This window comes from Bordetella parapertussis (assembly GCF_020735925.1).
GTDB lineage: Bacteria > Pseudomonadota > Gammaproteobacteria > Burkholderiales > Burkholderiaceae_B > Bordetella > Bordetella pertussis.
Genome location: NZ_CP085971.1, coordinates 1591343 through 1704037, shown reverse-complemented (window position 1 = coordinate 1704037; position 112695 = coordinate 1591343). Strand labels below are relative to the sequence as shown.

The 112695-nt window shown below is 66.9% G+C and carries 107 protein-coding genes, 2 tRNA genes and 2 pseudogenes (2 of these 111 only partly in view); 34 read left to right on the top strand and 77 right to left on the bottom strand.

Translation table 11 applies throughout. From position 1 onward, the window contains the following. On the bottom strand, positions 1–998 hold the 5' end (the start) of the coding sequence (gene uvrB / locus LK409_RS08145; RefSeq protein ID WP_010928326.1) for an excinuclease ABC subunit UvrB. The gene continues 1030 nt to the left of window position 1, outside the view; only the first 998 of its 2028 coding nucleotides appear in the window; its start codon is at positions 996–998; its stop codon lies off the left edge, out of view. Positions 999–1076: 78 nt separating this feature from the next. On the opposite strand from uvrB, the gene LK409_RS08140 reads away from it, so the two are divergent. Next, a complete protein-coding gene (locus LK409_RS08140; RefSeq protein ID WP_010928325.1) occupies positions 1077–2279 on the top strand; it encodes an amino acid aminotransferase in 1203 nt (400 codons plus the stop codon). A gap of 128 nt (positions 2280–2407) precedes the next feature. Then, positions 2408–3058, top strand: a complete 651-nt coding sequence (lexA, locus tag LK409_RS08135; protein ID WP_041937182.1) for a transcriptional repressor LexA — start codon at positions 2408–2410, stop codon at positions 3056–3058. Between the two features lie 384 nt (positions 3059–3442). On the opposite strand, the gene LK409_RS08130 is transcribed toward lexA, so the two are convergent. The 13 genes and pseudogenes from LK409_RS08130 to LK409_RS08070 all read right to left on the bottom strand — a co-directional run bounded on the left by LK409_RS08130 (position 3443) and on the right by LK409_RS08070 (position 15848). Then, positions 3443–5059 (bottom strand): autotransporter outer membrane beta-barrel domain-containing protein, encoded by a 1617-nt coding sequence (locus LK409_RS08130; RefSeq protein WP_010928323.1) that lies wholly within the window; start codon positions 5057–5059, stop codon positions 3443–3445. Between the two features lie 340 nt (positions 5060–5399). Then, a complete protein-coding gene (locus LK409_RS08125) occupies positions 5400–6362 on the bottom strand; it encodes a tripartite tricarboxylate transporter substrate binding protein (RefSeq protein ID WP_003816815.1) in 963 nt (320 codons plus the stop codon). Positions 6363–6396: 34 nt separating this feature from the next. After that, positions 6397–7038, bottom strand: coding sequence for a 3-oxoacid CoA-transferase subunit B (locus LK409_RS08120; protein ID WP_010928322.1), 642 nt, complete (start codon positions 7036–7038; stop codon positions 6397–6399). After that, the gene (locus LK409_RS08115; protein WP_033448623.1) at positions 7031–7699 is read right to left on the bottom strand and encodes a 3-oxoacid CoA-transferase subunit A; all 669 of its coding nucleotides are present in this window, start codon (positions 7697–7699) and stop codon (positions 7031–7033) included. Before LK409_RS08115 ends, LK409_RS08120 begins: the two co-directional genes overlap by 8 nt. A 44-nt stretch (positions 7700–7743) precedes the next feature. Beyond that, positions 7744–8740, bottom strand: a pseudogene (locus tag LK409_RS08110) (acyl-CoA dehydrogenase family protein). 21 nt (positions 8741–8761) lie between these two features. Continuing rightward, positions 8762–9919 (bottom strand): acyl-CoA dehydrogenase family protein, encoded by a 1158-nt coding sequence (locus LK409_RS08105; protein ID WP_033450234.1) that lies wholly within the window; start codon positions 9917–9919, stop codon positions 8762–8764. 2 nt (positions 9920–9921) lie between these two features. Next, positions 9922–10698: an SDR family NAD(P)-dependent oxidoreductase gene (locus tag LK409_RS08100; protein ID WP_033448626.1), complete on the bottom strand. Its 777-nt coding sequence runs from the start codon at positions 10696–10698 to the stop codon at positions 9922–9924. Positions 10699–10719: 21 nt separating this feature from the next. Beyond that, entirely contained in the window at positions 10720–11877 is a 1158-nt protein-coding gene (locus tag LK409_RS08095) for a thiolase (protein ID WP_010928321.1), read from the bottom strand. Next, positions 11874–12305 carry a Zn-ribbon domain-containing OB-fold protein gene (locus tag LK409_RS08090; RefSeq protein WP_003812491.1) on the bottom strand — a complete coding sequence of 144 codons (432 nt, stop codon included), beginning with the start codon at positions 12303–12305 and terminating at the stop codon, positions 11874–11876. Before LK409_RS08090 ends, LK409_RS08095 begins: the two co-directional genes overlap by 4 nt. Continuing rightward, positions 12302–13105, bottom strand: a complete 804-nt coding sequence (locus LK409_RS08085) for an enoyl-CoA hydratase/isomerase family protein (protein ID WP_010928320.1) — start codon at positions 13103–13105, stop codon at positions 12302–12304. Before LK409_RS08085 ends, LK409_RS08090 begins: the two co-directional genes overlap by 4 nt. Positions 13106–13118: 13 nt before the next feature. After that, complete coding sequence (locus LK409_RS08080) at positions 13119–13583, bottom strand: MaoC family dehydratase (protein ID WP_010928319.1); 465 nt, start codon at positions 13581–13583, stop codon at positions 13119–13121. Positions 13584–13587: 4 nt separating this feature from the next. Further along, a complete protein-coding gene (locus LK409_RS08075; protein WP_059565428.1) occupies positions 13588–14559 on the bottom strand; it encodes a Bug family tripartite tricarboxylate transporter substrate binding protein in 972 nt (323 codons plus the stop codon). 65 nt (positions 14560–14624) lie between these two features. Next, a complete protein-coding gene (locus LK409_RS08070) occupies positions 14625–15848 on the bottom strand; it encodes a CaiB/BaiF CoA transferase family protein (RefSeq protein WP_010928317.1) in 1224 nt (407 codons plus the stop codon). Positions 15849–16126: 278 nt separating this feature from the next. Here LK409_RS08070 and LK409_RS08065 point away from each other — a divergent pair, with 278 nt between their 5' ends. Next, positions 16127–17026 (top strand): LysR family transcriptional regulator, encoded by a 900-nt coding sequence (locus LK409_RS08065; protein ID WP_349303756.1) that lies wholly within the window; start codon positions 16127–16129, stop codon positions 17024–17026. A 131-nt stretch (positions 17027–17157) separates the two neighbouring features. On the opposite strand, the gene lon is transcribed toward LK409_RS08065, so the two are convergent. The 4 genes from lon to tig form a co-directional block, all read right to left on the bottom strand. Then, entirely contained in the window at positions 17158–19611 is a 2454-nt protein-coding gene (gene lon, locus LK409_RS08060) for an endopeptidase La (RefSeq protein ID WP_003812504.1), read from the bottom strand. A gap of 188 nt (positions 19612–19799) precedes the next feature. Continuing rightward, on the bottom strand, positions 19800–21104 hold the full coding sequence (gene clpX / locus LK409_RS08055) for an ATP-dependent Clp protease ATP-binding subunit ClpX (protein WP_010926436.1): 1305 nt from the start codon (positions 21102–21104) through the stop codon (positions 19800–19802). A 104-nt stretch (positions 21105–21208) separates the two neighbouring features. After that, positions 21209–21862, bottom strand: a complete 654-nt coding sequence (gene clpP, locus LK409_RS08050; protein ID WP_003812508.1) for an ATP-dependent Clp endopeptidase proteolytic subunit ClpP — start codon at positions 21860–21862, stop codon at positions 21209–21211. 2 nt (positions 21863–21864) lie between these two features. Further along, positions 21865–23175, bottom strand: coding sequence for a trigger factor (gene tig / locus LK409_RS08045; protein ID WP_010928315.1), 1311 nt, complete (start codon positions 23173–23175; stop codon positions 21865–21867). 196 nt (positions 23176–23371) lie between these two features. On the opposite strand from tig, the gene LK409_RS08040 reads away from it, so the two are divergent. Further along, positions 23372–23932 (top strand): TIGR00645 family protein, encoded by a 561-nt coding sequence (locus LK409_RS08040; RefSeq protein WP_033448628.1) that lies wholly within the window; start codon positions 23372–23374, stop codon positions 23930–23932. A 97-nt stretch (positions 23933–24029) separates the two neighbouring features. Here the strand turns inward: LK409_RS08040 and LK409_RS08035 are convergent, their stop codons facing one another. The 6 genes from LK409_RS08035 to phg all read right to left on the bottom strand — a co-directional run bounded on the left by LK409_RS08035 (position 24030) and on the right by phg (position 27707). Then, positions 24030–24236: a cold-shock protein gene (locus LK409_RS08035; RefSeq protein WP_003812516.1), complete on the bottom strand. Its 207-nt coding sequence runs from the start codon at positions 24234–24236 to the stop codon at positions 24030–24032. Between the two features lie 345 nt (positions 24237–24581). Next, complete coding sequence (locus LK409_RS08030; protein WP_010928314.1) at positions 24582–25148, bottom strand: DUF924 family protein; 567 nt, start codon at positions 25146–25148, stop codon at positions 24582–24584. A gap of 83 nt (positions 25149–25231) precedes the next feature. Continuing rightward, a complete protein-coding gene (locus LK409_RS08025; protein ID WP_010930551.1) occupies positions 25232–25435 on the bottom strand; it encodes a cold-shock protein in 204 nt (67 codons plus the stop codon). A 306-nt stretch (positions 25436–25741) separates the two neighbouring features. Beyond that, positions 25742–26062 (bottom strand): hypothetical protein, encoded by a 321-nt coding sequence (locus tag LK409_RS08020; RefSeq protein ID WP_003812524.1) that lies wholly within the window; start codon positions 26060–26062, stop codon positions 25742–25744. A 41-nt stretch (positions 26063–26103) separates the two neighbouring features. Next, positions 26104–26385 carry a membrane protein gene (locus tag LK409_RS08015; protein WP_003812526.1) on the bottom strand — a complete coding sequence of 94 codons (282 nt, stop codon included), beginning with the start codon at positions 26383–26385 and terminating at the stop codon, positions 26104–26106. Positions 26386–26459: 74 nt separating this feature from the next. Continuing rightward, positions 26460–27707: an autotransporter Phg gene (gene phg, locus LK409_RS08010; protein WP_010928313.1), complete on the bottom strand. Its 1248-nt coding sequence runs from the start codon at positions 27705–27707 to the stop codon at positions 26460–26462. Between the two features lie 382 nt (positions 27708–28089). Between phg and LK409_RS08005 the strand changes: the two genes are divergently transcribed. After that, positions 28090–28419 carry a DUF4148 domain-containing protein gene (locus LK409_RS08005; RefSeq protein ID WP_003812529.1) on the top strand — a complete coding sequence of 110 codons (330 nt, stop codon included), beginning with the start codon at positions 28090–28092 and terminating at the stop codon, positions 28417–28419. 216 nt (positions 28420–28635) lie between these two features. On the opposite strand, the gene LK409_RS08000 is transcribed toward LK409_RS08005, so the two are convergent. Beyond that, positions 28636–28722, bottom strand: a tRNA-Leu gene (locus LK409_RS08000). A 45-nt stretch (positions 28723–28767) separates the two neighbouring features. Between LK409_RS08000 and dapC the strand changes: the two genes are divergently transcribed. The 6 genes from dapC to LK409_RS07970 all read left to right on the top strand — a co-directional run bounded on the left by dapC (position 28768) and on the right by LK409_RS07970 (position 37748). Beyond that, a complete protein-coding gene (gene dapC, locus LK409_RS07995; RefSeq protein WP_033448163.1) occupies positions 28768–29964 on the top strand; it encodes a succinyldiaminopimelate transaminase in 1197 nt (398 codons plus the stop codon). A 25-nt stretch (positions 29965–29989) separates the two neighbouring features. Then, the gene (dapD, locus tag LK409_RS07990; protein WP_010928312.1) at positions 29990–30811 is read left to right on the top strand and encodes a 2,3,4,5-tetrahydropyridine-2,6-dicarboxylate N-succinyltransferase; all 822 of its coding nucleotides are present in this window, start codon (positions 29990–29992) and stop codon (positions 30809–30811) included. Further along, positions 30811–31950: a succinyl-diaminopimelate desuccinylase gene (gene dapE / locus LK409_RS07985; protein ID WP_010928311.1), complete on the top strand. Its 1140-nt coding sequence runs from the start codon at positions 30811–30813 to the stop codon at positions 31948–31950. Before dapD ends, dapE begins: the two co-directional genes overlap by 1 nt. A 6-nt stretch (positions 31951–31956) precedes the next feature. Further along, on the top strand, positions 31957–32853 hold the full coding sequence (gene prmB, locus LK409_RS07980) for a 50S ribosomal protein L3 N(5)-glutamine methyltransferase (RefSeq protein ID WP_010926401.1): 897 nt from the start codon (positions 31957–31959) through the stop codon (positions 32851–32853). Then, positions 32850–34775 (top strand): ABC-F family ATP-binding cassette domain-containing protein, encoded by a 1926-nt coding sequence (locus tag LK409_RS07975; protein ID WP_010928310.1) that lies wholly within the window; start codon positions 32850–32852, stop codon positions 34773–34775. Before prmB ends, LK409_RS07975 begins: the two co-directional genes overlap by 4 nt. Positions 34776–35135: 360 nt before the next feature. Next, positions 35136–37748, top strand: coding sequence for a TonB-dependent receptor (locus LK409_RS07970; RefSeq protein ID WP_010928309.1), 2613 nt, complete (start codon positions 35136–35138; stop codon positions 37746–37748). 52 nt (positions 37749–37800) lie between these two features. Here the strand turns inward: LK409_RS07970 and LK409_RS07965 are convergent, their stop codons facing one another. Together LK409_RS07965 and LK409_RS07960 are read right to left on the bottom strand one after the other, a co-directional pair. Beyond that, positions 37801–40101 carry a UvrD-helicase domain-containing protein gene (locus tag LK409_RS07965; RefSeq protein WP_010928308.1) on the bottom strand — a complete coding sequence of 767 codons (2301 nt, stop codon included), beginning with the start codon at positions 40099–40101 and terminating at the stop codon, positions 37801–37803. Next, positions 40098–41306, bottom strand: a complete 1209-nt coding sequence (locus tag LK409_RS07960; protein WP_003812548.1) for a DesA family fatty acid desaturase — start codon at positions 41304–41306, stop codon at positions 40098–40100. Before LK409_RS07960 ends, LK409_RS07965 begins: the two co-directional genes overlap by 4 nt. Positions 41307–41651: 345 nt before the next feature. Here LK409_RS07960 and LK409_RS07955 point away from each other — a divergent pair, with 345 nt between their 5' ends. Beyond that, positions 41652–41942, top strand: a complete 291-nt coding sequence (locus tag LK409_RS07955; RefSeq protein ID WP_225665834.1) for a hypothetical protein — start codon at positions 41652–41654, stop codon at positions 41940–41942. Here the strand turns inward: LK409_RS07955 and LK409_RS07950 are convergent. Next, on the bottom strand, positions 41939–43240 hold the full coding sequence (locus LK409_RS07950) for an RsmB/NOP family class I SAM-dependent RNA methyltransferase (protein WP_003812553.1): 1302 nt from the start codon (positions 43238–43240) through the stop codon (positions 41939–41941). The two genes, LK409_RS07955 and LK409_RS07950, sit on opposite strands and share 4 nt — an antisense overlap. A gap of 187 nt (positions 43241–43427) precedes the next feature. Beyond that, on the bottom strand, positions 43428–44081 hold the full coding sequence (gene purN / locus LK409_RS07945) for a phosphoribosylglycinamide formyltransferase (RefSeq protein ID WP_003812554.1): 654 nt from the start codon (positions 44079–44081) through the stop codon (positions 43428–43430). Between the two features lie 59 nt (positions 44082–44140). On the opposite strand from purN, the gene LK409_RS07940 reads away from it, so the two are divergent. The 4 genes from LK409_RS07940 to coaBC all read left to right on the top strand — a co-directional run bounded on the left by LK409_RS07940 (position 44141) and on the right by coaBC (position 49779). Continuing rightward, complete coding sequence (locus tag LK409_RS07940; protein WP_003812556.1) at positions 44141–45106, top strand: bifunctional riboflavin kinase/FAD synthetase; 966 nt, start codon at positions 44141–44143, stop codon at positions 45104–45106. After that, on the top strand, positions 45096–47957 hold the full coding sequence (ileS, locus tag LK409_RS07935) for an isoleucine--tRNA ligase (RefSeq protein WP_010928306.1): 2862 nt from the start codon (positions 45096–45098) through the stop codon (positions 47955–47957). The genes LK409_RS07940 and ileS overlap by 11 nt, the downstream gene beginning before the upstream one ends. Before the next feature lie 2 nt (positions 47958–47959). Then, entirely contained in the window at positions 47960–48466 is a 507-nt protein-coding gene (gene lspA, locus LK409_RS07930) for a signal peptidase II (protein ID WP_003812559.1), read from the top strand. Between the two features lie 104 nt (positions 48467–48570). Next, positions 48571–49779 carry a bifunctional phosphopantothenoylcysteine decarboxylase/phosphopantothenate--cysteine ligase CoaBC gene (gene coaBC / locus LK409_RS07925; RefSeq protein WP_010928305.1) on the top strand — a complete coding sequence of 403 codons (1209 nt, stop codon included), beginning with the start codon at positions 48571–48573 and terminating at the stop codon, positions 49777–49779. 1 nt (position 49780) lies between these two features. On the opposite strand, the gene LK409_RS07920 is transcribed toward coaBC, so the two are convergent. Further along, on the bottom strand, positions 49781–50452 hold the full coding sequence (locus LK409_RS07920) for a hypothetical protein (RefSeq protein ID WP_226376528.1): 672 nt from the start codon (positions 50450–50452) through the stop codon (positions 49781–49783). 18 nt (positions 50453–50470) lie between these two features. Next, positions 50471–50677 carry a hypothetical protein gene (locus LK409_RS07915; protein WP_226376527.1) on the bottom strand — a complete coding sequence of 69 codons (207 nt, stop codon included), beginning with the start codon at positions 50675–50677 and terminating at the stop codon, positions 50471–50473. 203 nt (positions 50678–50880) lie between these two features. On the opposite strand from LK409_RS07915, the gene LK409_RS07910 reads away from it, so the two are divergent. Continuing rightward, the gene (locus LK409_RS07910) at positions 50881–51354 is read left to right on the top strand and encodes an Lrp/AsnC family transcriptional regulator (RefSeq protein WP_010926397.1); all 474 of its coding nucleotides are present in this window, start codon (positions 50881–50883) and stop codon (positions 51352–51354) included. Here the strand turns inward: LK409_RS07910 and LK409_RS07905 are convergent. Next, positions 51351–52385 (bottom strand): metal-dependent hydrolase, encoded by a 1035-nt coding sequence (locus tag LK409_RS07905; RefSeq protein WP_033448174.1) that lies wholly within the window; start codon positions 52383–52385, stop codon positions 51351–51353. The two genes, LK409_RS07910 and LK409_RS07905, sit on opposite strands and share 4 nt — an antisense overlap. A gap of 108 nt (positions 52386–52493) precedes the next feature. Here LK409_RS07905 and LK409_RS07900 point away from each other — a divergent pair. The 3 genes and pseudogenes from LK409_RS07900 to dut all read left to right on the top strand — a co-directional run bounded on the left by LK409_RS07900 (position 52494) and on the right by dut (position 54210). Beyond that, positions 52494–53125 (top strand): annotated as a pseudogene (locus tag LK409_RS07900) (DedA family protein). A 44-nt stretch (positions 53126–53169) separates the two neighbouring features. Continuing rightward, positions 53170–53667, top strand: coding sequence for a hypothetical protein (locus LK409_RS07895; RefSeq protein ID WP_010928304.1), 498 nt, complete (start codon positions 53170–53172; stop codon positions 53665–53667). Between the two features lie 93 nt (positions 53668–53760). After that, on the top strand, positions 53761–54210 hold the full coding sequence (gene dut / locus LK409_RS07890; RefSeq protein ID WP_003812576.1) for a dUTP diphosphatase: 450 nt from the start codon (positions 53761–53763) through the stop codon (positions 54208–54210). Here dut and LK409_RS07885 read toward each other — a convergent pair. The 6 genes from LK409_RS07885 to lhpI form a co-directional block, all read right to left on the bottom strand. Then, on the bottom strand, positions 54207–54977 hold the full coding sequence (locus LK409_RS07885) for an amino acid ABC transporter ATP-binding protein (RefSeq protein ID WP_003812577.1): 771 nt from the start codon (positions 54975–54977) through the stop codon (positions 54207–54209). The genes dut and LK409_RS07885 overlap by 4 nt on opposite strands. Continuing rightward, a complete protein-coding gene (gene ehuD / locus LK409_RS07880; protein WP_003812579.1) occupies positions 54974–55645 on the bottom strand; it encodes an ectoine/hydroxyectoine ABC transporter permease subunit EhuD in 672 nt (223 codons plus the stop codon). Before ehuD ends, LK409_RS07885 begins: the two co-directional genes overlap by 4 nt. Beyond that, positions 55642–56283 (bottom strand): ectoine/hydroxyectoine ABC transporter permease subunit EhuC, encoded by a 642-nt coding sequence (ehuC, locus tag LK409_RS07875; protein WP_010928303.1) that lies wholly within the window; start codon positions 56281–56283, stop codon positions 55642–55644. The genes ehuD and ehuC overlap by 4 nt, the downstream gene beginning before the upstream one ends. Before the next feature lie 12 nt (positions 56284–56295). Further along, a complete protein-coding gene (gene ehuB / locus LK409_RS07870) occupies positions 56296–57216 on the bottom strand; it encodes an ectoine/hydroxyectoine ABC transporter substrate-binding protein EhuB (RefSeq protein WP_010928302.1) in 921 nt (306 codons plus the stop codon). A 160-nt stretch (positions 57217–57376) separates the two neighbouring features. Beyond that, a complete protein-coding gene (locus LK409_RS07865; RefSeq protein WP_003812588.1) occupies positions 57377–58537 on the bottom strand; it encodes an ABC transporter substrate-binding protein in 1161 nt (386 codons plus the stop codon). 41 nt (positions 58538–58578) lie between these two features. Beyond that, positions 58579–59529 carry a bifunctional Delta(1)-pyrroline-2-carboxylate/Delta(1)-piperideine-2-carboxylate reductase gene (lhpI, locus tag LK409_RS07860; protein WP_003812590.1) on the bottom strand — a complete coding sequence of 317 codons (951 nt, stop codon included), beginning with the start codon at positions 59527–59529 and terminating at the stop codon, positions 58579–58581. 174 nt (positions 59530–59703) lie between these two features. Here lhpI and LK409_RS07855 point away from each other — a divergent pair, with 174 nt between their 5' ends. Together LK409_RS07855 and LK409_RS22780 are read left to right on the top strand one after the other, a co-directional pair. Beyond that, positions 59704–60129 (top strand): OsmC family protein, encoded by a 426-nt coding sequence (locus LK409_RS07855; RefSeq protein ID WP_003812593.1) that lies wholly within the window; start codon positions 59704–59706, stop codon positions 60127–60129. Then, positions 60126–60350, top strand: coding sequence for a hypothetical protein (locus LK409_RS22780; RefSeq protein WP_010928301.1), 225 nt, complete (start codon positions 60126–60128; stop codon positions 60348–60350). Before LK409_RS07855 ends, LK409_RS22780 begins: the two co-directional genes overlap by 4 nt. Positions 60351–60514: 164 nt before the next feature. On the opposite strand, the gene ptsP is transcribed toward LK409_RS22780, so the two are convergent. From ptsP to thrS, 6 genes are all read right to left on the bottom strand, one after another. Continuing rightward, entirely contained in the window at positions 60515–62224 is a 1710-nt protein-coding gene (ptsP, locus tag LK409_RS07845) for a phosphoenolpyruvate--protein phosphotransferase (protein WP_256375519.1), read from the bottom strand. Between the two features lie 106 nt (positions 62225–62330). Then, a complete protein-coding gene (locus LK409_RS07840; protein ID WP_003812598.1) occupies positions 62331–62600 on the bottom strand; it encodes an HPr family phosphocarrier protein in 270 nt (89 codons plus the stop codon). A 115-nt stretch (positions 62601–62715) separates the two neighbouring features. Next, positions 62716–63114, bottom strand: a complete 399-nt coding sequence (locus tag LK409_RS07835; RefSeq protein ID WP_003812601.1) for a PTS sugar transporter subunit IIA — start codon at positions 63112–63114, stop codon at positions 62716–62718. A gap of 10 nt (positions 63115–63124) precedes the next feature. Continuing rightward, positions 63125–64081 (bottom strand): glutathione synthase, encoded by a 957-nt coding sequence (gene gshB, locus LK409_RS07830; protein ID WP_003812603.1) that lies wholly within the window; start codon positions 64079–64081, stop codon positions 63125–63127. A 136-nt stretch (positions 64082–64217) separates the two neighbouring features. Then, positions 64218–64763 (bottom strand): translation initiation factor IF-3, encoded by a 546-nt coding sequence (gene infC, locus LK409_RS07825; RefSeq protein WP_033446215.1) that lies wholly within the window; start codon positions 64761–64763, stop codon positions 64218–64220. Between the two features lie 20 nt (positions 64764–64783). Then, positions 64784–66733 (bottom strand): threonine--tRNA ligase, encoded by a 1950-nt coding sequence (gene thrS / locus LK409_RS07820; RefSeq protein WP_003812608.1) that lies wholly within the window; start codon positions 66731–66733, stop codon positions 64784–64786. Between the two features lie 387 nt (positions 66734–67120). Between thrS and LK409_RS07815 the strand changes: the two genes are divergently transcribed. Both LK409_RS07815 and LK409_RS07810 read left to right on the top strand, forming a co-directional pair. After that, on the top strand, positions 67121–67897 hold the full coding sequence (locus LK409_RS07815) for a response regulator transcription factor (RefSeq protein ID WP_041937180.1): 777 nt from the start codon (positions 67121–67123) through the stop codon (positions 67895–67897). Positions 67898–67902: 5 nt separating this feature from the next. Next, entirely contained in the window at positions 67903–68295 is a 393-nt protein-coding gene (locus tag LK409_RS07810) for a hypothetical protein (protein WP_010926394.1), read from the top strand. On the opposite strand, the gene hemN is transcribed toward LK409_RS07810, so the two are convergent. Next, positions 68292–69716, bottom strand: a complete 1425-nt coding sequence (hemN, locus tag LK409_RS07805; protein ID WP_010928298.1) for an oxygen-independent coproporphyrinogen III oxidase — start codon at positions 69714–69716, stop codon at positions 68292–68294. The two genes, LK409_RS07810 and hemN, sit on opposite strands and share 4 nt — an antisense overlap. A 159-nt stretch (positions 69717–69875) precedes the next feature. Here hemN and LK409_RS07800 point away from each other — a divergent pair, with 159 nt between their 5' ends. Further along, positions 69876–70148, top strand: coding sequence for a hypothetical protein (locus tag LK409_RS07800; RefSeq protein WP_003812615.1), 273 nt, complete (start codon positions 69876–69878; stop codon positions 70146–70148). Between the two features lie 38 nt (positions 70149–70186). Here the strand turns inward: LK409_RS07800 and aqpZ are convergent, their stop codons facing one another. Both aqpZ and LK409_RS07790 read right to left on the bottom strand, forming a co-directional pair. Beyond that, positions 70187–70897, bottom strand: a complete 711-nt coding sequence (gene aqpZ, locus LK409_RS07795) for an aquaporin Z (RefSeq protein ID WP_003812617.1) — start codon at positions 70895–70897, stop codon at positions 70187–70189. Positions 70898–71007: 110 nt separating this feature from the next. Continuing rightward, complete coding sequence (locus tag LK409_RS07790; protein WP_003812619.1) at positions 71008–71640, bottom strand: helix-turn-helix transcriptional regulator; 633 nt, start codon at positions 71638–71640, stop codon at positions 71008–71010. A gap of 294 nt (positions 71641–71934) precedes the next feature. Between LK409_RS07790 and LK409_RS07785 the strand changes: the two genes are divergently transcribed. From LK409_RS07785 to LK409_RS07770, 4 genes are all read left to right on the top strand, one after another. After that, positions 71935–72915, top strand: a complete 981-nt coding sequence (locus LK409_RS07785; protein WP_010928297.1) for a Bug family tripartite tricarboxylate transporter substrate binding protein — start codon at positions 71935–71937, stop codon at positions 72913–72915. Positions 72916–73018: 103 nt separating this feature from the next. After that, on the top strand, positions 73019–74518 hold the full coding sequence (locus LK409_RS07780) for a M81 family metallopeptidase (protein WP_225665838.1): 1500 nt from the start codon (positions 73019–73021) through the stop codon (positions 74516–74518). A 230-nt stretch (positions 74519–74748) separates the two neighbouring features. Continuing rightward, entirely contained in the window at positions 74749–75015 is a 267-nt protein-coding gene (locus tag LK409_RS07775) for a BrnT family toxin (protein WP_003812626.1), read from the top strand. Next, on the top strand, positions 75002–75280 hold the full coding sequence (locus LK409_RS07770) for a BrnA antitoxin family protein (protein ID WP_003816743.1): 279 nt from the start codon (positions 75002–75004) through the stop codon (positions 75278–75280). The genes LK409_RS07775 and LK409_RS07770 overlap by 14 nt, the downstream gene beginning before the upstream one ends. 185 nt (positions 75281–75465) lie before the next feature. Here the strand turns inward: LK409_RS07770 and LK409_RS07765 are convergent. The 14 genes from LK409_RS07765 to LK409_RS07700 all read right to left on the bottom strand — a co-directional run bounded on the left by LK409_RS07765 (position 75466) and on the right by LK409_RS07700 (position 89726). Next, positions 75466–75542, bottom strand: a tRNA-Val gene (locus LK409_RS07765). Positions 75543–75573: 31 nt separating this feature from the next. After that, entirely contained in the window at positions 75574–76230 is a 657-nt protein-coding gene (locus tag LK409_RS07760; RefSeq protein ID WP_010928295.1) for a phosphoribosylanthranilate isomerase, read from the bottom strand. Positions 76231–76244: 14 nt separating this feature from the next. Next, positions 76245–77912, bottom strand: a complete 1668-nt coding sequence (locus tag LK409_RS07755; RefSeq protein WP_010928294.1) for a TRAP transporter large permease — start codon at positions 77910–77912, stop codon at positions 76245–76247. A gap of 2 nt (positions 77913–77914) precedes the next feature. After that, a complete protein-coding gene (locus LK409_RS07750; protein ID WP_010928293.1) occupies positions 77915–78544 on the bottom strand; it encodes a TRAP transporter small permease subunit in 630 nt (209 codons plus the stop codon). Between the two features lie 211 nt (positions 78545–78755). Next, positions 78756–79850 (bottom strand): TRAP transporter substrate-binding protein, encoded by a 1095-nt coding sequence (locus LK409_RS07745; RefSeq protein ID WP_003812637.1) that lies wholly within the window; start codon positions 79848–79850, stop codon positions 78756–78758. Between the two features lie 144 nt (positions 79851–79994). Next, entirely contained in the window at positions 79995–80807 is an 813-nt protein-coding gene (gene truA / locus LK409_RS07740) for a tRNA pseudouridine(38-40) synthase TruA (protein ID WP_003812640.1), read from the bottom strand. Positions 80808–80810: 3 nt separating this feature from the next. Next, positions 80811–82475: a FimV/HubP family polar landmark protein gene (locus LK409_RS07735; protein WP_041937179.1), complete on the bottom strand. Its 1665-nt coding sequence runs from the start codon at positions 82473–82475 to the stop codon at positions 80811–80813. Positions 82476–82645: 170 nt separating this feature from the next. Beyond that, positions 82646–83776 carry an aspartate-semialdehyde dehydrogenase gene (gene asd / locus LK409_RS07730; protein WP_010928291.1) on the bottom strand — a complete coding sequence of 377 codons (1131 nt, stop codon included), beginning with the start codon at positions 83774–83776 and terminating at the stop codon, positions 82646–82648. A 186-nt stretch (positions 83777–83962) separates the two neighbouring features. After that, on the bottom strand, positions 83963–85039 hold the full coding sequence (gene leuB / locus LK409_RS07725; RefSeq protein ID WP_003812648.1) for a 3-isopropylmalate dehydrogenase: 1077 nt from the start codon (positions 85037–85039) through the stop codon (positions 83963–83965). A gap of 81 nt (positions 85040–85120) precedes the next feature. Continuing rightward, positions 85121–85771 (bottom strand): 3-isopropylmalate dehydratase small subunit, encoded by a 651-nt coding sequence (gene leuD / locus LK409_RS07720; RefSeq protein WP_010926388.1) that lies wholly within the window; start codon positions 85769–85771, stop codon positions 85121–85123. A 14-nt stretch (positions 85772–85785) separates the two neighbouring features. Beyond that, positions 85786–87189, bottom strand: coding sequence for a 3-isopropylmalate dehydratase large subunit (gene leuC / locus LK409_RS07715; protein WP_033446523.1), 1404 nt, complete (start codon positions 87187–87189; stop codon positions 85786–85788). 283 nt (positions 87190–87472) lie between these two features. Further along, positions 87473–88291 carry a substrate-binding domain-containing protein gene (locus LK409_RS07710; RefSeq protein WP_010928289.1) on the bottom strand — a complete coding sequence of 273 codons (819 nt, stop codon included), beginning with the start codon at positions 88289–88291 and terminating at the stop codon, positions 87473–87475. Then, a complete protein-coding gene (locus tag LK409_RS07705; RefSeq protein WP_003812656.1) occupies positions 88288–88992 on the bottom strand; it encodes an ABC transporter ATP-binding protein in 705 nt (234 codons plus the stop codon). Before LK409_RS07705 ends, LK409_RS07710 begins: the two co-directional genes overlap by 4 nt. After that, entirely contained in the window at positions 88989–89726 is a 738-nt protein-coding gene (locus LK409_RS07700) for an ABC transporter permease (RefSeq protein WP_003812658.1), read from the bottom strand. The genes LK409_RS07705 and LK409_RS07700 overlap by 4 nt, the downstream gene beginning before the upstream one ends. A 161-nt stretch (positions 89727–89887) precedes the next feature. Here LK409_RS07700 and LK409_RS07695 point away from each other — a divergent pair, with 161 nt between their 5' ends. Further along, a complete protein-coding gene (locus LK409_RS07695) occupies positions 89888–91003 on the top strand; it encodes a substrate-binding domain-containing protein (protein WP_003812659.1) in 1116 nt (371 codons plus the stop codon). A 33-nt stretch (positions 91004–91036) separates the two neighbouring features. On the opposite strand, the gene LK409_RS07690 is transcribed toward LK409_RS07695, so the two are convergent. The 11 genes from LK409_RS07690 to apbC form a co-directional block, all read right to left on the bottom strand. Next, entirely contained in the window at positions 91037–91411 is a 375-nt protein-coding gene (locus LK409_RS07690) for a hypothetical protein (RefSeq protein ID WP_003812662.1), read from the bottom strand. A 22-nt stretch (positions 91412–91433) separates the two neighbouring features. Beyond that, on the bottom strand, positions 91434–92591 hold the full coding sequence (locus LK409_RS07685) for a formate dehydrogenase subunit gamma (protein WP_003812663.1): 1158 nt from the start codon (positions 92589–92591) through the stop codon (positions 91434–91436). A gap of 12 nt (positions 92592–92603) precedes the next feature. After that, positions 92604–92837, bottom strand: a complete 234-nt coding sequence (locus LK409_RS07680) for a lipoprotein (protein WP_003812666.1) — start codon at positions 92835–92837, stop codon at positions 92604–92606. Further along, entirely contained in the window at positions 92834–93463 is a 630-nt protein-coding gene (gene fdh3B, locus LK409_RS07675) for a formate dehydrogenase FDH3 subunit beta (protein WP_010928288.1), read from the bottom strand. Before fdh3B ends, LK409_RS07680 begins: the two co-directional genes overlap by 4 nt. Before the next feature lie 10 nt (positions 93464–93473). Further along, the gene (locus LK409_RS07670) at positions 93474–96443 is read right to left on the bottom strand and encodes a formate dehydrogenase subunit alpha (protein ID WP_010928287.1); all 2970 of its coding nucleotides are present in this window, start codon (positions 96441–96443) and stop codon (positions 93474–93476) included. Between the two features lie 14 nt (positions 96444–96457). Continuing rightward, the gene (locus tag LK409_RS07665) at positions 96458–96667 is read right to left on the bottom strand and encodes a hypothetical protein (RefSeq protein ID WP_023853518.1); all 210 of its coding nucleotides are present in this window, start codon (positions 96665–96667) and stop codon (positions 96458–96460) included. A 151-nt stretch (positions 96668–96818) separates the two neighbouring features. After that, on the bottom strand, positions 96819–97448 hold the full coding sequence (locus LK409_RS07660) for a TorD/DmsD family molecular chaperone (protein WP_010928286.1): 630 nt from the start codon (positions 97446–97448) through the stop codon (positions 96819–96821). Beyond that, complete coding sequence (locus tag LK409_RS07655; RefSeq protein ID WP_076879810.1) at positions 97445–99535, bottom strand: 4Fe-4S binding protein; 2091 nt, start codon at positions 99533–99535, stop codon at positions 97445–97447. The genes LK409_RS07660 and LK409_RS07655 overlap by 4 nt, the downstream gene beginning before the upstream one ends. Positions 99536–99558: 23 nt before the next feature. After that, entirely contained in the window at positions 99559–100239 is a 681-nt protein-coding gene (locus LK409_RS07650) for a DUF3306 domain-containing protein (protein WP_010928284.1), read from the bottom strand. Next, on the bottom strand, positions 100236–100796 hold the full coding sequence (locus tag LK409_RS07645; protein ID WP_010928283.1) for a DUF3305 domain-containing protein: 561 nt from the start codon (positions 100794–100796) through the stop codon (positions 100236–100238). Before LK409_RS07645 ends, LK409_RS07650 begins: the two co-directional genes overlap by 4 nt. Positions 100797–100802: 6 nt before the next feature. Beyond that, entirely contained in the window at positions 100803–101900 is a 1098-nt protein-coding gene (gene apbC / locus LK409_RS07640) for an iron-sulfur cluster carrier protein ApbC (RefSeq protein ID WP_004567450.1), read from the bottom strand. A gap of 151 nt (positions 101901–102051) precedes the next feature. Here apbC and mobA point away from each other — a divergent pair, with 151 nt between their 5' ends. The 3 genes from mobA to mobB are packed head-to-tail and all read left to right on the top strand — an operon-like array spanning position 102052 to position 104490. Further along, entirely contained in the window at positions 102052–102645 is a 594-nt protein-coding gene (gene mobA / locus LK409_RS07635) for a molybdenum cofactor guanylyltransferase MobA (RefSeq protein WP_033446521.1), read from the top strand. Further along, complete coding sequence (gene moeA, locus LK409_RS07630; RefSeq protein WP_010928282.1) at positions 102642–103934, top strand: molybdopterin molybdotransferase MoeA; 1293 nt, start codon at positions 102642–102644, stop codon at positions 103932–103934. The genes mobA and moeA overlap by 4 nt, the downstream gene beginning before the upstream one ends. A 13-nt stretch (positions 103935–103947) precedes the next feature. Then, complete coding sequence (gene mobB / locus LK409_RS07625) at positions 103948–104490, top strand: molybdopterin-guanine dinucleotide biosynthesis protein B (RefSeq protein ID WP_003812685.1); 543 nt, start codon at positions 103948–103950, stop codon at positions 104488–104490. Between the two features lie 9 nt (positions 104491–104499). On the opposite strand, the gene LK409_RS07620 is transcribed toward mobB, so the two are convergent. Genes LK409_RS07620 through LK409_RS07610 form a run of 3 tightly spaced genes read right to left on the bottom strand, consistent with a single transcriptional unit; the run spans position 104500 to position 107849 of the window. Further along, positions 104500–105336 (bottom strand): M48 family metallopeptidase, encoded by an 837-nt coding sequence (locus LK409_RS07620; RefSeq protein ID WP_010928281.1) that lies wholly within the window; start codon positions 105334–105336, stop codon positions 104500–104502. Between the two features lie 33 nt (positions 105337–105369). Continuing rightward, positions 105370–106431 (bottom strand): chorismate synthase, encoded by a 1062-nt coding sequence (gene aroC, locus LK409_RS07615; protein WP_010928280.1) that lies wholly within the window; start codon positions 106429–106431, stop codon positions 105370–105372. Between the two features lie 41 nt (positions 106432–106472). Then, entirely contained in the window at positions 106473–107849 is a 1377-nt protein-coding gene (locus LK409_RS07610) for a putative bifunctional diguanylate cyclase/phosphodiesterase (protein WP_010928279.1), read from the bottom strand. Positions 107850–108098: 249 nt separating this feature from the next. Between LK409_RS07610 and LK409_RS07605 the strand changes: the two genes are divergently transcribed. Next, the gene (locus LK409_RS07605) at positions 108099–110951 is read left to right on the top strand and encodes an EAL domain-containing protein (RefSeq protein ID WP_041937178.1); all 2853 of its coding nucleotides are present in this window, start codon (positions 108099–108101) and stop codon (positions 110949–110951) included. Here the strand turns inward: LK409_RS07605 and LK409_RS07600 are convergent. Together LK409_RS07600 and LK409_RS07595 are read right to left on the bottom strand one after the other, a co-directional pair. Next, positions 110933–111661: a response regulator transcription factor gene (locus LK409_RS07600; protein ID WP_041937177.1), complete on the bottom strand. Its 729-nt coding sequence runs from the start codon at positions 111659–111661 to the stop codon at positions 110933–110935. The two genes, LK409_RS07605 and LK409_RS07600, sit on opposite strands and share 19 nt — an antisense overlap. Before the next feature lie 140 nt (positions 111662–111801). Further along, positions 111802–112695: the 3' portion of a protein adenylyltransferase SelO gene (locus tag LK409_RS07595; RefSeq protein ID WP_003812698.1), read on the bottom strand. Its footprint extends 594 nt past the window's final position; 894 of the gene's 1488 nt are visible here — the last part of the coding sequence; the start codon falls outside the window, past its right edge; the stop codon is at positions 111802–111804.

Below are 112695 nucleotides of genomic sequence, written 5' to 3'. Positions count from 1 at the left end.
GTGGGCGGCGGCTCGCCCGGCGCCGCGCCGGACAAGTGCCGCGAATAGTTCTCGATGCCCTTGCAAAAGCCCAGCTCCTGCAGCATTTCCAGATCGAAGCGGGTGCGCTGCTCGAGCCGCTGCGCCTCCACCAGCTTGCCGTCGGCGATCAGCTGGGCCAGCCGCTCGCGCAGCTCTTCCTTGATGGTTTCGATCGCGCGCAGCACGGTTTCGCGCGGCGTCACGTAGTGCGAGCCCGGGTATACCGTAAAGCGCGGCAGCTTCTGCCTCACGCGCCCGGTCAGGGGGTCGAACAGCTCCAGCGACTCGATTTCGTCGTCGAACAGCGTCAGGCGCAGCGCGAGCTCCGGGCTTTCCGCCGGGAAGATGTCGATGGTCTCACCGCGTACCCGGAATACGCCGCGCGTGAAGTCCGCGTCGTTGCGGGTGTACTGCATCGCCACCAACCGCGCCAGCACCTCGCGCCGGGAAATCCGGTCGCCGGTGCGCAGGATCAGGACCATGGCATGGTAGTCGCCCGGATTGCCGATACCGTAGATGCACGAGACGGTGCCCACGATGACCGTATCGCGGCGCTCCAGCAGGCTCTTGGTGGCCGACAGGCGCATCTGCTCGATGTGCTCGTTGATCGACGAATCCTTCTCGATGAAGAGGTCGCGGGTCGGCACGTAGGCTTCGGGCTGGTAATAGTCGTAGTACGACACGAAATACTCCACCGCGTTGCGGGGGAAGAATTCGCGCATTTCGGCGTACAGCTGGGCGGCCAGGGTCTTGTTGGGCGCAAGCACCAGGGCCGGACGGCCCAGGCGGGCGATCATGTTGGCCATGGTGTAGGTCTTGCCCGAGCCCGTCACGCCCAGCAGCGTCTGAAACATCAGGCCGTCCGAGACGCCCTCGGTCAACGCGTCGATCGCTCCCGGCTGGTCGCCCGCGGGAGGGTACGGCTGATAGAGGTGAAACGGGCTATCGGGGAATTCGACGAATCCAGGAGCGGTCATGATAGACTGTCTCTCAGGGTAAACCCCCCCATTATCCACAGCCCTTCCTACCGCGTCCACCCATCCTTCCCTACACCCATGAGCACTCTTTTCGCTTCCGTCGAACTCGCGCCGCGCGACCCCATTCTTGGCCTGAACGAACAGTACAACGCCGATACCCGTCCCGGCAAAGTGAACCTGGGCGTGGGCGTGTACTACGACGACGAAGGCCGCATCCCGCTGCTTCAGGCCGTGCGCAAGGCCGAGGTGGCCCGCATCGAAGCCGCCGCCGCCCGCGGCTATCTGCCGATCGAAGGCATCGCGGGGTACAACGAGGGTGCGCAGGCGCTGCTGCTGGGCGCCGACTCGCCGCTGGCCGCCGAAGGCCGCGTGCTGACCGCGCAGGCCCTGGGCGGGACCGGCGCGCTGAAGATCGGCGCCGACTTCCTGCGCCAGTTGCTGCCGCAGTCCAAGGTCCTCATCAGCGACCCCAGCTGGGAAAACCACCGCGCCCTGTTCGAGCGCGCCGGCTTCCCGGTCGAGACCTACGCTTATTACGACGCCGCCACCCATGGCCTGAACTTCGAAGCCATGCTGGCCGCCCTGCAGGCCGCGCCCGAACAGACCATCGTGGTGCTGCACGCCTGCTGCCACAACCCGACCGGCGTCGACCCCACGCCGCAGCAGTGGGAACAGATCGCCGCCGTGGTCAAGGCGCGCAACCTGGTGCCGTTCCTCGACATCGCCTACCAGGGCTTCGGCGAAGGCCTGGAGCAGGACGCCGCCGTGGTGCGCATGTTCGCCGCGCTCGACCTGACCATGTTCATCAGCTCGTCGTTCTCCAAGTCCTTCTCGCTGTATGGCGAGCGGGTCGGGGCCCTGACCGTGGTGGCCGGCAGCAAGGACGAGGCCGCCCGCGTGCTCAGCCAGCTCAAGCGCGTGATCCGCACCAACTACTCCAACCCGCCCACCCACGGCGGCACGGTGGTGTCCACGGTCCTGAACACGCCCGAGCTGTTCGCGCTCTGGGAAAATGAACTGGCCGGCATGCGCGACCGCATCCGCCTGATGCGCAAGGAACTGGTCGAGAAGATCAAGGCCCAGGGCGTGGCGCAGGACTTCAGCTTCGTGCTGGCGCAGCGCGGCATGTTCTCGTACTCGGGCCTGACCGCCGCCCAGGTCGATCGCCTGCGCGAAGAGCACGGCATCTACGCGGTCTCCAGCGGCCGCATCTGCGTGGCCGCGCTCAACAGCCGCAACATCGACGCGGTCGCGGCCGGCATCGCCGCGGTGCTGAAGTAGGCACGGCACGGCCGGCATCGAAAAGCGGAGCCCATGGCTCCGCTTTTCTTTTGCGGCTTGCTTTTTTCCCGTGGGTCCTCCAGAATGGCGCTGTATATCCATACAGTCCGCAAAAGCGGGTCATCACCATGGCCACCAAACTCACGGAACGCCAGCAGGAAATCCTCGATCTCATCCGCCAGACCGTGGCGCGCACCGGCTTTCCGCCCACCCGGGCCGAAATCGCCCAGGCGCTCGGCTTCCGGTCACCCAACGCCGCCGAAGACCATCTCAAGGCGCTGGCGCGCAAGGGCGCGATCGAACTGACCGCTGGCGCCTCCCGCGGCATCCGCCTCAAGGTGCCGGACAACGCGGCGCCCTCCGCCCAGCTTACGCATCCCCTGCTGGCGCAGCTCGTGCTGCCGCTGGTGGGTCGCGTGGCGGCAGGCAGCCCCATCCTGGCGAGCGAACACGTCGAGCGCGAGGTCGGCGTCGATCCCGGGCTGTTCACCCAGACGCCCGACTACCTGCTGAAGGTGCGCGGCATGAGCATGCGCGACGCCGGCATCCTCGAAGGCGACCTGCTCGCCGTCAAGCGCGCCGCCGAAGCTCGCAATGGCCAGATCGTCGTGGCCCGCCTGGGCGACGAGGTCACGGTCAAGCGCCTGCAGCGCCAGAACGGCCGCATCGAGCTCCTGCCCGAGAACCCCGACTTTTCTCCCATCGTCGTGGCCAACACCGACGATTTCGCGCTGGAAGGCATCGCGGTCGGCCTGATCCGCACCCAGCCCCTGCACTGAGCCGACGGGCCCCCATGCTGCGCCCGCTATGCGGGCTTGCTGCCCCCCGAGGGGGCTTTTTTGCCTTGGGGCGGCCCGGCGGCAAAGTAGTGCCCCACGCTGCGCCCGCTATGCGGGCTTGCTGCCCCCCGAGGGGGCTTTTTTGCCTTGGGGCGGCCCGGCGGCAAAGTAGTGCCCCCACGCTGCGCCCGCTACGCGGGCTTGCTGCCCCCCGAGGGGGCCTTTTTGCCTTGGGGCGGCCCGGCGGCAAAGTAGTGCCCCCACGCTGCGCCCGCTACGCGGGCTTGCTGCCCCCCAAGGGGGCCTTTCTGCCTTGGGACGGCCCGGCGGCAAAAAAAACCGCGCGCCGGATGTTCCGGCGCGCGGCGGCACGACGCATCTGGCTTACCAGGCGTACCGATAGCCGACGTGAAAGCTCCACGGTATGGTCAAGCGGCTGCCCTTGCTGTACTCGTACGAAGCAAACAGGCTGCTGTGCTTGCCAAGCGCCGCCGCCACGCCCAAGTCGAGTTCGGCGCGTCCGCCGCGCAGCTTGACGTCATGGCCGATATCGTTGGTGCGCACCTTGCCCACCCCATCGAACTCCTGCAACCAGCTCAGCTTGGCGTACGGTTGCACCAGTTTGCCGTTACCCAGATCCAGCTTGCGCCCCACCTGCAGGCCTAGCCGGCCCAGCAGCGACTTGGTGCTTGCCACGTCGACGCGCACGCCATTGCTGGCCGTGTAGTCCGCCTTGCCGGAACGGAACAGCGCCACTTCGACCTGCGGCTCCACGAACCAGTCGCCGGCCCATGTGAAACGCCTGCCGGTCTCCAGCGACAGCCCGATGCCATTGGCGCGATACTTTCCTGTCACGCGCGCGCCACGCTGGCCGTCGGCCTTGAAATCGTGCTCGTAGCGGTTCACCCGCACAATCCCGTCGAGGTAGAAGCCGCCGTCGCCGATATACGTCGCATAGGCGCCCACATGCAGGCTGTCGCTGTTGCCGCGCGCGCTGTACGCCAGCTTGCGGCGCGCGCGGCTGTAGCCGGCCACCGCGCCTACATGCCAGCGCCCCTCGGCCGCCGGCAAAGCCGTGTCAGCGCCGATCTCGATCCCGCCCACGGTCTGGGTGAACCTGTCCACCACCTGATTGTCCAGGCGTTGGCGTTGCGCGAACGAGCGTGCCCACACGCCGCCGGCTGCCGGCGTAAGCCGCAATTCACCCATGCGCTTGCTCAGGGCGTTCATCTCTGCCTGCCAGATACCTTGCGGCGCACTGGCCGTGCCCAGCACGGCCAGAACCGGTGCGGTCAGGATGCCGCTGCGGGGCATGTAGATCCCGTCGCCGGGGCTGCCGGCAGGCGGCAGCGGCTGCGCGTGCGGCTCGTCCTGCGGCCGGGCGTCCGGCTGGGGACGAGGTTGCTCCTGCGGCCCGGGTTCGACCTCAGGTCCGGGTTCCACTTCAGGTCCGGGTTCTACATCGGGTTGGGGATTGCCATCGGGCTCGGGCGGCCCCTCCGGCTGCGGCTTGGACGCGTCCGGTCCCGCCTGAGGCGCCTCTGCAGGCGGCGACGGCAACCCGCCGTCCTCGCCATCAGCGGGAGCGCCGTCCAGCTCGGGCTGCGGAGTATCAACGTGGGTGTGGTCATCGTCGAGAGACTCGCCATCCAGATCGGGAGGCGGGATTTCGATCCATTCTTCCCCAATGGGGGTGCCATCCAGTCCGGGCGGCGGCAGGCCGATGGAGTTTTCCCCATCCGTGCCGCCGTGCAGCGCGTCGTCCGACAGGTCGATCTCGGTCCAGGTATCGTCGATGGCCGTGCCATCCAGAGCTATCGTCGTCCAACCGTTTTCATCGTCGACGGGCCTGCCATCGAGCATGGGTGCGCTGACGGCGGGCACGCCCTTCGGCCCGGGCGCAGCCATGGCATCCTGGGCCTGCGCCAGCGCCAGCCAGGCCGCCAGCGACAATGCGCCGCATACGCCTGGCCAGGCCAGGCGCCGCCGTGCCAGAGCCATTGATCGGGATCGGGATTTGCATGAGATAGATGAGTCTGAGGGCATGGGTAGACGGGGGGGTGACATCCATGCAGCACCGCCGGCAAGAAGCGCAGCCGCCGCAGGATTGCTATGCGCCGGGTGCATCACGATCTCGCCGCCACCCGGCCGAACAGTGCGGCGTGGGCGTAGTCTCGCCAACGCCACCTCCCCTGAAAGCCAGTGGTCAGATCTCCCTGATGTTGATTTTTCCTACCCTCCACCCCCCCCCCCAACAACTACATGATGTAGTACCAATCCCGAAGATCGGTGGGGCAATACAACGTGGCCGCCGGCCACGCCGCGCTGGAGGCTCGCGCGCTTACTGTACCGGGGGGATGTGCGCGTCCTGCACCACCTTCTCCCACTTCCTGATTTCACTCTCGACGAAAGCGGAGAACTGCTGCGGCGTGCTGGATACCGATTCGACGCCCAGGGTAGCCAGTTTGTCGCTGACATCCGGCAAGGCGGCCACGCGGGCGATCTCCTTGGCCCAGGCCGCCGTGATATCCGCGGAAATGCCGGCCGGTCCCATGAACCCGACCCACGACGTCACGAAATAGCCAGGATACTTTTCGCCGATGGCAGGCACCTCGGGTAGCGACTTCAGCCGTTTCTCGCTTGCCACCGCGATGTACTTCAGCTTGCCCGCCTTGACCTGCGGGTCCATCAGGAAGACGGAGTCGAACGTCAGGTCGACCTCGCCCGCCACGCCGGCCATGACCGAGGGGCCGCTGCCCTTGTAGGGCACATGCACCATGTCGACGCCCGCGAGCGATTTGAACAGCTCGCCGCCCAGGTGGATGATCGTTCCGTTGCCCGACGACGAATAGGTCAGCGAGCCCGGCTTCTTCTTGAGCTGGCCGACGAGCTCGTCCATGCTGTCGACGGCCGTGCGCGGGTTGGCCGTGATCGCCAGCGGAATCATTCCCGCCATGCTGAGGTAGGTGAAATCCTTGAGCGTGTCGTAGGGCAGCGAACGGTACAGCGGCGCGTTGCTGGTAATGCTGGCCGTGCCGAGGACGACGGTATAGCCATCCGGCTCGGCCCTGGCGGCCTGGTTCAGGCCGATCGTCGTGCCGGCGCCCGGGCGATTCAGGACGATCACCGGGACGCCCCAGCTCTGGGAAATCTTCTCGGCGTAAAGACGCGCGATGGGATCGACGGCGCCGCCCGGCGGGTAGGGAACGATCAGGTTGATCGGCTTGCTGGGAAACGACGACGCGAACACCGCCGAGGAAAATGCACACAGGGCCAGCGTGACGATTTTGATCTTGGTCTTCACGGCTTATCCTCCTTGTTATCCTGTTTGTCCGCCACTACGGAAACGTCAGCGCGGCTTCCGTTTTCCGCAGCAGTTCGTCCTTGCCGATCCCTGGCGCCGATTCGCGTACGATGAAGGCATCGCCCGCGCATTCGAATATCCCCAGTTCCGTATAGACGCGCGTGACGGCGCTGACGGCCGTCAGCGGAAACGTGCACGACTTGACCAGCTTCGAGGCGCCTGTCTTGTCCTGGTGGCGCATCATGACCAGGACATTCCTGGCCCCCACCGCCAGGTCCATTGCCCCGCCCACGCCACCGCCGCCCTTTTGCCCCGGCACCTTCCAGTTGGCGATGTCCCCGCCCGAGAACACCTGCAGCCCGCCAAGGACGGAGTAGTCCAGCCGCCCGCCGCGGATCAGCGAAAACGAGTCCGCATGGTGCACGATGGAAGCGCCCGCGATGAGCGTGGCGTGCTTCTTGGCGGCATTGACGATGTCCGGATCTTCCTGCCCGGGCGCGGGCACCGGACCGAGGCCGATGATGCCGTTCTCCGAGTGGAAGAAAATGGTCTTGTCTTCCGGTATATGGTTGGCAACCAGGATGGGCAAGCCGATTCCCAGGTTGACGATGGCATGTTCGGGCAAATCCACCGCTATCCGGGCGGCGATCTCGTCATTCGACCAACCCTTACTCATCTCGCACCTCCACTATCCGGTCGACGAATACGCCGGGCGTATGGACGTCGTCGGGATCGATACTGCCGACGGGAACCATCTGCTTGGCCTCGGCGATGGTCGTGCGCGCCGCCATGGCCATGATGGGATTGAAAGTCCGGCTGGCGCGGCGATACCGGAGGTTGCCGTAGGCATCGGCGACGTGCGCCTTGATGAAGGCGAAATCGCCTGGCAGGGCTTCCTCGAAGACATATCCCTTGCCCTTGAACATCCGGCACTCCTTGCCCTGCGCCAGCTCGGTGCCGTAGCCGGTGGGCGTGAAGAACCCGGCCAGGCCGGCGCCCGCCGCGCGGATGCGTTCGGCCAGCGTGCCCTGCGGCACCAGCTCCAGGTCCACCAGTCCTTCCTGGTACGCGGCGAAATAATGGTGCGAATCCGGCTGCGACGGAAAAGAAGCGATCAGGCGCGAAACCTGGCGGTTCCTGAACAGCCGCGACAACCCCAGTTCGCCCGTCCCGGCATTGTTGGAGACGATGGTGAGATCCTTGACCGAGGTGCGCGCCAGCGCATGCAACAGTTCGAACGGCAAGCCGATGTCCCCGAAGCCGCTGATCAGGATTGTTGCGCCACTTTCCACGACACTGACCGCCTCGTCGGCGGACTCGCAGGTCTTGTTGAGCATGCCTACCCCGTTTACCTGGTTGAAATGCGTTGATGTGCCGGCGGTCATAGCCCGCGCACGAACTGCACCGCCCCGTCCCCGCTACCCATCAATGCCGCGCCGACCACTTGGTGCCAATAGGCTTCCGAGCCGTGCGCCAGCCGCCAGCCATGCAGCCGGCGCGTGTAGAGCTGCAGGTCGTATTCCTCGGTTACGCCGATGGCGCCGTGCACGGCATGCGCGGTGTTCGCCGCCAGGGCCGCGGCTTCGCTGGCGCGCGCCTTGGCGATGGCCGCCGGCAGCAGGGCCGGTTGCGCCAGGCCGGCGCGAAACGCGGCCGCCGTGGCGATACGCGCGGCGGCGACATGCTCGGCCATGACCGCCAACTGATGCTGAACGGCCTGGAACTTGCCGATGGAGCGGCACGAACTGCGTGCGGTCGTTGCCATACTGCAGGCTCATCTCGAAGCAGCGAGTCATCGCGCCCGTCAGCAGCGCGGCATGCAGCGCCGCCCCCCAGGCCGCCAGACGGCCCGGCGCGCCGCCCGCGTCGTCGAGCCGGCGCACGGCATCCTGGCGCACGCCGGCGTCCCAGCTCAGGTCGGCGGTCGGCTCGCCATGCAGGCCGCAGTCGCGCCGCTGCGCCGCCCGCGCATCCAGCAGGCACAGCGCGCCATCCAGCTCGCCCAGCACCGGCCCCGCCAGCATGCCGTAGGGCACGCGCGGCGCGCGCAGCGCTCCGTCCGGCCCGGTACGCAAAACGGGCGCGAAGCTGGGCAGTCCGCCGGGCACCTCCATGCCGGCCGGCAGCAGCGTGCGCAGCGCAATCGCCTGGCCCACCGGAAGCGGCACCGCATAAGCGCCCAGCGCCGTGAACAAGGGCAAGGCGTCGGCCAGATCGGCCGCGGCGCCGCCGGCCTGCTCGGGCGCCATGAGATCCAGGAAACCTGATTGCACGATGGCATTCCACAGGGCCTGGACATCGCCGCCGGCCTCGATGGCGCGCACCACCGCCGGCTCGCACCGGCCCTTCAGCAAATCTTCAAAAGCGTCGCTATACATTGCGGTTCTGCTCCATCGCCTTCAACGCAGGCCCAGGCCGCGCGCGATCATGCCGCGCAGGATCTCGCGCGTGCCGCCCCGCAGCGAGTAAGTGGGACACACCTGGTTCACATAGGCGCAGGTGCGCAGCAATTCGGCGTCGATATCGGCGCCCGGATCCGAGCCCAGCGCCGCCTCGATGGCAGCCGGTATTTCCTGTTCGAAGGTGGTGCCCAGTTCCTTGACCAGGGCGGCCTCCACGACCGGGCTCTCGCCGGCGGCAAGTCGGGCGGTCACCGACAGCGACAAATTGCGCAACGCCGCCAGGTGGGTGGCGTAACGGCCGACCGCCGCCGTCTGCGAGACGTCGCCACGGCCGCGCAGCCATTGGATCCACCCGTCCAGCAGCACCATGCTGGAATAAATGCGCTCGGGGCCGCTGCGCTCGAATGCCAGCTCGGCGGTGACCTGTTCCCAGCCACTGCCCTCCTGGCCAATGAGCGCCTCGTCGGACAGCTGCACATCGTCGAAAAACACTTCCGAAAAGTGCGCGTCGCCCGCCAGGTCGGAGATCGGCCGTACCGTGACACCGGGCAACGACAGATCGACAATGAATTGCGACAGGCCCTGATTGCGGTCCTGCGGCGTGCCGGAGGTGCGCACCAGCGCGATCATGTAATGGCAATGCTGGGCGTTGGTGGTCCAGATCTTGCGCCCCGAAAGCGTCCAGCCGCCGTCTGCGCGGCGCGTGGCCCGCGTCCCCACGCTGGCCAGGTCCGAGCCGGAATTCGGTTCGCTCATGCCGATGCAGAAGAAGGCTTCGCCGCGGCAAATGCGCGGCAGATAGAAGCTGCGCTGCGCCTCGCTGCCGAACTTGCGGATCTGGGGACCGCTTTGCCGATCGGCGATCCAGTGGGCCGACACCGGCGCCCCGGCGCACAGCAGCTCCTCGATCAGGACGAAGCGCGAGAACGCGTCCATCTCGGCGCCGCCATACGCGCGCGGCAACGTCACGCCGACCCAGCCGCGCGCCGCCAGCTTGCGGCTGAAGCCGGCGTCAAAGCCCATCCACGAACGCGCGCGCCGGTCGGCCGGCAGCGGCGGCAATTCGGCCTTGAGAAAGGCCTGGACGTCCTGGCGAAACGCCTGCGCCCGCGCCGGCAGTTCGGCGAGTTCGAATCGGTCTATCAGTGCGCTCACGATCACAGCCCGATGGTGTAGCCGCCGTTGACCGACAAGTGCTGTCCGGTCACGTAGGAAGCCGCGTCCGAAAGCAGGAAGCACACGGGGCGCACCACCTCATCGGCCTCGCCCCAACGGCCCAACGGAATCTGGCTGAGATACGTGTCGCGAAATTTCTCGCCGCGTATGGTCTCGGTCATGGGCGTCTCGACGACGCCGAAACCGACGGTATTGGTCCGGATGCCGTACCGGGCCCATTCGCGCGCCGCGCACATGGTCAGGCCCAGCACCCCGGCCTTGGCGGCGCCGTAGTTGATCTGTCCGATGGTGCCGCGCCGGCCGGCGTCGGAAGAAATGTTCACGATCGCCCCCGCGCCATCGCCGCCCGCCTTGGCGCGGCCCAACAAATGCCTGCCCAGCGCCTGCAGGAAATAGAACGACCCGGACAGATGCACGTCGATGACCTGCTGCCAGTCGCTGATCGACATCTTGTCGATCATGGCGGTACGGGTCACGCCGGCGTTGTTGACCAGCCCGTTGACGCCGCCAAAGGCCGTCACGCCCGCATCCACCGCCTGCTGCGCCAGCGATGGATCGGCCACGTTGCCGGCCACCGTGACGCAGCGTTCGTGGCCCAGCGCCTCGCGCAGGGCAGCCAGCGCGTCGGCGTTCAGGTCGACCGCCACGACGCGACCACCCAGTTCCGCGATGGCGCTGGCAAGCGCCCGTCCGATGCCCTGCCCCGCCCCGGTCACGATGACCTGGCGGTTCTCCAGCGTCAAAAGTTTGTCCTGCATGGCTGTCTCCTTCATGAGTGCTCAGATCGTTTCCTCGGTGCCCAGTATCAGCGTGGCCTGGCTGGAGAGCTCGCCGCCGTTGCCGTGCGCCAGCGCCAGCCGGGCCTGCGCAACCTGGCGTTCGCCGGCCGCGCCGGCCAGCTGCTGGGCCGCCTCCACCATCGTGAACAGGCCATACATGCCGGGATGCACGCACGACAGCCCGCCGCCGTTGGTATTGACGGGCAGCGCCCCGCCGGGCGCGATGCGGCCGTCCTCGACGAAGGCGCCGCCCTCGCCCTTGGCGCAGAAGCCCAGGTCTTCGAGAAACAGGATGGTGTTCAGGGTGAAGGCGTCGTAGAGCTCCAGCACGTCGATGTCGGCCGGCGTCACGCCCGCCTGCGCCATGGCGCGCGGGCCGCTGAGCGAGGCGGCGGTCACCGTCAGGTCCGGCATGTTGGTGATGTCCTTGTGCCAGGCCGCGGCGGCCCCGCCCAGCAGATAGGCCGGCCGCGCCGCCAGGTCCCGGGCGCGATCGGCGCGCACCATCACCACGGCGGCGGCACCATCGGTGACCAGGCAGCAGTCGCGCACCGAGAACGGGTCGCATACCAGGCGCGACGCCAGGTATTCGTCCATGGTCAGCGGGGCGCGCATGTAGGCCTCGGGATTCTTCTGCGCCCACTGCCGCGCCGCCAGCGCCACGGCGCCCAGCTGCTCTTTCTTCAGTCCATACTGGGCCGCGTAGCGCGACGCCGCCAGCGCGTATGCCCCCACCGGGCGCGCCAGCTTGTATGCCCCCTCGTAGAGAGATGGACGCATCGAGCTGACCAGCTTGCCCGCCCCGCTGCGCTGGTTGCTGCCGTACGCGATGAGCGCCACGTCGCACAGGCCCGCCTCCAGCGCCAGGGCGGCGTGAATCGCGTGGGTCAGGAAGGACGAACCGCCGGTGCGGTTGTTGTCGGTCAGGCGCGGCGAGATGCCGAGGTACTCCGTGAAACTCAGGCCCGACACGAAATCGTCGGGCAGGCCGATGAACAGGCCATCGACATCGGCGGGCGTCAAGCCCACGCTGTCGAGCGCCTGCACGCTGGCGCGCACCGCCAGGTCCAGCGACGACAGACCCGGCGACTCGCCGATGCCATAGGTGGCGCAAGCCACGATCGCGGTCTTGCCGCGCGGAAAGCGCTCCTGGATCATTGTGCCGCCCTCCCCTGGCCGATGCCGGCATCGGACGGGCCGGCCGGTTCGAATACCACCAGCGGCTCGCCGGCGTCGTCGCGGATGATGCGCGCGCGCACCGCCATCCCGACCTGCACGTCCTCGGGCCCGATGCCCTCGACGCGGCTCATCATGCGCGGGCCTTCCTCGAGTTCGACCAGGCAGACGTTGTAAGGCGCGGCCGGCGGGCGCACCCGCATGACCGTGGTGGCATAGACCGTGCCCCGGCCCGAGGCCGCCACCCACTCCAGGTCCTGCGCGCCGGTGCGCGGCGCGGCCACGCGCGGGTAGAACACGTATTCGCCGCTGCTGCGCGAACGCTGGATCATGAAGCGGCCGTCGGCCAGATGCGCGAAATACTCCTGCTGCGGCAGCAGCGCGGATGCGGCTTGGGGATGCTCGGTCATTGTTGCTCCTGGGGCCATTGGTACAGCGGCGCCTGCTTGTCGAGGAAACGACGCGCCGCCTCTTGATGAAAAGCGCTTTCGCGGCACAGCGCCTGCGCCAGCGCTTCCTGCATGTAAACGGTACGGCGGTCGGACTCGAACGCGTGGTTCATCACCGACTTGACGATGCCCAGCGCGCCCGCCGGCGCCTGCTCGAAGCGCCCGGCCAGCTCGAGGGCGGCATCGAGCACCGGCCGGTCGTCGACCAACTGGTGCGCGATACCCATCTCCAGCGCCTCGGGCGCGCCCACCACCCGGGCCGAAAATGCCAGCGCCTTGGCGCGCGCCAGGCCCACCGCCCGTGGCAGCAAATACATGCCGCCCAGGTCCGGCACATACCCCAGACGCGCGAACACGGCGCAGAAGGTCGCGCGTGGCGAGGCCAGGACGAAATCGGCGGCCAGCGCCAACGACAGGCCCGCGCCGAAGGCCACGCCATCGACGGCGGCGATGACCGGTTTCTCCAGGTCCACCAGGTCGTCGAACCAGCGCTGCATGCTCAGGATGCGGTTGCGGCCTTCGAAGACGTCGGCATTGCCCTGCCCGGCCGCAATCGCGCGGATATCGCCGCCGGCGCAAAAATGCCCGCCGGCGCCGGTCAGCACCACCGCGCGCACCGTCGCATCGTCGCGGATCTCGGGCAGCGCCTTGGCCAGGGCGTTGCGCAAATCCATGTCGAGCGCGTTGCGCGCGGCCGGCCGGTTCAAGGTCAGCACGGCGCAGGCGCCGACGCGGGAAGTTTCCAGTACAGACATGATCACTCCCGCCGCGCGCTCAATAACGCAGTTGCATCAGCCACTCGGCCACCATCGCCGGCCGCTCGGCGCCCGCCACGCGCACGTCGACCTCCCACAGGCACCGCGCTTCGTCCGGCCCCAGGTCGTCGACCCGCGCCAAGCGGAAGCTGCCGACCAGGGCCGAACCGCTGGGCACCGGCGCGGGAAACCGCACCTTGTCGAAGCCGTAGTTCAGCGCCAGCTTGCGGCCGGGAAACTCGAACAGCTGGTGGTACCACCCCGTGATCAACGAAAGCGTGAGCAAGCCGTGGGCAATGGTGGTGCCGAACGGCGACTCGGCGGCGGCCCGGACCGGATCCACATGGATCCACTGCCTGTCGTGCACGACGTCGCCGAACGTATCGATGGCGGACTGATCGACGACGATGGGCTGGCCCACGGCCGCCGGCTGTCCGGCAAAGGCCTTGAGGGCCGCGATGGAATCGAAGCTGTTTTTTTTCATGGCATCAATCCGCCCGTACGCCGAGCGACTTGGCCAACGGCACCCACTGTTTGCGCTCGGCATCGATGAAGCGGGCGAAATCCTGCTGCGAGCCCGGCATGGGCTGCGCACCGATGCGGCGCAGCTTGTCGATCAGTTCCTGCTTTTGCAGTGCCTGGTTGATCGCCTTGTTCATCGCGCCGATGGACGAATCGGGCGTGCCGGCGCGCGCCATCACGCCGAACCACACCGCGGCCTCCAGGCCGGGATACCCCAGTTCTTTCGCGGTGGGCACGTCGCGCAGCTGCGGAAAGCGCTGATCGTCCAGGATCGCCAGCGGCACGATGCGGCCCGACTCGGCCTGGGCCATGCACGACGGCAAGGCGTCGAACATGATGTCGATGTTCCCGCCCATCAGGCTGGTGATGGCGGGCGCGCTGGCCTTGAACGGCACGTGCGTCACCTTGAAGCCCATCTGGCTGGCGGCGTACTCGCCCGCCAGGTGGGTGATGTTGCCGCTGCTGGCCGAGCCCATGGTCAGCTTGCCGGCCTCGCGCTTGCCCAGCTCGGCCAGGGCCTTCACGTCGGCGGTGCCCAGGTCCTTGCGCGTCACCAGCAGGAGCGGCGCCTTGCCCATGCCGGCGACGGGAACGAAATCCTTGGCGGGGTCATAGGACATCTTTTCATAGATGGCCTGATTGATGACGATGGGTGCGTTGGAGCCCACGAAGAAGGTCGCGCCGTCCGGCGCCGCCTGCAGGACGGATTCGGCGGCGATCATTCCGCCCGCGCCGCCCTTGTTCTCGATGACGATGGGCGTGCCCAGGATGGCGCCGGCATCGTTGGCCACCAGCCGGGCAATCTGATCGGCGGCGCCGCCCGCCGGGTAAGGCACCACCAGCCGGATCGACGAGGGTTTGGCCTGGGCGTGCGCGCCCGCGGCGCAGACCGCCAACGCGGCCGCCAGGGCCGCGCGGATGAAGGTGTGTCGCAGCATACTGTCTCCTTTTTTCTTTGGTGAAACACGGGAAAACCGCCGGATCGCGGCGATGGCGCGCGGGCTCAGATCGCGCCCCGCGCCCGCAATTCGGCAATGCGCGCCGGCGCCAGGCCAAGCCACTGGGCCAGCACACTGTCGGTGTGCTCGCCCAGCAACGGGGCGGAGCGGCCGTACTGGATCGGGGTGTCGGACAGGCGTATGGGGCTGGCCACCGCAGGCGCCTGCACGCCGGCGCTGTGCGGCAACGACAAACGCATGCCGCGATGCTGCACGTGCGGGTCTTCGAACATCTGCTGCATGTTGTAGATGGGGCCGCAAGGCACATTGGCGGCTTCCATGAGCGCGCCCCACTCCTGCATGGTGCGCGCCAGCATGGCCTGGGCAATTTCGGGAATGAGCGTGTCGCAGTTGCGGTTGCGCTGTCCGGGCGTGGCGTAGCGCTCGTCCGTGGCCAGGTCGTCGCGCTCGATCAGCTTGCACAGGGCGCGGTACTGGCCATCGTTGCCCACCGCCACGATGACATCGCCCTCTTTGCAGCGGAATACCTGGTACGGCACCATGTTCGAGTGGGCATTGCCCATGCGCCGCGGAATCTTGCCCGACAGGAAGTGGTTGATGGCCTGATACGAGCTGATGCTGACCACGCAATCGAGCAAGGACATATCGACATGCTGCCCCGTCCCGCTGACGTGCCGGCGCTCCAGCGCGGCCAGGATGGCGGTCGTGGCATACATGCCCGTCAGCAAGTCGCTGATGGCAATGCCGACCTTCATGGGCTCGTCGCCCGGCGTGCCTTCCGGCTGGCCGGTAATGCTCATCAACCCGCCCATGCCCTGGAAGACGAAGTCATAGCCCGGCAGCGAGGCGTAGGGACCGTCCTGGCCGAAGCCCGTGATCGAGCAATACACCAGCCGGGGGTTGATCGCTTTCAGGCTTTCGTAGTCCAGGCCGTAGCGCGCCAGGGTCCCGACCTTGTAGTTTTCCACCACCACGTCGGCCGTGGCGGCCAGGTCGCGGATCAGGGCCTGGCCGTCCGGGTGCGCCAGGTCCACCGTGATGGATTTCTTGCCGCGGTTGGCGGCCAGGAAATACGACGAATCGGCGGTCTCGTTCCCCTCGCTGTCCTTCAGGAACGGCGGCCCCCAGGCGCGGGTGTCATCGCCCACCCGCGGGCGTTCGACCTTGACCACCTCCGCGCCCATGTCCGCCAGCGTCTGGGTCGCCCAGGGGCCGGCCAGGATGCGGGTCAAGTCCAGGACCTTGATGTGTCCGAGCGCCGTGTCCATGTCTGTGTCGCCTCCATGATTCGTTGGCGCTCATCTTAGGAACGGCATCCCATCCTAGTCTAATATTATTTCAATCAAATTTGATATACGTTGCATATCAAATATCTGGTGATCTACACTGCTATCCGCTGATTTCTGCTGATCACGGGAACTACTCGCATGCCATCTAGGTATCAACTCAGCCAAAGTGATATTGAGTACGCGTCGCCCACCCCGAAGGGGCTCCCATGACCGATCCGACCATACCGGCCGGCGCGGGCGACGCGCCCGCCGACCCCATGCTGGACTTACGGCGGGTACGCCAATTCGTGACCCTGGGCGAGACGCTGAATTTCCGGCGCGCCGCCGACCGGCTGCACATGACCCAGCCGCCGCTGACCGTGGCCATCCAGAAACTCGAGGCCGAGCTCGGCACCCGCCTGTTCGAGCGCGGGGGCTCGGGCGGCGTCTCGCTCACCCCAGGCGGGCATGCGGCCCTGGCCGAGGCGCGCCGGCTGCTGTTTCATAACGCCCAGTTGCTGGCGGCGGCGCGCGCCGCCTCCTCGGGCACCGGCGGCGCCCTGAAAGTGGGCTTCGTGGGCTCCACGACCAACGGCGTGCTGCAGCGCATCGTGCGACTGTTCCGCGCCGAGTATCCTGGCGTCGAGCTGGTGCTGAAGGAAGGCACCTCGGTGCGCATCGCCGAGCGCGTCGACAGCGGCGATCTCGACGTCGGGCTGGTGCGCACGCCGCTGTTGACGCCGTCGCGCGCGCGCCTGGCGCCGCTGCTGGCCGAAGATTTCGTCGCGGCCCTGCCGCTGGGCAATCCGCTGGCGCAGAAGGCCGACATCAGGATGGAAGAACTGGCGACCGAATCGTTCGTGTTCTATTCCCGCGAAGACGCCGCCGGCCTGCACGCCACGGCCATGCTGGCCTGCCAACGGGCCGGCTTCCTGCCCCGGGTCACGCAAGAAGCCACGCAGGTGCAGACCGTGCTGTCGCTGGTCGAAAGCGGCCTGGGCGTGGCGCTGGTGCCGGCGGTCATGCAATACAACCCCAGCCCGCGCGTGGCCTACCGGGCCATCGCCGACGTCTCGCCGGCGGCCGAAATCGGCCTGGCCCTGCTGCTGCCCGAGCCATCCAGCGCCGCGGCGCAGCGCTTTCGCGAAGTCGCGCTGCATTGCTTCGGCGACGACTGAACCCGCCCCCGCCGGCCACGCATTGCCGGGCTGGAACCGCCGAACCCGCGGATAGCCGAAAAAAAACCGGGCCCGGATGATCCGGGCCCGGTTTTGCGGGTCGCTGGCCACCGGCCTGAGCCGGCGTCGGCTCAGTGCTTCATGACCGGATCGGCGGCGCCGGCCTCCGCGGGCTTGGCCACGATGGCTTCCTTGACGGCTTCTTCCTCGGACAGCGGCTCGGGCATGCGCTCCAGCGCAAGCTCCAGCACCTTGTCGATCCAGCGCACCGGAACGATCTCCAGGAAGTTCTTCACGTTATCCGGAATCTCGGCCAGATCCTTGACGTTCTCCTCGGGAATCAGCACCGTCTTGATACCGCCACGATGCGCGGCCAACAGCTTTTCCTTCAGGCCGCCGATGGGCAACACCTCGCCGCGCAGCGTGATCTCGCCCGTCATGGCGACGTCGGCGCGCACCGGAATGCGCGACAGCGCCGACACCATGGCGGTGGTGATGGCGATACCCGCCGACGGGCCGTCCTTGGGCGTGGCGCCCTCGGGCACGTGGACGTGCATGTCGTGCTTCTCGAACACGCTGTCGGCGAACCCCAGCCGGCGCGCCCGCGAACGCACCACGGTGCGTGCGGCCTCGACCGACTCCTTCATGACGTCGCCCAGCGAACCGGTGCGCTGGATATTGCCCTTGCCGGGCATGTCCGCGACTTCGATGGTGAGCAGATCGCCGCCCACTTCGGTCCATGCAAGGCCGGTCACCTGGCCGATCTGGTTTTCCTTTTCGGCCATGCCGAAGGTATAGCGGCGCACGCCCAGGAAATCGTTGAGGTTGTCGCCGTTGACCAGCACCGTTTGCGCCTCGGCGGTCTTGTTGCCGGCCGCCTTGGCTTCATCGCTCTTGATCAGCAGTTGCTTGACGACCTTGCGACAGATCTTGCCGACCTCGCGCTCCAGCGCCCGCACGCCCGCCTCGCGGGTGTAGTAGCGCACGATATCGCGCAGCGCGGAATCGTCCACCGTCAGCTCGTTGTCCTTGACGCCGTTGTTCTTCATCAGCTTCGGCAGCAAGTGGTCGCGAGCAATGTGGATCTTCTCTTCCTCGGTGTAGCCGGACAGGCGGATCACTTCCATCCGGTCCAGCAGGGCCGGCGGGATGTTCAAGGTATTGCTGGTGGCCACGAACATCACATCGGACAGGTCGAAGTCGACCTCGATGTAGTGGTCCTGGAACGTGTGGTTCTGCTCCGGATCCAGCACCTCGAGCAGCGCCGACGACGGATCGCCACGGAAGTCCATGCCCAGCTTGTCGATCTCGTCCAGCAGGAACAACGGATTGCGCACGCCGACCTTGGACATGTTCTGCAGGATCTTGCCCGGCATCGAACCGATATAGGTACGGCGGTGGCCACGGATCTCGGCCTCGTCGCGCACGCCGCCCAGCGCCATGCGCACGAACTTGCGGTTGGTCGCCTTGGCGATCGACTGGCCGAGCGAGGTCTTGCCCACGCCCGGGGGGCCCACCAGGCACAGGATCGGCGCCTTGACCTTGTCCACGCGCTGTTGCACGGCAAGGTACTCGAGAATGCGTTCCTTGACCTTTTCCAGCCCGTAGTGGTCGTCGTCGAGCACCCGCTCGGCATTGCCGATCGAGTTGTTGATCTTGCTCTTTCTCTTCCAGGGCAGGTTGATCAGCGTATCGATGTAGTTGCGCACCACCGTCGCTTCCGCCGACATGGGCGACATCAGCTTCAGTTTCTTGAGCTCGCCATCGGCCTTCTTGCGCGCCTCCTTGGGCATATGCGCGGCGATGATCTTCTTCTCGAGCTCTTCGATGTCGGCGCCTTCCTCGCCTTCGCCCAACTCCTTCTGAATGGCCTTGACCTGCTCATTCAAGTAGTAGTCGCGCTGGCTTTTCTCCATCTGCTTTTTGACGCGCCCGCGGATCCGCTTCTCGACCTGCAGGATGTCGATCTCGGTTTCCAGCTGGGTCAGCAGCCCTTCCAGGCGCTCGGCGGTCACGACGACCTCGAGCATCTTCTGTTTCTGCTCCAGCTTGAGCGGCAGATGCGCGGCGATGGTGTCGGCCAGGCGGCCGGCGTCGTCGATACCGGCCAGCGAGGTCAGGATCTCGGGCGGAATCTTCTTGTTCAGCTTCACATACTGCTCGAACTGCGCGACGATGGCGCGGCGCAGCGCCTCGGTCTCCGAACCCTGCAGGGTATCGGGCTCGATCGGCGTCACCTGGCAGGTGAAATGCGAATCGACGTCTTCGATGCTGTCGATGCGGGCGCGCTGGGTGCCCTCGACCAGCACCTTGACGGTGCCGTCGGGCAGCTTGAGCATCTGCAGGATGCTCGCCACGCAGCCGATCTCATAGACGTCCTCGGGAGTCGGGTCATCCTTGCCGGCGGACTTCTGCGCCACCAGCATGATGCTCTTGCCCGCTTCCATCGCCACCTCCAGCGCGCGGATCGAGCGCGGGCGGCCGACAAACAGCGGAATAACCATGTGCGGAAACACGACAACATCGCGCAGCGGCAACAACGGCAGGTCAATCGGGTCGGAAGACAGGGTCTGACTGGCAGACATAGGGGGGTTCCTCGGTATGACTCGGCGTAATGGGGGACGGGGCAAGGGCAGACCCAGGTCTCCACGTCGGTTACGTCTGATATGGGAACAATAGCCGAAAATTCAAGCGCTCGGCATCCAGATAGCGGGAAGATGCAAAAAAACCCGTTACAAACGGGTTTTCTTGCAATGGCGGCCGGGATCGAAGATCAAGCCGCCGCGTCACGGACCTCGCCACGCCCGGCCTTCTCGCCAGAGGCGGCTTCGGATTCGTCGGCGTAGATCAACAGGGGCTTGCCGTCGCCCTCGACGGCATTGGCCTCGAGCACCACGCGGCTGACGTTGCCTTGCGACGGCAGGTCATACATGGTGTCCAGCAGCGCGCCCTCCAGGATGGAGCGCAGGCCGCGCGCCCCCGTCTTGCGCTTGAGCGCCTTGCGGGAGATCGCCTTCAGCGCATCCGGCCGCACGTCGAGTTCCGCGCCTTCCATGGCGAACAGCTTCTGGAACTGCTTGACCAGCGCGTTCTTGGGTTCGGTCAGGATCTGCACCAGCGCGGCCTCGTCCAGCTCGTCCAGCGTGGCGACCACGGGCAGGCGGCCGACCAGTTCGGGGATCAGGCCGAACTTGATCAAGTCCTCGGGCTCGGCCTCGCTGAAGAGCTCGCCCACGCCGCGCTCGGACTTGGCGCGCACCGCCGCCGAAAACCCGATGCCCGATTTCTCGGTGCGGTCGCGGATGACCTTTTCCAGGCCGTCGAAGGCGCCGCCGACGATGAACAGGATGTTGGTGGTGTCGACCTGGACGAAGTCCTGGTTGGGATGCTTGCGGCCGCCCTGCGGGGGCACCGAAGCGACCGTGCCTTCGATCAGCTTGAGCAGCGCCTGCTGCACGCCCTCGCCCGATACGTCGCGGGTGATCGACGGGTTGTCAGACTTGCGCGAAATCTTGTCGATCTCATCGATGTAGATGATGGCGCGCTGCGCCTTCTCGACATCGTAGTTGCAGTTCTGCAACAGCTTCTGGATGATGTTCTCGACGTCCTCGCCGACGTAGCCGGCCTCGGTCAGGGTCGTGGCATCGGCCATGACGAACGGCACGTTGAGCATGCGCGCCAGCGTCTGCGCCAGCAGCGTCTTGCCCGACCCGGTCGGGCCGATCAGCATGATGTTGCTCTTGGAGAGCTCGACTTCGTCGCCCTTGATCTCGCCGTGGCGGATACGCTTGTAGTGGTTGTAGACCGCCACCGCCAGCATGCGCTTGGGGCTGGTCTGGCCAATCACGTACTGGTCGAGAAAGGTCTTGATTTCGGCCGGGGTGGGCAGCTCGGAGCGAATGGCAGCGCGCGCGGTAGCCTGCGCTTCCTCGCGGATGATGTCGTTGCAAAGGTCTATGCATTCATCACAGATGAATACCGAAGGACCTGCAATCAGCTTGCGGACTTCGTGCTGGCTCTTGTTGCAAAACGAGCAATGCAGCACTTTTGCGTCTGCCGATCCCTTTTTTTCAGGCATAAGTGTTTCGTATCTCTGGTGAAGACGCGCCAGCCGGATGAGGGCCGGCGCGATCAACGCTTATCGAACATGACGGCAGTGCCAGGGTCCTGCAAGCGCGCCGATCAGGTCTGCGCGCGAGAGGTCAGAACCTTGTCCACCAGACCATACGATACCGCATCTTCGGCGGACATGAAGTTGTCACGCTCGGTGTCTACCGCGATGCGCTCGACCGGCTGGCCGGTATTCTCGGCCAGGATGCGGTTCAGGCGCTCGCGCAGATCCAGGATTTCGCGCGCCTGGATCTGGATATCGCTGGCCTGCCCCTGGGCGCCGCCCGAGGGCTGGTGAATCATGATGCGGGAATTGGGCAGCGTGAACCGCTTGCCCTTCTTCCCCGCCGCCAGCAGGAATGCGCCCATGCTGGCGGCCAGCCCGGTGCACAGCGTCGACACATCGGGCTTGATGAACTGCATGGTGTCGTAGATGGCCATGCCCGCGTACACCGACCCGCCGGGCGAGTTGATGTAGAACGAGATGTCCTTGTCGGGGTTCTCCGATTCCAGGAACAGCAACTGGGCCACGACCAGGTTGGCCGTGTTGTCGTTGACCGGCCCGACCAGGAAGATCAGGCGCTCACGCAACAGCCGCGAGTAAATGTCATAGGCACGCTCGCCCCGGCCCGATTGCTCGATGACCATCGGGATGTAGCCCAGGCCGGTGGGCGTCACCGACGACCCGCCGTGCATTGCCGCATAGAAATCGGTGAAACGCTGCATGGTTATGCCATCCCCATCAACTGATCAAAAGGCACCTTCTCGTCGGCGACCTTGGCGTTCTCGAGCACGTGGGCGACCACGTTATCCTCGAGCACGATCGCCTCGATTTCAGCGCGGCGCTGGCGGTCGGCCAGGTAGTAGCTGACGACCTGGGCCGGCTGTTCGTAATTCTGCGCGAACTCCTCGATGCGCGCGCGCACCTGCTCGGGCTTGGCCTGCAGCTGGGCCTGCTTGACCAGTTCGGAGACCAGCAGCCCCAGGCGCACACGGCGCTCGGACTCGGTCGAGAACACCTCGGCCGGCATCGGCACGGAATCGGCATTGGGCACGCCGCGCTGCTTGAGCTCTTCGCGGGCAGCGGCGATACGGCCTTCCACGTCGCTGTCGACCAGCGCCTTGGGCACGTCGAACTTGCCGGCCTCGACCAGCGCATCCATCACGCTGCCCTTGGTGCGGCCTTGCAGGCGCGCCTTGACTTCGCGTTCGATGTTGGTCCGGATGTCGGCCTTCAGCTTTTCGACATCGCCTTCGGCCTGGCCGAGCGACTTGGCGAATTCGGCATCGACCTCGGGCAGCACGCCTTCGGCGACTTCCTTGACGGTGACGGTGAACTCGGCCGTCTTGCCGGCGACTTCCTTGCCCTGGTAGTCGTCAGGGAACTTGAGCGGGAACACCTTGCTCTCGCCGGCCTTCAGGCCGAGCGCGGCTTCCTCGAATTCGGGCAGCATGCGGCCCTGGCCCAGCACGAACGGGAAGTCCTCGGCCTTGCCGCCTTCGAAGGGCACGCCGTCGATCGTGCCGGCAAAGTCCAGCACGACGCGGTCGCCGTCCTGCGAGGCGCGGCCTTCGCGGGTTTCGAACTTGGCGCGTTGCTTGCGCAGCACGTCGAGCGTCTGGTTGACTTCGGCGTCGGTGACCGGGGTGTCGTAGCGGGTGACGGCCAGCGCCGACAGGTCCGGCACGGTGACTTCCGGGTACACCTCGAACGTGGCGGTGAACGCCAGCGTGTCGTCGGCGACGCCTTCGGTCTTGGGAGTGAGGGTGGGCGAACCGGCGACGCGCAGCTTGGCGCCGTCGACGGCTTGTTCGAAAGCGCGGCCGACCAGACTGTTGATCACGTCGTAGCGGATGCCGGGGCCATGGCTGCGCTCGAGCATCGCCAGCGGCGCCTTGCCGGGACGAAAGCCGGCGACCTTGGCCGTGCGGCCCACGCGCTTCAATTGCGCCTGGACTTCCTTTTCGACTTCGGCGACCGAGACGGCCAGATCAACACGGCGCTCCAGGCCGGAGAGGGTTTCAACCACAGGCTGCATTAAGAGACCTATTTTCCGAGAAAGAGGGAGATGATATAGCGGATAAACAGGTCATTTTACCGGAAACTCGCCGGGGACCGGAGCGCCCCGGGAAGCGCCCGGCGAGCAGCCGCGACGGGCCGCGCACGGCGCATCCGGGGACGGTAGAATTTCGCCCGCCCGAATTCTCCACACAACCATGGCTCGCAAACCTCCCATGCATCCCATCCAAGAACCCCGCCTCGGCCCGCTGCCCGCGCTGATCTTCAGTTCGCGCTGGCTGCAACTGCCGCTCTACCTGGGCCTGATCGTCGCCCAGGGCGTATACGTCCTGCTCTTCCTGAAGGAGTTGTGGCACCTGGTCACCCACACCCTGTCCTTCGGCGAGCAGGAAATCATGCTCATCGTGCTGGGCCTGATCGACGTGGTCATGATCTCCAACCTGCTCGTGATGGTCATCGTCGGCGGCTACGAAACCTTCGTCTCGCGCCTGCGCCTGGAAGGCCACCCCGACCAGCCGGAATGGCTCAGCCACGTCAACGCCAGCGTGCTCAAGGTCAAGCTGGCCATGGCCATCATCGGCATCTCGTCGATCCACCTGCTGCGCACCTTCATCGAGGCGAGCAACCTGGGCTCGCCCAATTCCCGCTTCACCGAAACCGGCGTGATGTGGCAGACCATCATCCACGTGGTCTTCATCCTGTCGGCGATCGGCATCGCGTATGTCGACCGCCTGACCAGCCAGTCCGTCGGGCACGGCGCCCATCCGTCGCACTGAATACGGCGCGCAACAAAAAGCCCCACTGCCGCGAGGCAATGGGGCTTTTTTCATGCGGCCCGCCGGAACTGCGCCGGCCGCGGCGACAACGGGGCCGTCAGGCGATGACTTTTATGTTCTTGGCGCTTGGCCCCTTGGGCCCTTGTCCCACCTCGAAGGATACGCGCTGATTCTCCTGCAGCGATTTGTAGCCCTCGCTGCGGATCTCGGAATAATGTGCAAAAAGATCTTTACTGCCGTCATCGGGCATAATGAATCCATAGCCCTTTTCGGCATTGAACCACTTGACGATACCGGTTGCCATGAAATGTCCTTGAACCTGTTTAGAGCGGTTGCTCGGGGCGCCAGATAATCAAGGATGGCATTGACCCCGCTAAACGGAGCTACGGCGACCAGAACACAAGACACCGCGTCGCTTGAAGATCTCGCCAGTTCAGTGTAGGAGTGATGCCCCGACAGGTCAATCGGCCTTACGCACCGGATCGCGGCCTTCCCCGCGCGCATGAACGTGCGCTTGCGGCCAGCCCGGCAAGCCCGCCGAAAGCGGAAAATTCCACACCAGAAAGCGACGTTACAACAGCATACAAAATTGAGGGAACTCGGCCAGAAAACGCGGTTTTTCAGCATCACGACTGAATATGCGAAGCCCTCAGCCGGAAAATCCGCCCTGGTCCAGAAACTGCTGTTCCTCGACGGTCGTGGCGCGGCCCAAGACAGTATTTCGATGCGGGAAACGCCCAAAGCGAGCAATAATATCGCGGTGAATTTCCGCCCAACGCAAGGTTTCGGCGTGCAGCGGCGCCATCAGGCTTACACACTGTTCCTGGGCCGCCAAATCTTCGGCATGTTCGAGCGGCATGTAATAGAACTGCCGCAAATCTTCCGGCCCCTGCCGGTCCAGCCCGGCCGCGATCGCCTGCTCGCAGATCTGCCGCGCCAGCCCGTCGGTGGCAAACATATGGCCGGTACCGCGATAGGCGTTACGCGGGAATTGATCCAGCAGAATCAGCAAGGCCAGCACCCCCTCGGCGCTGGCGGACCAGGCCATCAATTCCCCGCGCGCCGCCGCCATGTGCGCGGCTTCGAAACGCATGGTGAACGTACGGTCGAATTGCTCGTCCTTGGCATACCAGCGGGCGGGTCCCGCCTCGCGCCAGAACGCGAGAACGGTCGCCGCATCGGGCAAGGCTGCCGGGCCGGCCATCGAATCGGACATGTCGTGCTCCTGCGGAATTGGCCGCTTGGGCCAAGCAATGAAAAAGCCCCCTGGCGGGGGCTTTTATGGACACGCTCAGATTCTTACAGAATCTGGATCTTCGTCGCCTGAGGACCCTTCGGGCCCATCGCCGTCACGAAGCTGACGCGCTGATTCTCTTCCAACGACTTGAAGCCATTGGCCTGGATTTCCGAGAAGTGCGCGAACAAATCCTTGCCGCCCGCTTCCGGGGTGATGAAGCCATAACCTTTTTCCGCGTTGAACCACTTAACGACGCCGGTTTCCATACTGTATTTCCTAGAAATTAATGGGCCGAGACCCGGGACCACGAATCAATCAAGGAGGGGCAGTAGAACAATAACGCGGACGCCGGAGAAGGCACGGCACTGAACAAACATTGCAACGCTTGATTTCGTGTGTGCCGACACTATCGTCAGGTTCCCCTCACAAGTCAACATAATCCTAAAAAACGCGTGCCAATATTGCAACAAAGAGCAACTGCCGTGCCACGATGCTTATTTTTTGCGCAAATATTTGCGTCTCGGTAATGTGCTTATAAGGTGTGCGCATGACCCTCGGCCCGCCTGCGGCGGCTACTCGTCGACCGGCAAGCCCAGCAGGTCCAGCGCGGCGCCATAGCAGTCGCCGTCGGCGCAGAAGAACACCGCGACGTCGCCGGGATTCATATTCTCGATGACCTGATCGATCTCCATTTGCGCCCCGTCGACGCTGTCGACCGCCGCCGCGTGAATGTCGGCCCCCTCCTCCACGCGCTGGCGCGGCACGATGTCCGCGATGGCGTCCAGATCGGCAGGCCCCAGCACCACATAGGTGCCGATGGTCTGGCCATCCACGCGGGTTTCCAGGCAAACGCCATTGGCGAGTTCGGCAAGCAGGTGGCTGGAAATATCCATGATGATTGTCCAAGAAAAAGCCGGCGCGCCCGATGGCGCGCTCAGTGCGTCAGATGGCGCCGCCTTACGCGGCGCGTAACCAGTGTTGCCGCGCCGCCGATCATCAGGCAGAACATGAACGCGGCGATCGCCAGCAGGGGCGCGTAGGGGCCCACGTCCTCGCCTCGCGCGCCCAACAGCACCGCCACGCCGACCGCGATAGCCAGGCCCAGCATCGCGATGACGCTGTGGGCAAGCCGGCCCAGGCGTCCGAACAGCGCGCCACCGACCAGGGCCAACGCCACCAGCGCGGCCATGAACCAGAAAAAATCCTCGTAGACCATGAGATCGAAAGGCGGGCGCCTGGGAAGACCAACGGGCCGCCATTATAGGCGGCCCCGCGGCGCGGCCCGGCGCGCTAGAAGCGGTACGCGTAGCCGATGTTCAGCGACAGGTCCTGGCTGATATTGGCGCCGTGCCCATAGCGCAGATCCGCGTAGGCGCGATGCGCCCCCACGTCCAGCGCCGCGCCGGCGCCCAGCTGCCAGCGGCTGCCGGGCAGTTCGGCATCGTACGACTTGCCGCCGAAATCGACCGAGTCGTCGTGCGAGAACTCGTGCAGGTACGAGGCGCTGACATAAGGACGCAAGGTCGCGCCGCCGGCCAGGGTGAAATCCCGGCCGGCGCGCACGCCGGCCCGCCCCTGCACCGACGTCTGGCTGCTGCGCGAGTAGATCACCTGCGCCTGCGGCTCGACGAACCAGCGTTGCGGCAACCTGAAGTGATAGCCGGCCTCGACACTGCCCGTATACGTTGTATGCGATATATCGTCGTCGTAGTCGCCCAGCTCCAGCGGCAGGTCGAACGACACGGACTCGTCGATACGCCCCAGCTTGCTGACCGCATCGACGTAGAACCCGCCGTTGTCCACATAAGTCAGGTACGTGCCCAGGAACCGGCTTTCGATCCGGCCGTGCATGATGTCGTTGTCATCCATGCGGGCGCGCGAGACGCCGGCGTAGGCGCCCAGATAGAGCCGCCCCGTGTCCAGGCGCCAGCCATGGTCGGCGCCCAGCGTCAGGTACTCCACGCGCAGGTCGAACGCCGGTGTGTCCGGCGTATCGACCTTGAAGCGGTTCGCGCTGCCGCGCGCCCAGAAGGCGCCCTCGTCGTGGCCGCGGCGCAGATCGCCCTGGCGTTGCGCCAGGGTTCCCATCTCGGCGTCGAGCAGCAGCATCGATGCGCTCTGCCCCATCGCCACCGCCCGCGCGCTGCGCGCGGCGACCTCGGCCCGTACCGCCTGCTGCACCTGCCGGCGCGCCTGCCGTTCGAATTCGCGCTGCAGCCGCGCACGCTGCGCAGGCGTCAACGCCGCCAGCCCCTGCGTGATCTGCCCGGGTGTCAGCGCCTGCACATATTGCCGCAATTGCGCATCCGTCAGGCCTGACAGATAGGGGCGCAACAGCGCCGGCGCCAGCCACGACGCCTGCTGGCGCAGGGCATCGGACGGCAGGCCGGACAAATACTGCCGCACCTCGGCGGCGCCGAGTCCCGCGGGCAGCGGAGTCTGTGCCTGCGCCGGCGCGAGCGGCGCGACAGCCAGCGCGGCCAGCGCGCAGGCGCCGAGATAGCGGGGCAAACGTGCCAGGATGGAAGTCGGTTTCATTGCAGGTGCCGCCTTGTCAAAACTCGAAATATTTTCGATACAAAATACAAAATCGAATTTTAAAAAGTAAGCCAGCCGCCAAAGGGACGGAAACCAGGGCAATTCCGGCCCAGATCGCGAAATCGCCTGCCCGTGGCCGTGGCTCGCCCGCTCCCCGCAAGTCGTCGTCCTGCCCTAGTCGATCATTACATTCATGCAATGATCTGGTTTATTCCAAGAAATTAGGCCTAAAAATGGAATAATCTTTACCAAAAACCAGGGTTTATCCGGATGTCACGAGCGCGCACAATTCGGCCATTGGGAAACGAAACAACGAACTACGACGGAACAGAAAGCCCGCCGTGTCCGGAGTCCCACATCCAAGTGAACCGGAGGAATTGCCATGAAAACCCTTGCTACCGCCCTGATGCTGTCGCTCGGCCTGCTGAGCGCAGGCGCCCAGGCCGCGCCCAACGCCGAACCCAACAACCTGCCCTACCAGGGCGTCTACGGCCAGACCGACGCCAATGCGCCGACCCGCGCCCAGGTGCAGGCCGAACTGGCGCAAGCCAAGGCCAACGGCCAATACACGTTTGGCGAGCTGGAATATCCCGCCGCGCAGACCGGCAGCACCGCCGCCCCGAGCCGCGACCAGGTCAAGGCAGAACTGGCCCAGGCCAAGGCCAGCGGCCAATACACCTTCGGCGAACTCGACTACCCGCCCCGCAACTGAGCATCGGCCGGCCCCCCCCGGCCGGCGTTCGCGTGCGCAGTCGAACTGCCGCCATCCCCACAAGGGATGGCGGCAGTTCTTTTTACGGACGGGGGAAGCGGCGATGGATGCGACACCGGGCAAGCGCGCCGCGTGGCCAGAAAGGCAGGGGAAGGTGCCGGCCAACCCGTTGATTCAAAAAGAATTGATAATAGCGATCAACGGGTGTCAATGAGTTGGTGCGAAGGGCGGGACTCGAACCCGCACACCTGTTACGGCGTCAGGACCTAAACCTGGTGCGTCTACCAATTTCGCCACCTTCGCAAAGCCAAGCCCGCTATTGTAGCTTGCTTGTTAAAATCATGCCCCATGAATCCGCGCCTCGATGCCTTGCATCCTTATCCTTTTGAAAAATTGCGGGCCTTGCTTGCGGACGCTGGTAAGCCGACGCACGACCTGCCTCCCATCAACCTGTCGATCGGCGAGCCCAAGCACGCGGCTCCGGCCTGTGTAGGCCAGGCCATTGCCGCCAACCTGGCGGGCCTGTCGGTCTATCCGTCGACCAAGGGCGAGCCGGCCCTGCGCCAGGCGATCTCGCAATGGCTGTCGCGCCGCTACAGCATTCCCGCGCCCGATCCCGAGAGCGAAGTGCTGCCGGTGCTGGGCTCGCGCGAGGCGTTGTTCGCCTTCGCCCAGACCGTCATCGATCCCTCGGCCGGCGCGCTGGTGGTGTGTCCCAATCCGTTCTACCAGATCTACGAGGGCGCGGCCCTGCTGGCCGGCGCTACCCCCTATTACGTCAACGCCGACCCGGCACGCGATTTCGGCTGCGACTGGGCGCGCGTGCCCGACGAGGTCTGGCGCAGGACCCAACTGGTGTTCGTGTGTTCGCCGGGCAATCCCGCCGGCAACGTGATGAGCCTGGAAGAATGGCGCACCCTGTTCGAGCTGTCCGATCGCCATGGTTTCGTGATCGCCGCGGACGAGTGCTACTCGGAAATCTATCTGGACGAGGATAACCCCCCGCTGGGCAGCCTGCAGGCGGCGCGCCGCCTGGGGCGCGATCGCTACACGAACCTGGTGGCGTTCTCCAGCCTGTCCAAGCGTTCGAACGTGCCCGGCATGCGTTCGGGGTTCGTGGCCGGCGACGCCGCGCTGCTGGCGCGCTTCCTGCTGTACCGCACCTACCATGGCAGCGCCATGAGCCCGGTTGTTTCGGCCGCCAGCATCGCTGCGTGGTCCGATGAGACGCATGTGCAGGAAAACCGGCGCCAGTATCGCGCCAAGTTCGAAGCCGTGCTGCCCATCCTGCAGAACGTACTGGATGTGCGCGCGCCACAGGCTTCGTTCTACCTGTGGGCGGGCACGCCCGGCTCGGATACGGCGTTTGCGCGCGAGCTCTATGGCCGTACCGGCGTCACGGTGCTGCCGGGCAGCCTGCTGGCGCGCGAAGCGCACAATGCCAACCCCGGCCAAGGCCGCATACGGATCGCGCTGGTGGCGCCACTGGACCAATGCGTACAGGCCGCCGAGCGCATCGCCCATTTTGCAAGAACCTCCATTTGATCAACCCTGGAATAGCTGAGCCGTCATGACTCTCGACCTGCAGACCACCATCGAACAAGCCTGGGAAAACCGGGCCAACCTGTCGCCCGTCGACGCGAGCGCCGAAGTGCGCGATGCCGTCGAACACACGATCGACGGATTGGATCTGGGCCGCCTGCGCGTGGCCGAAAAAATCGACGATCAATGGATCGTGCACCAATGGATCAAGAAGGCCGTGCTGCTGTCGTTCCGGCTGCACGACAATGCCGTCATGGGCCAGGGCCCGCTGCAGTTCTACGACAAGGTGCCGACCAAGTTCGCCGGCTACGGCGAAGCCGCGTTCAAGGCCGGCGGCTACCGCGTGGTGCCGCCGGCCGTGGCGCGCCGCGGCGCTTTCATCGCCCGCAACGTGGTGCTGATGCCCTCCTACGTCAACATCGGCGCCTATGTCGATGAAGGCACCATGGTCGATACCTGGGCCACCGTGGGCTCGTGCGCGCAGATCGGCAAGAACGTGCACCTGTCCGGCGGCGTGGGCATCGGCGGCGTGCTCGAACCCCTGCAGGCCAACCCCACCATCATCGAGGACAACTGCTTCATCGGCGCGCGCTCGGAAGTCGTCGAGGGCGTGGTGGTCGAGGAGAACTCGGTGCTGGCGATGGGCGTGTTCCTGTCGCAAAGCACCAAGATCTACGATCGCGCCACCGGCAAGGTTTCGTACGGCCGCGTGCCGTCGGGCTCGGTCGTGGTTCCCGGCTCGCTGCCGTCCGAGGATGGCTCGCACAGCCTGACCTGCGCGGTGATCGTCAAGCGCGTCGACGCGCAGACCCGCGCCAAGACCAGCATCAATGACCTGCTGAGGGCCTGATGACCGCATCTGCCGTACTGGATCTGGTCAAGGATCTGATCGCCCGTCCCTCGGTCACGCCCGACGATGTGGATTGCCAGATGCTGCTGGCGCAGCGCCTGGAGCGCATCGGTTTCCAATGCGAAACGATTGCGCGCGGCGGCGTGACCAACCTGTGGGCGCGACGCGGCGCCGGCGCGCCCCTGACGGTGTTCGCCGGCCATACCGACGTGGTGCCGCCCGGTCCGCGCGACAAGTGGGACAGCGACCCCTTCGTGCCGACCGAGCGCGACGGGTTCCTGTACGGCAGGGGTGCCGCCGACATGAAAAGCTCGATCGCCGCCTTCGTGGTGGCGGCCGAGGAGTTCGTGGCGGCGCACCCCGAACACCCGGGTTCGATCGCCCTGCTGATCACCTCCGACGAAGAGGGGCCGGCAGTCGACGGAACGGTGATCGTCTGCGACGAGCTGCGCCAGCGCGGCGAACAGCTCGACTACTGCATCGTCGGCGAACCGACCTCCACCGAGGCGTTGGGCGACGTATGCAAGAACGGACGCCGCGGTTCGCTGTCCGGGCGCCTGCTGGTCAAGGGCGTGCAAGGCCATGTCGCGTACCCCCACCTGGCGCGCAACCCGGTCCATCAACTGGCGCCGGCGCTGACCGAACTGGTCGCCATCGAATGGGACCAGGGCAACGAGTACTTCCCGCCCACCACGTTCCAGGTCTCCAACCTGCACGCCGGCACGGGCGCGACCAACGTCGTGCCGGGCGAGGCGGTGGCGCTGTTCAATTTCCGCTTTTCCACCGCCAGCACGCCCGACCAGCTCAAGGCGCGCGTGCATGAGGTGCTGGACCGCCACGGCCTGGAGTACCAGCTCGACTGGGAGCTGGGCGGCGAACCTTTCCTGACGCCGCGCGGCTCGCTGACCGATGCGCTGGTGTCGGCAATCCAGGCCGAAACCGGATTGCAGGCCGAACTCTCGACCACCGGCGGCACATCCGATGGCCGCTTCATCGCCAGGATCTGCCCGCAGGTCATCGAGTTCGGCCCCTGCAACGCCACGATCCACAAGGTCAACGAGCGCATCGAACTGTCCAGCCTCGCGCCCTTGAAGAACATTTACCGCCGCACGCTGGAAAACCTGCTGCTGGCCGACTGATCCTCCATGCAAAACAATAATCGCCAAGAGCTGCAGACCCTGCGCGACCTGATCCGCTACGCGGTGTCGCGCCTGAACGCGGCCCGTGTCGCGCTGGGCCACGGCTCCGACAACGCCTGGGACGAAGCGGTCTACCTGGTGCTGCACGGCCTGCATCTGCCGCCCGATACGCTCGATCCGTTCCTGGATGCGCGCGTCCTGCCGAGCGAACGCAGCCGCGTGCTCGACCTGATAGACCGGCGCGTCACCGAGCGCCTGCCGGCCGCCTACCTGACCGGCGAGGCCTGGCTGCGCGGCCATCGGTTCCATGTCGACCGCCGTGTGATCGTGCCCCGCTCGCCGATCGCCGAACTGCTCGACGAGGGGCTGGCGCCTTGGGTGCGGGATCCGCTGCAGGTCGAGCGCGCCCTGGACATGTGCACCGGGTCGGGCTGCCTGGCCATCCTGGCCGCGCTGGCTTTTCCCGTTGCGCAAGTCGACGCCGTCGACGTTTCGTCCGATGCGCTGGAAGTCGCCGCGCGCAACGTTGCCGAGTACGGTCTGCAGGACCGCCTGACCTTGCGCCAGGGCAATCTGTTCGAGGCCCTGCCGGCGGCCGCCTATGACGTCATCGTCTGCAACCCGCCCTACGTCAACCAGGCCTCGATGGACGCCCTGCCCCAGGAATACCGCCACGAGCCGGCGCTGGCGCTGGCCGGCGGCGCCGATGGCATGGATCTGGTGCGCCGCATCCTGGCCGCGGCCCCCGGCTACCTGTCCGCCGACGGCGTGCTGGTGCTGGAAATCGGCCACGAGCGCGATCATTTCGAGGCGGCCTTCCCTGATCTGCAGCCGGTATGGCTGGACACCGCGGAATCCTCGGACCAGATTCTGCTGCTTACCCGCGAACAATTGAACACGTGATACGCGCTTCTGGCTTGACCCTGCGCCGCGGCACCAAAGTGCTGCTCGACGGCGCCGATTTCGTTGTGCATCCCGGCGAACGCGTCGGCATCGTCGGCAAGAACGGCGCGGGCAAATCGTCGCTGTTCGCGCTGCTGACCGGCGCGCTGGACCCCGACGCCGGCAACCTGGACCTGCCCGCGGGCTGGCGCATCGCCAGCGTGCAGCAGGAGATCGCCGCCGACGCGCAAGCGGCGCGCGAATTCGTCATCGACGGCGACACCCACCTGCGCGCACTGCAGGCCCAGCGCGCCGCGCTGACCGACGACCAGGGCACGCAGATCGCCGAAACCGAAGCGGCGCTGATCGAGGCGGGCGCCTGGAGCGCGGCCTCGCGCGCCGAGCAGTTGCTCGCGGGCCTGGGATTCAAGCCATCCGAATGGATGCAGCCGGTGCGCAGCTTTTCCGGCGGCTGGCGCATGCGGCTGGCGCTGGCGCGCGCGCTGATGGCGCCGTCGGAGCTGTTGCTGCTGGACGAGCCAACCAACCACCTGGACCTTGACGCCATGCTGTGGCTGGAGAAATGGCTGACCGCCTATCCCGGTACGGTTCTGCTGATTTCGCACGACACGGAATTCCTGGACGCGGTGGCGCGCGCCATCCTGCACTTCGACCAGGCCAAGCTGCAGCGCTATCGCGGCGGCTACCAGGACTTCCTGCTGCAGCGCGCCGAACGCCTGCGCCAGGCCAATATCGCCTACGAACGCCAGACGCGCGAAGCCGCGCGCCTGCAAGGCTTCATCGATCGTTTCAAGGCCAAGGCTTCCAAGGCCAAGCAGGCGCAAAGCCGCGTCAAGGCGCTCGCGCGCATGGAAGCGCTGGCGCCTATCCATGCCGAATCGGGCATCGATATCCGCATCCCCTCGCCCGACCACATGCCCGACCCGCTGCTGGCCATGGAACACATGGATGCCGGCTACGGCGGCGCCGAGCCCATTCTGCGCGACGTCACGCTGATGGTGCGAGCCGGCAGCCGTATCGGCGTGCTGGGCGCCAATGGCGCGGGCAAGAGCACCCTGATCAAGACGCTGGCCGACGAGCTGGCCCCGCATGCCGGCACGCGGCGCGCGTCGCGCGGGCTGGCGATCGGCTATTTCCACCAGCACCAGCTCGACATGCTGGACCTCGACAGCACGCCGCTCGCGCACCTCGCGCGGCTGGCTCCGGAAGTGCGCGAGCAGGAGCTGCGCAACTACCTGGGCGGCTTCGGCTTTTCCGGCGACACCGTGCTGAGCAAGGTCGGCCCCATGTCCGGCGGCGAGAAAGCCCGTCTCGCCCTGTCGCTGATCGTCTGGCAAAAACCCAACCTGCTGCTGCTCGACGAACCCAGCAACCACCTGGACGTGGAGACGCGCGAGGCGCTGGCCACGGCGCTCGCGGAATTCTCCGGCAGCATGCTGCTGGTATCGCACGACCGGCACCTGCTGCGCACCACGGTCGACAGCTTCTGGATCGTGGCCGACGGCGGCGTGCGCGAGTTCGACGGCGATCTCGAAGACTATCGGGACTGGCTGGCCGCCCGCAACGCCGGCGAACGCGCCGCCGCGCGCGAGGCCGCCGCCGGCGAGCCGGGCGTGGCCATCGATCGCAAGGCCCAGCGCCGGCTCGAAGCCGAGCAGCGGCAACGCCTGGCCACGCTGCGCAAGCCGCTGGCCGCCAAACTGGCGAAGGTCGAGGCCGACATGGAGCGCGCCCGCGCCCGCCTGCAGGAACTGGATGCCGTGATCGCCGACGCCGATCTCTATTCCGACGCGCGACGCACCGAACGCCAGCAAGTGATGACCGAACACGGCGAATCCGGCAAGCGCCTCAATGACCTCGAGGAGCAATGGCTGGAGATCCAGCAGGCACTCGAAGAGATCGAGCAGGACAACGCCGCCTGAGCGCGGCGCCCGCGCACCTTGGCGTAGGAATCCGCGCAGCGTAAAACCAGCGAGACGCATTATCTCCTATACTCCGCCGCGAATTCGACTCTGACCGCGCAGTACCGCGCCGGCGCCATGTCTTCGCACACGGACGTATCCCCCCCAGCATCACGGCACCGCCGCTACCGCGGCGCGCCGATGGGCGGCTGGCTGCGCCCGCCGGACCCGAGCCCCGGCGAGATCGAGGCACTGCTGGATTTCCTGAACGCCCCATGAGCCCGGATACACGGCCACCTTGCCCCCCGCGCCCGGTATCGTCCTCGCGTCCGATATGCATGCTCTTGCACGACTGTATTTCACTCAGTCCGGAAGGCACGCATGTCGAAACCCATCCTCAAGAAGCGCCAACGCACAACTCTGGCCGCGCTGCTGCTCTGCACCGCCGCGGCGACCCACGCGGCGACGCAATCCCCCGCCCTCGCCTTCGATCTTCCCGCCCAACCCCTGGACGCGGCCCTGCGGGCATACGCCCGGCAAGCCGGCGTGGCGCTCTCGTTCGATGCTCGCGAGGCCGCGCGTAAACAGGCGCCGGCGCTGCGCGCCACGATGACTGCGCAGGCCGCGCTGCAACACCTGCTGCGCGGCTCCGGCCTGACATGGCGCGCCGCGGGCGCGAACCGCTATGCCGTCGTGCGCGCCGCCGACGCGGCCGCGGCGTGGCCGCTCGAACCGGTGCGCGTGTACGGCGACGCAACGCGCGAGCGCGTCTATACCGAGCAGGAGATCGCCGCCACGCCGGCCTCCAACCGAGACCTCAGCGCGCTGATCGCCACGCATCCCGCCATACGCGAAAGCGGCACCGCCGAGGACGGCGCCAACCGGGGAACGCTGAACGTGGAGGACATCTCCATCCACGGCGCCAGCCCCTACCAGAACCTGTTTCTCATCGACGGCGTCGGCGCCACCAGCCGGGTCGACCCGGCCAACAAGAGCCGCAACTTCACCGACGTTCCCAGCAACCCGCAAGCCTATTTTCTGGACACTGCGCTGCTGGGCGAAGTGCGCGTCTTCGACAACAGCATTCCGGTCGAGTATGGCGCATTCAACGGCGGCGTGGTGGATGCGCGCCTGCGCCGGCCGTCGGGCGAAAACCACGTGAAGCTGGACTATCGCTGGAACGGCTCGAACCTGACACGGCAGAAGATCGCGCCCGGCAACGCCGAAGACTGGCTGCAGGGCACCCCGGATTTCACGCCGTCCTGGCGCAAGCGCTTCCATACCGCGTCCGCCGACATCGCGCTCGGCGAACGCGCCGGCCTGGTGCTGGGCCTGTCACGGCGCATTTCCCGGATCGAACGCTGGCGCCTGGGCGCGGTGGGCCACCTGGACCGTCCCGAGCGCGACGACTCCCTGGACCGCGTCGACAACCTGCTGGGCAAGTTCAGCCTGCGCCTGGATGCCGACACGATCACGGACCTGAGCCTGAAGTACGCCGATCGGCGCGAACATCTGGTGAGCAATTTCTTCCGCGATACGGACTGGCGCAATCGGCACGGCGCGCAGGGCGCGGTCTGGAATATCGAACATACCTTGCGCGGCGGCAAGCTGTCGGCGCAATTGGGATGGGACCGGTTCGACAGCCACCGCAACTCTGCCCATACCGAATTCGTGCAGCACGACTTCGTCGACGGTCGGCCCGGATTCGCCAGCGGCGGATATGGCAAGGACGAAAAGGGCCAGCGCAACCTGACGCTGGCCACGCGGCTCGACCTGGCGCCCATCCAGACCGGCCCGGTCAGCCATGCCTCCTATGTGGGCTTGCAGGTCGAGCACACCGGCGCGCGCTTCAAGCGCTACAACCAGTCGTACTCGTACCGGGCCGTGCACCGGGAGGACGGCACCGAAAAACACTTCAGCAAGGTCCGCCACCTGCCGGGCTCGGTTACGCTCGACTACACCAGGCTGGGGCTGTATGCGTCGGATGAACTCACGTGGCGGCGCTGGACCTTGAACGCCGGCCTGCGCTATGACAGGGACAACTTCCTGCACCACCGCACGCTCGCGCCCCGGGCGCGCCTGGACTGGGATGTGCTGGGCAGCGACGACACCGTCCTGAGCGCGGGTTGGTCACGCTACTACGGCGGGCATGTCCTCAAGATCGCCATGCAGGAAGAGTTCAGCCGCCTGAGCGAGCAAGTGCTGGACCACCACGGCGATCCCGTGCCCAATGGACGCAAAATCACGCGCGTGAACTACGACGGCCTGCGCAGCCCCTACGACGACGAATGGGCCTTCTCGCTGGCGCAGCGCGCCTACGGCATACGCGGCGTGCTGACGTTCGTGCACCGCAACGGCCGCGACCAGGTCACGCGCCGCGGCGATTCGCGCGTGGGCTATCGCTATACCAACGAAGGCAACTCGCGCACCGACGGCTGGAATCTCACCCTGGCCAACGAAGAGGCGTGGCGGCTGGGCGAAACGCTGTGGCATGCCCAGGCCAGCTGGGGCTACCAGCGCAACAAGCGCAACCTGAACCTGGCCGAGGGCTATGAATCATCGCCTGTGGAACGGGCCGATTATGTGTACTACAACGGCAAGCGGATCCCGGCAGCGAACTTGCCGCCGAGCAGCTTCAACCTGCCGCACAAGGTCTCGCTGGATCTCACCGGCCATTGGCCGCGCCACGGACTGACGTGGAGCAACACCGTGAACTGGCACGGGCGGCGCAAGGAAATCGCGTTCGTGGACACAGGGCCCGCCCCCGAGTACCTCGACATGTACGAATCGCTTTCCGCCCCTTCGTACTGGAGCTGGGACACCCGCCTTATCTGGCAACCCCCGTTCGCGCGCCAGGTCACCCTGGCATTGGACGTGCTCAATGTGCTCAACCGCATCGCGGCGCTGACAACCAACCCGCGCGACAGCCTGATCGATGCGCGGCGCTATCGCACCGGACGCGAGATCTGGCTGCAGGTGGGATACCGCTATTGAGAATGGCCCTGCCGCGTCTTGCGCCAGCCGATGCGGGCGCAAGACGCGAAGCTCAGGCCGTGATGATGTCCAGCTTGGCGATGCCCAGCGCCAGCGTCTTGGCACCCACGTCGCGAAACTGGATCTGGGCCTGGGCGTCCTGCCCCGAACCGCTGAGGCCTATGATGGTGCCGTCGCCAAAGCGCGCGTGGCGCACGCCCTGCCCCACCCGGAACTGCTGCTCGCCCACGGTGACGCCGCTGGCCATGCCACGCGGCTGCCGAGGTGCGGCAGTGCCGGTAGGCTTGCGGCCAAAGGCGTCGCCGCGACTGCTCCAGGCCGACGCCGCGCCGCCGAAGCCGCCGCCCTGATGCAGGCCGGCGCGCGGGCTCAGCCACTTCAGATGCTGCTCGGGAATTTCTTCGAGAAAACGCGAACGCATGGCGTAACGCGTCTGGCCGTGCAGCATGCGGCTTTGCGCCAGGCTGAGATACAGCCTTTCCCGGGCCCGGGTGATCGCCACGTACATCAGGCGCCGCTCTTCCTCGAGGCCGGCGGGCTCCATGATGCTGTTCTCATGCGGGAACAGCCCTTCCTCCAGGCCGGTGATGAACACGGCGTCGAACTCAAGGCCCTTGGCGGCGTGCACGGTCATCAGCTGCACCGCGTCCTGGCCCACCTGCGCCTGATTGTCGCCGGCTTCCAGCGCCGCATGCGACAGGAAAGCCGCCAACGGTGTCAGGCCGCCCAGCGTATCGGGTTGCGGGGCATCGACGACGCCCGGCATCAGGGCGCCGCTCACATCGTGATCGGGCACGACGCCGGCCGGCAAGCCTTCGAAGTTTTCCTCGGCCGCGAACACCGTGGCAGCGGTGATCAGTTCGTTGAGGTTCTCCAGGCGCTCGGCGCCTTCGCGTTCGGTCTGGTAGTGGGCCTTCAGGCCGCTGGCCTCGATGACATGGTCCACCAGTTCGGGCAGCGGCAGCTCGCGCGTGTCGTGCGCCATCTGTCCGATCAGCTGCGCGAATTGCGCCAGATTCGAGCCGCCCTTGCCGCCGACGCGGGCCACCGCGCCGAACAGGCTGGTGTCGTGCGCGCGCGCCGCGTCGCTGAGCTGCTCGAGCGTGCGCGCCCCGATGCCGCGGGTCGGAAAGTTGACCACCCGCATCCAGGAGGTGTCGTCGTTCGGATTGGCGATCAGGCGCAGATAGGCCAGCGCGTGCTTGATTTCCTGGCGCTCGAAGAAGCGCAGGCCACCGTACACCTTGTAGGGGATGCCCACCGAGAACAGCGCATGCTCGAGCACGCGCGATTGCGCGTTGCTGCGGTAGAGCACGGCGATTTCGCTGCGCATGCGGCCGTCGTTGATCAACGCGCGGATCTCGTCGACCAGCCATTGCGCCTCCATGCCGTCGGAGGGCTGCTCGATGACGCGCACCGGCTCGCCCTCGCCCTGTTCGGTCCAGAGGTTCTTGCCCAGGCGTCCGGTGTTGTGCCCGATGAGGGCATTGGCCGAATCCAGGATGTGGCCGTACGAGCGGTAGTTCTGTTCCAGGCGGATGACACGGCCATGTGCGTAATCGCGTTCGAAGTCGGCCATGTTGCCGACGTTGGCGCCGCGAAACGCATAGATGGACTGATCGTCGTCGCCGACCGCGAAAATCGCCGCCCCGGTGCCTGCCAGCAGACGCAGCCACTTGTACTGCAGCGTGTTTGTGTCCTGGAACTCATCGACCAGGATATGGCGGAAGCGCCGCTGGTAATGTTCGCGCACCGGCGCGTTGCGCGACAGCAGCTCGTACGCGCGCAGCAGCAGCTCGGCGAAATCGACCACGCCCTCGCGCTGGCACTGCGCCTCGTACAGCTGGTAGATCTCGATCAGCTTGCGCCGGTGCGGATCGTAGGCCTCGACGTCGCCGGGACGCAGCCCCTCTTCCTTGGCACCGTTGATGAAACGCTGCACATCGCGTGGCGGGTACTTCTCGTCGTCGATATTGCCCGCCTTGAGCAGGCGCTTGATGGCGGCCAGCTGGTCGGTGGTATCGAGAATCTGGAATGCCTGCGGCAAGCCCGCGTCGCGATGATGCGCGCGCAGCATGCGGTTGCACAGGCCGTGGAAGGTACCGATCCACAGGCCACGCGTGTCGATCGGCAACAGGGTCGACATGCGCGTGAGCATTTCACGCGCCGCCTTGTTGGTAAAGGTGACTGCCAACAGCGCAAATGGACTGGCCTGGCCGGTTTGAATCAGCCAGGCCATCCGGGTCGTCAGTACGCGGGTCTTGCCGCTGCCCGCCCCGGCGAGAACCAGGGCGTGTTGCGGTTCGAGCGTTACTGCAGCGCGTTGTTCAGGATTGAGCTTTTCCAGCATCATGCCGCGTAGCGGCGCAGATGCAGAGCAAATTGCTCGAGCCCGGCGATGCCGCTTTGCTGGGCGCGCTGGCACCAGGCCTGCAGGTCATGCAACAGCTGCTCGCTGCTGGCGCTGGAGCTTTCCCAGAGACGGCCGAGTTCGCGGCGCATCTGCACCAGCGTCGACAGCGACTGGTTCTGGGCGATGGCCTGGTCGACTTCGGCGCGCTGCTCGGGCTGCAGGACTTCCTCGTTGCGGTGCAGCCAGCGGCGCACGCGGCGCAGCGTGGTCCAGCGGCAATTGGCGGCGTCCTGCTGGCGCGAGGACTTCAGCTTGCTCAGCTCTTCACGCGCGGCGCGCTTGACCAGGTCGCCGTAGCGGGCCATGACTTCGTAGCGGTGCGTGATCACGCCTTGCAGCGTGCTCAGGTCGATGCCCTTGCTGCCCGATTCCAGCTTCAGCTTGGGCGCAACCTTCTTGACCTTGGCCAGGCCGAAGAACTTCAGGATGCTGATATAGCCCCAGCCGATGTCCAGCTCGTACCACTTGGCCGAGAACTTGGCCGAGGTGCCGTGCGCGTGGTGGTTGTTGTGCAGCTCTTCGCCGCCGATGATGATGCCCCACGGGAACACGTTGGTGCTGGTGTCCGGGCTGTTGTAGTTGCGGTAGCCCCAGTAATGGCCGATGCCATTGACCACGCCGGCCGCCCAGAACGGGATCCAGGCCATCTGCACCGCCCAGACCGTCAGGCCGACCGCCCCGAACAGGGCCAGGTCGATGGCCAGCATGGTGAGCACGCCGGCCAGGCTGTGCTTGGAATAGATGTTGCGTTCGAGCCAGTCATCGGGCGTGCCGTGGCCGAACTTGGCCATGGTTTCCTTGTTGGCGGACTCCTCGCGATACAGCTCGGCGCCGCGGAACAGCACCTTCCAGATGCCGAACAGCATCGGCGAATGGGGATCGCCTTCCTTCTCGCACTTGGCGTGGTGCTTGCGGTGGATGGCGACCCACTCCTTGGTGACCATACCGGTGGTCATCCAGAGCCAGAAGCGGAAGAAATGCATCACTGCCGGATGCAGGTCCAGGCCGCGGTGCGCCTGGCTGCGGTGCAGGAACACCGTGACCGACACAATGGTGATGTGCGTCACGACCAGGGTGAACAGCACGATCTGCCACCAAGTGGCTTGGGTCAGACCGCCGGAAATGAAAGAAAGGATGGAATCCATAAAGCTTTTTGGAGCCTCACTTGTAAAGTGGCTGAAAGTTTAGCCTACCTGATGCCCTTATGACAGCGTGGTTTCAAAATAGTTTTTAAGGGAAATCAAGCACTAAGCTGCATCTGGTCGGGTTGCGCGCAGCCCCTGCCGCCCACTGGCCCACCCTGTAGATGAGGGTGCAGGGCCGCCAGCACCATAGCAATAATACATTTTGCTACAAAGAACCGGCTACCTGTATGCTGACACCCTGATCCGCACCGGCCATTCTCGATGTTACGCCTATTACCCGCCCTTCTCGCCCTCGCCGTGCCCGCCGCCTGGGCCGCCGGCCCTACCGTGCAGGTAGGCGACAACGTGACGCTGGCATCGTATTACCAGATCCGCGGCGCCGATTGCGCGCCGCTGCGCCCGCCGCTGGTGCGCATCGTGCAACCGCCGCGCCTGGGCACTGCCACCGTCGTGCAGTCCCAGGGCAACAGCGGCCCGGGCGGGCGCTGCGCGCACACGGCGGTGCCCGTGACGCAGATCGTGTACCGGGGCACGCAACCGGGCCAGGACACGGTGATCTGGGAGGTCACCCATCAACCCCGCCAGCCCGCGTCCCGGCGCGACAGCGCCGCCATCATGGTGGTGCCGCGCAACTAGCCGGCCGCGTCTTCCGGCTCGCCGGGCCCGGTTTCGGCCGCCACGACCGCAGGCTCCTGCGTGGCCGCCGCGGATGGCTTGCGGCGCTCGAATACCGCGGCGAAAAAGCCGTCGGTGCCATGCACATCCGGCCGCAGCTGCACGTAGGGGCCGCTCAATGTCAGATTGGCGCAACGATTGGCCAATAATTGCGCAGCGTCCAGGCGTTCGAAATCCGGGTGTTCGGCAAGGAAGCGTTCGGCCTGCTCGGCGTTTTCCTCGGCCAGCAGGCTGCAGGTCGCATAGACCAGCCGCCCGCCGGGCGCCACGCAGCGCGCCGCGCTCTTGAGGATACGGTGCTGCAGCTCGCACATTTCGGCGATGGACTGGGGGTGCTGGCGCCACTTCAGGTCGGGATTGCGCCGCAGGGTGCCGATGCCGCTGCACGGCGCGTCCACCAGCACGCGCTGCGCCTTGCCGGCCAGCCGCTTGACCCGCGTGTCGTTCTCGCTGTCGATCGCCACCGGCACCACGTTGGACAGGCCGCTGCGGGCGAAGCGCGGTTTGGCGCGCGCCAGCCGCGCCGCCGAGACGTCGAATGCGTAAAGACGGCCGGTCGAGCGCATCAGGGCGCCCAGCAGCAGGGTCTTGCCGCCCGCCCCGGCGCAGAAATCGATGATCATCTCGCCGCGCCGCGGCCCCATCAGCAGGGCCAGCAACTGGCTGCCCTCGTCCTGCACCTCGATGCTGCCGTCCTCGAACTGGGGCCAGCGATTGACCGATGGGTGCCCCGCCAGGCGAATGCCCCACGGCGAATAAGGCATGGGCTGGGGGTCGAAGCGTCCGGCCGGGCCGGCGCGCAACACGGCCAGCATGGGGTCGCGCTCGGCCTTGAGCGGGTTGACCCGGATATCCAGGTTGGCGGGCCGGTTCAAGGCGTCCAGCAGGGCCTCGGAATCGTCCAGCTGCGCCAGCCGCTCGTCGAGCCAGTCCGGCACGCTGGCGCGCACCGCGCGCGGCAAGGTCGCCACATCGATGTGCCGGATGCGCTGCAGCCACGCCGCCTCGTCGGCGCCCAGCCCCTCGGCCAGGACCTCGGGGTTCATCGTGGCCGCCAGGCCCAGGATGGCCAGCCGGCGCGTCGCGGGCCCGACCCCGCTCTCGGCGAACTGCCGATAGCGACGCAGGTGGCGCAGCACGTCGTAGACCGCCTGGGCCAGTTCGGCGCGGTCGCGCCCGCCCATGCCAGGGTGCGCGCGCAGCCAGTGCGACAGCACGGCGTCGGCGGGATAGGTCCACTGCAGCACCTCGCCAAGCACGCGCTGGACCTGGTCGATACGAATGACCGCAATCGGGGTGCGAGGCCGGTCGGCGCGCGCCGGCGCGCCGCGATCGGCGCGAACTGGCGTGGAGGCCCGGCCCGTGCGCGGCCGGTTGACAGTATTTTTCGTCATGACAATTCCAAGAAGGGCGCAAGACGCCCTGGTATTACAGAAGGCCGCCGGCTTACGCCGCCGGCCAGAAAAAGAGGCGCTGCGGCTCGCCGGCGACTTCGACGCGCTGGTCGGCGGTCAGGCTGACCCTTCCTTCGGCCAGCCAGCGCGCCGCCGCCGGATAGACCTGGTGTTCGACCTCGAGCACGCGCCCGGCCAGCGCCTCGGGCGTATCGCCCGCCAGCACCGGCACGCAGCCCTGCGCGATGATGGGGCCGTGGTCGAGCACGGGCGTCACGAAATGCACCGTGCAACCATGCGCGCGCACGCCGGTGGCCAGGGCCTGCGCATGCGTATGCAGGCCGGGAAACGCCGGCAGCAGCGAAGGATGGATATTGACCAGCCGGCCCGCGTAGTGATTGACGAAGCCCGGCGTGAGCACCCGCATGAATCCGGCCAGCAGCACGTAATCGGGCGCGTGGCGGTCGATCTCCCGGGCCAGCGCGGCGTCGAACGCCTCGCGGCTGGGGTAGTCCTTGTGGTAGAGGGCCGCGGTGGCGATGCCTTGCTGGCGCGCCCAATCCAGGCCGGCGGCGTCCGGGCGGCTGGCGATCACGGCGGCCACTTCGGCCGGCCAGGACTGCCCGCGGCACGCCTGCACCAGGGCCTGCATGTTGCTGCCGCGCCCGGAAATCAGGATGACGAGGCGGCGCTTGGGATTGGACATTTGCGGCAAGATGAAAACTTTCCAAAAGCGGGTCAACCCAAAATTGTAAACTCTCGGTCGTGAAACCATCGCTGCGCATCTACCGCTACCCGCCCCCGCCCTCGCAACGCACGCCGTGCGCCCTGACGATCGGCAATTTCGACGGCGTCCACCTCGGCCATCAGGCCATCCTGGCGCGCGTGCGCCAGGAGGCCCGCGCGCGCGGCCTCGTGCCCGCCGTCATGACCTTCGAGCCGCACCCGCGCGAATACTTCGCCACCCTGAACCGCCGCCCCGAACTGGCGCCCACCCGCATTTCCGGACTGCGCGACAAGCTGCAGGCGCTGGCAGCCGCCGGCATCGAACAGGTCGCGGTCGAGCGCTTCGACGCCCGGCTGGCCGAAATGTCGGCCAACGCCTTCATCGAAGACCTGCTGGTGGCCGGCCTGCAGACCCGCTGGCTGCTGGTCGGCGAGGATTTCCGCTATGGCCACAAGCGCAGCGGCGACATCGACCTGCTGCGCGAGGCAGGCCTGGCGCACGGTTTCGAAGTCTGTACCCTGGCCGACATCACCGACCGCCAGGGCCACCGCATTTCCAGCTCCGAGGTACGCACCGCCCTGGCGGTGGGCGACCTGGACCGCGCCGCGCAGCTGCTGGGCCAGCCGTTCCATATCAGCGGCCATGTGATCCATGGCCGGAAACTGGGCCGCGAACTGGGTTTCCCGACCATGAACCTGCGGGTGGCGCCGCGCTGCGCCACCCGCTCGGGTATTTACGTGGTGCGCGTGCTCGGCCTGCAGGACCGGCCCTTGCCGGCGGTGGCCAGCCTGGGCGTGCGTCCGACGGTCGAAGACCGCGGCCGGGTGCTGCTCGAAGCCCACCTGCTCGACGAGAGCCTCGACGCATACGGTAAACTCGTGCGAGTCGAGTTCCTGCACAAGCTGCGGGACGAAGAAAAATTCGCCGATCTCCCCTCCCTGACTGCCGCCATCGCCCAAGACGCGCAAAACGCGCGCGCCTATTTTGCCGTTCATGGACTATAAAAAATCCCTCAATCTGCCCGACACTCCCTTCCCGATGCGGGGCGACCTGGCCAAGCGCGAGCCTGGCTGGGTTGCCGAATGGGAGGAAACCCAGGTCTACCAGGCCATCCGCGCCGCCAGTCGCGGCCGTCCGCGCTTCGTGCTGCATGACGGCCCGCCCTATGCCAACGGCGACATCCACATCGGCCACGCCGTCAACAAGATCCTCAAGGACATCATCGTCAAGAGCCGCAACATGGCGGGCTATGACGCGCACTACGTGCCGGGCTGGGACTGCCACGGCATGCCGATCGAGATCCAGATCGAAAAGAAATACGGCAAGCACCTGCCGGTCACCGAGGTCCAGTCCAAGGCGCGCGCCTACGCCCTCGAACAGATCGATCGCCAGCGCAAGGACTTCAAGCGCCTGGGCGTGCTGGGCGACTGGCACAACCCTTACCTGACGATGAACTTCAGCAATGAGGCCGACGAGATCCGCGTGCTCGGCCGCATTCTGGAAAAAGGCTATGTGTTCCGCGGCCTGAAACCGGTCAACTGGTGTTTCGACTGTGGCTCGGCGCTGGCCGAGGCCGAGGTCGAGTACGCCGACCGGGTCGATCCGGCCATCGACGTGGCCTTCCCGTTCACCGACCGCGGCGCGCTGGCGCGCGCCTTCGGCCTGGACGAGGTCGACGCCGGCGCCATCGTCATCTGGACCACCACTCCCTGGACCATTCCGTCGAACCAGGCGCTCAACGTGCACCCCGAGATCGACTACGCGTTGGTGCGCGTCACGCCCACGCCGGTGCACGGTCCGCTGCTGCTGCTGGCGCAGGAACGCGTCGAGCCCAGCCTGAAGGCGTGGGGGCTGGAAGGCGAGATCATCGCCACCGCCAAGGGCGAGGCCCTCGAAGGCCTGCGCTTTCGCCATCCGCTGGCCGCCGCCGCCCAAGGGTACGACCGCACCTCGCCCATCTACCTGGGCGACTACGTCACCCTGGACACCGGCACCGGCGTCGTGCACTCGGCGCCCGCCTACGGTATCGAAGACTTCGTCTCGTGCAAGGCCCACGGCCTGGCGGACAGCGACATCCTCGGCCCGGTCATGGGCGACGGCAAGTTCGTCGACAGCCTGCCGCTGTTCGGCGGCCTGTCGATCTGGGACGCCAATCCCAGGATCGTCGAAGCGCTCAAGCTGGCCGGCTCGCTGATGCTGGTCCAGAAACTGTCGCACAGCTACATGCATTGCTGGCGCCACAAGACGCCGGTCATCTACCGCGCCACCAGCCAATGGTTTGCGGGCATGGACGTCAAGCCGCGCGACGGCGGCCCGAGCCTGCGCGAAAGCGCCCTGGCCGGCATCGACGCCACCGCCTTCTACCCCGCCTGGGGCCGCGCGCGCCTGCATGCGATGATCGCCAACCGCCCCGACTGGACGCTGTCGCGGCAGCGCCAATGGGGCGTGCCGATGGCCTTCTTCGTGCACAAGGAAACCGGCGAGCTGCACCCGCGCACCGTCGAGCTGCTGGAGCAGGTCGCGCAGCGCGTCGAGAAAGGCGGCATCGAGGCCTGGCAATCGCTCGATCCGCGCGAACTGCTGGGCGACGAAGCCGAGCTGTACGAAAAGAACCGCGACACGCTGGACGTGTGGTTCGACTCGGGCTCGACCCATGCCACGGTGCTGGGCGGCAAGGACGGCGTGCTGGGCAGCTCGCACGGCGCCGAACTGGCCTGGCCCGCCGACCTCTACCTCGAAGGCTCGGACCAGCACCGCGGCTGGTTCCACTCGTCGCTGCTGACCGGTTGCATGCTGTACGGCCATCCCCCCTACAAGGGCCTGCTCACGCACGGCTTCGTGGTCGACGGCCAGGGCCGCAAGATGAGCAAGTCGGTCGGCAACGTCATCGCGCCGCAAAAAGTGTCCGATTCGCTCGGCGCCGAGATCCTGCGCCTGTGGGTCGCCTCCACCGACTACTCGGGCGAGCTGTCGATCTCCGACGAGATCCTCAAGCGCGTGGTCGAAAGCTATCGCCGCATCCGCAACACGCTGCGCTTCCTGCTGGCCAACGTGGCCGACTTCGACGCGGTCGGCCAGGCCGTGCCGTATGGCGAGCTGTTCGAGATCGACCGCTACGCGCTGGCGATGACCGCGCAGATGCAGGCCGAAGTCCAGGGCCACTACGAACGCTACGACTTCCATCCGGCCGTCTCCCGCCTGCAGACGTTCTGCTCGGAAGACCTCGGCGCGTTCTACCTGGACATCCTGAAGGACCGCCTGTACACGACGGCTGCCGGCAGCGCCGCGCGCCGTTCGGCGCAGACCGCGCTGCTCGACATCACCCAGACGCTGCTCAAGCTGATGGCGCCCATCCTCTCGTTCACCGCCGAGGAAGCCTGGAAGGTCCTGGCCGGCTCGGCGCTGGCCAAGCAGGCCGACGCCCCGCGCGTCACCATCTTCACCGAGGTCTACCACGCGTTGCCGCCGTTTGCCGACGGCGAGGCCCTGACCGCCAAGTGGACGCGCCTGCGCGCCATCCGCGCGGAGGTGCAGCGCAAGCTGGAAGAGGTGCGTTCGGCCGGCGCCATCGGCTCGTCGCTGCAGGCCGAAGTGGACCTGTACGCCAACGCGGCCGACCACGACATCCTGGCCAGCCTGGGCGATGACCTGCGTTTCGTGCTGATCGTCTCGCGCGCCACCGTGCATGCCGACGCCGACGACTTGCGCATCGAGATCGCTGCGTCGGGGCACAAAAAGTGCGAGCGCTGCTGGCACTGGCGCCCGGACGTCGGCCAGGACGCCGACCATCCCGAGATCTGCGGCCGCTGCGTGAGCAACCTGTTCGGCGCCGGCGAGCCGCGCACGCGGGCCTGACCATGACGCAGGCCCGCGCCGCCGCGCCGCGACTGGCCCCCTGGCTGGCCGCGGCCGCTCTCATCATCGTGCTGGACCAGGCGACCAAGCTGTACTTCGACGGCGCCTTCCAGTACGGCGAACGCCTCAACGTACTGCCGTTCTTCGACTTCACCCTGCTGTACAACCGGGGCGCGGCATTCAGCTTTCTCGCTTCCGAGGAAGGCTGGCAACGCTGGTTCTTCACCGCGCTGGGCGTGGGCGCCTCGATCGTCATCGTCTGGCTGCTGCGCCGCACCGCCGGCCAGCCGCGCTTCAGCCTGGCCCTGACGCTGATCATGGGCGGCGCGCTGGGCAATGTGATCGACCGCGTGGCCTATGGCCATGTGGTGGACTTCCTGCTGTTCTACTGGCGCGACTGGCACTATCCCGCATTCAACCTGGCCGACGTGGCCATCACCTGCGGCGCCGTGCTGCTGGTCGTCGACGAGCTGCTGCGGGCGCGCAAGCGGCCGACCGTGCAGGACTGACCGGGGCGTCCGGCCCCGTCGCCGCGGCAAAGCGCATAAAATCGGTCCATCCGCCCTTTCCTCCACCACTTTGACAGGCGGCGCCGCCGCGCCCTTTTCCCGCCATGCTCGATCTCGCCCGCAAACGCATTGTCCTCGGCCTGACCGGCGGCATCGCCTGCTACAAAATCGCCGAACTGGTGCGCCGCATGACCGAACAGGGTGCGGTCGTCGATGTCGTCATGACCGAGGCCGCCACGCACTTCATTACGCCGGTCACCATGCAGGCGCTGTCGGGCCGGCCGGTTTTCGTCGACGCCTGGGATGCCCGCGTCGACAACAACATGGCGCACATCGACCTGACGCGCGGCGCCGACGCCGTGCTGATCGCCCCCGCCAGCGCCGACTTCATGGCCAAGCTGGCGCACGGCCTGGCCGACGACCTGCTCTCGACGCTGTGCCTGGCGCGCGCCTGCCCCTTGCTGGTGGCGCCCGCCATGAACCGTGAAATGTGGGCCAACCCGGCTACCCAGCGCAATGTGGCGCAGTTGCGCGCCGACGGCATTGCCGTGCTGGGCCCGGCCGCCGGCGAACAGGCCTGTGGCGAAACCGGCACCGGCCGCATGCTGGAAGCCCACGAACTGCTCGCCGACCTGATCGCCTCGTTCCAGCCCAAGGTGCTGGCGGGCCGCCACGTGCTGCTGACGGCCGGCCCCACCTCCGAACCCGTCGATCCGGTGCGCGTGCTGAGCAACCGCTCGTCCGGCAAGACCGGCTACGCCCTGGCGCGCGCCGCCCACGAAGCGGGGGCCAGGGTCACCTTGATCACCGGCGCCACCGCGCTGGCCATTCCGCGCGGCGTCACGGCGCTGCACGTGACCACGGCGCGGCAAATGCACGACGCGGTCATGGCCAACGCCAACGACGCCGACATCTTCGTCGCCGTGGCGGCCGTGGCCGACTGGCGCGTCAAGAACGTCAGCGAGCAGAAGCTGAAGAAGACCACCGAAGGCGGCGGCGCGCCGGCGCTGGAATTCGAACCCAACCCGGACATCCTGGCCGAGGTCGCCAAGCTGGCGAGCGGGCCCTGGTGCGTGGGTTTCGCGGCCGAAACCGAAAAGCTGGCCGAGCATGCGGAAGCCAAGCGCCTGCGCAAGGGCATTCCGCTCTTGGTGGGCAACCTGGCGCACAAGGTCATGGATGCCGACACCACCGAGCTGGTGCTGTTCGACGAGCACGGGGTGCACCCCCTGCCCGCCGCGGCCAAGCTGGATGCGGCGCGGCGCCTGATCGCCGAGATCGCTGCGCGCCTGCCCGCCCCGGCCAGGCCCTGAGTCAGCCTGCCGGCGCGCCCAGGGGCCGGCGCGCCGTGCCGCCCCCGCCCAGCATCCGTGCCAGGATGGCCACGACCACCAGCGTCACCAGCAGGCGGCCGACCAGCACGATCCAGCCGTTGGCGCCCAGCGCCATCAAGAGCACCGTATCCTCGATCAGCGAATGCGACAGCGACAGCCAGGCCAGCGCCAGAAAGCGCGGCCGGGCTTCCAGTTGCTGTTTCTCCGCCTCTTCGATGATGAGCGCGCCGCCGTAGGACAGCCCCAGCAGCACGCCCAGTATGGTGACCGACGTGACGCGCGGGTCCAGGCCCGAAACGCGCAGCACCGGTGTGAGCGCCACCGTGATGGCGCGGGTAATGCCGGTGCGTTCCATGACGTCCAGCGCCACCAGCAGCGCCAGGATGATGAGGTAGGTGAACGACAGCGACATGGCGGTGCCGCGCACCCAGGCCCATATGCCGCCGGCCTGCTCGCCGGCCAGCGCGGATGACTGCAGCCATTGCAGCGACACCGGCTCATCGAGCCATCCAGTGGCGTGGCAGAACCACGAGACCGCCGCGCCGTAGCCCAGCGCCGCCCCCACGCGCAGCGCCGCCGTGGCCCAGAAACTGGCGCCGGCGCGCCGCACGATGGCCTGCTCCACCGGCAGGGCATGGGCGAACAGCAGCATGGAACACAGGGCGCTGAACTAGCCGCCGGTCAGCTCCAGCACCGGCGCCAGGCTGATCAGCGCCGCGATGGCGCCGTAGATCCCCACGAACGCGCCCGTCATCCATACCATGCCGGCCTCGGCGGGCAGATTCAGCAAACCCATGGCCGGAGCGAACGCCTGGCCCAGGATATCGATCCAGCCCCACGCCTGCGCTGCCTGGACGGCGACCATGACAGGCAGCATGACCTTGACCAAAGTTAAGAACAGGCGGCCGCTGCGCCGCATGAGACCCGACAGATATGGCACGATGAATGAACAGGGCTGAATGAACGGAAATGACAGCTGACAGCATAGCCCGGATGCGACACAATGAGGCAGCGATTTATTGCCTGCAGGCAGCCGAATCAACGATCATATGGACAACAGCAAAATAAAATTGCATAACCATGCAACTTGATGCCATAGACCACCGTATTCTTGGGATTTTGCAGCGCGACGCCGATATCTCCAACGCCGTGCTCGCCGAGCGCGTCGGGCTGTCGGCCTCGGCGTGCCTGCGGCGCGTGGCCCGGTTGAAGGAAAGCGGCGTCATCCGCCGTATCGTCGCCGTGCTGGACCCGGCCTGCGTCGAGCGCCCGCTTTCGGCCATCGTCACCGTGGAATTCGCCCGCCATGGCTCGGAATACCGCCGCACCTTCATGGAACAGGTCGCGCTCGAGCCCGCCGTCACCCAATGCTATATGGTCACCGGCGAGGTCTCGTGCGTACTGATCGTGCACATGCGCGACATGGACGAATACCTGGCGTTCGCCGACCGTCTGTTCGACCAGGACGACAACGTGCAGGCGTTCTACACCCACATCGTGATGCAGACCGTCAAGGACGAGCCCGTCGTCGCCGTGCCCGCGGCGCCGCGCTAGTTCTCCGCCTGGCGCGCCCACCGGGCCAGGGGCAAGGGCTGGCTGCCGACGATGCGCGCCAGGGTCAGCCGCATCTGCTCCCAGTTGCCGCGATCGCTGGGCCAGCGCCGCGGCGTGACCGCGCGCCAGCGGTCGCCGTCGCGCTCGGCCATCACGAAACGGAACGTGTAGTAGCCGGCGATTCCCATGCGCAGGTCGGTAACGACCAGCGCATCGCCCAGGGCGTCGTAGCGCAGCCAATCGTTGGTGAACCAGCGCAGGCGCTCATGCAGCGGGACGCCGGCCAGCGCCTGGCCGACGTCAGTGTGCAGGGGCAGGCGCGCCATTTCCGGCGGTTGGCGATCGAAGCGGCCGCTGACGGCCTCGTAGTAGGCGCCGTCGCCAGTCTTGGCGATGACCCGCCACAACAGGGTATTGAAGGGCATCGGCGTGGCCAGCACCGCCTCGACCTGTTCGCCGCGCTCGCGCAGCGCCGCCGTCACGCTGGTTTCGGCCTGGAACCTTCCGGTCAGCGCCACCAGCAGATAGGCCGCGCCGAACAGCACGGTGGCCGCCAGCCCCCGGCACGTCGCCGGTGTCATGCCGCGCCATGCGGCCACCAGCACGGCAGCCAGCATGGGCACGGTATAGACCGGATCGATGATGAACACCGCCGACCAGCTTTCGGGCACCAAGGGAAAGGGCCAGAACAATTGCGTGCCGTAGACGGTAAAGGCGTCGAGGACCGGATGCGTGACCAGCACCAGCAACAGCGTTGCGAACAGGCGCCGGCCGCTATAGGGCGCATCGGGCCATCGGCGCCGTATCAGCCAGGCCATGACGGCGGCCAGCGCAGTCAGCACCAGGATGGAATGCGAGAATCCGCGATGGTAGGTCATCAGCGACACGGGGTCGGGATAACGCATCAGCACGTCCAGGTCCGGCAGCGTTCCCAGCAGGCCGCCGTACAACAAGGCCTTGCGCCCCTGGCTGCGCCCCAGCATCGACCCCTGGATGGCCGCTCCCAGCACGACCTGCGTCACTGAATCCATATAATTTCTTCTTTGCTCAATTCCTGAAACATCCACGATCGCGCCGTGCGCGCGCCGCGGCCAGGCGTTAAGATACTAGATTGATTTATCGACGGTTTTGTTTTCCGCATGCAAGCATACATAGACCGGATCGGCGACTTCATCCAGGCCAACCAGGATTGGGCCGGTCCGATCACTTTCCTGCTGACCTTCGGCGAGTCCATGGTCCTGGTGGGGCTGCTCATTCCCGCCACGGCGCTGATGCTGCTGACCGGCGGCCTGATCGGCGCCGGCACGCTGTCGCCCTGGGGCGTGCTGGCCTGGGGCATCGCCGGCGCCATCGCGGGCGACGCTGTGTCGTACGCGCTGGGCCGCTGGCTCGGCCCGGGCGTCATGCGCCGCTGGCCGCTCAATACCCAGCGCAGCGCGGTGGCGCGCGCCCGCCTGTTCTTCTACCGCTATGGCTTCGCCTCGGTACTGATCGGCCGCTTCCTGGGGCCGATCCGCTCCACCATTCCCACGGTGGCGGGCATCATGGGCATGCACCACCTGCGCTTCCAGCTGGCCAACGTGCTGTCGGCCGTCGCCTGGCTGCCGCTGATGCTGGCTCCCGGCTACATTACCGCGCGCGGCCTGGGCGCCATGGACAACGCACCGCATATCGGCCTGGCCGCCGGCATGGGCGCCTCGGTGCTGATCGGCTGCTGGTCGCCGTCATGCGCAAGCGCCGCCAGCCGGCGCGCGCCAACCGCCGCCCATGACGGCCCCGGCCCGACCCTCCTCACCGACCCGGAGATCCCGCAGCATGGCCATAGACGGCGAACCCAAGAACGGCGATTTCGCGCGCTACATCGAAGAGCTCAGCCGCACCGGCGGCGCGCCCGGACAGGTACTGCCGGCGCAACGCGCGCCGGCGGCGGCCCAATCCGGGGTGGCCGGCAAGCTGTCGGAGCTGACCTGGGGCAAGCGTCCCGAGCGCACGGCCCCTGCCCCCCTGCCCGCCAGCGGCGCCGAACAAGCCGCGCCCCCACCCACCCTGGCGGCCAGCGCGTCGGCGCGCCGCATGGCGCTGTTTCTCACCATCGGCGCGCTGATCGCCGGCTGGAACGCCCTGTCCTTCTTCGTGGCCGCGCTCACCAGCGGCCGCCTCGATATCGACACGATGATGCCCGCGCTGTTCCTGGCGATCGCCGCCTGGATGCTGTTCAAGGGCGCTCGCAACCTGCGGGCCGGACGCCGCGGCCAACTGCCCAAGCTGCCTCCCCTGAGCACCCTGCCCAAGGGGCCGAACCACCGCGGCTAGCGTGCGCCAGGCCGCATTTGGTACGCTTGGCGCTTTTCCGTCCCATACCGGCGCCCCGCGGGCGCCGGCTTCACTCCTGTTGCCTGGTTCCGAATGAAATCCGTAGACCTGAAGATCCTCGATGCGCGCATGCGCGAATACCTGCCCGCCTATGCCACCCCGGGCTCGGCGGGGCTGGACCTGCGCGCATGCACCGAAGCAAGCCTGGTGATCGAGCCCGGCCAGACGGTGCTGGTGCCTACCGGGCTGGCGATCCACATCGGCGACCCCCGCTACGCCGCCATGATCCTGCCGCGCTCGGGCCTGGGCCACAAGCACGGCATCGTGCTGGGCAACCTGGTCGGCCTCATCGACTCCGACTACCAGGGCCAGTTGATGGTTTCGACGTGGAACCGCGGCACGCAGCCGTTCACCCTCGACCCCATGGAACGCCTGGCGCAACTGGTGATCGTGCCGGTACAGCAAGTGGCCTTCAACGTCGTGGAAGACTTCGACGCATCCGAGCGCGGCGCGGGCGGCTTCGGCAGCACCGGCCGCGCCTAGGCGGCCTCGATCACCGATTGCAGGAACTGCTGCGTGCGCGGCTCGCGCGGCGCGGCGAACAACTGGGCCGACTCGGCGTCCTCGACGATATTGCCTTCGTCGAAGAACAGGGTACGGTCCGAACTGCGCTCGGCGAATTTCATCTGGTGGGTGACGATGATCATCGTCATGGTGCGCCGGGCCGCCAGGTCGCGCAGAATCTGCAGGATACCGCCCACCAGTTCCGGATCGAGCGCCGACGTCACCTCGTCGAACAGCATGACCTCCGGGCACATGGCCAGCGCCCGCGCAATACCGACGCGCTGCTTCTGGCCGCCCGACAGTTGCGCCGGATAGGCGTCCAGCTTGTCGCCCAGGCCCACCATGTCCAGGTACTCGCGGCCGCGCGCCACCGCCTCGTCGCGCGACAGGCCCAGCACGTACAGCGGCGCTTCGATCACATTGCCCAGCGCGGTCTTGTGCGGAAACAGGTTGAAGTGCTGGAACACCATGCCGATCTTGCCGCGCACCCGGCGCACATGGGCCGAGTTGGGCCCCATTTCGCGCCCTTGCGCGTCATGCCACATGGATTCGCCATCGATCTCGATCGCGCCGCTGGTCGGCCGGTCCAGGGTCATCAGCAGGCGCAGCAAGGTCGATTTGCCGGAGCCGGACGGCCCGATCACCGAGACGGTCTGGCCGGCCGGAATTTCCAGGTCTATGCCCCGCAGCACGTCCAGGTCGCCGTACCGCTTGCACAGTTTCGCCAAACGGATGCTTGCGCTCATCTCTTGCCTCCATACAGTTTCAGACGCGCCTCCAGGCGCCGCACCCCCCAGGCCGCGACCAGGCTCAGCAACAGGAACAGCACGCCCACCAGCGTCAACGGTTCGGTATACCGGAACGTGGTCGACCCGATGATCTTGCTCTGCTGCAGCAGTTCGACCACCGTAATGGCCGACAGCAGCGGCGTGTCCTTGAACATGGCCACCAGGTAGTTGCCCAGCGCCGGCACCACGGGCGGAATGGCCTGCGGCAGCACCACGCCCACCGCGGTGCGCCAGCGCGACAGGTTCAATGCGGTGGCGGCCTCGTGCTGGCCGCGCGGCACCGCTTCGATGCCCGCCCGGTAGACTTCGGCGCAATAGGCCGCATAGTGCAGGCCCAACGCCAGGATGCCGGTGGTCAGCGGCGACATCTGCCAACCGGTGACCGGCAGCACGTAGAACAGGAAATACATCTGCACCAGCAGCGGCGTGCTGCGCACGAACTCGATCACCAGCGCCGTCAGGGCCGACACCGGCCAGAACGGCGAGCGGCGCAGCAGCGCCAGGGCCAGGCCGAGCGTCACGGCCACCAGCATGCCCAGCAGGGTCGCCTGCACGGTGATGACCAGCGCCGAGCCGAGCATCGGCAGGATTTCGAGCGCGAACCCCCAATCGAAAATCGGACTCATCGGACCTTGAACCTCCGCTCAAGCATCCGGATCCCGCCTGTGATCACCAGCGCCACCGCGAAATACAGCAGCAGCACCAGGGTGAAGATTTCGGTGGTGCGCAAGGTCTCGCTGCGCAGCAACTGCCCCCTGAACGTCAGATCGGTAATCGTGATGAGCGACACCAGCGCCGTGTTCTTGAGCAGTTCGATCAGCAGGTTGCCGGTGGGCGGCAGCATGGCCGGCACCGCTTGCGGCAGGATGATGCGCCATATCGTCCGCGCGCGCGTCAGGTTCAGCGCCACCGCCGCCTCGCGCTGCCCGGCCGGCACGGCCAGGATGGCGCCGCGCACCACTTCGGCGCCATAGGCCCCGGCATTGGCGCCCAGCACCACGATTCCCACCAGCAAGGCCGGCAGCTTCATGCCGAACATCGGCAGCACGAAATAGAACCAGAACAGCCGCACCAGCGCCGACGTACCGCGAAACACCTCCACATAGACCGCCGCCGGCGCCCGCAGCCACGGACTTGCGGACAGCCGCGCCAGCCCGGCGGCCAGCGCCAGCGGAATCGCCAGCGCTGCCGCCCCGGCGGCAATCCGCAAGGTGACCGCCAGACCGTCCAGCAAGGGCGGCAGCAGGGACCAGGTGTTGTCCATCGCCGTCCCCGCTTACTGGGCGGCGCACAACTTGGCTGCGGTCACATCGCCCGGCAACTCGCCGGCGGTAAAGCCGAATGGCTCGACCAGCTTGCGGTGCTCGTCGCTGCCCACGAATTTCTTCAGTTCGGCGTTGAACGCGTCGGCGAACGCCTGGTCATCCTTGCGGAAGGCGAAGGCGCCATAGCCGCGCACGCTCTTGCCATCGACCGTGGGATCGGTGAAAGGGTCGGCCTTTTCCAGCTTGTCGCCGGCGCTGGTCTTGTGCATCAGATCGTTGACGGTCAGCGCGGTCGCCGCATAGGCGTCGGCGCGTCCGGCCTCGATACCCGAGAGCGCGCTGACCGCGCCCGGAAACACCACCACCTGCCCGGCCGGAATCTCCTGCTTGGTCGCGTATTCCGCCTCGATGGCCCCGACGACCACGCCCAGCTTGGCCTCGCCGTTCTTCGCCACGTCGGCGTAGCTATGCAGATTCTTGGGGTTGCCCTTCTGCACCAGGAAAGCCTGCCCCACGCCATAGGTCGGGTCGGAGAACGCAACCTGCTGGCAGCGTTCGGGCGTCACATACATGCCAGCGGCAATGATGTCGAACCGCTTGGCCTGCAGGCCCGGGATCAGCGACCCGAACTCGGTCAGGACGCCCTCGACCTCGTCGATACCCATGCGCTTGAGCACCACCCGGGCGATCTCGACCGACTCGCCGGTAACGCGCGCCTCTTTGCTGTCCATATAGGCATAAGGCGCCTCGTTGGCGTAGCCGATGCGGATCTTGCCCGCCGCCTTGGCGGCGTCCAGCGTGCTGGCGCTTTGCGCGGCCGGCTGCTGCGCGGCGCCGGGATCGCTCGAGTCCGAATCCGAACACGCGGCCAGCAGGCCCGCTCCCACCATCAGAAGTCCCCATTTCACGAAATTGAAACGACGCATGAGCATGGTTTTTCCTCCTGAATAGTTCGGTATTGAAATAGATATGTCCCGAATAGTACGCTATAAAATCATTTGATCACGAATCATTTGACGACAAAAAAGGCAGGCCCTGGGCCTGCCCGCATTGCCGCGCCCAGGGAAACCGGCGCGTCACATTCTGAAACGCCTACGGCTGGCCAGCGTACGAAAAACGCCCGTTGCGCACCACGCCCATGACGCGCGCGCGCTCGTCGAAACCCTGGTGATTCTCGGCGCTGATATTGAGCACGCCATTGGGCACGGTAAGGTCGCGCGTATTCTCCAGCGCATCGCGCAAGGCGGCACGGAACTCGGGCGTGCCGGGCTTGGCGCCGGTCTTGAGCGCGCGCGCCACCGCCGAATCGAGCAGGATCCAGGCGCCATAGGCGTCGCCGGCAAACTGGGTCAAGGTATTGGCGCCGTATTGGGCCTCATACTTGTCGGCGAATTCCACGGCCACTTTCTTGACCGGGTTGCTGTCGGGCAGCTCGCGCGCGACCACGCCCGGGCCGGTGGGAAAGAGGGTTCCTTCCACGTCGCGCCCGCCGACTTGCAGGAACTCCAGCGTGCCGATGCCATGGGTCTGATACACCTTGCCGGCGTAGCCGCGTTCGAGCAGGGTCTTCTGCGGCAACGCCGAAGGCGTTCCGGCCCCGGCGATCAGCACCGCATCCGGCTTGGCCGCGATCACCTTGAGCACCTGGCCCACCACCGAGGCGTCGGTACGCTGGAAGCGCTCTTGCGCCACGATCTTGAGGTCGTCGCCGGCCGCCTGCGAGAACTCCTTCCACCAGCTGTCGCCATACGAATCGGCAAAGCCGATGAAGGCCACGGTCTTCACGCCCTTCTTTTTCATGTCCTGCACCAACACGGACGCCATCAGGGAGTCGTTCTGCGGCATCTTGAACGCCCAGGCGCGCTTGGGGTCGGACATGGGCTCGACGATCACCGCCGACGCCGCCAGGGCGATCATCGGCGTCCTGGTCTCGGCCAGCACATCCAGGCCCGCCAGCGCGGCCGCGGTCGTGTTCGGACCGACGATGGCGTCGACCTTGTCCTCGGAGGTCAGCTTGCGCATGTTCTTCACCGCGCGGCTGACGTCGGTGCCGTCGTCCAGCACTACGTAGCGGGCCGGCTCGCCGCCCAGCGTAGCCGGCCACAGGCGGATCGCGTTGTTGGTCTGGATGCCTATCGCCGCCGCCGGCCCGGTCGTGGAGACGTCAACGCCGATGACGACTTCGGCTTGCGCGGCAAACGCGGGGACCAGGGCCGTGGCCAGGACGGCCAGGCGAGCGAGCAGAGTGGACATGGTTCGAAAGCCCGTGGAAAGTAGAAAGAGAAAAATCGCCCTTATTGTGCCTGAACATCGCCCTGCCGCGCCTCGTATACCAGGGCGGCCAGCGTCAGGTCTTCCAGCGCGCTGCCCACCGCCTTGAACACGGTGATCTCGGCCGCATCGCGCCTGCCCGCCGCACGGCCCGCCACCAGGTCGGCCAGGGTGCCGCGGATCTGCGTGCGCGCCAGCGTGCCGGCCGCGAAGGCTTCGAGCAGGTCGCCGGCCTTGGTGGGCGCCTCATCGGTATCCACATAGACGGAGGTACCGGCGAAACACTGCGGATCGGTTTCCTTCATCTCGGGCGTGAAGCTGCCGATCAGGTCCAGGTGCATGCCCGGCCGCAGCCACTCGCCCCGCACCAGCGGCTCGGTGGACAAGGTGGCGCAGCTGACGATGTCGGCCTGCCCGACCGCCGCCTGCAGGTCGGTGACCGCCTGCGCGTCGAAACCCTGCTCGCGCAATTCGCCGGCCAGGCGTTGCGCGCCGGCCGGCCGCACGTTCCACACCAATACGCGCTCGATCGGGCGCACGGCGCGCATCGCCGGCGCCACCAGTCCGGCGATCCGGCCGGAGCCCAGGATCAGCAGCACCCTGGCGTCGGCGCGGGCCAGGTACGAAGCGCCCAGCGCGGCCGCCCCGGCGGTCCGATAGGCGGTCACGACGTCGCCGTCGACCTGCGCCAGCGGCACCCCGGTACGGGCGCTGTACAGCGTGTAGGTCGCATGCAGGCCGGGCAGCCCCTGGTGGGTGTTGGCGGGAAAGATATTGATGACCTTGACGCCGAAATAGCCGGCGTCGTTCCAGGCCGGCATGATCAGCGTCGTGCCTTGCGCGCCGCCGGACTCGATGGCATGGACGTGGCGCGGCGGCACATGGACGCCGCCGCGAAAGGCGTCGCGCAGGGCATCGATGACCGCCGTGAAGCGCAGCGCGCGGCGGGTGTGTTCAGCGTCGATTTGCAGCATGTGGCCTCCGGAAGAGCCTGCATTATCGCCCTGCCCGGCGCCACGCGCGTACCCATGGACACAGTTTGGCCATGCCTGGAGGGATATCATGAAGCGAACCCGCCCCCGGGTTCCCGCATCGGCGACGCGCCGCCACCCGGCCGCCGCCGCGCCTATTCACCGCAAGGAGTCCCCATGAAGAAAACCGCATCCGCCGTCTGGAAGGGCGACCTCAAGTCCGGGCAAGGCACGATCTCCAGCCAGAGCGGCGCGCTGAAGAACCAACCCTATGGCTTCAATACCCGTTTCGCGGACCAGCCGGGCACCAACCCTGAAGAGCTGCTGGGCGCCGCGCACGCGGGCTGCTTTTCGATGGCGTTGTCCAATATCCTGGGCGAGGCAGGCCTGAAGGCCGACAGCATCGAAACCACGGCCGAAGTCACGCTGGACAAGACCGACGACGGCTTCACCATCACCGCCGTGCACCTGACCGTGAACGCGGTCGTGCCCGGCGCCACGAAGGACAGCTTCGCCGACGCGGCCGCCAAGGCCAAGGCCGGTTGCCCCGTGTCGAAAGTGCTCAATGCCAGGATCAGCATGGACGCCACGCTCAAGGGATGACGACATCGTCCCGCGGCGCCCGCAGGCCGGGCGCCAGCGCGCGTGCCTGGCGCAAGCCGGCGCTACTGGCGCCGATGCGCCGAAATCACCGGATGCTGGCGCCGGCCCTCGTCCATGGCATGCAGGACTTCGCCGATTGCATCGAGAAACCCGGCGGCGCCGGACTTGACTCGCCGCCACCCGCCGCCCCGCATGGGTACCAGGGTGGCGCGCCGGGCTGAAGAGGTGGCCGGCTCACCGTTGCTGCGTGTCGCGTCGCCCATGATTCTCTCCTTGAGAAAAGCGCGCTGAGAAACCGCATGCGATTCATCTTAGTCCTGCCCGTTGTGCAACGCAACGAAAAAAACGGCGCCGCAAGGCGCCGTTTTGCCGTGCCACCGCGCTGTCAGAGCGCGTCGAGCGTATCGGGGTCGATGGGCAGGGCGCGGTTCAGCGCCGCGGCGACCTTGACCCGCAAGGCATTGGAATGGGCGCGCCGGACCTCGCGCTTGACGTCGAGCAGCTGCTGCGGGTGCATGGAGAATTCGGTCAGCCCCAGCCCGAGCAACAGGCGCGTCAGCCGCGCATCGCCCGCCATCTCGCCGCATACGGCCACCGGCTTGCCGGCGCGCTCGCCCGCGTTGATGGTGTTGGCCACCAGGCGCAGCACGGCCGGATGCAAGGGATCGTACAGGCCCGCCACATCGTGGTCGCCGCGATCGATCGCCAGCGTGTACTGGATCAGGTCGTTGGTGCCGATGGACAGGAAATCGAGCGGCTGGACGAACGGTTCGATCGCGATCGCGATGGCCGGGATTTCGACCATGGCCCCCACCTCGACGCGCGCCGCATAGGGCTGGCCGCGCGCATCGAGCTCGCGGCGGGCGGACTCCAGCGCGGCGTAGGCGGCGTGTACCTCGTGCATGTGCGCGATCATCGGAATCAATACCCGTACCGGGCCATGGGCCGAAGCCCGCAGGATGGCGCGCAACTGCGTGGCGAACATCTCGGGCCGCGCCAGGCAATAGCGGATGGCCCGCTGCCCCAGCGCCGGATTGGTGGCGACCGTCGCCTCGTCATCGAGCGTCTTGTCGGCGCCGATGTCCAGCGTGCGGATCGTCACCGGCCGGCCCGCCATCACCTTCACCACCGACGCATAGGCCTCGTACTGTTCTTCCTCGCCGGGCAGGTCGGGCCGGCCCATGAACAGGAATTCGCTGCGGAACAGGCCGATGCCATGAGCCCCGCAGGCCAACGACAGGCTGGCCTCCTCGGGCAGCTCGATGTTGGCATGCAGCACGATATCGATACCATCCAGGGTGACAGCCGGCTCGTCGCGCAGCAACGCCAGCTCGGCGCGCTCGTCGGCGTACACCCGCTGGCGCGCCTGGTACTCGGCCAGGATGCGGGCCGAAGGGTTGAGCACCACCACGCCGTCCGCGCCGTCGACGATCAGCATGTCGCCGTCGCGCACCAGTTCGCGCACATTGCCCAGCGCGACCACCGCCGGCACGCCCATGCTGCGCGCCACGATCGCGGTGTGCGAGGTCGGACCGCCCAGGTCGGTCACGAAGGCGGCGAAGCGCCCGCCGCGCAGCCGCAGCATGTCGGCCGGAGAAATATCGTGCGCCACCACCACCAGCGGATCATCGCCATCGAGCTGGGCGCCATCGGGCAGCATGGCCGAGGTGCCGGCCAGCACGTGCAGCGCCCGTTCGATGACCTGGCGCACGTCGCCGCCGCGCTCGCGCAGGTATTCGTCTTCCATGGCTTCGAACTGCTGGCCCAGGATCTGCCCTTGCGCGGTCAGCGCCCACTCGGCGTTGTAGTGCCGCTCGGCGATCAGCGCCAGGGCCTGCTCGGCCAGCAAGGGATCGCCCAGCAGCAGCCGGTGCACATTGAGCATGGCGCCCAGTTCGCGCGGCGCGTCCTCGGGCAGGGTGTCGGCCATCTGCAGCAGATCGGCCTGCGCCTTGGCCAGCGCCTCGGTCAGCCGCTGGCTTTCGGCCGCGACATCCTCGGGCGCGATACGGTAGTGGGCGACTTCGAGCGCCGCCGCACCCATGACCACGGCGCGGCCGATCGCGTAGCCGCGCGCCACGCCTTTGCCGTGCAGGCAGACGACCGGACCGGCGGCGATATCAGGAGCAAGGGATGGGATGGAAGAGCGCGTAGACGATGCAGCCCGCGCCGACGGCGGGCTGCCGGAACCTGAGGTTTTGCTATTCCTGCTCACCGAACTTATTGTCGAACAGAGTTTGAATTTCGGACAGCGCCTGGTCGGCATCGCTGCCCGAGGCTTCCAGCTTGACTGTCACCCCCAACCCGGCGGCGAGCATCATCACGCCCATGATGCTCTTGGCGTTGACGCGCTGCGCGCCACGCGAAATGAAGATCTCGCTGCTGAAACGGCTGGCCAGCTGCGTCAGCTTGGCGGCGGCCCGGGCATGCAGTCCGAGTTTGTTGCTAATGACGATGTCTGAGCTAGGCATAAGTTCTGATCTGGCAATGGCGGCGGCCGCATTCCCGTGCCCGCCGGGTCGGACTGCCGGCCCGGCACGGCGGAACTGCTGCGCCATCAATTCATTCTCGGCGTTTTCTCGCCCGTCAGTCTACACGCAAGCAACCCTGGACGCCGCCCGCGAGCGCCTTTTCACGCGTCTCGGCCAGCGAAAGATTGCGATAAGTCAGGGCCCGCAACAGCATGGGCGTATTCAATCCCGCCAGCACACAGCACTGGATGCCCTGCGCCTGCGCATCGGCCACGGCGCGCTTGGCGATATTGGCCGGCGTGGCGCCGATCAGGTCGGTCAGGACCAGCACGCCCTGCCCCTGGTCCACGCGCAGGATATCCGCCAGTACCCGGGGCGCCGCGTCGTCGGGCAAATCCTCGGGATGGATATCGTGCACGGCCAGCGCTTCGGTCGCGTCGCCCAGCACGTGGGCGACGCTCTCGCGCATGGCACTGCCCAGCGGGGCGTGCACGACGATAACGATGCCAGTCATAGCAGCAAGTTCAGCCGGCGGCGCTTTCCAGCGCCACGGCGAACATCTCCGGTACGTTGAAGCCCGTCTGTTCGGTAATCTCGACAAAACAGGTCGGGCTGGTGACATTGACTTCGGTAATGTAGTCGCCGATCACGTCCAGGCCCACCAGCAGCAGCCCGCGGCCGGCCAGCCGGTCAGCCACCGTGCGCGCCAGGTGCAGGTCGCGCTCGGACAGCGGCTGGGCCACGCCCCGCCCGCCGGCGGCCAGGTTGCCGCGCGTCTCGCCGGCCAGCGGTATGCGCGCCAGCGAATACGGCACCGGCTCGCCGCCGATGAGCAGAATGCGCTTGTCGCCCTTGACGATCTCCGGGATATAGCGCTGCGCCATGATCGTGCGCGTACCGTTGTCGGTCAGGGTTTCGAGGATCGCGTTCAGGTTGGGCTCGCTGCGCTGCAGGCGGAAGATCCCGGTGCCGCCCATGCCGTCCAGCGGCTTGACGATGACGTCGCCCTGCGCGGCATGGAATGCCCTGATGCGCCCCATGTCGCGCGTGACCAGCGTAGGCGTGGTCAGATCGGGAAACTCGGTGATCGCCAGCTTCTCGGGATGATTGCGGATCGCCGCCCCGCTGTTGAACACGCGGGCCCCCTGCTGCTGCGCGTACTCGAGCAGATGCGTCGAATACACGTATTCCATGTCGAACGGGGGATCCTTGCGCATCACCACCGCGTCGAAGCGCGCCAGCGGCGCCTCGTCGGCCGCGCCGGTTTCGCGCCACCAGTCATGCCCATGGAGGTCGGCGCCGTCGCGCAGCGCGATGGGCGCAAAGCGCGTCCTGACCTCGCCCGCATCGATATAGAGATCGCCTTGCAGCGCAACGCTCAGGGTGTGCCCCCGGGCCTGCAGCGCCTGCATCATGGCGACGGAACTGTCCTTGTACGCCTTGAGCAGCGGCAAGGGATCGATAATGAACAATACGTGCATCTCGGCACCCGATACGTACGCCGCGCCACGAGCCCGCGCAGGCAGGATTGACTAGGCAGTTTGAAAGATGGGGCCGCACGGGCCGCACGCAAGCCGGCCCGGACGCCCCTCATGGGCAACCGGGCCGGGGATGGGATCAGCCTGCCGCGTCGGGCTTGCCGACGGCCTTCTTGCGCGGCGCAAGCACCATGACCATCTGACGGCCTTCCAGCTTGGGCATCGCCTCGACCTGGGCAAGTTCGATCAGATCGTCGCGCACCCGCTCAAGCACCCGCATGCCCAGTTCCTGGTGGGCCATTTCCCGGCCACGGAAGCGCAGCGTGACCTTGGCCTTGTCTCCCTCTTCGAGGAAGCGGCGCAGGTTACGCAGCTTGACCTGGTAGTCGCCCTCGTCGGTCGCCGGGCGGAATTTGACTTCCTTGACCTGGATGACCTTCTGCTTCGACCGGGCCTCGGCCTGGCGTTTCTGTTCCTGGTACTTGAACTTACCGTAATCCATCAAGCGGCAAACCGGGGGATCGGCATTGGGCGCGATCTCGACCAGGTCCACGTCGCTTTGCTCGGAAAGACGGAACGCATCGGCAATCTTGACGATGCCCAGCTGTTCTCCGTCCAGACCTATCAGACGCACCTCGGGGACGCGGATTTCACCGTTGATGCGTATGGCTTTTTCAGTGGCGATGTTGACGACTCCTAGAAAGGTTAAGCAGCGCTCGCGAGTTGGGTGACATTGCGGCGGGTGGAGATATCCTCGGCCAGGCGCGCGATGAAATCATCGAGTGCGATGACGCCCAGATCAAGGCCACCCAATCCCCGCACCGCGACGGTGCCGTTTTGCATCTCCTTGTCACCAACGACGAGGAGATACGGGATTTTCTGCAGGCTGTGTTCACGGATTTTACGAGTGATTTTTTCACCACGCAAATCAGCCTGCACTCTAAAGCCTTGTTTTTTCAGGCTTTGTGTTATTTGTGCCGCATATTCGGCGGAATGCTCGGAGATGCAGCATACCACCGCCTGCAACGGGGCCAGCCAGGGCGGCATGGCACCGGCATGGTTTTCGATCAGCATGCCGATAAAACGCTCCAGCGAACCGAGGATGGCACGGTGCAGCATGACCGGCGGACGACGCTGGTCGTTCTGGTCGACGTACTCGGCGCCCAGCCGTACGGGCATGGAAAAATCCACCTGGATCGTGCCGCACTGCCAGTGGCGTCCGATGGCGTCCTTGAGCGTGTATTCGACCTTGGGGCCGTAGAAAGCGCCCTCGCCCGGCGAGATCTCGAATTCGCAGCCGGTACGGCGCAGGCTTTCCATCAGGGCGGTTTCGGCCTTGTCCCAGATTTCGTCGCTGCCGATGCGCTTCTCGGGACGCGTGGCGACCTTGTACAGCACCTCGGTAAAACCGAAGTCCTTGTAGACCTTCTGCAGCAAGGCGGTGAATGCGGCGCACTCGTCCTGCAACTGGTCTTCGGTACAGAAAATGTGGCCGTCGTCCTGGGTGAAACCGCGCACCCGCATCATGCCATGCAGCGAGCCGGACGGTTCGTTGCGGTGGCATTGCCCGAACTCGCCGTAACGCAGCGGCAATTCGCGATAGGAATGCAGGCCGGCATTGAAGATCTGCACGTGCCCGGGGCAGTTCATGGGTTTCAGACCGTAGACCCGGTTTTCGGACTCGGTCGTGAACATGTTTTCGCGGTAGTTGTCCCAATGGCCCGTCTTCTTCCAGAGCGTCAGGTCGAGGATCTGCGGCGCCTTGACCTCCTGGTAGCCGTTGTCCTGGTACACCTTGCGCATGTACTGCTCGACCTGCTGCCACAGCGCCCAGCCCTTCGGATGCCAGAAGATCAGCCCGGGGGCCTCGTCCTGGAAATGGAACAGGTCGAGTTCGCGGCCGATCTTGCGATGGTCGCGCCGTTCGGCCTCCTCGAGCATGTGCAGATAGGCATCCTGGTCGTCCTTGCTCGCCCACGCCGTGCCGTAGATCCGCTGCAGCATCTCGTTCTTGCTGTCGCCGCGCCAGTAGGCGCCGGCCACCTTCATCAGCTTGAAGACCTTCAGCTTGCCGGTCGAGGGCACGTGGGGGCCGCGGCACAGGTCGATGAAATCGCCTTCCCGGTACAGGCTGAGGGTTTCGTTGGACGGAATCGAGGCAATGATCTCCGCCTTGTAGACCTCGCCGATGCCCTTGAAATAGGCGACCGCCTCGTCGCGCGACCATTCCTCGCGCGTGACGACCTCGTCCTTGCGCGCCAGTTCGGCCATTTTCTTCTCGATGGCCTGCAGGTCTTCCGGCGTAAAGGGGCGCTTATACGAAAAATCGTAGTAGAACCCGTTGTCGATCACCGGGCCGATGGTGACCTGGGCATCCGGGAAGAGCGACTTCACGGCATAGGCCAGCAGGTGCGCCGTGGAGTGCCGGATCAGGTCCAGGCCGTCGGCATCCTTGGCGGTAACGATGGCGAGCTGCGCATCATTGTCGATGCGGAAGCTGGTATCGACCAGCCGGGGCTCGGCGCCATCGAACGCGACGCGCCCGGCCAGCGCCGCCTTGGCCAGCCCGGCGCCTATGGATTGCGCAACCTCGGCCACCGTCACGGGACCGGGATACTGGCGCTGCGAGCCGTCCGGCAAGGTAATTTGTACCATCGAAGGAATTCCTGGATTTGGAAACGAAAAACGCGGCTGCCTGGCCGCGTTTTGTCTGGTGCCTTGTTGAGTATTTACCGCAATGACGCGATACCAACCCGACGCATGAAATCATTAACGCGACTGAGTGCGGAAGATTCCGGTCGTAGTTCGTGTCGGGCGCAGCAGCATCTGGATCGTGCCTCGGATATGCGTCAAGGGTGGCACGCGGGTCGGCATGCCAAACGTCGCCAATTGTAGCACCTTTCGTCCCCGAACCCGCTGCGCCTACCCCACACTGGATCTGTCTGATTTTCCAACGACTTATCGGACTCCTCTCAAAACCCTCGTAACCTGCCATGACAGCTGAGCTTGTCGCTCGTGACGCCAGGCATAGAAGGAGTCCCCATGCCTCACCGCCTATCCCACGCCGCGCCAGTCCTCGCCGGGCAGGCCTGCGCGGCCCATCCTCCCGCCACCTATCCCTCCAGCGCCCAGCCCGCCGTGGCATCGGCGCGCCGCTACATGCTGCTATCCCGGCCCAGCCGCCGCCTGCGGGTCGCCATCCTGGACGACCACCCCGCCGTCGCGGTAGGCCTGAGCGCATACCTGGGCGAACACGGCGACTTCGAGGTCGCGCTGACCGAGACCAACGCCGTGGCGCTGGCCCACCAGCTCAAGCGCCATCCTTGCGACGCGGCCGTCATCGATTTCTTCATGCCGGCGCAAAGCTGGGACGGCGTGGACTTCATCCGCCGCCTGCGCCGCCCCTGCCCCGACATGGCCGTGATCACGATTTCGGCCGGCAAGGCGCACGAAACCGAGTACGCGGCCTTCCGCGCCGGCGCCAACGGTTTCCTGCCCAAGGGCGCGCCGCTGAGCCTGCTGGCCGAACTGATCCGCACGACCGTCGTGAGCCGACGGGCGTTCTTCAGCGCCCGCACAGGCCAGTTGCGCGCCACCATCCCCGACCCGCCAGACTCCCGGCTCACCAATGCCGAGCGTGAAATCCTGCGCCAAATCGCGCAGGGCTTTTCCGTAACCCAGATATCCGGCCGCCTATTGCGCAGCAAGAAAACGGTCAGCACCCACAAGCGCCGCGCCATGAAGAAACTGGGCCTGGCCGACGACCTCGCGCTGGCCCTGTACCTGAGCGAGAATTTCGAGCAAAACGTCTATGGCTGAATCCCATGGCCAAGCACCATCAAGCCTCCGGGACCCTCTGCGTTCAATGGCTATGCCCTGGCCCGGCGCAGCAACGCGCCCTGCTGGAACTGGCGCTGCGCTGCCTGCGCGACGACCGTCTCGAAATCCGCCGCGCTTTACGCCAGCGCGACAATGCCACGGTACGCGAGCGCCTGCATCGGGCCAAGGGCGCCATCTGCACCCTCTGGCCCGACCCCGAAACGCTGGCGCGCCTGGAGGCCGTGCACCGGCAGCTGCCCAGGCGCGGCAGCCAGCTGTGGAGCCAGGCCGCGGCGCTGGAAAGCCGTCTGCTGCAACTCGAACAGGCCATGCTGGCCAGCCTGGATGCGCTGGGCGGCGACCCCATTGCGCAGGAGCAGCAGCCCGCGCCGCCCTAGACGATGCGCGAATAGCTTGCGGCCGGCGCGGCCTCGCGCAGGTAGCGATCGAACGTCATGGCGACCGCCCTCACGAAATACCACCCCAGTTCGGTTACCTGTATCACCTCGGCGTCCAGGGTCACCAGCCCCAGTCCGGCCAGCTCCCGCAGGCGGGCCAGTTCAGGCCCGAACGCCGCGCTGGCGGGCGCGCCGGCCGACCCACCCAGCTCGGCCAGCGCCAGCCGGCCCCGGCACATCACCGCCATGATCAGCCGGCGCCGGAGCTCGTCGTCGGCCGACAGGCGCAGGCCCCGCTCGATGGGCAGCCGCGCCTGCGCTAGCGCACCGTAGTAGGCGTCCAGCGTCTTGACGTTCTGGCTGTACACGTTCCCCACCTTGCCGATGGCGGACACGCCCAGGGCAATCAGGTCGCCGTCGGGCTGCGCGGTGTAACCCTGGAAATTGCGATGCAGCCGGCCCTCGCGCCGGGCGACGGCCAGGGCATCGTCCGGCAGGGCGAAATGGTCCATGCCGATGTAGACATACCCAAGCTCGAGAAAGCCCGCGATGGCGTCGCCCAGCAGGCCGACACGGGTGCTCGCGTCGGGCAGGTCCGCGGCCAGGATGCGGCGCTGCGACGCGAAACGTTGCGGCAGGTGCGCGTAGGCATACAGGGCGATGCGATCCGGCCGCAGCTCGCCCACCTGCTCAACGGTACGAGCGAACGAGGCCAGCGTCTGATGAGGCAGGCCGTAGATCAGGTCCACGTTGATCGATCCGAACCCCAGCTCGCGGGCGGCCAGCATCAGCTGCCGGACGTCCTCGAACGGCTGCACCCGGTGCACCGCCTGCTGCACCCGGGGATCGAAATCCTGCACGCCGAAACTGAGGCGGTTGAAACCCAGCTCGCGCAGGTGCGCCAGCCGACCGCGGTCGGCCGTGCGCGGGTCCACTTCGATCGACACTTCCGCGTCCGGCGTCAGGGTGAAGGCGCCGCGCAGCATCGCCATCAAGCGCGTCAACTCGGCGTCGGACAGGAACGTCGGCGTTCCGCCGCCCAGATGCAGGTGCGACACCGGCTCGCCGCTGCCCAGCGCCTCCACCTGGAGAGCAAGCTCCTGGCCCAGGGCATCCAGATAGGGCGCGGCGCGCTCATGATGCCGCGTCACGACCTTGTTGCAGGCGCAGTAGTAACAGACCGAATCGCAGAACGGCACGTGCACGTACAGCGACATCGGTTCGCCGCGGCGCGAGGCCGTCCGCTCGGCCAGAGCCTGGTGGTAGTCGCGCGCGCCGAAGCCGTCGTGATAGCGGTCGGCGGTCGGATACGAGGTATAGCGAGGGCCGCTCTTGTCCAGGCGGCTGAGCAGGCTGTCCGGAAAGACGGGACGGGACCTGGGCGCGTCGGCAAAGCGTTCGGGAATCAGCGTGTCGGACATGATGACCACATTGTGCGGCTGTGGCAGCGAGCCGGCCTTGATCTGGCTCAAGACCGCAAAATGTCCCCGAATCTGCCGGCGCGGCAAAACAACGGTGGCCGGCGACATGCGGCTCTGGTAACGTCAACGGTCTTTCTTTCCGATATCAGAGGTTCTCCCATGCAACGCGACTTCGATTTGGTGGTTGCCATCCTGCGCACCATCGCCGACGCCGACCTTCCTGCCCTGGCCATCGACCAGATCGAAACCGCCGTCGTCGACGAGAACGGCAACGGCGTCGCCGTGGAATGGGTGGCGCATCACCTGGACATCATGGCCGATGCCGGCCTGGTCAAGGCGGTCGACGGCGGCGCATGGCGCCTGACCTGGCAAGGTTACGACGCCCTCGAACAGGACGACGAGGACGAGGACGACGACGCCCTGCCCATGTAAGGATCCGGCGGCGCGGCGCGCCGCCGCCTTTGCCGGCCTCAGCGCTGCGCGCTGGGCGTGCCCACCAGCCGGTACGCCAGCGCGCCGACCAGCGCCCCCGCGATGGGGGCCAGCCAGAACAGCCACAATTGCTCCAGGGCCCAGCCGCCCACAAACAGCGCGGGGCCGGTGGAACGCGCCGGGTTGACCGACGTATTGGTGACCGGAATGCTGATCAGGTGGATCAGCGTCAGCGCCAGCCCGATCGGGATCGGCGCAAACCCGGCCGGCGCCCGCTTGTCGGTTGCGCCCAGGATGACGAACACGAATCCGGCGCTCAGCACGATTTCGCAGATCAGCGCGGCCTGCATCGAATACTTGCCGGGCGAGTGGTCACCATAGCCATTGGCGGCGAACTTGCTGGCCACCAGGTCGAAACCCGCCACGCCCTGTGCGATGCTGGCCAGCGTGGCGGCCGCCACGATGGCGCCCACCACCTGCGCCACGATGTACGGCGGCACGTCGCGCCACCCGAAACGTCCCGACGCCGCCAGCCCTACCGTGACGGCCGGGTTGAAATGCCCGCCGGAAATATGGCCCACGGCGTAGGCCATGGTCAGCACGGTCAGGCCGAACGCGAGCGCCACCCCGGCGTAGCCGATGCCGACCTGCGGCACCCCGGCGGCCAGCACCGCGCTGCCGCAACCGCCCAACACCAGCCAGAACGTACCGAAAAACTCCGCGCCGCAGCGCTTGAAAAGTGGTTGCATGGTTTCCTCTCCCGAAAGTGCAGCAAAGATAGCCCGGGATGGAAATCACGACTTTCAAACAATGCAAATTTGGCCGATGAGCACGGGCAGCGCGGCCAGCCGGCGGCCGGCTACTTGATCGCCTTGTACACGGTGGCCCTGGACACGCCCAGGTGTTCGGCCACGGTTTCCTTGGCGCGCCGCAGGTCGAGATATCCCTCGTCCCTGAGCTGTTGCATCAGCGCCCGCCTGTGCTCGGCGCCAAGCGCCTGGGGCGTGGTGGCCAGGTCGAGCGCGAACTGGTCGATCCGCGCGCGGATGGCGTCGGCGCTGGCGGGATCGAGCGACTCCCTCACGGTGTCGCCCTCCACGCTGGAGAACTTCTCCAGGATGCTGGCCAGCCCCTTGAACAGGGTCACGTCCACGTTCAGGCACAGCGCCGCCACGTAGCGCCCCTCGCTGTCCTTGATGCCGATCGAGGTGCTTTTCGAACGGCGCCCGTCGGCGAACTTGTTCGGGTAGTTGGCGATGATCTGCGGATAGTTGTTGTCGGCGATGCGCGCCAGGCCCAGCTCGGTGGCGGGATCGCCGACCGTCCTGCCGGAGAGGTTGTTGTGGATGGCAAGAATGGCGTGCCTGGGCGTGCGCAGATCATGCACCACGACCTCGGTGAATGGCGCCAGGGTCTCGCCCAGCCCCGCCGCAATCTGCATGACTTGCTCGACCAAGGCCTGGTTTTCCTTGCTGCCCTGCCTCTTTGCCATGAGTGGTCCCTCGACGATAGGCCGGTATTGTAGCGATCGACGATGCCGCCGCCGCAGCGCGCGGGCATACCCGATCGTCCCGGCAAGGAGCGGCCGCCTGCCCGCCGCGCTTAGGGGTTTACGCTGAAACCCCCTGCTCGTTGTTGAAAATAAGTCTATCACGAGACAAAATGTCTAGAACAGCAAGCACGCCCGTCGACGGACGCGCGCCGGACGACAACCGCCTGGCCGCTTGAACGCCGGGCCGCGCCAATACACGCACACCCTCTTCGCCTCATCCATTGGAAATCTGCCATGACACTCACCCGAACCCTTGCGCTGGCGGCGGCGCTGGCGCTGTCCTGCCCGGCGGCAGCGCAACAGGCCTCCGAGACGTGGCCCGACAAGCCCATTACGATGATCATCCCGTCGGCGGCGGGCGGCTCCGCCGACATCTTCACGCGCATCACGATGACGCATCTGGGCAAGGCGCTCAACGCCAATATCGTCATCGAGAACAAGCCGGGCGCGGCCGGCTCGATCGGCATGGCCAGCATCAAGCGCGCGCGCCCGGACGGCTCGACCTTCGGCTACGGCAACATCAACACGCTGACGGTCAATCCGGCGCTGTTCAACAAGCTGCCCTATGACGCCGACGCCGACTTCACGCCCGTAGGCGCCATGTTTTCGGTTGCGAACGTCCTGGTCGTGCCGGGCAACTCGCCCTACCAGAACCTTGGCGAACTGATCGCGGCCACCAAGAAGGCGCCCGGCAAACTGAGCTACGCGGCCGCCGGCATAGGCAGCAGCGGCCACATGGGCGGCGAACTCCTCAAGAGCATGGCGGGCATCGACGTCCTGTTCGTCCCGTACAACGGCGACCCGGCATCCCTGCAGGATCTCACCGGCGGCCGCATCGACTACACCGTGACGAACATTTCGGTTGCCATGCCGCTGGTCGAAAGCGGCAAGCTCAAGGCGCTGGCCATCACCTCGCGCGAACGCGACAACGCGCATCCCGATATTCCGACCTTCTCCGAGTCGGGCCTGCCGGGCTTCGAGAATATCTCCTGGGGCGGACTGATCCTGCCCAAGGGCGTGCCGGAGCCCATCGTGCAAAAAATCTCGGCCGCGCTGAAAACCGTGATGCAAAGCGACGCCCTGCGCCGCGACCTGGGCGCGGCCGGCGGCAATGCCGGCACCGTCTTCGGCGACGATTTCCGCCGCTTCATCGACACCGAGCAGCAGAAATGGGCCAAGGTGATCGCCGACGCAGGAATAGAAAAACAGAACTGAGCCACGATTGCGGCGCCGCCATCCGCGCCGGCGCCGACCCAGGCAAAACCACGCGGCGCCCATGGGGCGCCCGCGGCGCATGAACCCTTTCACAATGCCAGCCATGCAGAAAACCCGTATCGCGGTCCTTCATTTTTCCCACGAAACCGTCACCTTTCTCGAACGGGACACCGAACTCGATGACTTCGTATTCGACGGTTCACCGTGCCGCGACGAGGTGCTGCTGGGTTACGACGCCAAAGGCTATCTCGGCGGTTTCGTGCAATGCGCCCGGGAATACACCGAAGTCGAGCTGGTGGGCATCGAGTCGCCGCTCTTTCCCAAGACGGGCATCGGCTCGGGCTGGGTCACGCACGAAGCCTACGAACACTTCCTCGGCATCATGCTCGACGACCTGGCCCAACGCGGCCCGTTCGATGGCGTGTACATGGCATTGCACGGGGCCATGGCGGTGCGCGGCGTCGAGCGGCCGGAGGCCGACATCGCGCGACGGGTGCGCCAGGTCGTGGGCGAGGCCGCCATCCTGGCCGCGACGTTCGATCCGCACGGCAACGAGGACGAACAGTTCCTGCAGGCCGCCGACCTGGCATTCTGCGTGAAGTACTTCCCGCACTACGACATGCACTTGCAGGGCGAGCGCGCCGCGCGCACCATGGTGCGCGCGATCCGCGGCGAGTACCGGCCCGCGACGATGACCGTCAAGGTTCCCATCCTCACGCCCACCGTACTCCAATGGACGGGCGGAAACTCGCCATGGCTGCAACTGGTGCACCGCGCCCTGACCTGGGAAGCCCGCGAGCCCGACGCCTACGTCAATGTCTTCTTCGGTTTTCCCTGGGCGGACGTACCCGATGTCGGCATGACCATCCAGACGCTGACCAACGGCAAGCCCGAACTGGCGCAGCGGATTGCGCGCGACATGGCCCAGGCCGCGTGGCGCGCGCGCCACGACCTGCTCAATGCCGCCCGCATCGAACCGATCGAACGCGGCGTGGCCAGCGCCCGCCAGGAAACCGCCAACGGCAACGCGCCGGTCGTACTGGCCGACTACAGCGACCGCTCCGGCGCCGCCACCTGGACCTTGCAGGAGCTCGTGCGCACCGGCGCGCGGCGCACCCTGATCGCCACGGTGGCCGACTACGAGCTGGTCAGCCGGCTCAAGCAACGCGGCGCGCGTGCCGGCGATGCCTTCGACGAGCAGGTAGGCGGGCGCGTCGACGACTCGGCCGGAGAGCCCGTCCGGATACAGGGGCGGATACTGGGCCACGGCCAATCGCAGGACGGCACCAACAGCCGCTCGGACTGGTACACGGTTGCCTTCGGGGACGGCAATGTGCTGGTGGTCAGCGCCTACCTCATGCAAATCACCGAACGTGAAATGCTCGAACAAATGGGGATGACACTGGCGGACTTCGACATATTCGTCATCAAGTCGCGGGCGCACTTCCGGCGCGGCTTCGACGACAGCGGCTTTGCCCGGACCATCATCCTGGTCGAACCGCCCCACCCGTTCCTGGGCACCATCCACCTGGACGCGCTGCCCTACCGCAACGTCAAGGTCGAAAACTACTTTCCGTATGGAGAGCCCGACTTCAATCCCTAGGCTTCCAAGGCAAAACGTTCATGCGCTGCGCGCATAGCGATCGGGGAAAGTCGCATTTCCTTTCCTCGCGCTCATCAACTTGCCGGGTGCTACCTGCTGCACGCCGCCCATCGACGACGCCCCCAACCCCGCACGCCAGGCCCAGCACGCGGCCCCTCGGTAGCGGGCGACGGAATAACGTAAGTACAATATGCTTGATTCAGGATTAAAACGTAAATACAATCTGATTCATGGATATCACCTACGACCCCGCCAAGAACGACAAGAACATTGCCGATCGCGGCCTGTCGTTCGAGTTGGTGTGTGGCTTCGAGTGGGCCAGCGCGCTGGTGGTTGAGGATACCCGCCAGGTCTACGCCGAAACGCGCTATCAGGCGCTGGGCAAAATCGATGGCCGGCTCCATATGGTGGTATTCACGGTGCGCGGCGAGTCGCTGCGCATCATCAGCCTGCGTAAGGCAAATGCTCGTGAGGTAGCTCGTTATGAAAAAGCCTGACCCCGAAAAGATTGACCGCGACAACCCCGAATGGACGGACGCGGAATTTCGGCGGGCCAAGCCGGCCGCCGAAGTACTGCCCGAGTCGGTGCACGCGATGCTCGGCATTCGTCGCCGTGGGCCTCAAAAGACACCCACCAAACAGGTCGTCACCATCCGGCTATCGCCTGACGTGGTAGAAGCCTTCAAGGCCTCCGGCACCGGTTGGCAGACTCGCGTGGATGCAGCCCTGCGGGATTGGCTGAAGACGCACCAGCCTGGCTAGCAGGCCAGCTCGCCCGCAAGAAGCGCAACATGGCGCAACGGGCATACAACCATGCCGAGTATCTGGCCCAGCGCCGAAAACGGATCCTGGTGCTATTTGGCTTGGCAACGCCAAAAGCAAAAAGCCGCGAAGTCAAAGACTGACGCGGCTTTTAAGGTGGTGCTTGGCACCACTTTGCAGGAATTTGGTAGGCGGTATTGGGTTCGAACCAACGACCTCTACGATGTCAACGTAGCGCTCTAACCAACTGAGCTAACCGCCTGCAAAGAAGAAGAATTATATATGGCTTTTTTTCAGCGTGCAACTTGGTCGACGCTTTTTATCGCCGCCATCAGTTGCCGGATCTTGTCGGCCGACTTGACGCCGGGCGCGTCCTCCACGCCGCTGCTGACATCGACCGCCCACGGCCGCACGGCGCGCACGGCGTCGGCGACATTGCCCGGGTGCAGCCCGCCGGCCAGCACGATGGCGCGCGAGGCCGGATCGGCCTGCACGCCGGCCAGCAGGCCGTGGTCGAAGCCCTGCCCGCTGCCGCCATAGCCTGCGCTGTAGCTGTCGAACAGCCAGCCGGCCGCGTCGGCATATTGGCGACAGGCCGCGGCCAGGCCGGCGGTGCTGTCCAGGCCGGGGGCCCCGGCGCGAAAGGCCCGCAGGTAGCGGCGGCCGTAGCGGCCGCAATCCTGCGGGGTTTCGTCGCCGTGGAACTGCAGCAGGTCGGGCGCCACGTGGTCCAGCACCGCCTGGACCTCGTCGGGCCGCGGGTTGACGAACAGGGCCACCACATCGACGAAGGCTGGCACCTCGCGGCGCAGTTGCGCCGCGCGGACAGGATCGACATGGCGCTTGCTGGCCGGATAGAACACGAAGCCGATGGCATCGGCGCCAGCCCGGACGGCGCTGGCGATGTCCTGTTCGCGGGTCAGCCCGCAGATCTTGACGCGTGTACGCATGACTACCGTGCTACCTATTTGAACGCTACCCCGGGATCGGAGCTTTCGTCTCCATAGATATTAGTTCCATAATTGCTTTCGATCTCGATCTTCACGCTGGCCGGGTCGACGGTGGACTGTCCGCCCTTGTAGTGCATGACCATGCCGGGAAACAGCATGACGGCGGCCACCATGAACAGCTGGATGACGATGAACGGCACCGAGCCCCAGTAGATCTGGCCGGTGGTCACCGGCTGGATGACCTTGCCGGTGATCTTGTCCTTGTAGGCGTCCTTGGGCGCGACCGAACGCAGGTAGAACAGCGCGAAGCCGAACGGCGGGTGCATGAACGAGGTCTGCATGTTCACCGCCAGGATGATCCCGAACCAGATCAGGTCGATGCCCATCTTGTCGGCCACCGGGCCGAGCAGCGGCACGATGATGAACGCCAGCTCGAAGAAGTCCAGGAAGAACGCCAGCACGAAGGTCAGCACGCTGACCACGATCAGGAACCCCCACTCCCCGCCCGGCAGCCCGATCAGCAGGTGCTCGACCCACAGATCGCCGTTGACCCCGCGGAAGGTCAGCCCGAACACCGTCGAGCCCACCAGGATGAACACCACGAAGCACGACAGCTTGGTGGTCGTGTCCATCGCCTGCTTGAGCAGCTCCAGCGTCAGGCGCCGGCGGATCAGCGCCATGATGATCGCCCCCACCGCCCCCATCGCCCCGCCCTCGGTGGGCGTGGCCACGCCGATGAAGATCGTGCCCAGCACCAGGAAAATCAGGAACAGCGGCGGGATCATCACGAAGGTCACCCGCTCGGCCAGCGCCGAGAGCATCTTCAGGCGAAACACCTTGTTGGCGATCGCGATCACGAACGCCGTCAGCCCCCACAGCAGCAGGCTCACCACCACCTGCTCGTCGACCGGCGCCGTGTCGTTCTCCAGCCACTGCCCCAGCACATAGGCCGACAGCGAGGAAATCAGCATCAGCACCAGCAGCGAACGCCCCCCGCGCGAGCCGTTGGGCTCGCGAAATCTGCGCGCCTCCTCGGGCAGCGCCGGCGCCGCCGAGGGCTTGACCAGCGAGACGACCACCACATAGGCAATGTACAGCCCCGCCAGCACGAACCCCGGCACCATCGCCGCACGGTACATGTCCCCGATCGAGCGCCCCAGCTGGTCGGCCAGGATGATCAGCACCAGCGAGGGCGGAATGATCTGCGACAGCGTGCCCGAGGCCGCGATCACCCCGCTGGCCAGCCGCCTGTCATACCCGTAGCGCAGCATGATCGGCAGCGAAATCAACCCCATCGAAATCACCGAGGCCGACACCACCCCGGTGGTCGCCGCCAGCATCGCGCCCACGAACACCACCGCGATCGCCAGCCCCCCGCGCAACGGACCGAACACCTGGCCGATCGTCTCGAGCAGGTCCTCGGCCATGCCCGATCGCTCCAGCACCAGCCCCATCAGGGTAAAGAACGGCACCGCCAGCAGCGTGTCGTTGGAAATAATGCCGAACACCCGCTGCGGCAGGGCCTGGAACAGCGCCGGGCTGAGCAGGTCCAGCTCGATGCCCACCAGACCATACAGAATCCCGTTGGCCGCCAGCGCGAACGCCACCGGAAAACCCAGCAGCAAAAACAGCACCAGCGTCGCGAACATGATCGGCGCCAGATTGGCTATCAGAAACTCCATGATCAGCGGCCTTCGTGGTTATTACGTTGTTCTTGCACGCTCGCCTCGCGCTCCAGCGCTTCGCGGGCTATCTCCTCGGCCAGCAGCTCCTCGGCGCTCTTGCTGCCATCGCGCGCGGTCGGGTCCGGACACTGCCCGCGCAAGAACCCGATGCACTTGATCAGGTGCGACAGCCCCGCCAGCACCAGCAGCGCAAACCCCACCGGAATCAACAGCTTGACCGGCCAGCGGATCAGCCCACCAGAGTTCGACGACTGCTCGCCGCTCAGGTACGAATCCATGAACACCGGCCACGACAGAACCATGATCAGGATGCACGCCGACAGCAGAAAAAACACCACCCCGAAGATCTCGATCCAGATCTGCTTGTGGCGCGGCAGCCGCGAGGACAGAATGTCCACCCGCACGTGCTCGTTCTTCAGCAGCGTGTAGCCCGCGGTCAGCAGGAACATCGCGCCGAACATGTACCACTGCAGTTCCAGCCAGGCGTTCGAACTGCTATGAAACACCTTGCGCACCACGGCGTTGCCGGCGCTGACCAGCACCACCAGCAAGGTGACCCATGTCACGGCCCGGCCGACCCGCAGGTTCAGCGCGTCTATGCCGCGCGATAAGGCGAGTAATGCTTTCATGATGGGAATACTTTGAAAAAAGGCTTCTTGCCCGGCGCCTGGACATCAGGCATCCGGGATAAGCACGCGGCCGCTTTGGGGTTGCCAGGCCGTTGCCGCCGTGCGTGGAACCACGGGCCGCGTCCGCTCTTGACGGGCGCCGCGCCGGGCCAAACCTGGGAATTTTATATCCTGTGGCGGTCCGGCCGGCCCGCGTCGCGTCGAAACGGGGTTATTTGCCCCGCGCCACCGTCGCCATGAACCCGTCGTAGCTGCCTTCGGCCACGCGGAACCAGGGGATCTCGTTGTCGCGGAAAGCCACCATGCTGTCGTAGACGCGCTTGAACATCGGGTCCTTCTCGGAGAACTCCTTGTAGACCGCCTGGGCCTGCGTATAGCAAGCCTCCATGACGGATTTGGGGAAGGCCTTGAGCTGCGCGCCCTCGGCCACCAGGCGGCGCAAGGCCGCCGGGTTCTCGGCGTCGTACTTGGCGATCATGTCGTTGGTGGCGGCCGCCGCGGCCTGGGCCAACGCCGCCTGGTAATGCTTGGGCAGCTGGTTGTAGACGTCCTGGTTAACGTACAGCGACACCTGCAGCGTGCCTTCCCACCAGCCGGGGAAATAGTAGTTCTTGGCCACCTTGTGGAAGCCCAGTTTCTCGTCGTCGTACGGACCGATCCATTCGGCCGCGTCGATGGTGCCTTTTTCCAGGGCGGGATAGATATCGCCGCCGGCAATCTGCTGCGGCACCACCCCGAGGCGCGAGAGCACCGCCCCGGCGAACGCGCTGGCGCGGAACTTCAGCCCTTTCAGGTCGTCGACAGATTTGATCTCGTTGCGGAACCAGCCGCCCATCTGGGTACCGGTGTAGCCGCACGGGAAATTGACCACGTTGTACTTCTGGAACAGCTCACGCGTCAGCTTCAGGCCGTCGCCGTGGCGCATCCAGGCGTTCATCTGGCGGGTATTCAGGCCGAACGGCACCGCGCCGTCGAAGCACAGCGCCGGATCCTTGCCGAAGTAGTAGTACGAGGCGGTATGGCCGCACTCGATGGTGCCGTTCTGGACTGCGTCCAGGACTTGCAGCGCGGGCACGATCTCGCCGGCGGGAAACGCGCGGATGCTGAACTTGCCGTCCGTGGCTTCACTTACGTATTTGGCCAGGTTCTCGCCGCCCGTGAAGATGGCATCGGCGCTGCGGGGAAAGCTGGAGGCCAGGCGCCAGTGGATGGTGGGGGAATCTTGCGCCAGGGCGGGGGCTGCCAGGGCTGCGCCACCGGCGGCGGCGCCCAATGTGGCCTGCTTGAGGAACGAACGGCGTTGCATTACGGGTGTCTCCTGGGTGTGGAAGAATGCGCTGAGCGCGGACCGTTTGCGTAAAACGGCCGCACGCGGTGAACCTGATAGAGGGTTCCGCTTTTTTTTCGTCCGCAATGATATCGGGATCGGGCGGTCTTGCCGCCCTGCTGATTACCCTAAAGCGCCCGTGAACGGCGAGAGCAGCATTGTCCCACCGTCGAGTTCGTCAAAACCGAACTCCGCCGGGTATTCGATCGCTGAAAGATACAAACCATCGGGCATGAACGTGGGCGCGCCCAGCCGCCTGTCGCGCGCGCGCAGCAACGCGTCCATCCAGGCCACGGATTCGCGTCCCTGCCCCACCTGCAGCAGCGCGCCGATCAGATTGCGCACCATGTGGTGCAGAAAGGCATTGGCGCGCAGCGTGAACACCAGGAATGCGCCGCGCTCGTCGATGTCGAGGCGGTGGAGCGTGCGCACCGGATGGCGCGCCTGGCATTGCGAGGAGCGGAAACTGGAGAAATCGTGCTCGCCCAGCAGCGTGCGGGCCGCCGCGCGCATGGCCGGCACGTCCAGCGGCTGGAACGCCCAGCCGGCTCGGCCGGCCCATAGCGCCGGCCGCACGCGGCCGCGCCACAGCAGATAGACGTAGGTGCGCGAGCGCGCCGAGAAGCGCGCATGAAAGGCCTCGCTCACCGGACGCGCCCATTGCACGACGATGCTGGGCGGCAGAAAGGCGTTGACGCCGCGCACCCAGGACTCGTCGCGACGCTGCAGATCGGTGTCGAGATGAATGACCTGCATGGCGGCGTGCACGCCCGTGTCGGTGCGCCCGGCGCAGACCGTCGCCACCGGCCCGCCGCCGCCTGCGAACGAAGCCAGCGCGGCTTCGACCTGGTCCTGCACGGTCACGCCATGCGGCTGCGTCTGCCAACCCTGCCAGGCCGAGCCGTCGTAGGCCAGCCCCAATGCAATGCGGGACATGAATCAGGTTCGCTTGCCGCCCGGACGGGGTTCGTCGGTGGGCGGCTCGTCCAGGTCGAGACTGATCGAGTCCAGTTTGCGCGTGAGCGCAGCCGTGTCCAGCGTGGGCTCGGGATAGGCCGCCGAAGCCTCGTCGTCGTCGCGGCGGGCGCCGGCGCGGCGCAGGGCCCAGGCGACGATGAAGACGATCAGCGCCAGCACGGCGGTGACTATGGCCAGCAGATTGTCAGCCAGCCAGCCGGGCATGCCGCCCTGCGTGGACTCGCCCTTGGCCGCTTCGCCGCCCTGCCCGGCCGCGCCGCCGGGCAGCGACAGCCCGGAAGCGTTCCCCGACGCCGAGCCGGCGGCGCCAGGCGCGGCGGCAGGCCCGCTGCCCGCGGCGCCCGCGCCAGCGCTGCCGGCCGCGGCGCCATTGGCGCCCGTCGAGCCCGCCGATGCCGCGCCTGCCTGCGTAGCGGCGCCCGCGCCGGCGGCGGCACCGCCCGGTTTGCCGTCGGCCCCGGGTTTGCCGTCGGAGCCTGGCCTGCCGTCGGCGCCTGGCTTGCCGTCAGCGCCGGCCTTGCCATCGGCGCCGGGTTGGCCGCCGGCGCCCGCCGATGCGTTGGCGGGCGCGCTGCCCTCGCCGCTTGCCGTCTTGCCGGCGCCGGCCGCCTGGCTGAGCGCATCGACGTTGGATTGCAGTTTTTCGACGCGCTGCTGCGCGTCATCGAGCGCGCGCCCGCTGGAGGCACGCGCGTCGCCCGCGGCATCGGCCTGCGCGTTGGCGCCGCCCTGTGCGCTGGACAGGCGCAGGCGGTCCTGCGCCGTGGCGGCGCCGGCCGCCTCGGCCTGCGCCGCGCTGCCCAGCCGGCCCGCGCCGGCCTCGCCCGTACCGCTGACGGCCGCGCCGCCCGCGGCCAGCGCGCCGGCGCGGCCGCGATAACGCGCGAAGGCCTCGGCATGCTGGGCAAAGATGCGCCGCGCTTCGGCCGGATCGATGGCGCGTACCGTGGCCGCGTCGGGGATGTCGAGCGTTTCGCCGGCCCGCACCAGGTTCATGTTGTTCTGGATGAAGGCCTCGGAATTGGCGCGCCACAGCGCCACCAGCATCTGGTAGACGCTGGCGCCGGCCACGGCATTGCGCTGGGCGATGCCGAACAGCGTATCGCCGCGTCGCACGTCGATGGAGCCGGCGCTGGCCTGGCCGGCCGGTGCGGGCGTGCCCACGCTGGCCGGCGCCACGCGCGCAGCGCTGCCGCGCGGCGGCACCAGGATGGTGGTGACCTGGACCTGCCGCTGGCCGGCGCCCGAGCGCAGGTCCAGCAGCACGTCGACCGCGTTGCCGGCAGGCGGCTGGCTGGAAGAAATACGCACGTTGCGGCGCGACGCGTCGGCACCCGGCTCGATACGCACGGTGGCGCTGGACAGCGGCACCGGCGGAGTCAGGCCGGCCTGGCGCCAGGCCGCTTCGTCGGCCAGCGAAACCTGCAGGGTGGCCAGATCGTCGGCGCTCAGTTCGAGCAAGGGCACCACGACCTGCAAGGCGGCGCCGGGCGGCGAAACCACCCGCGCATGCCCGAGCCGGGCCGCCTCGGCCCCCGTGGCCCCGGCCCCCAGCGCCAGGACGAGGGCCCACGAAAGGGCCTGTGAACGGCGGGCGGGCTGCAGAGGGCGCAAGGTCGAACGCATATTTATGAGGATTCCGTGGTCAGAGCGAATGGCCGGCAAATGCAGGGGAAAAGTGTAATGGATCGGCCACGATTCACAAACTCGCGGCCCTTGCCGCCGAAAACGGCGCGCCTGCGACAAGGGCGCCCGCGGGCGCCCTTGTATCCTGCCATGCGCGCCGGCGCCGCGCGTCAGGCTTCGGCCAGCGCGATACGCAGCATGCGGCGCAGCGGCTCGGCCGCGCCCCACAGCAGTTGGTCGCCGACCGTAAAGGCGCCCAGGTACTGCGGCCCCATCGACAGCTTGCGCAGGCGGCCCACCGGGATATCCAGCGTGCCCGTCACGGCCACCGGCGTCAGCGCCTTCACCGTGTCTTCCTTGGTGTTGGGAACGACCTTGGCCCATTGCGTGCCGGCCGCGATCAGGTCCTCGATCTCGTCGAGCGGCACATCGCGCTTGAGCTTGATGGTCAGCGCCTGGCTGTGGCAGCGCATGGCGCCGATGCGCACGCACAGGCCATCGATGGGCGTGGCCGGCGTGCCGAACGCCGCGCCGCGGCCCAGGATCTTGTTGGTCTCGGCCTCGGCCTTCCACTCTTCGCGCGACATGCCGTCGCCCAGATCCTTGTCGATCCAGGGGATCAGGTTGCCGCCCAGCGGCACGCCGAAATACTCCTGCGGCAGCGAGGGGTCCTGCTGGCGCGCCAGCACGCCGCGGTCGATATCGAGAATGGCCGCGGCCGGATCGTCGAGCAAGGGCTTGACCGCCTGGTTGAGCAGGCCGAACTGGGTGAGCAGTTCGCGCATGTGCTGCGCGCCGCCGCCCGAGGCGGCCTGGTAGGTCATGGAGGTCATCCACTCGACCAGGTCGTTGTTGAACAGGCCGGCCAGGCCCATCAGCATGCAGCTGACCGTGCAGTTGCCGCCCACGAAGTTGCGCACGCCGCGCTTGAGCGCCGCGTCGATCACCGGCCGGTTGACCGGATCGAGCACGATGATGGCGTCGTCGGCCATGCGCAGGGTGCTGGCGGCGTCGATCCAGATGCCTTGCCAGCCCGCGCCGCGCAGCTTGGGATAGACCTCGCTGGTGTAGTCGCCGCCCTGGGCGGTGACGATAATCGGCAGTTTCTTAAGAGCGTCGATGTCGTAGGCATTCTGCAACGGGCCCGCGCCTTCGGCCCAGGCGGGCGCGGCGCCGCCAGCGTTGCTGGTGGAAAAGAATACGGGTTCGATGAGTGCGAAGTCGTTCTCGTCACGCATGCGCTGCATGAGAACGGAACCGACCATACCGCGCCAACCGACGAGGCCTACTGCTTGCGTCATTTCTAGAGCTCTTAAAAAGGTATCGGTAGAAAGAAAAGAACCTGCAACCTGGACAATTTATCAGAATGTGCGCACCGATGTTGCGCTGCATCCGAGAATATAGGGACAAATTGTGCGGAAAAGCCGCAAAAATCGCGGCCCTTTCGCACAATGGACGCGCCCGGCACCGGCGCCGGGCGCTACGGCTCAGCCCAGGGCCTTGAGCACGGCGTCGCCCATCTGCGAGGTGGACACCTTGGTCGTGCCGGCCTCGTGGATATCGGCGGTGCGCAGGCCGTCGGCCAGCACCTTGCGCACGGCGGCCTCGACGCGGTCGGCCTGCGGGGCCAGATTCAGCGAATAGCGCAGCAGCATGGCGGCCGACAGGATGGTGGCCAGCGGATTGGCGATGCCCTGGCCGGCGATGTCGGGCGCCGATCCGTGGCTGGGCTCGTACAGGCCCTGGCCGGCGGCGTTCAGCGAGGCCGAAGGCAGCATGCCGATCGAACCCGTCAGCATGGCGGCCTCATCCGAAAGAATGTCGCCGAACAGGTTGCCGGTCACGATCACGTCGAACTGGCGCGGATTGCGCACCAGCTGCATCGCGGCGTTGTCGACATACATATGCGACAGTTCCACGTCGGGATAATCCCGGCTGACCTCGATCACCAGGTCGCGCCAGAACTGCGAGGTTTCCAGCACGTTGGCCTTGTCGACGCTGCACAGCTTCTTGTTGCGCTTGCGGGCCGACTCGAAGCCGATGCGGGCAATGCGCCGCACTTCCGACTCGGCGTAGCGCATGGTGTCGTAGCCTTCGCGCTCGCCGGCGAAGGCGCCATCGGCGGCCGTGCGCACGCCGCGCGGCGTACCGAAATAGATGTCGCCGGTCAGTTCGCGGATGATCAGGATGTCGAGACCGGACACGATCTCGGGCTTGAGCGAGGAGGCGCTGGCCAGCTCGGGATAGAGAATCGCCGGGCGCAGGTTGGCGAACAGCCCGAGCGCCTTGCGCAGGCCCAGGATCGCCTGCTCGGGGCGGAATTCGCGCGGCAGCGTGTCGTACTTCCAGTCGCCCACGGCGCCGAACAGCACCGCGTGCGAGCCTTGCGCCAATTCCAGCGTGGCCGGCGGCAAGGGATGCTCGAATTGGTCGAAGGCCGCGCCGCCCACCGGGGCCTGGCGCAGTTCGAGCGGCAGGTCCAGCGCCTTGAGCACGCGCTCGGCCTGCTCGACGATTTCAGGGCCGATGCCATCGCCGGGAAGGACTGCGATCTGATGAGTCATGAAAAATTCCTGTAAGCGGGAAAACAAGGCAAGGGCCCGCCGCGCGCGATCAACGCGGACAGCGGGCCGGCAGGCAACGCGTCAGGCGACCGGGCGGCTTTCCAGCCACGGGTGGCGCGCCAGGCGCTCGGCCTCGAAGGCGCGGATCTTGTCGGCCTGGCGCAGGGTCAGGCCGATATCGTCCAGGCCGTTGAGCAGGCAGTACTTGCGGAACGGTTCGATATCGAAGCCCAGCTCGCGGCCATCCGGCGCGATGACGACCTGGCGCTCCAGGTCGATGTTCAGCTTGAAGCCGGGGAATGCCTTGACTTCGTCGAACAGGCGCGCGACTTCCAGCTCGCCCAGCACGATGGGCAGCAGGCCGTTCTTGAAGCTGTTGTTGAAGAAGATGTCGGCGTAGGACGGCGCGATGATGGCGCGAAAACCGTACTGCGTCAGCGCCCAGGGCGCGTGCTCGCGGCTGGAACCGCAGCCGAAGTTCTTGCGCGCGAGCAGCACCGAGGCCCCCTGGTAGCGCGGCTGGTTCAGCACGAAATCCGGGTTGAGCGGACGCTTGCTGTTGTCCATGCCCGGTTCGCCATGGTCCAGGTAGCGCAGTTCGTCGAACAGGTTGGGGCCGAAGCCGGCGCGCTTGATCGACTTGAGGAATTGCTTCGGAATGATGAGGTCGGTGTCGACGTTCTCGCGATCGAGCGGTGCCACCAGGCCTTCGTGTTGGGTGAATGCTTGCATGTTGGAATCCTGGATCAACGGAACGAGCGGACGTCGACGAAATGGCCGGCCACCGCGGCGGCGGCGGCCATCGCCGGGCTGACCAGGTGCGTGCGCCCGCCCTGCCCCTGGCGGCCTTCGAAGTTGCGGTTGGAGGTCGAGGCGCAGCGCTCGCCCGGTTCGAGGCGGTCGGCATTCATGGCCAGGCACATCGAACAGCCCGGCTCGCGCCACTCGAAGCCGGCTTCGATGAAGATCTTGTCCAGCCCCTCGCGCTCGGCCTGTTGCTTGACCAGCCCGGAACCCGGCACCACCATGGCCTGGCGCACGTTGGCGGCCACGCGCTTGCCGCGCGCCACGACCGCGGCCGCGCGCAGGTCTTCGATGCGCGAGTTGGTGCACGAGCCGATGAACACGCGATCGACGCGGATATCGACCAGCGGTGTATTGGGCTTGAGGCCCATGTACTCGAGCGCGCGTTCCATGCCGCTGCGGCGCACGTCGTCCTTCTCGCGATCGGGATCGGGCACGCGGCCATCGACGGGCAGCACCATTTCGGGCGAAGTGCCCCAGGTGACCTGCGGCTTGATGTCGCGCGCATCGACGTTGATGACGCGGTCGAACCTGGCGCCGGCATCCGAGTGCAGCGTGCGCCAATAGCCGACTGCCTGGTCCCACAGCACGCCGACGGGCGCGAACGGGCGGCCGCGGAAGTAATCGATGGTCTTGTCGTCGACGGCCACCATGCCCGAGCGCGCGCCGGCCTCGATGGCCATGTTGCACACCGTCATGCGGCCCTCGACGGACAGGCCGCGGATCGTGCTGCCGGAGAATTCGATGGCGTGGCCGGTGCCGCCAGCCGTGCCGATGATGCCGATGATGTGCAGCACCACGTCCTTGGCGGTACAGCCGAACGGCAACTCGCCCTCGACGTTGATCTGCATGCTCTTGGCTTTCTTCATGAGCAGCGTCTGCGTGGCCAGCACGTGCTCGACCTCGGAAGTGCCGATGCCGAAGGCCAGCGCGCCCAGCGCGCCGTGCGTGCTGGTATGCGAGTCGCCGCAGACGACGGTCATGCCGGGCAGGGTCGCGCCCTGCTCCGGGCCGATGACGTGCACGATGCCCTGGCGCAGGTCATTCATGCGGAATTCGGTGATGCCGTACTTGGCGCAGTTGTCGTCCAGCGTATCGACCTGCAGGCGCGAGATCGGGTCTTCGATGCCCTGGGCGCGGTTGAGCGTGGGAACGTTATGGTCGGCCACGGCCAGGTTGGCCCCGACGCGCCACGGCTGGCGTCCGGCCAGCGCCAGCCCCTCGAACGCCTGCGGGCTGGTCACTTCGTGCAGCAGGTGGCGGTCGATATAGAGCAGACAGGTTCCGTCGGATTCCTGGTGGACGACGTGGGCGTCCCAGAGTTTGTCGTAAAGCGTTTGGGCCATGGAAGCACTCTTGAGAGGAACATCCGGCATGCGCCGGGCATACGTCGAAGCGACGTTCGACTCGATTATGCCGAGCCTCTCAAGCTAGTACAATCACACCTGTTATCCTAGTATTGAAAGCACTACCCTGCGCCGGCAAGCGGCTGGCGACGACGCCCCGTGCAAAAGGCCACGAGATACTCGTGGCCTTTGGATTTCGTGCTGTCCGCGCGGCGCGCACGCGCCCGGCCGCTCAACCGGCCGGGCAAACGCCGCCTCGCGAGGCGGCCATGCGGTCAGGCGCTCATTTGTCGGCGTTGGGAAAGAACAACTGCTGGCCATTGACCTGGTAGCTGGCGATCGCGTCCTGGCCCGCCTTGGATGTGACCCAGTCGACGAACTGCTGCGCGGCCTTGGCCTTGACGTGCGGGAACTTGGCCGGATTGACCACCATCACGCCATACTGGTTGAACAGGCGCTTGTCGCCCTCGACCAGGATCTTCAGCTCGCCCGGATTCTTGAAACTGAGCCAGGTGCCCCGGTCGGAAAGCACATAGGCGTTCATCGACGAGCCCATGTTCAGCGCCGGCCCCATGCCACAGCCGCATTCCTTGTAGCCGCTGCCCTTGCTGTCCGAGCCGGTCTGCTTCCAGAACCGCAGTTCGGCCGCATGCGTGCCGCTCTTGTCGCCGCGCGAGATGAAGTCGGCGTTGTCCTTGGCCAGTTTGCCCAGCGCGGCGACGATGTCGTTGCCCTTGACGCCGGCCGGGTCCTTGGCCGAACCGACCAGGATGAAATCGTTGTACATGACCGGGTAGCGCTTGACCGCGTATCCGTCGGCCACGAATTTCTCCTCGGCCACCTGGTCGTGCACGAACAGCACATCGGCGTCGCCGCGCCGCGCCATGTCCAGCGCCTGGCCGGTGCCCTGGGCCACGACCTTGATGTCGATGCCGCTGGCCTTCTTGAAGGCCGGCAACAGGTGTCCGAACAGGCCTGATTGCTCGGTCGAGGTGGTGGAGGCCATGACGATGGTCTCGGCCCGCGCCGCCAGCGGCGCGGCCAGCACGGTGGCCAGGCCGGCCAGCGCCAGCCCGCGGCGGATTGCGTTGAGGATTTTCATGGTATGCGTTCTCCCTTGACGAACAATGCCGCCGCTTCGGGCAGCGGCCCGTTGAAAAACTGGTCCACCGGCAAGTCGGCCAGGATCCGGCCGCGCTCGAGGTAGATGACGCGCCGGGCCAGGCGCTTGACCTGGCCCAGGTTGTGGCTGCTGAAGATCATGGCCGGCGCAAGCCCGTCGCGCGGCCGCGCGAACTGCTCCATCAGCAATTCGACGTCGCGCTTGGCATGAGGGTCGAGGCTGGCAGTCGGTTCGTCCAGCAGCAGCACCTCGGGCTCCAGCGCCCAGGCGCGCGCCAGCGCCAGGCGCTGTTGCTGGCCGCCCGACATGGATTTGGCGTTGCGGCCGGCCAGCTCGGTCAGCTCGACGCGCTCCAGGGCATGCAGCGCCCGCGCGCGCGCTTCGCGCCAGCGCATGCCGCGCAGCCACAGCGCCAGGGCCACGTTGTTCTGCGCCGAAGTGCGCAGCATGTAGGGCTGCTGGAACACCATGGCCTGGCGCGCGCGCGCCGCGCATCGCGCCTGGCCCGCGCGCGGCGTCACCAGCCCGTGCAATAGGCGCAGCAAGGTGCTCTTGCCGCTGCCATTGGCGCCGACCAGCGCCACCTGTTCGCCGGCGCAGATGCGCACTTCGGCCTCACGCAGGGCATGCACCGGGCCGTAGTAGACGTCCGCGCCACGCAGATCGAACAGCACCGTCATGCCATGCCCCGCGCGTGCCGGCCATATAGGCCGGCCAGGCCCGTATCGCGGCGCAGGCGCCAGCGCCGCACCAGCGCGGCAAGGATATTGAGCAGCAGCACCACCAGCAGCAGCAGCATGCCCAGGGCCATGGCAAGCGGCAGATCGCCCTTGCTGGTTTCCAGCGCGATGGCGGTGGTCATCACGCGGGTATAGCCGTCGATGTTGCCGCCGACCACCATCACGGCGCCGACCTCCGACACCGCGCGCCCGAACGCCGTGATGACGATGGTCAGCAAGGTGAAGCGCTCGTCCCACAGCAGCAGCAGGCTCAGCATGCCCGGCCGCGCGCCGAGCGAACGCAGTTGTTCGCCATGGTGGCGCTCGGCGTCCTCGATGGTCTGGCGCACCAGCGCCGTGACGATAGGAACGACCAGGATGGTCTGCGCCACCACCATGGCCTTGAACGAGAACAGCCAGCCGAGAAAGCCCAACGGACCGGAATGGGAAAGCAGCAGGTAGATGGCCAGCCCGACCACCACGGAAGGCAGCGCCAGCGAGGTGTTGAGCAGCGTCAGCACGATGCCGCGGCCGCGAAAGCGCGCAACGCCCAGCCACCCGCCTGCCGCCATGCCGATGAGACAGGCCAGGACACAGGCCGTCGCGCTGACCGCCAGCGAGCGTCCCACGATGGCCATCAGGACCGGATCGCCGGACACGATCAGACGCAGCGCAATCGCAAGGCTCTCTGACAATGTATTCGCTTACTTCATTTTGTTAATTGCCGGAGCATATCGCAGGGGCGCGGACCCGGCCATATGAAACGAATTGCATAGGGTGAAGCAAGCCTGTCGCCGCGGGAACGGCCTGCCGCCGGCGCCCGCAGCAAGTCCCGCATTTCGGGCATACTTGCCGCGTGCGCCACATCGAGATCTCCTACTCCCTGGGTCCGAGCGACCCCCGCCCCGCCTTGCTGCGCAACGCGTTGATGGACTTGCTGTCGGCCGTGCGCGAGCACGGTTCGATTTCCGCCGCCGCCAAGGCGCTGGACCTGTCGTACCGCCATGTGTGGGGCGAACTGAAAAAATGGGAACAGACCCTGGGCCGCACCCTGATCGTCTGGGACAAGGGCCAGCCGGCGCGGCTCAACGAGTTCGGCGAGAAGCTGCTGTGGGCCGAGCGCCAGGCGCAGGCGCGCCTGGCGCCGCAGATCAATGCCTTGCGCGCCGACCTCGAGCGCGCGTTCGCGGTGGCCTTCGACGACGCCGCCCACGTCGTGCCCCTGTACGCCAGCCACGACAACGCGCTGCAGGCGCTGCGCGAGCACGCGGTGGCCAGCGCCAAGCTGCACCTGGACATCCGCTTCACCGGCAGCGTGGACGCCATCAGCGCCCTGAACGAAGGGCGCTGCGTCATGGCAGGCTTTCACACCCGCGAGGCGCCGGAACCGGGCTCGCTGGCCGAGCGCACCTACAAGCCCATGCTGCAGCCCGGCCTGCACAAGATCATCGGCTTCGCGCAGCGCAGCCAGGGGCTGATCGTGGCGCGCGGCAACCCGCACGGCATCACGTCCCTGGCCGACCTGGCCGCCTCCGGCGTGCGCTATGTGAACCGCGCGCTGGGCACCGGGACCCGGGTGCTGTTCGACGAGCTGCTGGAACAGGCCGGGCTGAAACCCGCGGCCATCGCCGGCTACGAACGCACCGAGCCTTCGCACGCGGCGGTCGCCCACGCCATTGTCTCGGGCAGCGCCGATGCCGGCCTGGGTATCGAGCCGGCGGCACACCGCGAGCGGCTGGATTTCATTCCGTTGGTGCGCGAGAACTATTTCCTGGTGTGCCTGAAATCGACGCTGGACCAGCCCTCCACGCAGGCGCTGCTGTCCATCCTGCGCAGTCCGGCCTGGCAGGCCACGCTGGCGGCCATTCCCGGCTATGCGCCGGCCCAGACGGGCCAGGTGCTGTCGATGCGGCGCGTGCTGCCCTGGTGGGATTTCGCGCGCAAGAAGGTCCGGCGCGCGCGCCCGGCCTGAGACGGCGGGCGCCGCGCGGCTTGCGGCCCGGACTTACTGGCCGGGTTTCTGCTCGGCAGCCGGCGCGGGAGTGCTGGGCGGCTTGGCCGCCGTATCGGCCGGCGAATGCGCCCCCGATGCTTCGCGCGGCTTGTCTTCCGCGTTGTAGACGAACGGCCCCGGATCCTTGCACTCGGGCGTGGCCATGGGCGCGCGGGTCGTCTTGCCGGCCGCCTTGGCCCGCTCGAAGTAGGTAGCCGCCACCTCGTCCTGCACGCGGCACAGCCGGAAGGCATCCATTTTTCCCGACCAGGCCGCCTTGGCCGCGGTCTCCTTGGCCTTGGCCGCGGCCTCGGGCGTAGGCGGCGGCAGCTTGGCCAGGGCCGGCGCGGCGGCCAGGGCGATGATCAACGCGGCAATCTTTTTCATGGTGCCTCCTGGCTCGGGACGGTCAGGCGCCCGCCGGACGGGTTGGCCGCTTGGCCGATTTGTCGGGCGTGCGCTGGGCGGGAATCTTGCCCGCCTTGATATCGTCGTACCACAGCTCGTGGTGCTCGCGCGCCCACGTTTCATCGACATAGCCGGTCTTCATGGCCTTGAAGGCGCCGCGCATGCCGATGGTGCCCAGGTAGATGTGTCCCATGATCATGCACATCATCAGGACGACCGACGCGGCATGCACCATATGGGCGATCTGCATGTTGCCGCGCACGTACGACAGGCCCGGGAACACCTGGTCCAGGAACAGGCCCGAAGCCACCGCCAGCGCGCCCAGGAACAGCATGCCGACCCAGAACATGATCTTCTCGCCGGCATTGAAGCGATGCGAAGGCACGTGCGCGCCGGTGATGAGGCCGCCGCCCTTGCGCAACCAGATCAGGTCATCGCGGCGCGGCAGGTTGTCCTTGATGAAGGTCAGGATGACCACCAGCAGCGACACCGCGAACACGGGGCCCACGAAGTTGTGCACGGTCTTGAGCAGCCACGTCATCCAGCCGAACGCCGCGCTGCCCATGATGGGCAGCAGGAAGAACTTGCCGAACGCGATGACGATGCCCGTCAGCGCCAGGATGACGAAGGCCGTGGCGTTGACCCAGTGCGCGGCGCGCTCGAAGTACGTGAAGCGCTCGATGCGGCGGCCGGTCTCGGCCTCGCGCAGCTTCATCGGCCCCTTGGCCAGGAAGAACAGCGCGATCGCCACCAGCACGATCAGCAGCAGGCCGCCGCCGTACGGGATGAGCCAGTTGTTGCGCACCTGGCGCCAGGCCTCGCCGGCCGTGGTGTACTGCGAGCCGGGATACTGGACGAAACGCTGGATCAGCACGCCGGCTTCGGGAGCCTCGCTGGCCGGCAGGCTGCTGTAGCCGGGCTGGCCCGAGTTGACCTGCCGCCACATTGGCGCATTGTTGCCCGGCTGCACCTTGGCGCGTTCGGCATTGGTCTGCTCGGCATAGCCCGGCTGCTCGCTGGCGTCGGGCTTGACCTCGAAGATGTTGGCGCTCTGGATGCCGCCCATGGCGGGCGCGCCGGCGGACGGCGCGGCAGTCTGCGCCCCCGCCGTCGCCAGCAGGGCGCTTGCCAGCAGCGCCGCGAACAGTGACCGTATCATGGCGACCTCCGCTCAGTTGACCCGGGTGTACTCGTTCTGGCCCCGCTGGGCGCGAACTTTCAACTCTTGCTGCCAACTGTTCTTGTCGCCCTGCTTCCAGCCCGGAGCGACGAAATTGCTGCCCGTGCCGTCATAGGCAGGCTTGCCCACGACGCCGGAATGCAGTTCCTGCGGTTTTTCGGTGCAGGCGGCCAGGCCGAACACGGCGGCCGCTGCGATCAGGAGAAGGCGCGGATTCGTCTTCATGGCTTGGCCTTGGCGTCGGCGGCCGGCGGCTGCCCGGCCTGCTTGGAGCCATAGGCGGTGCCCCAGCCCCAGACCTCCACGCCCTTGCCGCGATGGATCACGCGGGTGCGGAAGATGTCGGCCACCACGTCGCCGTCGCCGGCCAGCAGCGCCTTGGTCGAACACATTTCGGCGCAGGCCGGCAGCTTGCCCTCGGCCAGCCGGTTGCGGCCGTACTTTTCGAACTCCTCGGCGCTGCCGTGCTCTTCCGGCCCGCCGGCGCAGAACGTGCACTTGTCCATCTTGCCGCGCACGCCGAAGGCCCCTTCGGAGGGGAACTGCGGCGCGCCGAACGGACAGGCGTACGAACAGTAGCCGCAGCCGATACAGGTGTCCTTGTTGTGCAGCACCACACCCTCGTCGGTGCGGTAGAAGCAGTTGACCGGGCACACCGCCATGCAGGGCGCGTCGCTGCAGTGCATGCAGGCCACCGAAATGGACTTCTCGCCGGGCACGCCGTCGTTGAGCGTCACCACGCGGCGGCGGTTCACGCCCCAGGGGACTTCGTGCTCGTTCTTGCATGCCGTCACGCAGGCATTGCACTCGATACAGCGCTCTGCATCACAGACAAATTTCATTCGAGCCATGGCAATCTCCTCAGGCCTTTTCTATGTTGCAGATCGTGGTCTTGGTTTCCTGCATCATCGTCACGGAGTCGTAGCCGTACGTGGTGCCCGTGTTGACCGCTTCGCCGCGCACGATGGGCGCCGCGCCTTCCGGATAGCTGGCCAGCATGTCCACGCCCTGCCAGTGACCCGAGAAGTGGAACGGCATGAAAGCCGTATCGGGGCCGACCCGCTCGGTCACCAGCGCCTGCACGTTCAGGCGCGCGCCGGTCGGCGTCAGGACCCACACCCGGTCGCCGTTGCGGATGCCGCGATCGGCCGCCGCCTTGGGGTTGAGCTCGACGAAGCTCTCCTGCTGCAGTTCGGCCAGCCAGGGGTTGGAGCGGGTTTCCTCGCCCCCGCCCTCGTATTCGACCAGGCGACCCGAGGTCAGGATGATCGGGAACTTCTCGTACAGCTTCTCGGCAACGTTCTTCTGTTGCAAGGAGGTGTACAGCGTGGGCAGGCGCCAGAACGTCTTGAGGTCGTTGTGCGTGGGGTACTTGGCCACCAGGTCCGGCCGGGTGCCGTAGATCGGCTCGCGGTGCTGCGGAATGGCATCGGGGAAGTTCCACACCACGGCGCGCGCCCGCGCGTTGCCGAACGGATGGCAGCCGTGCACCTTCATGGTCACGCGGATGATGCCGCCCGACGGGTCGGTCTTCCAGTTCTTGCCTTCGGCGGCCTTCTGCTCTTCCGGCGTCAGGTCCTCCCACCAGCCCAGTTTCTTGAGCAGCACGTGATCGAACTCGGGATACCCGGTGGTCAGGTCGGCGCCCTTCGAATGCGAGCCGTCGGCCGCCAGCAGATTGACGCCGTTGCGCTCGACGCCGAAGTTGGCGCGGAAGTTGCCGCCGCCGTCCATCACGTGCAGGCTGGTGTCGTACAGGTTGGCGGTGCCGGGATGCTTGAGGCTGGGATTGCCCCAGCATGGCCACGGCAGGCCGAAGTAGTCGCCGGTCAGGTCGTAGCCGGTCTCGGCGTCCTTGCCGCCCTTGGCGCGCAGCGTCTTGACGTCGAACACGTGCATGTTGCGCATGTGAGCCTTCAGGCGCTCGGGGCTCTGGCCCGTGTAGCCGATGGTCCAGACCGAGGCATTGATCTCGCGCAGGATGTCCTCGACCACGGGCTCGTCCATGCCCTTGACCTTCTGCATCTTGTAGTTCTTGCTGAGCTCCTTGCCAAAGCCAAGTTTCTCGGCCAGCTGATACATGATCATGTGGTCGGTGCGGCTCTCCCACAGCGGATCGATGACCTTCTCGCGCCATTGCAGCGAGCGGTTGGAAGCGGTACAGCTGCCGTTGGTCTCGAACTGCGTCGCGGCCGGCAGCAGGTAGACCGCCCGGTTGGGGTTGAGGTCTTCGGCCTTGCCCGGCATGGCGGCCATCGCCGCGGTCGCCGACGGATACGGGTCGACCACCACCAGCAGGTCCAGCTTGTCCATGGCCCGCTTCATTTCCAGCCCGCGCGTCTGCGAGTTGGGCGCGTGTCCCCAATAGAACACGGCGCGCAGGTTGGTGTCCTGGTCGATCAGGTCGGGGTTCTCGAGCACGCCGTCGATCCAGCGCGACACGGTGATGCCCGGCTTGGTCATCATGGCCGGCGATGCGTACCGGCCCTTGATCCACTCGTAGTCCACGCCCCAGGTGTTGGCGAAGTGCTTCCAGGAACCTTCGGCCAGGCCGTAGTAGCCCGGCAGCGAATCGGGGTTGGGGCCCACGTCGGTGGCGCCCTGCACGTTGTCGTGGCCGCGGAAAATGTTGGCGCCGCCGCCGGACTTGCCGACGTTGCCCAGCGCCAGCTGCACGATGCAGGAAGCGCGCACCATGGCGTTGCCGATGGAGTGCTGGGTCTGGCCCATGCACCACACCAGCGTGCCGGGCCGGTTCTCGTGCATGGTCTTGGCCACCGAATACATCGTGGCCTCGTCCACGCCACAGGCTTCCTCGACCTTGTCCGGCGACCACTTGGCCAGGATGTCGGCCTTGACCTCATCCATGCCGTAGACGCGCGCGTCGATGTACGCCTGGTCTTCCCAGCCGTTCTTGAAAATGTGGTACAGCAGGCCGAACAGGAACGGGATATCGGTGCCGGAGCGGATGCGCACGTACTGGTCGGCCTTGGCCGCCGTACGGGTAAAGCGCGGATCCACCACGATCATCTTGCAGCCGGTTTCCTTGGCGTGCAGCATGTGCAGCATCGAGACCGGGTGGGCCTCGGCGGCGTTCGAGCCGATGTACAGCGCCACCTTGGAGTTCTGCATGTCGTTGTACGAATTGGTCATGGCGCCGTAGCCCCATGTATTCGCAACGCCGGCCACCGTGGTCGAGTGGCAGATACGCGCCTGGTGGTCGCAGTTGTTGCTGCCCCAGAAGCTGACGAACTTGCGCAGCAGGTACGACTGCTCGTTGTTGTGCTTGGACGAGCCGATCCAGTAGACCGAGTCGGGCCCGCTTTCCTTGCGCAGCTGCATCAGCTTGGCGGTGATTTCCTCGTACGCGGTATCCCAGCTGATGCGCTGGTACTTGCCGTTGACCAGCTTCATGGGATAGCGCAGGCGGTGCTCGCCGTGCCCGTGCTCGCGCACGGAGGCGCCCTTGGCGCAGTGCGCGCCCAGGTTGATGGGCGAATCGAACACCGGCTCCTGGCGCACCCAGACGCCGTTCTCGACCACGGCGTCGACGGCACAGCCCACCGAACAGTGCGTACAGACCGTGCGGCGGACTTCGATCTTGGTATTGCCGATGGCCACCTTGCCATCGCCTTCGGCGGCTTCGGCGCGCTTGACCAGCGCCAGCTGGGTGGCGGCCAGGCCGGCGCCCACGCCCAGGCCCGAGCGGCGCAGGAAGGTGCGGCGGTCCATGGTGGGCAGCGCTTGCGCCATGCCGCGGCGCAGGCTCTGGATGAAGTGCGACTCGGAGGCGCCCGCAGCGGCTCCGCTGGTTTTCTTGGTCAGCAACATGCCGGGCTCCGGTATCAAACGAGGGTGGTTTTGTAGTAGCGCTTGACGTGTTCGCTCAGGCGGTAGCCGCCCCCGGCCGCGGGCGGCTTGGCGGCGGCAGCCGACTCGCCGGACGCCTCGGGCCGCGCTCCGGGAAGCACGGTCGCACCGACAGCGGCGGCGCCTACCGTCGCTGCGCCGGCGAAGAACGCACGACGCGACAAGTTGGGTTGACGTTGCGACATGGCTGGCTCCTTCCGGACAACTGGATATGAAATTCTTTGCATAATGTACCCCGGCATATAGCTTCCGACAACCGCACCCGATGGTGCGGTGCCCGCATGCAGCGGCTTGAATACGAACCGATTTCATCTGGGGCGCGCGGCCCCTGGAACATCAGGCCATCATGTCGAAGGCCTGGGCCTCCACGCTGAAGAACGCGCGCGTGAATTCGGCCAGCGCGCCGTAGAAGCGCGCCGCGGGATGGGCCGCGATCGCATCGCACAAATCCGCGACCCACGGCCGCAGGTGGCGCGCGTGGAACTGGCGCTGCTGCGTCAGATTGGCCACGGCCACATCATCGCCGGCGATCAGGTAGCGCATCACCTCGCACAGGTAGGCGATGTGGTCCTCGGTCTCGGACATGGCCGCGTCGCGCCGCAGGCCCAGCGCGGCCAGGTCGTCGCGCAGCCCCACCAGCGGCTTTTCGTTCAGGAAGCCCGTCAGGTAGTGCGAGGCGAACAGATAGATATCGGGCTTGCCGACGCCGCCGAACAAGGCGTCGTATTCGGCCCGCACCGCGTCATCGCCCATCTCGGCCGCGCAGGCGACCAGCGCCTGCCACGAGGCCTCGAGGAACCCGCCCTGGTCGGGCGCCTGCCTGGGCGCGGCGCGCAGCTGCGCAAGCAGGTCGGACGGCGACGGCGCATAATACAGCTGCGCCAGCAGCCCGTAGATCTCGGCGCGGGCGACCTCTTCGTCGAAGCCCGGGGCGGCGATGGCGGCGGAAGTGACGGATACGTTCATAGGTCGGTGATCCGGGTTTCGTTTTCGGCGGAATACAGATCGATCACGCGGCAATCGCCGCACATTTTCAGCCGTTCCAGCGCCGCGCCCTGGAACATGGCGTGGCTGCCCAGGCGGCCGAGCATGGCTTCGACGCCCTTCTGGGTGCCGAAAGCCTTGTTGCACCGCACACAATGGAACGGCGCGCTTTCGTTCAGGACCACGGCCTCGCGGCGCCGCGGCGCAAGCAGCAGGCGCGGCACCAGCGTGATGGCATTTTCCGGACAGGTGGTGGCGCACAGGCCGCACTGCACGCAGTTCTTCTCGACCATGCGCAATTGCGGCGACTGCGGGTTGTCCAGCAAGGCGTTGGACGGACAGGCGCTGACGCAGCTCATGCACAAGGTACAGGCGTCGCTGTCGACGGCCACGGTGCCGAATGGCGCTCCCGCGCCCGGCTCGCCGGCCGGCAACGCGATGCTCTCGGGCGCGGGCGCCGGGGCATGCGCCACCAGGTGATCCAGCGCCAGGTCCAGCGTGCTGCGCTTTTCCTGCACGACCGCATGGCGCGCCGCCACGGCCAGCCCCTGGGCGGGCGCCAACTGCCGCAGCGCGGCATCGAGCGCCTGCGGCGTATCGGCCGGCACCAGGCTCAGGTGGGTGCCCGCATAGCCCAGCCCGTTCAGGATGGCCTGCGCCTGCGCGAATTGCGCCTGCAGGCCCTCCAGGTATTGCGGCGCCTCTTCGGCGGTGATCAGCACGGCGATATGGCGCGCGCCGAACGCCACCGCCGACAGCCACAGATCCAGCCCGACGCTGGCCGTGTGCCATAGCGCCATCGGGATGACGTTGGCCGGTACGCCATCGGCCTGCTTGAGCGCCGCCTGGCGGCCGAGTTGCTCGACCAGGCGTGCGCCCTCCTGTTGGCTGTGCAGCAGCAGCATCGCGTCCTGGCCGCCGGCCTTGGCGTAGGTCGCCAGCAGCGTGCGCAGCTTCGAGCCCTGGTCGGTCGCGCGCGGATAGGCGTAGGTCAACGCGCCGCTGGGGCAGACGGTGGTACAGGCCCCGCACCCGACACACAGGTTGGGATTGACGACGATGCGCTGGTGGTGGCTGTCGCTGCTGATGGCGCGCGCCGAGCAGATATCGATACAGGCGCGGCAGCCGACGGTTTCGTTGCGGCTATGCGCGCACAGTTGCTGGCGGTAGTCGAAGAATTTGGGCTTTTCGAATTCGCCGACCAGCTCGCGCAAACGCAGCAAGGTCCCGGGCGCCTGGCCATCCCAGGTGAAATAGCCCTGCGGCGGCGCGTGCTGGGTGAACAGCGGCGTGCCGCCCAGGTCCAGCACCAGGTCGTATTGGTCGGTGAAGTTTTCCGGCGAACGCGAGAAATCGATCGCGCCCGCCACGCTACAGGCCTGCTCGCAGGCCCGGTGCGAGGTACATCGGGCCGTGTCGACCTGGTAGTCCAGGCCGATGGCGCCGTCCGGACAAGCGCTAATACAGGCGTTGCAGCGTGTGCACAGGTCCAGGTCGATCGGGTTGCCGCGGGTCCAGCGCAACTCGAACGCGCCCAGCCAGCCCTGCAGGCTGTCGATGCGTCCGCTCAGCACGGGGTAGCGGCGCTCCTGGGCGCCGCCCGCGCGGCCCGGCCCCTGGCCGAACAACGTGACATCGAGCACGTCGTCCAGCAAGGCCGCGGCCTGCTCGGCCTGGTCCAGCGGGCCGATGATCAGCAGGCGGCCGCCGCTCTTGTACGTCACGGTGGCGACCGGATCGGGTTCGGGCAGGTGCGCGGCCGCCAGCAAGGCGGCCAGCTTGGGCATGGCCTGGGCGGCGTCGCGGCTCCAGCCGCCGGTCTCGCGGATGTTGACGAAGCGTACCGGCGACACCGTGCCTTGCGTGGCGCCGCCCAGCTCGCCGAACAGGCGTTTTTCCTGGGTACAGGCGACGACCACGTCCTGGCCGTCGCGGATGGCCGCCTGGAATGCGCCGGCTTCGCGGCGGCACAAGGTGGAGTGCAGTGTCAGCGTTTCGCCGAGCGCCTGGCCCAATGCCTCGGGCTGCAGCGGCATCGTGCGATTGCAATCGCAGATCAAAGTAGTCATGGCAAACGGACTTCCTGGCTGTATCAATCGCGCCGCGGCTCGGCGTCGGGAAGCGGGCCGCCTGCCGGCCCGGCCACGTCGTCGCGCGGCAAGGCGGACTGTATCGCATCCGGCGCGCTCGCGGGCACGGCCGGCGCGGCGTCGGGCTCGGCCATGGCGCCAGGCGCCTGCTGCCCTGGGCCGCACGCGCCGTCCGCCGGCTCGCCCTGCCCCGGCGCGGGCTCGTCCTCCTCGAACAGCTTGAACACCTTGGCGCTGGCCATCCTGCGCACGGTCTCCTGGGGCAGGCCCTCCAGTTGCGTGTAGTCGTCGATGTAGACGTCCAGGCCGTCCATAACGTTGTAATGCGGATCGGTGAACAGTTTCTTCAAGGCCGCGTTCTTGACGTCGGGCGACACGCCTCCGGCCACGAACCGGGAAAAATCCGAATCCAGCGTCAGCGCCCGCACATCGTCCAAGGTGGGCAGCGGCAGGTCGGTTTCGGCGTCCGTGGCCGGGCCCGGCGCCTGGACGGGCGCCGCATCGGCGCGTTCGGGCGCCTCCTCGGGCCGGGCCGCAACGGCCGGCGCGCCAGCGAGCGGCGTATCGGCCAGCGACGCCTGCGCAACGCCGGCAGCCGGGTCGGCGGCGGTCTCGGCCTGCTGGCGCGCCTCGCTCTTGCGGCGCGACCAGCGGCCTATGAAGCCGGCCGGATCCTGGCTCATGGTTCGCCTCCGCCGCGCTTCTTGGTGGTGCTGACCGAGGCCGGGTTGCCGAAGCGGTCCTGCAGGGGCTGGAAGCTGACCGGGCGCCGGCGCCGCTTGGGTTCCGGCACGTAATGGGCCTGCACGAACGCTTGCAGCCATTGGACGATGTACGCCGGGGCGGGGATCTGCTCCACCGTTTCCTGCGCATCGAGCCAGCGTCCGGCATCGTGGTAGCTGAGCGTGACGATCTCGGGCCGCGCCAGCGGCTCGCTGGCCACGCCGGGTTCCTCCTCCATGCGCCACAACACGAACCAGCACGGCGCCGGCGCCGAAACATTGAGCAGATACCCTTCCGCGTCGTCCTTGAACAGGCGCACGGTAAGCCCCGAATGCAGCCAACGCTGCTGGTTCTCGTCGTGGTAGAGCATGCGCGGCGCGCGGCCGAAGCCAGGCTCGTCGGGCACCACGTCCTCCAGCACCCAGCGGCTGTCCTGCCAACGGCTCATCTCGCCGACGATGCGCTCCTTGCGCATCACCACCGCGACTTCCATGCTCAGGGGAAGGGTATCGCTCATGGTTCGTCACCCGCCCGCGGGCGCGCGGCTGATGGAAATGGAAGAAAACTTGGACGAGTAGTCCTTGCCCATGGCGGCGACCGCCACCGCCACCTGGCGGGCCACGTCCTTGTACAGGCCGGCGACTTCGCCATCCGGGTCGGCCACCACCGAAGGCCGGCCGCCGTCGGCCTGCTGGCGGATGTTGATGTCCAGCGGCAAGGCGCCCAGGTAGGCCAGGCCGTAATCCTGCGCCATCCGCTGGCCGCCGCCCTGGCCGAAGATATGTTCGGCATGGCCGCACTGGCTACAGACGTGCACGGCCATGTTCTCGACCACGCCGACGATGGGAACGCCGACCTTCTCGAACATTTTCACCCCCTTGCGGGCGTCGAGCAGGGCAATGTCCTGCGGCGTGGTCACGATGACCGCGCCGGTCACCGGCACTTTCTGGCTGAGGGTCAGATGGATGTCGCCGGTGCCCGGCGGCATGTCGATGACGAGATAGTCGAGGTTCTTCCAGTTGGTCTGGCGCAGCAGCTGTTCGAGCGCCTGCACCGCCATCGGGCCGCGCCAGATCATGGCCTCGTCGGCGTCGACCAGAAAGCCGATCGACATCACTTGCACGCCGTAGTTTTCCAGCGGCTCCATGGTCTTGCCGTCTTCGCTCTGCGGGCGTCCCTCGATGCCCATCATCTGCGCCTGGCTGGGGCCATAGATGTCGGCGTCGAGCAGGCCGACGCGCGCGCCCTCGGCGGCCAGCGCCAGGGCCAGGTTGACGGCGGTGGTGCTTTTGCCGACGCCGCCCTTGCCCGAGGCAACCGCGATCACGTTCTTCACGTTGGGCAGCAGGGCAATGCCGCGCGGCACGGCGTGCGTCTCGATGACGCTTTGCATGTTGACCGAAACGTTGTCCACGCCGGCCACGCCGCGGGCCGCGGCAATCAGCGCGCGCCGCAGCGCCGGGATCTGGCTCTTGGCGGGATAGCCGAGCTGGGCATCGAACGTCACGTCCGCGCCGTTGACCTCGAGATTGCGGATCGCCCGCGTGGTGACCAGGTCCTTGCCGGTATTGGGGTCAATGACGGTTTGCAACGCTTGCAGTATGGATTCAGAGGCGACCATTTGGGCCTTCGATAGGGGTTCGACAAAGGGGGGCACGCCACGGTGGCGGCCATAAGCCGATCTTAGCAGAGCCCCCCAGCGCGCACCGCTGCGGCCGACGGGGGGTCGTCTATACTGCCGCCATCGTGCCTGATGGATGCAAGCCACTCTCATGATAGACAAGAACGACATCACCGGCCTGATCCTCGCGGGCGGGCGCGCAAGCCGCATGGGAGGCGTGGACAAGGGCCTGCAGAATTTCCATGGCATGCCGCTGGCCATGCACACGCTGCTGCGCCTGGGACCCCAGGTTGGCGATATCATGATCAACGCCAACCGCAACCTGGCCGCCTACGAGGCCATGGGCGCGCCCGTCTGGCCGGACGCGCTGCCCGATTTTCCCGGCCCGCTGGCGGGCTTTGCCGCCGGCCTGGAACGCTGCGAGACGCCATACATGGTGACCGCGCCCTGCGACACGCCGAACTTCCCGGCCGACATGGTCAGCCGCCTGGCCGACGCGCTGAGCGCCGAGGACGCGCAGATTGCCATGGCGGCCACGTCCGCCGATGGCGCCCTGCGCACCCAGCCGGTGTTCTGCCTGATGCGCATCGACCTGCTCGACAGCCTGCTGGAGTTCCTGCACAGCGGCCAGCGCAAGACCGAGATCTGGGCCAACCAGCACCGCTGCGCCATCGTGCGCTTCGACGACGCCCAAGCCTTTGCCGGCGCCAACACGCTGGCCGAACTACGACAGCTGCAATCATGAACCACGCCCCCACCCCCAGCCTCGAAGAGATCGCTTCCTGTGTCAATGGCTACGACCCTGACGCGCTGCCCATCTCGCAGGCGCGCGAGTTCATCGATCGCCTGGTCCCGCGCCTGAACGCGGTCGAATGGCTGCCCCTGCGCTCGGCGCTGGGCCGCGTGCTGGCGCACGACATCGTCTCGACCCTGAACGTCCCGGCCCACGACAACTCGGCCATGGACGGCTATGCCTTCGCGGGCGCCGAGCTGGCCGGCGGGGCCGACACGCCCCTGCGGGTGGTCGGCAGCGGGCTGGCCGGCGACAACTACCAGGGCACGGTGGGGCCGGGCCAGTGCGTGCGCATCATGACCGGCGCGGTCATGCCCGACGGCCTGGACACCGTGATCCCGCAGGAGTTCGTGCGCCAGGACGGCGACTGCATCGTGGTGCCGGCCGGCGCCGTGCGCCCCGGCGACAACCGTCGCCTGGCCGGCGAAGACCTGGCGCTGGGTGAGAACGCGCTGACGGCCGGCCGCGTGCTGCGCCCGGCCGACATCGGCCTGCTGGCCTCGCTGGCCCAGGCCGAAGTGCCGGTCGTGCGCCGCCTGCGCGTGGCGTTCTTCTCCACCGGCGACGAACTGCGCTCGATCGGCGAGCCGCTGGACCCGGGCTGCGTCTATGACAGCAATCGCTACACCATCTGGAGCATGCTGCAGCGCCTGGGCGTGGAAGTGCTGGACCTGGGCGTGGTGCGCGACGACCCGCACGCGCTGGAAACCGCGTTCAGCGCGGCCGCGGACAATGCCGACGTGGTCATCACCTCGGGCGGGGTCAGCGTCGGCGAGGCCGACTACACCAAGAAAGTGATGGCCAAGCTGGGCGACGTGCTGTTCTGGAAGATCGCGATGCGCCCGGGCCGCCCCTTGGCCATCGGCCGCATCCACAGCAACGGCCGCGACGCCATCCTGTTCGGCCTGCCCGGCAATCCCGTGGCGGTAATAGTGACCTTCTACGCCCTGGTGCGCGACGCCCTGCTGGCCATGAGCGGCGCCACCGCGCAGCCCATGCCCTGGCTGCGCTGCGTGGCCGCCCAGCCCATCCGCAAGAAACCCGGCCGCACCGAGTACCAGCGCGCCATCGTGACGCCGGCGCCAGGCGGCGGCTGGCAGGCGGCGGTCACCGGATCGCAAGGCTCGGGGATCCTGCGCAGCATGAGCCAGGCCAACGGCCTGCTGGTGCTGCACCACGACCAGGGCAACATCGCCGCCGGCGAGCCGGTCGACGTGCTGCCGTTCGACGGCGTAATCTGACGAACCGACCCGCATGACACGAATCATAGGTTTTGCCGGATGGAGCGGCGCGGGCAAGACGCAATTGCTCTCGCGCCTGATCCCGTGCCTGAAGGCACGCGGCCACAGCGTCTCCACGCTCAAGCACGCCCACCATACCTTCGATATCGACACGCCGGGCAAGGACTCGTTCCGCCACCGCGAAGCCGGCGCGACCGAAGTGCTGATCGCCTCGTCGGCGCGCTGGGCGCTGATGCACGAACTGCGCGACGAACCCGAACCCGAGCTGGGCGAGCTGCTGGCGCGCATGTGCCCGGTCGACTTCATCCTGGTCGAAGGCTTCAAGCGCAACGCGCATATCAAGATAGAGGTGCATCGCCACGCCAACGGCAAGCCGTGGCTGTTCCCCGACGACCCGAGCATCGGCGCCATCGCCTGCGATGCCGCGCCGCCGCACGGCACCCTGCCGCGCGTGGCCCTGGACGACTACGACGCGGTCGCCGACCTCGTCGAACGCCTGGCCTGGCCGCTGGACACCACGATCGCGCGCCTGGCCGCGCCCGTCAGCCCGGCCTGAACGCGCGGCCTATTTGGCGGCCTGGCCGCGCGCCTGCTCGTACAGCGGCAATACCTTCTGCGAGGCCTGCTGCAATTCGCCGATGCGGGTACTGGCCGACGGGTGGGTGGACAGGAACTCCGGCGGCGCATTGCCGTCGGCCGCGCCCATTTTCTGCCACAGCGTGACGGCGGCGCGCGGATCGAAGCCGGCGCGCGCGGCCAGTTCGACGCCCATACGATCGGCCTCGGTCTCGTGCGTGCGGCTGTTGGGCAAGGTGAACATGACTTCGGTCAGCTTGCCGCCCAGGTCGGACGCGCCGGGCGAACCGGTGGCCATGGACAGCACCGACAGGCCGATGCTGGTCGCCATCTGCTGCGAGACGCGCTCGCGCGCGTGCTCGCGCAGCGCATGCGCGATCTCGTGGCCCAGCACCGCCGCCAGTTCGTCGTCGGTCGGCTTGATCTGGGCGAGCAGGCCCGTGTAGACGGCAATCTTGCCGCCGGGCATGCACCAGGCGTTGACCTCGTCGACCGACAGCACATGCACTTCCCACGGCCAGTTGGCCGCGTCGGCGCGAAACACCCCGGTCTGCGCGATCAGACGCTGGGAAATGGCGCGCACGCGCGACAATTGCGCCGGGTCGCGGTCAAGCAGCCCCTTGGCGCGGGCCTCCTGGACGATCTCGGCATACTGGTGCCCGGCCTCCTGCACCAGCGCCTGCTCGGGCACCAGGCTCGACATGTATTGGGTGCGGTCCACGCCGATCGCGCCGGACTGCGTCGTGCTGACGCCGGCGCAGCCGGCCAGCAGCGCCAGGCCAGCCACGGCGGCGGCGCGCAGGAAAGTCTGGATGACGGATTTCATGGTTGCCTCCCTGGGCAAGGCACATGCGCCGCGCTATCCGCCGCACTGGGCGCGCTGGCGCAACGCATGGTCGATGAGCACCAGCGCCAGCAGCGCCTCGGCGATGGGCGTGGCGCGGATGCCCACGCAAGGATCGTGGCGGCCGAGAGTCTGCACCATCACCGGCTCGCCGGCGCGGTTGACCGAGCGCCGTTCGACCCGGATGCTGGAAGTGGGCTTGATCGCCAGCGACACGGTAATCGGCTGGCCGGTCGAAATGCCGCCCAGCACGCCGCCCGCGTGATTGCTGGCGAAGCCTTCCGGGGTGATCTCGCCGCCGTGCTCGGAACCGCGCTGCGCGATGCTCTCGAAGCCAGCGCCCAGCGACACGCCCTTGACCGCGTTCAGGCCCATCATGGCGTGGGCGATGTCCGCATCGAGGCGATCGTAGATGGGCTCGCCCCACCCCGCCGGCAGCCCTTCGGCCACCACCTCGATGCGCGCGCCGACCGAGTCGCCGTCGCGGCGCAGCTGGTCCATGTAGGCTTCCAGTTCGGGCACCACGGCCGCGTTGGGCGCGTAGAAGGCATTGCCCGGCACGTCGTCCCAGCTGGAGAACGGGATGGCGATGGGGCCCAGTTGGCTCATGTACCCGCGCACCCGCACCCCGAACTGGCCGGCCAGCCATTTCTTGGCGATCGCGCCGGCGGCCACCGTGGGCGCGGTCAGGCGCGCCGACGAGCGCCCGCCGCCGCGCGGGTCGCGCACGCCGTACTTGCGCCAATAGGCGAAGTCGGCGTGGCCGGGCCGGAAGGTGTCGGCGATATTGGAGTAATCCTTGCTGCGCGCGTCGGTGTTGCGGATCAGCAGCCCGATGGGCGTGCCCGTGGTGACCCCTTCGTACACGCCCGACAGGATCTCGACCTGGTCGGCTTCCTGGCGCTGCGTGACGTGGCGCGACGTGCCGGGGCGGCGCCGGTCGAGCTCGGCCTGGATGTCGGCGGCCTCCAGCGGCAGCCCGGGCGGGCAGCCGTCCACCACACAGCCGATGGCCGGGCCATGCGACTCGCCAAAATTCGTGACGCAGAAAAGGGTTCCCAGAGTATTGCCGGACATAAGAAGGCTTCGCGCGAAAACGGGGTTACGGTCAACCCCGATTATGACACTGCCGCGCCCAATTCCCGGATCCGCTCGGCCGAAACCGGCCTGCCCAGCAGAAAACCCTGCATTTCCCGGCGCCCCAGCGCCTTGAGGATCTCGCGCTGCGCCGGCGTCTCCACCCCTTCGGCCACCACCGCCAGGCCCAGGGCCCGGCACATGCCCATCAGGGCCGACACCACCTCGCGGCTGACGGCGTCGAACTCGATCTCGGCCACGAAGCCGCGATCCAGCTTGACCCAGTCGATCGGCAGCCGGCGCAGGTGCGTCAGGCTGGAATAGCCCGCGCCGAAGTCATCCAGCGCCACCCGCACCCCCTTGGCGCGCATGCCATTGAGCGTGGCCACATGGCGCTCGTATTGCTGGGTGAACAGCGACTCGGTGATCTCCAGGACCAGCCGCTGCGCGCTCAGGCGGCTGGCGGCCAGCGCCAGCGCCACCTGCGCGGGCAGCTCGTCGGCGTACATCTGGCGCACCGACACGTTGACGTGCAGGCGCCAGGCCGCCGGCCAGGTGATCGCGCGCGAACACGCCGTCTCCAGCACCCATGCGCCCAGCGGCACGATCAGCCCGGTGCGCTCGGCCAGTTCGATGACCAGCGCCGGAGAAACGTCGCCATGGACCGGGTGATGCCAGCGCAGCAAGGCCTCGCAGCCGTAGATGGTGCCGGTGACGCTGTCGCAGACGGGCTGGTAGCAGACCTCGAACTGATCCATCGAGGAAGAAACCAGGGCCACGCGCAGGTCGTGCTCGAGACCCTGGTAATGACGCTGGTGTTCGAGCATGGACGGCTCGAACATGTTCCAGGCCGCCCCGGCGCTCTCGTCCAGGTGCAGCATTGCGATATGCAGGGAGCGCTCGAGCTCGTCGAAACAGGCGCCGTGCTGGGCATACAGCGCCCCGCTGAGGCGGAACCCCACGATCAGGGGCTGGCCGCGCAACTCGTACGGCTGCGACAGCGCATCGAGAACCTCGGGCGCCACGTCGCGCGCCGAGCGCGGGTCCAGATCGGGCGCCCACACCATGAACGAGTCCGAAGAATGGCGCGCCACCTGGAAATAATCGGATTGCATCTGCAAGCGCTGCGCAATCATGGCCAGCAGCAGCTTGTTGTCTTCGAGGCCGAGCATGGCGCTCAGCTCGGGATGGTGCACCACTTCGACCAGGAACATCGCCCCGCTATATACACGCTGGCGCTTGCCGAGCACCAGCGCATGCACGCGGCGGCGCAATTCGCCCACGGTCAGCGCATCGGTCAGCGCATCGCGTGCCATCTGGCGGCGCAGCAAATATCCTTTGATACAGAAGAAAACTCCAACCGCCGCCAGCGCCATGCCCGGCAACAGCCATTGCCCCACCAGGTCATCCAAGCCCACTGAGCCCCCTATTCGCGAGTACAGCGCCCGGCTTCAGACACCGCTTCTCCTATTTGTACCTATTGCCACGAAATTATGCATGATTCAGTCCCAATCGAATGGGCTATTTGCGGCAGATTTTGCCCTTGACTCCGGCTAGTCAACCGGATTGGCTTGTTGCATGCCTATTTCGTAATGTTTTGAATATTTCAAATAAAACTGACTACACTATACAAAACCGTGTCTTCCGTCCCCCAACCTGCCTTCGTCATGTCCATTTCCCGGCGGCTTTTCCTCAGCGTCGTCCTGCTGGCGGGCCTGCTGGTCATCGGCACCCAGGCTGCCGGGCTGGCGGCGAACTACCGGGCGTCGGTGGAACGCCAGAAGCGCCATGTCGAAACAGCGGCTGCTTCGCTGGCCTGGGTGCTGTCGCAATCGCATACGACGCCCGCGCAATGGCAGACCCTGGCGACCGACCTGCAGCGGCATAGCGGCTATGCACTGGTGCGCATACAGGAGCACTACACCGGGCGGATGATCGAGGCGGGCCAGCTCAGCGAGGCGCCGGCGCGCGCCGACGGCTCGCTGCAGCAGGGCCGCGCCTCGCAGATCGTGGCCACGCGCACCTTCCGCTCGGCCGACGGAACCTATGTCGGCTCGGTCGCCGTCTACAACCCGGTCATCCCCATCCTGGAAGCCCCCTTCCTCACCGAAAGCGTGGCGCAGCTGGTGCTGATCGTCGCCGGCCTGCTGATCTGGTACAGCTATATGTCGCGCCTGCACGACAGGCTGCAACGCGGTCCGCTGAAACGGCTGGCCGACAACCTTGCCCATATCGGACAGGCCGGCGTCGATCCGAAACTGGCCGAAGGCCTGCCGCTCGAACTGCAGCCGCTGGGCACGGCCCTGGTCCAGTCGCACCAGCGCGTCCATGACCAATTGAGGCAGCAGCGCGCCCGCATCGACGCGCTGGAGAACGAGACGTACCACGACCCGGTCACGCGGCTGCCGAACCGCAAGTTCTTCAACGAAAGCCTGCGGCGCACGGTGCAACGCGACGGCGGCGTCGATGGCCATCTGCTGATTTTCCGGCAGCGCGACATGGCGGAGATCAACCGCCAGATGAAACGCGAGGCGACCGATCAATGGCTGCGCCTGGCCTGCGCGCAATTGAGCAAAACCATTAAGGAGCAGGCCGGCGCCGGCGCGGTGCTCGTACGCATCAACGGTTCGGACTTCGCCGCCCTGCTGCCCGGCCTGCCCTCGCCGCGCGCGGCCGTGCTGGCCGAAAGGCTGCGGCGCGAACTGCGCGTGCTGCGCCTGCCCCTGCGCACGCACGGGTGGTGCCGCTGGGCCATGGCGCTCACGCCCTATACGGTGGGCGAACAAGTCAGCGACATCCTGGCTCGGCTGGACCATGCGCTGATGCGCGCGGAAATCGCCGAGAGCGACGAAGTCGAGCCCGCGTTCAGCCAGACCGGCAATCGTATCGATGGCGAGTACGGCTGGCAGGACATCCTGACGCGCGCGCTCGAACAACACCGCTTCTTCCTGACGCTGTACCCGCGCCAGGACGCCGAAGGCCAGGTGCTGCATACCGAAGCGCAACTGACGCTGCGCGACCAGGATTCGCCCGAACCCCTGCACGCGCAACTGTTCATGCCCCCGGCTGCGCGCCTGGGACTATCGGCCGATTGCGACATCCAGGCGATCCGCATGAGCATGGACCAGCTGGTCGCGCGCGACGGCGACATGGTCGTGCGGGTGTCGCTGCCTTCGCTCGAGCAGGTGCATTTCCTCAAGCGGCTGGAGGACGTGCTGCGCGATCGTCCGGAGCAGGCCGGGCACCTGATCATAGAAATCGACGCACACGGCCTGGTCGACTATTTCCACAACGTACAGGCGCTGTGCGAGATCGCCGCGCGCACCGGCGTGCGGGTCGGCGTACGCCGGCTGTCCGAACAGTTCGCGGCGCTGGAGCGCTTGCACCAGCTGCCGCTGGCGTACCTGAAGATCGGCGGATCGTTCGTCCAGGGCATCACCCGCAGCCCCGGCAACCAACAGCTGGCCGACACCGTCATCCAGGTGGCCCGCACCCTGGACATACCAGCCTATGCCGAAGACGCCGAAGAGCCGGCGGCGCGCGAGCTGCTGCAGGCGATCGGCTTTCGTCTCATGCAGGAGGCCGACAACGCCGACTTCCTGGCGCCTCGCCACAACTGGATCGCCGACCTGCCCGCCGCCGCCCCGGCCGCCGCCGAGGACAACGGCGACACGGCCGCCCACGCGCCCACGCGCACGCGCGCCACCGACGGGCGGCCCTGGCCGCCGCATGAACTGGGCATGCAGCGCAAGCGCCAGGAACAGTCGGACCGGCGCCTGGCCGAAGTGGCGCGCGCGCTGGAGGCGCAGCGCCAGGTCCATGCGCTGCTGTCGCACGAACTGCGTACACCGGCGGCCACCATCAGCGCGGCGGCCCAGTCGCTCGAAATCATCCTGGCCGGCAGCGGACAGGAAGTCGACAGCCGGCTGGCGCGCATCCGCCGGGCGGTGACGCGCATGATCGAACTCATGAACCAGGTGCTCAGTCCCGAGCGCTTGCGCGACCAGGCCCTCACGCCACGGCCCGAACCGATCGAGCTGGGCGAACTCGCGCGCGACACGGTCGAAGGCATGCGGCTGGATACGGCGCATCCGCTGGTCCTCAATGCCGAGGCCGCGGTGCCGGCCTGGTGCGACCCGCTGCTGACGGCGCTGGTGCTGCGCAACCTGATCCACAATGCGGTCAAGTACTCGCCGGCCGACCAACCGGTGCATATCGATGTGGGCCTGTCGTATGGCGCGCACGGCGCCACGGCCTGGGTGGCGGTCACCGACCGTGGCCCGGGCATCAGCGACGACGAATCGCAACGGATCTTCGAAGAGCATTACCGGCGGGCCGCCCACCGCGAAACGCCCGGCAGCGGACTAGGGCTGCACCTGGCGCGCCAGATCTGCCAGAGCCAGGACGGCACCTTGACCGTGCAAACCCAGCTTGGCCAGGGCGCGCGCTTCGTGATGACCTTGCCGACTCCCGGCCAGGCCTACACCGACGGCGGCAACGCTCAGGCGGCGAACACGTAGCCCTGGCCGCGCACCGACAGCACCGGCAACTTGAAACCGGCCGACTGCGCCTTGGCGCGCAGGCGGCTGACCATCACGTCGACACGGCGCGGCTCGAAGTCATCGGGATTGCCAGACTGGAAAGCCTCGGCCAGCATCTGCCGCGTGACGGCATCGCCGCCGCTTTGCAGCAAGGAGGTCATGAAGATGCGCTCCTGCGCATTGAGATGCAGCGACACGCCATCGGGCCCCACCAGCACCCAGCCGCCCTCCTGCAGCGACCAGCCACCCACGCCGCGCTGCGTGTCGCCGGCGGACGCGGGCGCCTGGCCCTGTGCGCCACGCGCCAGGCGCATGCGGCGCGCCAGGCTGCGGATCACCGAACTGAGCTCGAGCAGGTCGACCGGCTTGGTCAGGTAGACATCGGCACCGCCTTCGAGCCCGCGCACGCGGTCCTCCAGAGCGCCCCGGCCGGTCAGCATGACAATCCCCGTCGTGCTTTGCGCGCGCAGGCGCGTGGCGACGGAAAAGCCATCCTCGCCCGGCACATTGGCGTCAAGAATCACAATATCGCAGGACTGCGATTGCAAGAATCGATACAGGGACGGCGCGTCGCCGCACGCGCACACCACGTTGAACCCGTACCCGCCAAGGCCCAACGCCAACTCGTCGCGAAAGTCCTCATCGTCTTCAAGCAACCCGATACGCAGGAGTCCATCTGCAACCAGCATAGGCACCTCAACTCGGAAACCATCGGATCGGCCGCATTGGAAAACCATTCCGCGCAGCGCGACGCGTTACTCGCAAATTATTACAAATTTTACTTATATTTGGGAGGATTTTCCCAAGTTTATTTCTTGACGTGAATCAATCAGGACGAACAACTGACTTCCAGCCCAGCTGCCCAGTCTGGTGCCAATCCGGCGTATGCGTCGTACCCTGGCTGCTGTTTGTAGGGATTACGCAACAGTTTGAGCAGAATATCGATCTCGCCGGCATCGCCCCTGGCTGCCGCGCGTATCGCCTGCTCGGCCAAATGGTTGCGCAATACATACAGTGGATTGACCTCGTCCATGGCCGCGGCGCGCGCCTGGGCGGCTCGTCCGTCGCTTGCGTGGCGCGCAGCCAGCCGGTCGTACCAGGCGCCGGCGGCCGCCCGATCGATGAACAGGTCCTCGAACGGCTGGCGCTGCCCGCGCACCGCCTCGCCCAGGCGGCGAAACGCAAGCGTGAAATCGGCGCCTTGCTGGTGCATCAGCTGCAGCAGGTCATCGAGCAGGGTTTCATCCTCGGGCAGGAATTGCGGCAAGCCCAGCTTGCCCGCCATGCGGCCGTGAAACGCCTGCGTGAACACGGCCTCGTAGCCATCGAGCACCGCCCGCAGCGCCTCGGGATCGGGCGCCAGCGTATGCAGGCTGCTGGCCAGCCTGTAGAGATTCCACAGGCCCACCGACGGCTGGCGATTCCAGGCGTAGCGCCCCTCGCTGTCGGAGTGGTTGCAGATGTGGCCGAGCTGGAACGTGTCCATGAACCCGTACGGCCCATAGTCCAGCGTGAGGCCGAGAATGGACATGTTGTCGGTATTCATCACGCCGTGGCAGAAACCGACCGCCTGCCAGTCGGCCATCAGGAGCGCGGTGCGCCGGGTGACCGCCGCCAGCAGGCCGAGAATCTCGCCATGCTCGCCGTCCAGCCGGCCCGCGCCCGCCACGCGGCATTCGGGGTAGAACCTGTCGATGACGTAATCGGCCAGCACGCGCAGCTG

Coding starts and splice junctions, on each gene's coding strand:
- LK409_RS07770 (WP_003816743.1), top strand. CDS start 75,002: ATGAAAAAGCCTGACCCCGAAAAGATTGACCGCGACAACCCCGAATGG.
- LK409_RS07605 (WP_041937178.1), top strand. CDS start 108,099: ATGTCCATTTCCCGGCGGCTTTTCCTCAGCGTCGTCCTGCTGGCGGGC.
- dapE (WP_010928311.1), top strand. CDS start 30,811: ATGACCGCATCTGCCGTACTGGATCTGGTCAAGGATCTGATCGCCCGT.
- hemN (WP_010928298.1), bottom strand. CDS start 69,716: ATGTCCGACACGCTGATTCCCGAACGCTTTGCCGACGCGCCCAGGTCC.
- LK409_RS08130 (WP_010928323.1), bottom strand. CDS start 5,059: ATGGCTCTGGCACGGCGGCGCCTGGCCTGGCCAGGCGTATGCGGCGCA.
- ehuD (WP_003812579.1), bottom strand. CDS start 55,645: ATGAGTCCGATTTTCGATTGGGGGTTCGCGCTCGAAATCCTGCCGATG.
- LK409_RS07655 (WP_076879810.1), bottom strand. CDS start 99,535: ATGACTACTTTGATCTGCGATTGCAATCGCACGATGCCGCTGCAGCCC.
- LK409_RS07650 (WP_010928284.1), bottom strand. CDS start 100,239: ATGAGCCAGGATCCGGCCGGCTTCATAGGCCGCTGGTCGCGCCGCAAG.
- lspA (WP_003812559.1), top strand. CDS start 47,960: ATGACGCAGGCCCGCGCCGCCGCGCCGCGACTGGCCCCCTGGCTGGCC.
- LK409_RS08100 (WP_033448626.1), bottom strand. CDS start 10,698: ATGCAGGACAAACTTTTGACGCTGGAGAACCGCCAGGTCATCGTGACC.
- clpP (WP_003812508.1), bottom strand. CDS start 21,862: ATGCAGCGTTTCACCGATTTCTATGCGGCAATGCACGGCGGGTCGTCG.
- LK409_RS07920 (WP_226376528.1), bottom strand. CDS start 50,452: ATGCTGCTGTTCGCCCATGCCCTGCCGGTGGAGCAGGCCATCGTGCGG.
- LK409_RS07760 (WP_010928295.1), bottom strand. CDS start 76,230: ATGCGTACACGCGTCAAGATCTGCGGGCTGACCCGCGAACAGGACATC.
- LK409_RS08020 (WP_003812524.1), bottom strand. CDS start 26,062: ATGGATATTTCCAGCCACCTGCTTGCCGAACTCGCCAATGGCGTTTGC.
- ehuB (WP_010928302.1), bottom strand. CDS start 57,216: ATGCTCATGCGTCGTTTCAATTTCGTGAAATGGGGACTTCTGATGGTG.
- LK409_RS07645 (WP_010928283.1), bottom strand. CDS start 100,796: ATGAGCGATACCCTTCCCCTGAGCATGGAAGTCGCGGTGGTGATGCGC.
- LK409_RS07735 (WP_041937179.1), bottom strand. CDS start 82,475: ATGCGTTCGACCTTGCGCCCTCTGCAGCCCGCCCGCCGTTCACAGGCC.
- LK409_RS08035 (WP_003812516.1), bottom strand. CDS start 24,236: ATGGCAACCGGTATCGTCAAGTGGTTCAATGCCGAAAAGGGCTATGGA.
- LK409_RS07970 (WP_010928309.1), top strand. CDS start 35,136: ATGTCGAAACCCATCCTCAAGAAGCGCCAACGCACAACTCTGGCCGCG.
- LK409_RS07865 (WP_003812588.1), bottom strand. CDS start 58,537: ATGTCCACTCTGCTCGCTCGCCTGGCCGTCCTGGCCACGGCCCTGGTC.
- LK409_RS07620 (WP_010928281.1), bottom strand. CDS start 105,336: ATGAAATCCGTCATCCAGACTTTCCTGCGCGCCGCCGCCGTGGCTGGC.
- LK409_RS08115 (WP_033448623.1), bottom strand. CDS start 7,699: ATGCTCAACAAGACCTGCGAGTCCGCCGACGAGGCGGTCAGTGTCGTG.
- aqpZ (WP_003812617.1), bottom strand. CDS start 70,897: ATGCAACCACTTTTCAAGCGCTGCGGCGCGGAGTTTTTCGGTACGTTC.
- LK409_RS08075 (WP_059565428.1), bottom strand. CDS start 14,559: ATGCTGCGACACACCTTCATCCGCGCGGCCCTGGCGGCCGCGTTGGCG.
- LK409_RS07745 (WP_003812637.1), bottom strand. CDS start 79,850: ATGCAACGCCGTTCGTTCCTCAAGCAGGCCACATTGGGCGCCGCCGCC.
- apbC (WP_004567450.1), bottom strand. CDS start 101,900: ATGGTCGCCTCTGAATCCATACTGCAAGCGTTGCAAACCGTCATTGAC.
- dut (WP_003812576.1), top strand. CDS start 53,761: ATGAAATCCGTAGACCTGAAGATCCTCGATGCGCGCATGCGCGAATAC.
- LK409_RS07710 (WP_010928289.1), bottom strand. CDS start 88,291: ATGAAAATCCTCAACGCAATCCGCCGCGGGCTGGCGCTGGCCGGCCTG.
- fdh3B (WP_010928288.1), bottom strand. CDS start 93,463: ATGGCTCGAATGAAATTTGTCTGTGATGCAGAGCGCTGTATCGAGTGC.
- ileS (WP_010928306.1), top strand. CDS start 45,096: ATGGACTATAAAAAATCCCTCAATCTGCCCGACACTCCCTTCCCGATG.
- LK409_RS07965 (WP_010928308.1), bottom strand. CDS start 40,101: ATGATGCTGGAAAAGCTCAATCCTGAACAACGCGCTGCAGTAACGCTC.
- LK409_RS07670 (WP_010928287.1), bottom strand. CDS start 96,443: ATGTTGCTGACCAAGAAAACCAGCGGAGCCGCTGCGGGCGCCTCCGAG.
- dapD (WP_010928312.1), top strand. CDS start 29,990: ATGACTCTCGACCTGCAGACCACCATCGAACAAGCCTGGGAAAACCGG.
- prmB (WP_010926401.1), top strand. CDS start 31,957: ATGCAAAACAATAATCGCCAAGAGCTGCAGACCCTGCGCGACCTGATC.
- LK409_RS07685 (WP_003812663.1), bottom strand. CDS start 92,591: ATGATACGGTCACTGTTCGCGGCGCTGCTGGCAAGCGCCCTGCTGGCG.
- coaBC (WP_010928305.1), top strand. CDS start 48,571: ATGCTCGATCTCGCCCGCAAACGCATTGTCCTCGGCCTGACCGGCGGC.
- LK409_RS07960 (WP_003812548.1), bottom strand. CDS start 41,306: ATGGATTCCATCCTTTCTTTCATTTCCGGCGGTCTGACCCAAGCCACT.
- moeA (WP_010928282.1), top strand. CDS start 102,642: ATGAACCACGCCCCCACCCCCAGCCTCGAAGAGATCGCTTCCTGTGTC.
- LK409_RS07680 (WP_003812666.1), bottom strand. CDS start 92,837: ATGAAGACGAATCCGCGCCTTCTCCTGATCGCAGCGGCCGCCGTGTTC.
- LK409_RS07915 (WP_226376527.1), bottom strand. CDS start 50,677: ATGCTGCCTGTCATGGTCGCCGTCCAGGCAGCGCAGGCGTGGGGCTGG.
- asd (WP_010928291.1), bottom strand. CDS start 83,776: ATGACGCAAGCAGTAGGCCTCGTCGGTTGGCGCGGTATGGTCGGTTCC.
- LK409_RS07665 (WP_023853518.1), bottom strand. CDS start 96,667: ATGTCGCAACGTCAACCCAACTTGTCGCGTCGTGCGTTCTTCGCCGGC.
- purN (WP_003812554.1), bottom strand. CDS start 44,081: ATGTCCAATCCCAAGCGCCGCCTCGTCATCCTGATTTCCGGGCGCGGC.
- LK409_RS07815 (WP_041937180.1), top strand. CDS start 67,121: ATGCCTCACCGCCTATCCCACGCCGCGCCAGTCCTCGCCGGGCAGGCC.
- LK409_RS08120 (WP_010928322.1), bottom strand. CDS start 7,038: ATGAGTAAGGGTTGGTCGAATGACGAGATCGCCGCCCGGATAGCGGTG.
- ehuC (WP_010928303.1), bottom strand. CDS start 56,283: ATGGACAACACCTGGTCCCTGCTGCCGCCCTTGCTGGACGGTCTGGCG.
- leuB (WP_003812648.1), bottom strand. CDS start 85,039: ATGACTCATCAGATCGCAGTCCTTCCCGGCGATGGCATCGGCCCTGAA.
- LK409_RS08065 (WP_349303756.1), top strand. CDS start 16,127: ATGCTGGACTTACGGCGGGTACGCCAATTCGTGACCCTGGGCGAGACG.
- LK409_RS07750 (WP_010928293.1), bottom strand. CDS start 78,544: ATGAAAGCATTACTCGCCTTATCGCGCGGCATAGACGCGCTGAACCTG.
- mobA (WP_033446521.1), top strand. CDS start 102,052: ATGATAGACAAGAACGACATCACCGGCCTGATCCTCGCGGGCGGGCGC.
- tig (WP_010928315.1), bottom strand. CDS start 23,175: ATGCAGCCTGTGGTTGAAACCCTCTCCGGCCTGGAGCGCCGTGTTGAT.
- LK409_RS08030 (WP_010928314.1), bottom strand. CDS start 25,148: ATGTCCGATTCGATGGCCGGCCCGGCAGCCTTGCCCGATGCGGCGACC.
- LK409_RS08090 (WP_003812491.1), bottom strand. CDS start 12,305: ATGACCGAGCATCCCCAAGCCGCATCCGCGCTGCTGCCGCAGCAGGAG.
- gshB (WP_003812603.1), bottom strand. CDS start 64,081: ATGCACGTATTGTTCATTATCGATCCCTTGCCGCTGCTCAAGGCGTAC.
- LK409_RS07800 (WP_003812615.1), top strand. CDS start 69,876: ATGCAACGCGACTTCGATTTGGTGGTTGCCATCCTGCGCACCATCGCC.
- LK409_RS08070 (WP_010928317.1), bottom strand. CDS start 15,848: ATGGACACGGCGCTCGGACACATCAAGGTCCTGGACTTGACCCGCATC.
- LK409_RS07690 (WP_003812662.1), bottom strand. CDS start 91,411: ATGAAAAAGATTGCCGCGTTGATCATCGCCCTGGCCGCCGCGCCGGCC.
- LK409_RS08095 (WP_010928321.1), bottom strand. CDS start 11,877: ATGATCCAGGAGCGCTTTCCGCGCGGCAAGACCGCGATCGTGGCTTGC.
- LK409_RS07755 (WP_010928294.1), bottom strand. CDS start 77,912: ATGGAGTTTCTGATAGCCAATCTGGCGCCGATCATGTTCGCGACGCTG.
- LK409_RS07835 (WP_003812601.1), bottom strand. CDS start 63,114: ATGACTGGCATCGTTATCGTCGTGCACGCCCCGCTGGGCAGTGCCATG.
- clpX (WP_010926436.1), bottom strand. CDS start 21,104: ATGCCTGAAAAAAAGGGATCGGCAGACGCAAAAGTGCTGCATTGCTCG.
- LK409_RS08015 (WP_003812526.1), bottom strand. CDS start 26,385: ATGGTCTACGAGGATTTTTTCTGGTTCATGGCCGCGCTGGTGGCGTTG.
- LK409_RS07885 (WP_003812577.1), bottom strand. CDS start 54,977: ATGAGCGCAAGCATCCGTTTGGCGAAACTGTGCAAGCGGTACGGCGAC.
- LK409_RS07775 (WP_003812626.1), top strand. CDS start 74,749: ATGGATATCACCTACGACCCCGCCAAGAACGACAAGAACATTGCCGAT.
- leuC (WP_033446523.1), bottom strand. CDS start 87,189: ATGGCCCAAACGCTTTACGACAAACTCTGGGACGCCCACGTCGTCCAC.
- LK409_RS07790 (WP_003812619.1), bottom strand. CDS start 71,640: ATGGCAAAGAGGCAGGGCAGCAAGGAAAACCAGGCCTTGGTCGAGCAA.
- LK409_RS08080 (WP_010928319.1), bottom strand. CDS start 13,583: ATGAAAAAAAACAGCTTCGATTCCATCGCGGCCCTCAAGGCCTTTGCC.
- LK409_RS07905 (WP_033448174.1), bottom strand. CDS start 52,385: ATGGATTCAGTGACGCAGGTCGTGCTGGGAGCGGCCATCCAGGGGTCG.
- mobB (WP_003812685.1), top strand. CDS start 103,948: ATGACACGAATCATAGGTTTTGCCGGATGGAGCGGCGCGGGCAAGACG.
- leuD (WP_010926388.1), bottom strand. CDS start 85,771: ATGCAAGCATTCACCCAACACGAAGGCCTGGTGGCACCGCTCGATCGC.
- LK409_RS08005 (WP_003812529.1), top strand. CDS start 28,090: ATGAAAACCCTTGCTACCGCCCTGATGCTGTCGCTCGGCCTGCTGAGC.
- aroC (WP_010928280.1), bottom strand. CDS start 106,431: ATGTCCGGCAATACTCTGGGAACCCTTTTCTGCGTCACGAATTTTGGC.
- lexA (WP_041937182.1), top strand. CDS start 2,408: ATGGCCACCAAACTCACGGAACGCCAGCAGGAAATCCTCGATCTCATC.
- lon (WP_003812504.1), bottom strand. CDS start 19,611: ATGTCTGCCAGTCAGACCCTGTCTTCCGACCCGATTGACCTGCCGTTG.
- LK409_RS07895 (WP_010928304.1), top strand. CDS start 53,170: ATGGCCATAGACGGCGAACCCAAGAACGGCGATTTCGCGCGCTACATC.
- LK409_RS07600 (WP_041937177.1), bottom strand. CDS start 111,661: ATGCTGGTTGCAGATGGACTCCTGCGTATCGGGTTGCTTGAAGACGAT.
- LK409_RS07660 (WP_010928286.1), bottom strand. CDS start 97,448: ATGAACGTATCCGTCACTTCCGCCGCCATCGCCGCCCCGGGCTTCGAC.
- thrS (WP_003812608.1), bottom strand. CDS start 66,733: ATGGTACAAATTACCTTGCCGGACGGCTCGCAGCGCCAGTATCCCGGT.
- LK409_RS07840 (WP_003812598.1), bottom strand. CDS start 62,600: ATGCCTAGCTCAGACATCGTCATTAGCAACAAACTCGGACTGCATGCC.
- LK409_RS08140 (WP_010928325.1), top strand. CDS start 1,077: ATGAGCACTCTTTTCGCTTCCGTCGAACTCGCGCCGCGCGACCCCATT.
- LK409_RS22780 (WP_010928301.1), top strand. CDS start 60,126: ATGACGACATCGTCCCGCGGCGCCCGCAGGCCGGGCGCCAGCGCGCGT.
- truA (WP_003812640.1), bottom strand. CDS start 80,807: ATGTCCCGCATTGCATTGGGGCTGGCCTACGACGGCTCGGCCTGGCAG.
- LK409_RS07910 (WP_010926397.1), top strand. CDS start 50,881: ATGCAACTTGATGCCATAGACCACCGTATTCTTGGGATTTTGCAGCGC.
- LK409_RS07855 (WP_003812593.1), top strand. CDS start 59,704: ATGAAGAAAACCGCATCCGCCGTCTGGAAGGGCGACCTCAAGTCCGGG.
- LK409_RS07780 (WP_225665838.1), top strand. CDS start 73,019: ATGCAGAAAACCCGTATCGCGGTCCTTCATTTTTCCCACGAAACCGTC.
- LK409_RS08040 (WP_033448628.1), top strand. CDS start 23,372: ATGCATCCCATCCAAGAACCCCGCCTCGGCCCGCTGCCCGCGCTGATC.
- lhpI (WP_003812590.1), bottom strand. CDS start 59,529: ATGCTGCAAATCGACGCTGAACACACCCGCCGCGCGCTGCGCTTCACG.
- LK409_RS07810 (WP_010926394.1), top strand. CDS start 67,903: ATGGCCAAGCACCATCAAGCCTCCGGGACCCTCTGCGTTCAATGGCTA.
- LK409_RS08025 (WP_010930551.1), bottom strand. CDS start 25,435: ATGGAAACCGGCGTCGTTAAGTGGTTCAACGCGGAAAAAGGTTATGGC.
- dapC (WP_033448163.1), top strand. CDS start 28,768: ATGAATCCGCGCCTCGATGCCTTGCATCCTTATCCTTTTGAAAAATTG.
- LK409_RS07705 (WP_003812656.1), bottom strand. CDS start 88,992: ATGACGGTGCTGTTCGATCTGCGTGGCGCGGACGTCTACTACGGCCCG.
- LK409_RS07785 (WP_010928297.1), top strand. CDS start 71,935: ATGACACTCACCCGAACCCTTGCGCTGGCGGCGGCGCTGGCGCTGTCC.
- phg (WP_010928313.1), bottom strand. CDS start 27,707: ATGAAACCGACTTCCATCCTGGCACGTTTGCCCCGCTATCTCGGCGCC.